67 protein-coding genes, 2 tRNA genes and 1 pseudogene are annotated in these 98,613 nt (G+C 61.5%); 51 read left to right on the forward strand and 19 right to left on the reverse strand.

Annotated elements, in window-relative coordinates; genetic code table 11:
- Positions 1-183: 183 nt before the first annotated feature.
- The 5 genes and pseudogenes from ACTQW0_RS04200 to ACTQW0_RS04220 all read right to left on the reverse strand — a co-directional run bounded on the left by ACTQW0_RS04200 (position 184) and on the right by ACTQW0_RS04220 (position 4,986).
- Positions 184-885, reverse strand: coding sequence for a methyltransferase domain-containing protein (locus tag ACTQW0_RS04200; RefSeq protein WP_441567137.1), 702 nt, complete (start codon positions 883-885; stop codon positions 184-186).
- A 63-nt stretch (positions 886-948) separates the two neighbouring features.
- A pseudogene (locus ACTQW0_RS04205) lies at positions 949-1,089 on the reverse strand (putative RNA methyltransferase); the annotation flags it as partial.
- A 485-nt stretch (positions 1,090-1,574) separates the two neighbouring features.
- A complete protein-coding gene (locus ACTQW0_RS04210) occupies positions 1,575-2,948 on the reverse strand; it encodes an ISL3 family transposase (RefSeq protein ID WP_441567070.1) in 1,374 nt (457 codons plus the stop codon).
- A 257-nt stretch (positions 2,949-3,205) separates the two neighbouring features.
- Positions 3,206-4,624, reverse strand: a complete 1,419-nt coding sequence (locus ACTQW0_RS04215) for a citrate synthase (protein WP_441044635.1) — start codon at positions 4,622-4,624, stop codon at positions 3,206-3,208.
- Between the two features lie 74 nt (positions 4,625-4,698).
- Entirely contained in the window at positions 4,699-4,986 is a 288-nt protein-coding gene (locus ACTQW0_RS04220) for an ACT domain-containing protein (protein ID WP_006235289.1), read from the reverse strand.
- A 349-nt stretch (positions 4,987-5,335) separates the two neighbouring features.
- Here ACTQW0_RS04220 and rpmE point away from each other — a divergent pair, with 349 nt between their 5' ends.
- The 18 genes from rpmE to ACTQW0_RS04310 all read left to right on the forward strand — a co-directional run bounded on the left by rpmE (position 5,336) and on the right by ACTQW0_RS04310 (position 23,044).
- Complete coding sequence (rpmE, locus tag ACTQW0_RS04225) at positions 5,336-5,761, forward strand: 50S ribosomal protein L31 (protein WP_154516018.1); 426 nt, start codon at positions 5,336-5,338, stop codon at positions 5,759-5,761.
- Positions 5,762-5,952: 191 nt separating this feature from the next.
- Entirely contained in the window at positions 5,953-7,056 is a 1,104-nt protein-coding gene (locus tag ACTQW0_RS04230; RefSeq protein WP_441567072.1) for a hypothetical protein, read from the forward strand.
- A complete protein-coding gene (locus ACTQW0_RS04235) occupies positions 7,043-7,315 on the forward strand; it encodes a hypothetical protein (RefSeq protein WP_441567074.1) in 273 nt (90 codons plus the stop codon). The genes ACTQW0_RS04230 and ACTQW0_RS04235 overlap by 14 nt, the downstream gene beginning before the upstream one ends.
- Positions 7,316-7,469: 154 nt before the next feature.
- Positions 7,470-10,277 (forward strand): preprotein translocase subunit SecA, encoded by a 2,808-nt coding sequence (gene secA, locus ACTQW0_RS04240; protein ID WP_441567076.1) that lies wholly within the window; start codon positions 7,470-7,472, stop codon positions 10,275-10,277.
- The gene (prfB, locus tag ACTQW0_RS04245) at positions 10,277-11,425 is read left to right on the forward strand and encodes a peptide chain release factor 2 (RefSeq protein ID WP_154516009.1); all 1,149 of its coding nucleotides are present in this window, start codon (positions 10,277-10,279) and stop codon (positions 11,423-11,425) included. The genes secA and prfB overlap by 1 nt, the downstream gene beginning before the upstream one ends.
- A gap of 163 nt (positions 11,426-11,588) precedes the next feature.
- Positions 11,589-12,479, forward strand: a complete 891-nt coding sequence (locus ACTQW0_RS04250) for a YitT family protein (protein ID WP_441032955.1) — start codon at positions 11,589-11,591, stop codon at positions 12,477-12,479.
- Positions 12,480-12,686: 207 nt separating this feature from the next.
- Complete coding sequence (locus ACTQW0_RS04255; RefSeq protein ID WP_154516003.1) at positions 12,687-13,517, forward strand: transketolase; 831 nt, start codon at positions 12,687-12,689, stop codon at positions 13,515-13,517.
- Position 13,518: 1 nt separating this feature from the next.
- On the forward strand, positions 13,519-14,460 hold the full coding sequence (locus ACTQW0_RS04260; RefSeq protein ID WP_427793358.1) for a transketolase family protein: 942 nt from the start codon (positions 13,519-13,521) through the stop codon (positions 14,458-14,460).
- Between the two features lie 451 nt (positions 14,461-14,911).
- The gene (gene ftsE / locus ACTQW0_RS04265; RefSeq protein ID WP_441540493.1) at positions 14,912-16,129 is read left to right on the forward strand and encodes a cell division ATP-binding protein FtsE; all 1,218 of its coding nucleotides are present in this window, start codon (positions 14,912-14,914) and stop codon (positions 16,127-16,129) included.
- Entirely contained in the window at positions 16,116-17,036 is a 921-nt protein-coding gene (ftsX, locus tag ACTQW0_RS04270; protein WP_154515997.1) for a permease-like cell division protein FtsX, read from the forward strand. The genes ftsE and ftsX overlap by 14 nt, the downstream gene beginning before the upstream one ends.
- Positions 17,037-17,303: 267 nt before the next feature.
- Positions 17,304-19,439: a ribonuclease R family protein gene (locus ACTQW0_RS04275; protein ID WP_441567079.1), complete on the forward strand. Its 2,136-nt coding sequence runs from the start codon at positions 17,304-17,306 to the stop codon at positions 19,437-19,439.
- 315 nt (positions 19,440-19,754) lie between these two features.
- On the forward strand, positions 19,755-20,114 hold the full coding sequence (locus ACTQW0_RS04280; RefSeq protein WP_427727422.1) for an arsenate reductase family protein: 360 nt from the start codon (positions 19,755-19,757) through the stop codon (positions 20,112-20,114).
- 320 nt (positions 20,115-20,434) lie between these two features.
- Positions 20,435-20,508, forward strand: a tRNA-Gln gene (locus ACTQW0_RS04285).
- Positions 20,509-20,525: 17 nt separating this feature from the next.
- Positions 20,526-20,602: transfer RNA gene (locus ACTQW0_RS04290), tRNA-Glu, on the forward strand.
- 95 nt (positions 20,603-20,697) lie between these two features.
- Positions 20,698-21,615, forward strand: coding sequence for a hypothetical protein (locus ACTQW0_RS04295; protein ID WP_427727424.1), 918 nt, complete (start codon positions 20,698-20,700; stop codon positions 21,613-21,615).
- The gene (gene smpB / locus ACTQW0_RS04300) at positions 21,605-22,075 is read left to right on the forward strand and encodes an SsrA-binding protein SmpB (RefSeq protein ID WP_006235325.1); all 471 of its coding nucleotides are present in this window, start codon (positions 21,605-21,607) and stop codon (positions 22,073-22,075) included. Before ACTQW0_RS04295 ends, smpB begins: the two co-directional genes overlap by 11 nt.
- A gap of 232 nt (positions 22,076-22,307) precedes the next feature.
- Positions 22,308-22,811, forward strand: coding sequence for a flavin reductase family protein (locus ACTQW0_RS04305; RefSeq protein ID WP_427717758.1), 504 nt, complete (start codon positions 22,308-22,310; stop codon positions 22,809-22,811).
- An 89-nt stretch (positions 22,812-22,900) separates the two neighbouring features.
- Entirely contained in the window at positions 22,901-23,044 is a 144-nt protein-coding gene (locus ACTQW0_RS04310; protein WP_035137395.1) for a rubredoxin-like domain-containing protein, read from the forward strand.
- Between the two features lie 469 nt (positions 23,045-23,513).
- Here ACTQW0_RS04310 and ACTQW0_RS04315 read toward each other — a convergent pair whose 3' ends face one another.
- Positions 23,514-24,770: an Nramp family divalent metal transporter gene (locus ACTQW0_RS04315; protein WP_427717762.1), complete on the reverse strand. Its 1,257-nt coding sequence runs from the start codon at positions 24,768-24,770 to the stop codon at positions 23,514-23,516.
- A gap of 522 nt (positions 24,771-25,292) precedes the next feature.
- Here ACTQW0_RS04315 and gltB point away from each other — a divergent pair.
- The 5 genes from gltB (at position 25,293) to ACTQW0_RS04340 (ending at position 35,893) form a co-directional block, all read left to right on the forward strand.
- Positions 25,293-29,981, forward strand: a complete 4,689-nt coding sequence (gene gltB / locus ACTQW0_RS04320) for a glutamate synthase large subunit (protein ID WP_441567081.1) — start codon at positions 25,293-25,295, stop codon at positions 29,979-29,981.
- A gap of 5 nt (positions 29,982-29,986) precedes the next feature.
- A complete protein-coding gene (locus tag ACTQW0_RS04325; RefSeq protein ID WP_441567083.1) occupies positions 29,987-31,468 on the forward strand; it encodes a glutamate synthase subunit beta in 1,482 nt (493 codons plus the stop codon).
- Positions 31,469-31,892: 424 nt separating this feature from the next.
- Positions 31,893-32,600, forward strand: a complete 708-nt coding sequence (locus ACTQW0_RS04330) for a hypothetical protein (RefSeq protein ID WP_441563073.1) — start codon at positions 31,893-31,895, stop codon at positions 32,598-32,600.
- 354 nt (positions 32,601-32,954) lie between these two features.
- On the forward strand, positions 32,955-34,031 hold the full coding sequence (locus ACTQW0_RS04335) for a hypothetical protein (RefSeq protein ID WP_441567085.1): 1,077 nt from the start codon (positions 32,955-32,957) through the stop codon (positions 34,029-34,031).
- Positions 34,032-34,522: 491 nt separating this feature from the next.
- Complete coding sequence (locus ACTQW0_RS04340) at positions 34,523-35,893, forward strand: amidohydrolase family protein (RefSeq protein WP_441567087.1); 1,371 nt, start codon at positions 34,523-34,525, stop codon at positions 35,891-35,893.
- 90 nt (positions 35,894-35,983) lie between these two features.
- Here the strand turns inward: ACTQW0_RS04340 and ACTQW0_RS04345 are convergent, their stop codons facing one another.
- The 4 genes from ACTQW0_RS04345 to ACTQW0_RS04360 all read right to left on the reverse strand — a co-directional run bounded on the left by ACTQW0_RS04345 (position 35,984) and on the right by ACTQW0_RS04360 (position 39,636).
- Entirely contained in the window at positions 35,984-36,457 is a 474-nt protein-coding gene (locus ACTQW0_RS04345) for a hypothetical protein (RefSeq protein ID WP_427747716.1), read from the reverse strand.
- A gap of 146 nt (positions 36,458-36,603) precedes the next feature.
- Complete coding sequence (locus ACTQW0_RS04350) at positions 36,604-36,873, reverse strand: metal-sensing transcriptional repressor (RefSeq protein WP_229778266.1); 270 nt, start codon at positions 36,871-36,873, stop codon at positions 36,604-36,606.
- A 51-nt stretch (positions 36,874-36,924) separates the two neighbouring features.
- Positions 36,925-37,146: a heavy-metal-associated domain-containing protein gene (locus ACTQW0_RS04355; protein WP_154515953.1), complete on the reverse strand. Its 222-nt coding sequence runs from the start codon at positions 37,144-37,146 to the stop codon at positions 36,925-36,927.
- A gap of 147 nt (positions 37,147-37,293) precedes the next feature.
- Positions 37,294-39,636: a heavy metal translocating P-type ATPase gene (locus ACTQW0_RS04360; protein ID WP_441567089.1), complete on the reverse strand. Its 2,343-nt coding sequence runs from the start codon at positions 39,634-39,636 to the stop codon at positions 37,294-37,296.
- A gap of 648 nt (positions 39,637-40,284) precedes the next feature.
- Here ACTQW0_RS04360 and ACTQW0_RS04365 point away from each other — a divergent pair.
- From ACTQW0_RS04365 to ACTQW0_RS04375, 3 genes are all read left to right on the forward strand, one after another.
- A complete protein-coding gene (locus ACTQW0_RS04365) occupies positions 40,285-42,489 on the forward strand; it encodes a DEAD/DEAH box helicase (protein ID WP_441567091.1) in 2,205 nt (734 codons plus the stop codon).
- A gap of 972 nt (positions 42,490-43,461) precedes the next feature.
- A complete protein-coding gene (locus ACTQW0_RS04370) occupies positions 43,462-43,665 on the forward strand; it encodes a type II toxin-antitoxin system RelB/DinJ family antitoxin (RefSeq protein ID WP_117647680.1) in 204 nt (67 codons plus the stop codon).
- A gap of 88 nt (positions 43,666-43,753) precedes the next feature.
- On the forward strand, positions 43,754-44,665 hold the full coding sequence (locus tag ACTQW0_RS04375; protein WP_441567093.1) for a CPBP family glutamic-type intramembrane protease: 912 nt from the start codon (positions 43,754-43,756) through the stop codon (positions 44,663-44,665).
- On the opposite strand, the gene ACTQW0_RS04380 is transcribed toward ACTQW0_RS04375, so the two are convergent.
- A complete protein-coding gene (locus ACTQW0_RS04380; protein ID WP_441567095.1) occupies positions 44,662-46,806 on the reverse strand; it encodes a YgiQ family radical SAM protein in 2,145 nt (714 codons plus the stop codon). The genes ACTQW0_RS04375 and ACTQW0_RS04380 overlap by 4 nt on opposite strands.
- A 250-nt stretch (positions 46,807-47,056) precedes the next feature.
- Between ACTQW0_RS04380 and ACTQW0_RS04385 the strand changes: the two genes are divergently transcribed.
- The 4 genes from ACTQW0_RS04385 to ACTQW0_RS04400 all read left to right on the forward strand — a co-directional run bounded on the left by ACTQW0_RS04385 (position 47,057) and on the right by ACTQW0_RS04400 (position 51,966).
- Positions 47,057-47,773, forward strand: coding sequence for a YoaK family protein (locus tag ACTQW0_RS04385; RefSeq protein WP_154515938.1), 717 nt, complete (start codon positions 47,057-47,059; stop codon positions 47,771-47,773).
- A gap of 229 nt (positions 47,774-48,002) precedes the next feature.
- A complete protein-coding gene (fucO, locus tag ACTQW0_RS04390; RefSeq protein WP_154515935.1) occupies positions 48,003-49,169 on the forward strand; it encodes a lactaldehyde reductase in 1,167 nt (388 codons plus the stop codon).
- A 265-nt stretch (positions 49,170-49,434) separates the two neighbouring features.
- Positions 49,435-50,454 carry a M42 family metallopeptidase gene (locus ACTQW0_RS04395; RefSeq protein ID WP_441567139.1) on the forward strand — a complete coding sequence of 340 codons (1,020 nt, stop codon included), beginning with the start codon at positions 49,435-49,437 and terminating at the stop codon, positions 50,452-50,454.
- 138 nt (positions 50,455-50,592) lie between these two features.
- Complete coding sequence (locus ACTQW0_RS04400; protein WP_441567097.1) at positions 50,593-51,966, forward strand: hypothetical protein; 1,374 nt, start codon at positions 50,593-50,595, stop codon at positions 51,964-51,966.
- 8 nt (positions 51,967-51,974) lie between these two features.
- On the opposite strand, the gene mnmA is transcribed toward ACTQW0_RS04400, so the two are convergent.
- The gene (mnmA, locus tag ACTQW0_RS04405; RefSeq protein ID WP_441567099.1) at positions 51,975-53,240 is read right to left on the reverse strand and encodes a tRNA 2-thiouridine(34) synthase MnmA; all 1,266 of its coding nucleotides are present in this window, start codon (positions 53,238-53,240) and stop codon (positions 51,975-51,977) included.
- A gap of 17 nt (positions 53,241-53,257) precedes the next feature.
- Positions 53,258-54,196 (reverse strand): cysteine synthase A, encoded by a 939-nt coding sequence (gene cysK / locus ACTQW0_RS04410; protein ID WP_154515926.1) that lies wholly within the window; start codon positions 54,194-54,196, stop codon positions 53,258-53,260.
- A gap of 251 nt (positions 54,197-54,447) precedes the next feature.
- On the opposite strand from cysK, the gene ACTQW0_RS04415 reads away from it, so the two are divergent.
- The gene (locus tag ACTQW0_RS04415; protein WP_154515923.1) at positions 54,448-54,876 is read left to right on the forward strand and encodes an RrF2 family transcriptional regulator; all 429 of its coding nucleotides are present in this window, start codon (positions 54,448-54,450) and stop codon (positions 54,874-54,876) included.
- 137 nt (positions 54,877-55,013) lie between these two features.
- Here ACTQW0_RS04415 and ACTQW0_RS04420 read toward each other — a convergent pair whose 3' ends face one another.
- Positions 55,014-55,379, reverse strand: a complete 366-nt coding sequence (locus tag ACTQW0_RS04420) for a phage holin family protein (protein ID WP_441567101.1) — start codon at positions 55,377-55,379, stop codon at positions 55,014-55,016.
- 326 nt (positions 55,380-55,705) lie between these two features.
- Here ACTQW0_RS04420 and ACTQW0_RS04425 point away from each other — a divergent pair, with 326 nt between their 5' ends.
- The 11 genes from ACTQW0_RS04425 (at position 55,706) to ACTQW0_RS04475 (ending at position 77,657) form a co-directional block, all read left to right on the forward strand.
- Positions 55,706-56,005 carry a YerC/YecD family TrpR-related protein gene (locus tag ACTQW0_RS04425; protein ID WP_154515917.1) on the forward strand — a complete coding sequence of 100 codons (300 nt, stop codon included), beginning with the start codon at positions 55,706-55,708 and terminating at the stop codon, positions 56,003-56,005.
- Between the two features lie 274 nt (positions 56,006-56,279).
- Positions 56,280-59,378, forward strand: coding sequence for a PD-(D/E)XK nuclease family protein (locus ACTQW0_RS04430; RefSeq protein WP_441567103.1), 3,099 nt, complete (start codon positions 56,280-56,282; stop codon positions 59,376-59,378).
- A gap of 3 nt (positions 59,379-59,381) precedes the next feature.
- Positions 59,382-63,008, forward strand: coding sequence for a UvrD-helicase domain-containing protein (locus tag ACTQW0_RS04435; RefSeq protein WP_441567105.1), 3,627 nt, complete (start codon positions 59,382-59,384; stop codon positions 63,006-63,008).
- A gap of 263 nt (positions 63,009-63,271) precedes the next feature.
- Entirely contained in the window at positions 63,272-67,075 is a 3,804-nt protein-coding gene (gene dnaE, locus ACTQW0_RS04440) for a DNA polymerase III subunit alpha (RefSeq protein ID WP_427727452.1), read from the forward strand.
- Positions 67,076-67,237: 162 nt separating this feature from the next.
- Positions 67,238-70,711, forward strand: coding sequence for a DEAD/DEAH box helicase (locus tag ACTQW0_RS04445; RefSeq protein ID WP_441567107.1), 3,474 nt, complete (start codon positions 67,238-67,240; stop codon positions 70,709-70,711).
- A 165-nt stretch (positions 70,712-70,876) separates the two neighbouring features.
- On the forward strand, positions 70,877-71,239 hold the full coding sequence (locus ACTQW0_RS04450; RefSeq protein WP_427747728.1) for a desulfoferrodoxin family protein: 363 nt from the start codon (positions 70,877-70,879) through the stop codon (positions 71,237-71,239).
- 117 nt (positions 71,240-71,356) lie between these two features.
- A complete protein-coding gene (locus ACTQW0_RS04455; protein ID WP_441567109.1) occupies positions 71,357-73,342 on the forward strand; it encodes a hypothetical protein in 1,986 nt (661 codons plus the stop codon).
- A gap of 294 nt (positions 73,343-73,636) precedes the next feature.
- Positions 73,637-74,158 carry a crossover junction endodeoxyribonuclease RuvC gene (ruvC, locus tag ACTQW0_RS04460; RefSeq protein ID WP_035137351.1) on the forward strand — a complete coding sequence of 174 codons (522 nt, stop codon included), beginning with the start codon at positions 73,637-73,639 and terminating at the stop codon, positions 74,156-74,158.
- Positions 74,158-74,778 (forward strand): Holliday junction branch migration protein RuvA, encoded by a 621-nt coding sequence (ruvA, locus tag ACTQW0_RS04465; RefSeq protein ID WP_441567111.1) that lies wholly within the window; start codon positions 74,158-74,160, stop codon positions 74,776-74,778. Before ruvC ends, ruvA begins: the two co-directional genes overlap by 1 nt.
- Complete coding sequence (gene ruvB / locus ACTQW0_RS04470; RefSeq protein ID WP_117735946.1) at positions 74,778-75,845, forward strand: Holliday junction branch migration DNA helicase RuvB; 1,068 nt, start codon at positions 74,778-74,780, stop codon at positions 75,843-75,845. The genes ruvA and ruvB overlap by 1 nt, the downstream gene beginning before the upstream one ends.
- 144 nt (positions 75,846-75,989) lie before the next feature.
- The gene (locus ACTQW0_RS04475) at positions 75,990-77,657 is read left to right on the forward strand and encodes a formate--tetrahydrofolate ligase (RefSeq protein ID WP_427794639.1); all 1,668 of its coding nucleotides are present in this window, start codon (positions 75,990-75,992) and stop codon (positions 77,655-77,657) included.
- A 494-nt stretch (positions 77,658-78,151) separates the two neighbouring features.
- On the opposite strand, the gene ACTQW0_RS04480 is transcribed toward ACTQW0_RS04475, so the two are convergent.
- A complete protein-coding gene (locus ACTQW0_RS04480; RefSeq protein WP_035137347.1) occupies positions 78,152-78,388 on the reverse strand; it encodes a hypothetical protein in 237 nt (78 codons plus the stop codon).
- Between the two features lie 138 nt (positions 78,389-78,526).
- On the opposite strand from ACTQW0_RS04480, the gene ACTQW0_RS04485 reads away from it, so the two are divergent.
- Positions 78,527-79,483, forward strand: coding sequence for a hypothetical protein (locus ACTQW0_RS04485; RefSeq protein ID WP_441567113.1), 957 nt, complete (start codon positions 78,527-78,529; stop codon positions 79,481-79,483).
- Positions 79,484-79,501: 18 nt separating this feature from the next.
- On the opposite strand, the gene ACTQW0_RS04490 is transcribed toward ACTQW0_RS04485, so the two are convergent.
- A complete protein-coding gene (locus ACTQW0_RS04490) occupies positions 79,502-80,683 on the reverse strand; it encodes a cation diffusion facilitator family transporter (protein ID WP_441567115.1) in 1,182 nt (393 codons plus the stop codon).
- A 218-nt stretch (positions 80,684-80,901) separates the two neighbouring features.
- On the opposite strand from ACTQW0_RS04490, the gene ACTQW0_RS04495 reads away from it, so the two are divergent.
- The gene (locus ACTQW0_RS04495) at positions 80,902-82,236 is read left to right on the forward strand and encodes a hypothetical protein (RefSeq protein ID WP_441567117.1); all 1,335 of its coding nucleotides are present in this window, start codon (positions 80,902-80,904) and stop codon (positions 82,234-82,236) included.
- Positions 82,237-82,437: 201 nt separating this feature from the next.
- On the opposite strand, the gene ACTQW0_RS04500 is transcribed toward ACTQW0_RS04495, so the two are convergent.
- The 3 genes from ACTQW0_RS04500 to ACTQW0_RS04510 form a co-directional block, all read right to left on the reverse strand.
- A complete protein-coding gene (locus ACTQW0_RS04500) occupies positions 82,438-82,725 on the reverse strand; it encodes a hypothetical protein (RefSeq protein ID WP_441567119.1) in 288 nt (95 codons plus the stop codon).
- A gap of 35 nt (positions 82,726-82,760) precedes the next feature.
- The gene (locus ACTQW0_RS04505) at positions 82,761-83,546 is read right to left on the reverse strand and encodes an ADP-ribosylglycohydrolase family protein (RefSeq protein ID WP_441567121.1); all 786 of its coding nucleotides are present in this window, start codon (positions 83,544-83,546) and stop codon (positions 82,761-82,763) included.
- Positions 83,547-83,894: 348 nt separating this feature from the next.
- On the reverse strand, positions 83,895-84,488 hold the full coding sequence (locus ACTQW0_RS04510) for a hypothetical protein (protein WP_441567123.1): 594 nt from the start codon (positions 84,486-84,488) through the stop codon (positions 83,895-83,897).
- A gap of 250 nt (positions 84,489-84,738) precedes the next feature.
- Between ACTQW0_RS04510 and ACTQW0_RS04515 the strand changes: the two genes are divergently transcribed.
- The 7 genes from ACTQW0_RS04515 (at position 84,739) to ACTQW0_RS04545 (ending at position 98,317) form a co-directional block, all read left to right on the forward strand.
- On the forward strand, positions 84,739-85,371 hold the full coding sequence (locus tag ACTQW0_RS04515) for a cyclodeaminase/cyclohydrolase family protein (protein ID WP_441567125.1): 633 nt from the start codon (positions 84,739-84,741) through the stop codon (positions 85,369-85,371).
- A 2-nt stretch (positions 85,372-85,373) separates the two neighbouring features.
- Positions 85,374-86,228, forward strand: coding sequence for a bifunctional 5,10-methylenetetrahydrofolate dehydrogenase/5,10-methenyltetrahydrofolate cyclohydrolase (locus ACTQW0_RS04520; protein ID WP_441567127.1), 855 nt, complete (start codon positions 85,374-85,376; stop codon positions 86,226-86,228).
- A gap of 99 nt (positions 86,229-86,327) precedes the next feature.
- Positions 86,328-87,851: a C69 family dipeptidase gene (locus ACTQW0_RS04525; protein WP_441567129.1), complete on the forward strand. Its 1,524-nt coding sequence runs from the start codon at positions 86,328-86,330 to the stop codon at positions 87,849-87,851.
- 147 nt (positions 87,852-87,998) lie between these two features.
- The gene (locus tag ACTQW0_RS04530; protein ID WP_154515830.1) at positions 87,999-88,415 is read left to right on the forward strand and encodes a hypothetical protein; all 417 of its coding nucleotides are present in this window, start codon (positions 87,999-88,001) and stop codon (positions 88,413-88,415) included.
- An 8-nt stretch (positions 88,416-88,423) separates the two neighbouring features.
- Positions 88,424-90,187 carry an ABC1 kinase family protein gene (locus tag ACTQW0_RS04535; RefSeq protein WP_441567131.1) on the forward strand — a complete coding sequence of 588 codons (1,764 nt, stop codon included), beginning with the start codon at positions 88,424-88,426 and terminating at the stop codon, positions 90,185-90,187.
- 432 nt (positions 90,188-90,619) lie between these two features.
- Complete coding sequence (locus ACTQW0_RS04540) at positions 90,620-97,417, forward strand: InlB B-repeat-containing protein (protein WP_441567133.1); 6,798 nt, start codon at positions 90,620-90,622, stop codon at positions 97,415-97,417.
- Between the two features lie 9 nt (positions 97,418-97,426).
- Positions 97,427-98,317: a DUF4430 domain-containing protein gene (locus tag ACTQW0_RS04545; protein WP_441567135.1), complete on the forward strand. Its 891-nt coding sequence runs from the start codon at positions 97,427-97,429 to the stop codon at positions 98,315-98,317.
- The last annotated feature ends 296 nt before the right edge of the window (positions 98,318-98,613 follow it).

Consider the following 98,613-nt stretch of genomic DNA (forward strand, 5'->3'; position numbering starts at 1 on the left):
GATGACGCGGAAACGGCCCCTCCCGGGGCCGTTTCAGTTCCAGATCGTTGTTTTCGCCCGCTGAGCTGGGCCTATGCCGGAATCTCTCCCACAGAAACCACCGAAGAGCCAGATTTCTTCTGGGGCGGTTGACAAGGGCTGTCCTTCAGCCCTGCAATTAAGAGGATGATGAGCTGGCTGAGCTCATGAAGGGCCTTGGGAGCGAGGGGTGCCCACCAGCAATTCAGCCTCGATGGTGATGCTTTTCACACGCGATAGATTTAGGGACTCCGCGTCGATGCCGAACAGCAGCGGCGTCATCTCGGCGAACACGCGGACGTCCCTTTCGGACATCTCGAAGGTGCGCGTCACCTTGATGCGGTCGGTCATCTTGAAGTGCTTCTCAAAGCAATCGGTCACCAGCTGGTTTGAGTATTCCTTGCTGCGCAAAGATCCTTCAGCAAGGTGGCGCAGCTCCGTAAGATGATTGCTGCCTGGAACCACTTTGACCAGCACTCCTGGCGCGGAGGCGTTTCTGGTTGGGGTGAGAACGCGCTTGAATTCGTCGTAGTTCGAGGGAGCGAATACGTTCACCACGCAGTTGATGGAGCCTTTCAGCACGGGGATGTTCGTCAGGTCGCCAACCAGCCATTTGACCGCCTTTCTGGAATCGTGGCGGGCCGCCATCAGCATGGCGTCTTTTGAGAGGTCAAACGCCACCACGTCGACACAGAGGTTTTCTCGGATTGCACGTGCATAGAAGCCTTCTCCGCATCCCGCGTCGAGCACGCGGAATGGCGTCGCGTTCACAGCTGCAGGACCCTCGCTTGGGGAAAGGGCCCTTCCTACCGCGGTGAGGACGGCTTCTTTCACGTGGTCGTAATACCCTGCCTCCAGGATTGCCATGCGGCTCTCAAAGGATTCTTTGCTGTAGTGGGCTGACTGCCTGGAGGGCCCTAGAAGGTTTACGTACCCCTGCTTTGCGATATCGAAGCAGTGCCTCTTCGGACATACGAGGCTCCCTTCCTGCAGCTTCAGGGCGCTGTGGCAAAGGGGGCAAGAGAGCACGTCGGCGCTGTCAGCAAATCGCGCGTATCTGTCGAGTACCATTGCGTCTCCTTTCGTCCAAGCAATTCTAGCAGATGAGTCTTCCCCAGCAGTGCATGGCTAATCACAGCAGGCAGAACCGCACAGTGACAAATAGCTGAGCTATTTCAAGCTGGGATTTCGGTATTCTGCTGCCCTCTTTTGGGCCACTTCATTTCGCCACGCTTTTGACAGGAGCAACAGGGTCCTCGCGCGCAAAACGCATATGGGCAATGCAGCCGTCTGTCAGGGCATGCCTGCGCCCCCGAACCTGCCGAAAAGGCGCTGATCTGCCCGCCAGGGCATGCCTGCGACCCCGAACCAGCCGAAAGGGCGGTGGATCTGCCCGTCAGGGCATGCCTGTGCCCCCGAACCAGCCGAAAGGGGGGTGGATCTGCCCGCCAGGGCATTGGCAGAAGAAAGAATGCCGAGATACTCAATAAGAAGATTGATAACCTTCAGCAGGTGAAAAAAGGAGGCTTCGGTAGTTTGTGTGACAAGGGGCTAGCCTAGGCAGCAACGCTCTTCGCTCCCTTCACGCCCTTCTTCCTCGCCTTCACCGGGCGACCCGGGAGCTGGGGCTGGCAGTCGCCGCACCTGAGCATGAGCAGGGCCACGAGGTTGTCGGTGTTGCGGAAGCCGTAGCCCATCCTCACCGTCACCTTGATCTTGTTGTTGATGGCCTCTACGCGCCCGTTGCTGATGCCGAGCTCGACTGCGGCGATGATGTCGTCGCGCCGGCGGCGCACCTTCTTCTCCACGGCGACGACCTTGGCGATCTTGCAGTAGGCGGCCCTGTGCATCCAGTCGTCGAGCAGCTCGGCGGCCTCGGAGCCGTCGGCTGCCCGGAAGACGGCCCGCAGGTCCTCCTTGAGCTCCCAGGCCCTGACCAGCCGCGAGCCGGCCCTCTTCTTGAGCGCCTCGAGCCTCGCCCTCTGGCCGTCGGTGAGGTCCTCGGGGTTCTTCACGAGCGCGTAGCGGCTGCCCTTGATGGAGGCCGCCTCCTCCTCGAGCGCCCTGACCTCCTCGGGCGGCAGCTCGCCTTTGGCAGGCCTGCCGCGCTTGCCCTCGGGCCTGGGCCTGGCGGCCCTGGCGGCGGCCCTGGCGGCGTTCCACTCCTCGCAGCGCACGGCGTCGAGCGCGTCGTTCATCCACTGGACCACGCGGAAGGGGTCCATGACCCACCTCGCGTTGGGGCAGCGGCGCTTGACCAGCTGCCTTATCCGCCTCGCGCCGTCGGCGGTCACCACCTCTATGGCGCGCCTCTGCTCGCGCGTGAGCTCGTCGAGGAACAGGTTGAGCACGTCCTTGCCGGTGCCCTCGTGCGCCCAGATGAGGCAGCCGCGGTCGTGGTCGACGACCACCGTGACGTACTTGTGGCCCTTCTTGTACGACGTCTCGTCGATGCCGATGCGGCGCACGCCGTCGAACCTCGAGGCGCCGCGCGCGGCCTCCAGCTCGGCGTAGACGCGCCTGCACACGCCGCCCACGCTGTGCCACTCGACGCGGGCGAGCTCGGAGACCGCCGAGGCGGTGCAGCGGACCGCCAGCCACGCCACCCAGTCCTCGAAGTCGCGCGTGAAGCGCGCCCCGTGCCGCGCCCAGGGGACGGCCTCGGTGCGCACGCCGTGCTCCGGGCAGCGCACCCTGCAGGGCGCGTGCTCCAGGTAGCAGGCCGAGCGCGCCAGGTCCATCGCCCTCCACAGCCTGGGGGCCCCGCGGTTCGCCATGTCGTAGAAGTCGCAGGCCCTGCCGCATACGGGGCAGCGGCGCTGCTCGCGCTTGTAGGGCCGGACGCTCACGACGATGCGCTCGGCCTCGATGCGCGCGCCCAGGACGACCGTGCGGGCCAGACCGAGGGCGAGAAGTAGTAGACTCTTCATGCGTCACACCTCTTCGGTTGTCTGAATTTGGCTTAGCAATCATAGGCGGATGACGCGGAAACGGCCCCTCCCGGGGCCGTTTCAGTTCCAGATCGTTGTTTTCGCCCGCTGAGCTGGGCCTATGCCGGAATCTCTCCCACAGAAACCACCGAAGAGCCAAAAACAATCATTCGATGCAGCCCTTTCTGCTGGCATAAAAAGCGTGGCCGAGGGCGGTGATGCCCTGGCCACGCTCGTGTTCTATAACGGTGCGCGTCCTAACGGTCGGCGAGTGGCTTGTACTCCAGTGGCTCGATCACCGGACGGTATGCCGGGCGAATAATACGGTGTGCGCAGAAGAGCTCTTCCATGCGGTGTGCCGACCAGCCTGCCATGCGGGCCACGGCGAACATCGGCGTAAAGAGCGTCTCGGGTACGCCGAGCATCTTGTAGATAAAGCCCGTGTACAGGTCAATATTGGCGCAGATGGGCTTGGTCATGCCATGGTCGCGCATGACCTGGGGCGCCAGGCGCTCGATGCGCTCGATCAGCGCGAATTCCTCGCCCAGATCTTTCTTGGCGGCGAGCGAACGTGCGTAGTGGCGGCAGACCTCGGCGCGCGGGTCGCTGAGCGTGTAGACGGCGTGCCCCATGCCGTAGATGAGCCCCGTGCCGTCAAAGGCCTGCTTGTCGAGAATCTTGCTCAGATATGCAGCGACCTCGTCATCGTCTTCCCAGTTGGAAACATGCGCGCGAATGTCCTCGTGCATGGATACGACCTTGGCGTTGGCACCGCCGTGACGCGGGCCCTTGAGCGAGCCGATAGCCGCGGCGTAGGCGGAATACGGGTCGGTGGCCGAAGAAGACAGCACGCGGCAGGCGAAGGTGGAGTTGTTGCCGCCGCCGTGCTCGGCGTGGAGCATGAGCATCACGTCGAGCAGCATGGCCTCGTCGCGGGTGAACGCCATGCCGCCGCGCAGCACCTGCAAAATGGTCTCGGCCGTGGACAGGCCGGGCGTGGGGTGCGGCACATGCACCTCGGAGCCGCGACGCTTGGCGACCGAAGCCATGTGCGCGAAGGCGGCAATACGGGGCAGACGGGCGAGCATGGAGATGGCAACATCGATCTCGTGCTCGGGGGTGATCACGTCGGGCTCGGCGTCGAAGGCATAGAGCAGCAGCACGGCGCGCTGAAGCACGTTCATGATGCTCGACGACACCGTGGTCATCGGGAATTCCTTAACGTACTCGTCGCTCAGGTGCCTAAACGCGCCCAGACGCCCGCAAAAGCCGTCGAGCTCATCCTTGTTGGGCAGCGAGCCCGTAATGAGCAGGTAGGCGACCTCTTCGTAGCCATAGCGGTCCTCGGCCTGGGCATTGTTGACGAGGTCCTCGATGTTGTAACCACGCAGCGTGAGTCGACCCTTGTCGGGCACGACCTGGCCGTCGACCTTGTTGTAGCCGTGCACGTCCGAGATACGGGTGAGGCCCGCGACCACGCCCGATCCGTCGGCATTGCGAAGACCGCGCTTAACATTGTGCTCGACAAACAGGCCCTCGTCATAAGGCTCGGTGGGCATGCCGTAATACAAATTTTCGCTTTCGGGCGCAATCTGGCGGCTGGCCTCGTAGTCCAGGACCAGGCGGCTCAGATGGTCATCGAAGCGGTAATAGATTTTCTTGGCGTCGTAGGCCATGTGCGCTCCTCTCCGGGCCATGTGGCGACGTTGCGCCTGGGCGCACGTTGGGCCGTCGTCACGCAGCCTGTTCGCTACAGGCGGTACATAAAGTTAAAGACGTCCTCGCGCTGGATGGACACGTTGACGCCCGAAAGCTCGCCGGCCTCGGCCAGGGCCTTCTGCAGCTCGGCGAAGTCGAGCTTGGACTCGGCGGTGTCGGCCAGCATGGTCATGGTGAAGATGTCCTCGATAATGGACTGCGTAATGTCGCGGATGTCGACATTGGCTTCGCCCAGGACGCGGGTGACGCCGGCGACAATGCCGGGGCGGTTCTTGCCAAGGACGGTGATGACGATACGGGAGGACGAGATCTCGGCCATGGGAAACCCTTTCGCGTGTTGGCGGCGCGCGGCGGCGCTCCGCTACGGTACAGTGTTCATCATTGTACCTGTCCCGTGCAAAAAGGGGCACCTTTGCTGCGGCGTTACACGTCTGCAACATGGAGCGCTTGTCTCGTAGGGTGTATTTTTGGCACCCTGGACAGCTCGGGCGACTCTGTTGGCGCCGCGATCGGGCAGATTCGCCTGTGCGCTCCGGCGTAAAGACCGTGAACCTTTTGTGGGACGCTCGGCGCCGTGGTAACATAGCCGAGTTTGTTGTCTTGGTCGGAAACCAAGACGCCTTATGCGCTGATCGGTAACCAGCGCCTGACCAATAAGGAGTCCTACCATGAAGCAGGGTATCCATCCCCAGTATGTCGAGTGCACGGTGACGTGCTCCTGCGGCAACACCTTCAAGACGCACGCTACCGTGTCCGAGATGAGGGTCGAGCTTTGCAACGAGTGCCACCCGTTCTACACCGGCCAGCAGAAGTTCGTCGACACCGGTGGACGCGTCCAGCGCTTCGCCGACAAGTTCGGTGGCGCCGCTGCCGCCCAGCTCAAGAAGGCCGAGGAGGCCAAGGCTGCCAAGGCCGCCAAGGCTGCTGAGGCCGAGGCCGCTCGCAAGGCCGCCGCTGAGGCTAAGGCTGCCGAGAAGGCCAAGCGTGCCGCTAAGTTTGCCGAGGAGGCTGCCAAGCAGGCCGCCGAGGCTCCCGCAGAGGCTCCCGTCGAGGAGGCCGCTGCCGAGGCCGAGACCACCGAGGCTGCTGAGTAAATAGCTCGCCGAGGAATCGCTCGCATTCATGGCAAAAGGGCCGTGCATCCAATTGGGTGCACGGCCCTTTTCTTATCGACGCAAAGTAGCACGTCCTCTTTGCACCGAACGGTGGGGATTTTTCGTTTGCCCAGATAAAACCTGCCAAAATAAACCTGTCCCTTTTTGGCAGGTAACCGATAGGAGGCTACGTGGACACATCGACGTCCTTGGGCAATCGCGAGCTCGCGGTGGCAAAGAAGCGTGCGCTCGATGCTGCCTATTTTAGGAAGGGTATCGCTGTCGCGGCGCTTTCGAGCTGCATGTATGCGCTGTACACGGCCTTTGTTACCGCCGGTCAGCTCTTTGGCGTTTGGGCCGGTTGGTTCGATGCATCTGCTCCCTCCGGCCTTTTGGCGGTATTCATCTTGCCCACAATCGCCTCGGGCGTCAATGACGTGCTGAGTGCCGTCTGGGCCACGTTTTTCACTGCCGGTCAGGGCAAACTCGCCGACCTAGGCCGCTGCATCGCCTCAAAGCCCGGCGTCATCGTTATCGCCGCCGCCTTCATTGGCGGGCCCATCGCTTCTGCCGCCTACGTTATCGCGCTTTCGCAGGCAGGCACGCTTGCCGTGCCCATCGCCGCGCTCAACCCCGCGATCGGTGCGGTGCTCGCCCGCGTGCTCTACCGACAGCCGCTTAGCCCCCGTGTCGTCACCGGCATCGTTGTCTGCGTGGTCGCCGGCGCCATGATCGGTAGCGTCGGCCTGAGCGGGCAGGCATCTTCCGGCATGCCGCTTGGCTTGGGCCTGGCGCTGTTAGCCGCCCTGTGCTGGGGCGTCGAGGGATGCGTGGGCGGCCGCGCCACCTGCATGATCGATCCTCAGATCGCCATCAACATCCGTCAGCTTGTCTCGGGCGTCGGCAACCTGTGCTTGGTACTGCCGGCCCTAACCTTGGCATGCGGAGAGCCCCTTGGTCAGAGTTACGTCCTTGTCGCCCAAGCGCTCACCGACAAATCCTCCGTCGTGTTTTTCGCCTGCTCCGGTTTTGCCGCCTACTTTTCGTTTATGAGCTGGTATCGCGCCAACTCCATGTGCGGCACGGCGCTGGGCATGGCCATCAACGGCACCTATACCTTTACAGCGCCGCTGTTTACGTGGATTATCGTCGGCCTGGTCTTGGGCTTTGACGGCTACGCGCTTCCGTCCGTTGCATGGGTGGCGGCCGTCGTCAACCTCGTCGGCATTTGCCTGATCGCCGTGAATCCCCTCGACATGGTTAAAAAGGACGGTGATCGGGATGCTTCCGCTTAACTATGCCATGCTCGATTATTTTGTTTGCCATGACGAGGCTTGCGTCGACGATGTGATGGCCGATCTCGCGGCCGAGTACGCATCGTTTGCCGCCTTTGCAAGGCCGCGCATGCAGGAGGCGCTCATGACCGCGCACAAGAATGGCCTGATTGACGAGACGCGCTTTGATTTGAATGTCGAAGGCGAGCTTCGCGTCTACTATCGGGCGAGCGCCGAGCAGCGCAAAGTTATCGGCGCCTATCTGGGCCGTAGCCATTAAAAAAACGTCCCTTTTTGGCAGGTCGGTCGTAGTTATTACGTGGGGGATGAGGTCGAGCGTATAGCGTGCGTCCCGTTTGGCTAAAGTACAACTATCTGTGTTTAACTCGCCCAGTGCAACGCGCTACGGGCGATGGCCAAAAAAGGAAAACCACATGGGATTCATGTCAAAGCTGCTGTCCTTTGGATCCGATAAGGACCTTAAGCGCTACTACAAGATCGTTGACCAGATCAACGGGCTTGAGCCTCAGTTTGAGAAGATGACCGAGGAGGAGCTTCGCGGCCAGACCGATAAGTTCCGCGAGCGTTATGCTAACGGCGAGTCGCTTGACGACATGCTCCCCGAGGCCTTTGCCACCGTGCGCGAGGCTTCAAAGCGCATCACGGGCATGCGTCACTTTGACGTACAGCTCATCGGCGCCATGGCGCTGCACGAAGGTCATATCGCCGAGATGAAGACCGGCGAGGGCAAGACACTCGTCTCCACCCTGGCCGGCTATCTTAACGCCATCGCCGGCAAGGGCGTGCATGTCGTTACCGTCAACGACTACCTGGCAAAGCGCGACTCCGAGTGGATGGGCCGCATCTACAAGTATTTGGGCATGACCGTCGGCCTGCTGCAGAACAACATGCCGCTCGAGCTTAAGCGCCCGGCCTACCAGGCCGATGTCACCTACGGCACCAACTCCGAGTTTGGCTTTGACTACCTGCGCGACAACATGGTCACCCGCCCCGAGCAGCGCGTCCAGCGCGGCCACAGCTACGCCATCGTCGACGAGGTCGACTCCATCTTGATCGACGAGGCCAGGACCCCGCTGATCATCTCGGGCGCCGGCACCAAGTCGGCCAGCACCTACAAGGACTTCGCGCGCGCCGTGCGCGGGCTGGAGCGCGGCGAGGACGTGTCGCACGATATGCTCACCGCCACCGAGGACGTGGAGCCCACGGGCGACTACGTCATGGACGAGGCCAAGCACACCATTGCCGCCACCGAGCGCGGCCTCAAGAAGATCGAGCGCCGCCTGGGTATCGAGGACATCTACGCCGACCTTTCGGGCCAGTTGGTCAACCACCTGCAGCAGGCGTTGAAGGCCCAATACATGTTCCACCGCGACAAGCAGTACGTCGTTACCAACGGCGAGGTCAAGATTGTCGATGAGTTCACCGGCCGCATCATGGAGGGCCGCCGCTACTCCGAGGGCCTGCATCAGGCCATCGAGGCCAAAGAGGGCGTGCTGGTGCGCGAGGAAAACCAGACGCTGGCTACCATCACCCTGCAGAATTACTTCCGTCTGTATGACAAGCTCTCCGGCATGACCGGTACGGCGCTTACCGAGGACGCCGAGTTCCGCGAGATCTACAAGCTGCCCGTCGAGGTCATTCCCTCCAACAAGCCCGTGCAGCGTGTCGATCACGAGGACCTGGTCTACCGCACCATTCAGGCCAAGTACAACGCCGTTGCCAATGATGTCGAGCGGCGTCACGCCAAGGGCCAGCCAGTCCTGGTCGGAACCGTCTCCATCGAGAGTTCCGAGAAGCTGTCGGCAGCCCTTACCAAGCGCGGCATCGCGCACGAGGTCCTCAACGCTAAGCATCACGAGCGCGAGGCTCATATCGTTGCCCAGGCCGGACGCTACGGCGCCGTGACCATCGCCACCAACATGGCCGGTCGTGGTACGGACATCTTGCTGGGCGGCAACCCCGACGAGCTGGTGCGCGAGCGCCTGGAGTACGAGGGCCTGACCATGGAGGACGTGACGCCCGAGCAGCTCGAGCAGTTTAACGCCGAGGCCAAGGAGACCTGCAAGGCCGAGCGCGAGCGCGTACTTGCGGCTGGCGGTCTGACCGTCATCGGCACCGAACGCCATGAGTCCCGCCGTATCGACAATCAGCTGCGTGGCCGTTCTGGCCGTCAGGGCGATCCGGGCGAGACCCAGTTCTACCTGTCGCTCGAGGACGACCTGATGCGCCTGTTCGGTGGCGACAAGATGGACCGCGTCTCAAAGATGATGGTCACGGCAGAAATGGGCGACGACGTGCCCATCCAGCACAAGATCATCTCCAAGGCCGTCGAGAGCGCCCAGCACAAGGTCGAGAGCATCAACTTCTCCATGCGCAAGAGCGTTCTTGAGTACGACGACGTGATGAACAAGCAGCGTCAGGTTATCTACGCCGAGCGTAACAAGATTCTGGATGGCAAGGACCTGACCGACCACATCACCGAGGTCATGCACGACACCGTGTACCGCTGCGTGCAGGAGTTTTGCACTAAGGACAGCCACGACGGCGAGCGCGACCTCGATGGCCTGCGCAAGTGGGTCGTGGAGCTGACCGGCCATATCGATACGCCCAAGTTCCCCGACGAGGATTACGAGGCCCTGGCCGCCGATGTCCTGGCCTACGTCGAGAAGTGCTACAACATGAAGGCCGAGCGCTTGGGCGAGGACCTCATGCGCGAGCTCAACACCCAGGTCATGCTGCGCGTCATCGATACCCGCTGGATGAACTACCTGCAGGAGATGGACTATCTCAAGACCGGTATTGGCCTGCGCGGCTTTGGTCAGCGCGACCCGCTGGTCGAGTACAAGACCGAGGCCTATGGTGCCTTCCAGATGCTCGTTGACACCATGTACGAGGATTACCTGCGCACCGTCCTGCGCATCGAGATCAAGGCCGCCCCGCAGGCTGTGGAGCGCAAGGAGGACCCCGCGCTCGAGGGTGCGCGCTTCTCCGGCCCCGCCGACGTCGATGGCGACAACGGCAACTCGGTCCTGCGCAAGGAGGCACGGGCACAGGCTCGCACGGCCGTCCAGGGCGGACCGGCAGCTGTCAACAACGGCGCTAAGGTGACCACCTACCGCAAGTCCGAGAGCGACGACCCGTATGTCAACGTGGGCCGCAACGACCCGTGCCCCTGCGGCAGCGGCAAGAAGTTCAAGTACTGCCACGGCAGGAATCGTTAATGGCGGAGGCTTTAGAGGTAACGCCCGCCGAGCTGGACGCGTTTGCGGACCGGCTCGGCGAGGTTGAGTCGTATCTCCATTTGGACGAGAAGCGCACCCACGTGACCGAGCTTGAGGCCAAGAGCGTCGCTCCCGGCTTTTGGGACGACGCCGATGCCGCTCGCGCCACGATGGAAGAGATTGCGCGCGCCAAGGAGGATATCGCCGCCGTGGATACCGCGCGCGGCGAGCTCTCCGATGCCCGCGCGGCGCTGGAACTTGCCGAGGAAATGGGCGATGACCCCGATGCCGCTGCACTGCGTGAGGAGGCTGCCGCCACGGCTGATCGTCTGGCGCGCGCCATCGATGAGCTCGAACTTTCGAGCTGGTTTACCGGCGAGTTCGATCACGGTGACGCGATTGTGACCATCAAGCCCGGACAGGGCGGCTTGGAGGCGCAGGACTGGACCTTCATGCTCTTTAAGATGTACATGAAGTACTGCCAGCGCCGCGGCTGGAAGGTCACCATCAACGATTGCCCCGCTGCCGAGGTCATTGGCATTGATCGCGCGACCTTTACCGTTGAGGGCAAGGATGCCTTCGGTATGCTTCGTGCCGAGGCCGGCGTTCACCGTTTGGTGCGCATTAGCCCCACCGATGACAAGAAGCGTCGACAGACTACGTTTGCCGGCGTCGAGGTCATTCCGGTGCTGCCCGACGATATCGATATCGAGATCAACCCCGACGATATCCGCGTCGACGTGTACCACGCAAGCGGCCCGGGCGGCCAGGGCGTCAACACCACCGACTCCGCCGTGCGCGTGACGCATTTTCCCAGCGGCATTGTAGTGACCTGCCAAAATGAGCGCAGCCAGATTCAGAACAAGGCCGCGTGTATGCAGATTCTCAAGGCCCGCCTGTACGAGATTGAGCTCGAGAAGCGCGCCGAGGCGCTCGACGAGATCCGCGGTCCCAAGACCACGATTGGCTTTGGCAACCAGATCCGCAGCTACGTGCTCTATCCGTATCAGATGGTCAAGGACCTGCGCTCGGGCGTGGAGACCAGCAACGTCGACGCCGTTCTCGACGATGGCGACTTGGATCCGTTTGTGATCGGCTACCATCGCTGGGCTACCGGCAATGCTGATGCGGAGTCTCCGTCCGCTTAAGCCCCGGGTGAGTCACGGACCGACACTAAACTCTGGACAGGGCGGTTTTATATCCAGAGCAAACCCGCCGCGGGGTGGTTTTTCCTCGGCGAATCGGTAGAATCAAATACGGTAAGAAGTTCAAAGCGCACCCAATGGGGTGCGCTTTTTTGAGGGAGGTAGCATGGCGTATCGTCTGGATATCAAGCGTATTCTTTCAATGAACTTCTTTCGCGATCTGCCCCAGATCATGCTTGGGTGCGCTTTGGCGGCCATCGCGACCGACCTGTTTTTGATTCCCAACGGTCTTGCCGCCGGTGGCGTTACGGGCCTTGCGACTATTATCCAGGCGGTCGGTGCCGCGCGAGGCGTGTCGCTGCCCGTCGGTATCCAAACCATCGTGATGAACGCCTTGCTGTTGCTGGTCGTAATGCGCGAGGGCGGCATGTTCTATGTGGTACAGACGGCGACAGGCTTTGTGCTACTGGGCTTCTTTACCGACCTGTTTGCCCCGTTTGTAGCGCCTCTGGCAGATGCAGACCTGATGCTTCCCGCTATGTGGGGCGGCATTATCACGGGCATTGGTTACGGCATGGTGTTACGCGCCGGCGCCAACACCGGCGGCTCCGACACCATCGGCCAGATTATCTCGCGTAATACCTCGCTGCCGGTGGGTTCGACCGTCATGGCGATCGATGTCGCCGTATGCGCGGCATCGGCCCCCGTCTTCTCTCTGGAGAACGCGCTGTATGCAGGGCTTTCGATGGTAATTAGCGGCTATGTGATCGACGCTGTGGTCGATGGCGGCAACAAGCGCCGCATGGTGCTCATCATCTCGGACAATTTTCCCGATATCGCGGCCGATATCATGTATGGCCTGGGTCGCGGCTGCACTAAATTTAAGGCGACCGGCATGTATTCGGGCGCTGAGAAGCCGGTGATTATGGTGATCGTTAGCCGCCGCGAGCTCAATACACTCAAGACCATCGTGCGCGAGCGCGATCCTCAAGCTATAGTGACGGTCGCCGACGTTACGGAAGCCTTCGGCGAGGGGTTCAAGGACATTAACGCGTAGGGCAGACGGCGCTCCATCCAAAAGACGTTCACATTGATAAACCGATTCATCAGCGGGTCTGCCTGCTAAATTATTCAAATAATGATAAAAACTCTGGTAAAGCCTTCAGTTTCCAGCATAATGAATGGCGCACGTGCATTGCGGCTGGGTTGGGATTACCTTCTGCGCCGTGCGCATCTTGTCTAAAGAGGATGAAAGGAAGGCACAATGAGCGACGAAGAGCTCAAAAAGGTTGCCAACGAGGTAAGGAAGGGCATCGTCACCGGCGTGCACGCTGCCAAGTCCGGCCATCCGGGCGGTTCGCTCGGCTCTGCCGACATCATGACTTATCTGTACTTTGAGGAAATGAATGTCGACCCGGCCGATCCTCGCAAGGCCGACCGCGACCGCTTTGTGCTCTCCAAGGGCCATTGCGCTCCGGGTCTGTACGCCGTGCTCGCCGAGCGCGGATTCTTCCCCAAGGAGGACCTCGAGACGCTGCGCCATATCGGCAGCCACCTGCAGGGCCACCCCAACATGAACGACACCCCGGGCGTCGACATGTCCACCGGCTCGCTGGGCCAGGGCATCTCCGCCGCCGTGGGCATGGCCGTCGCCGCCAAGCACTGGGGCGATACTTACCGCACGTACGCCCTGCTGGGCGACGGCGAGAGCGAGGAGGGCCAGGTCTGGGAGGCCGCCATGTTTGCCGGCAATCAGCAGCTCGACAACCTCTGCGTGATCGTTGACCACAACGGCCTGCAGATTGACGGTCCCGTCGAGGAGGTCAACGATCCCATGCCGCTCGCCGACAAGTTCCGCGCCTTTAAGTTCCACGTGGTGGAGCTCGCCGACGGCAACGACTTCGGTCAGATTCGCGCCGCCTTTGCCGAGGCTCGCGCCACCAAGGGTCAGCCTACCGCCATTATCGCCGAGACCATGAAGGGCAAGGGCGTTTCCTTTATGGAGAACCAGGTTGGTTGGCACGGCAAGGCCCCCAACGATGAACAGTTTGAGCAGGCCATGGCAGAGCTCACGGCCGCCGGAGAGGAGCTCTAGGATGGCAGACGTCAAGAAAATCGCCACGCGTGTAAGCTACGGCGAGGCCCTCGTTGAGCTCGCTGCCGAGCACGACGACTTTGTGGTCCTCGACGCCGACCTGGCTGCCGCCACGCAGACCGGTAAGTTTAAGGCCGCCTGCCCCGACCGCTTCTTTGACGTGGGCATTGCCGAGAGCAACCTGATGGGTGTCGCCGCCGGTATCGCGACCACCGGTCGTACTGCCTTCGCGAGCACCTTTGCCATGTTTGCCGCCGGCCGCGCTTTTGAGCAGGTCCGTAACTCCATCGGCTATCCGCACCTCAACGTCAAGATCGGCGCCACGCACGCCGGTATTTCGGTGGGCGAGGACGGTGCCACGCACCAGTGCTGCGAGGATATCGCCCTTATGCGTGTTATCCCTGGCATGACCGTGATTGTCCCGGCCGACGACGTGGAGGCCCGCGCCGTGGTCCGCGCCGCCTACGAGTGCGACGGCCCCGTGTACATGCGCTTTGCCCGTTTGGCCTCGCCGGTCATCAACGACCCCGAGACCTACAAGTTCGAGCTGGGCCGCGGCATCGTCATGCGTGAGGGCGCCGATGTGACCATCATCGCCTGCGGCCTGATGGTTGGCGAGGCTCTCGAGGCTGCCGAGCAGCTCGCTGCCGAGGGCATCGACGCCGAGGTCATCAACATGCACACCATTAAGCCCATCGACGCCGATCTGATCGTCAAGAGCGCCGCCAAGACCGGTCACGTCGTGACCGTCGAGGAGCACTCCGTGATCGGCGGCCTGGGCAGCGCCGTTGCCGACGTGCTCTGCGAGCAGTGCCCGACGCCGCTCAAGAAGATCGGCGTCAATGACACCTTTGGCGAGTCCGGCCCGGGCGCCGAGCTCCTGCACAAGTACGGCCTGGATGCCGCCAACATCGTGGCAACCACCAAGGAGTTCTTGGCCTAGGGCAAGACGAGGCAAAGTATCGCTTCAGCAACCGTAAGCAAGCCAGAACAGGGGCGCACCCAAAGAGGGCGCCCCTGTTTTTTGTCGGTAACAAACAAATCGGGCCCGCATCAAGCAAGGGCTTCCTCCGGGAAGCGGGCCCATATCAGCAAAGTGCAACTCAGCCCTTCCGACTTTGTATATGCAGCGCCCCAAGAAAAACGCGGCGACTCCTTAGTAGCCGCAGGCCGCGCACAGGGCTACCTCCCAAATCATTCCGCAGGACGGAGGAGTCCCCGCAGCGCGAAGCGCGCAGCGGGGACTCCGACATGTCCGAGGACGATTTGGGAGGTAGCCCTGTGCGCGGCCGGTGAGACCAAAACCCTGCCATGCTTCTTATGTGCAGCGAAGCTAATGCTGCTAAAATACAAAGCGCTCATGTAGTTTAAACGCACGATGATAAGGAGCACCAGTGGGTAACCACTTCCGTACCTCCGGTGCGGGCGATGAGGCCCCCAAGACACGGCAAGGTGTCCCGGGCACACGTTTCGCCACTCCGGATTCAGAGGGCCAGCATATTGCCCAGGCCCCCGCACAGCCGGCAGATCAGGCACGGCCGGCAACCGATCCCTTTGCCTACAATCCCACCAGCGATGCCGAGCTTTCTGCCGCTGCGGGCTTTGAGCCCGTCCAAAAGGTGACTGCTCGCGTGAACCAGCCTCAGACGTCAGCCGAGCCTCAGCCGACCATGGCGGGCATTCCCGATCCCATGGTTCCTGCTACGCCCGCGCCGCAGCCGGCGCAGTCCGGCCTCTTTGCCGGCATTCCCGATCCTACGCAGCCCGCTGCGCCCATGGTCGAGAATGATCAGGCTGCCGAGGTCGCAAGTCTTGACAATGCGCTCAACAACCCCGATTTTACGTCGGTGTTCGCGCCTATCGATCCGCAGGCAAGTCGCAAGAAGATGGCCAAGCAGGCCGGTGTCGAGCCCGTCATTCTGATGGAGCATGTCACCAAGATCTACCCGGCACAGCCCAACAAGCCCGCACTCGACGACATCAACATCGAGATCTATCCGGGTGAGTTCGTCTTCTTGGTCGGTCATTCCGGATCGGGTAAGACCACGCTGCTTTCCACGCTCAACCGTGATGTCAGGCCTACGAGCGGTCGCATTTTGGTCGCCGGTCAGGATCTCATGAAAATCAAGAACCGCAAGGTTCCCTTCCTGCGCCGCCAGATTGGCGCCGTGTTCCAGGACTTTAAGCTTCTGCCGCAAAAGACCGCCTATGAAAACGTGGCGTTTGCCCTGCAGTGCATAGGCAAGCCCAAGGGCGTCATTCGCAGCCAGGTGCCCGAGGTGCTGCGTCTGGTCGGTTTGGCCGATCAGATGGACTCGCTGCCCGATCAGCTTTCCGGCGGCGAGCAACAGCGCGTGGCCGTCGCCCGCGCCATGGTCAACCGTCCGCCGCTGCTGATTTGCGACGAGCCAACGGGCAACCTCGACCCGGCAATTTCGCTCGGCATCATGAAGCTGCTCGAGCGCATTAACCGCACCGGCACGACCGTGATCGTGGCTACCCACGATCGCGAGATGGTCGATAGTATGCATCGTCGCGTGATCGCCCTCGAGGGCGGCCACGTAATCCGCGACCAGGAGAGGGGAGGTTACGGCAACTATGGCACCAACTAACGTGGGCTATTCGCTCAAAGAGGCAATGAGCCACTTCTTCCGTAACTGGACCACCTCGCTCGGCGCCGTCATCACGATTTTCCTTTCGCTGTTTATCATCGGCCTGTTCATCATGGGTTCCGCGATGCTGAACTCCGTGATCGGCACCGTTGAGGACCAGGTTGTTATCAACGCGTTTATTAGCGATGACGCCGACCAGGCCGACGTCCAGGCTTTCGAGAGTGAGCTCAAGACGTGGAACAACGTTAAGTCCGTGACCTATAAGGACAAGGACGACGCGCTGGCCGAGTACACGAGCAAGATGTCGGGTAACGCCGACGCCACTCTGAGCGCACTTGATGGCCAGAATCCGCTGCCTGCTTCGTTCGCGATCGAGATGGACGATCCGTCCCAGGTCGAGAGCACGGCCAAGAAGCTCAAGAAGAACTCCGATTTCCAGAAGATCGCGGATGACGGTGACGTTGACGCGAGCGTTCTGTACGGTCAGGAGGAAGTGAGCCGCCTGTTCCAGGTGACGAACTACATCCGCATCGCTGCCGTTGTGCTTGTTGGTTTGCTGACGTTTATCGCGTTCATCTTTATCAACAACACGATTCGCCTGTCGATTACGGCTCGCCGCCGCGAGATTGCTATCATGCGCCTGGTGGGCGCCAGCAATGGCTTTATTCGCGGTCCGTTTATCACCGAGGGCGTGCTGCAGGCCGTTTTGGGCTCGCTGCTTTCCATCGGTGTTTTGGAGCTGCTTCGCAACCTGTTGGTTCCGCGTCTTCAGGAGAGCATTGGCTGGATGTCGTTTGCGCTGCCGATGCAATACTACCTGGTAACGTATGCCGCACTGATCCTGGTCGGCGTGATCATCGGTCTCTTTGGTTCCGCCATTGCCATGCGTCGCTACCTGCGCGTGTAGACACAGCTGGAATTAGTTTTGCTAACGGGCCGTCCCGCTCTGGGGCGGCCCGTTTTTTGATCCCGTGCGACGGAGGAAAAGGGCTCACCGGCAGTTCGGCTTGTCTCGATAATTCGATTTTCTCCGTCACATAGGGATCATGACGCGAGGTGCGTGCTCTGTTGTTGATTGGGTAGACTCTTTGATGCGTGCGGTTTAGGCCTGCACGGTGTTTTGACATGATGCGGTTGCGCCTGCGGGCCCCGCAACAGATAGTAAGGAGGCGCCATGGGGCGCAATAACAAACATAAGCGTAGCGCTCGCAACAAGCGCGCGCCGGTGCGTAGCGAGCGGCGTCCCAGCCTGACGGGCCGCGTGCAGCTCCATGAGCACAGCGCCTATGTTGTCACCGATAATGGCGACTATAAGGTTATGGGTCGCGGCAAGCGCGAGATTATGGACGGCGACATCGTGGCCGTGAGCATTAAGACCGGACCGCGCGGCGATCGCCGTGCCGTGATCGAGGGCGTTGTCGAGCGCGCGGCCATAAGCGTGGTGGGCACGTATCAGACGGCAGGCCCGCTCGGTGTGATCGAGCCGCTTGATTCGCGTCTCAAGGCCGATTTCTTTATTTTGCCCGAGGATACTTCGGCGGAGCGTTTGGGCGTGCATCCGGGCGATGCAGTCGTCGCACGCATCTTGACCTATCCGACACGCTTGGAATCGGGCACCGTGACTCTTGAGCGCCGCATTGGCGGCGACGATGCACCCGACTTGGGCATTCAATATGTCATGGCTCGTTACGGCTATACCGATAGTTATCCCGAGACCGCCCTTGCCGAGGCCGAGGAGCTATCGCTCGACGTGGCGACAGCTCTTAAGGACCCACTTCGCCGCGATCTGCGCGACCGTTTTATCATCACGATCGATCCGGTCGACGCGCGCGACTTTGACGACGCCATCTCGTTGGAGCGCACGACGCAGGGCGGCTACAAGCTGGGTGTCCATATCGCCGATGTATCGCATTATGTGGCCTGGGATGGACACATCGACCTAGAGGCTCGCCATCGCACGACGTCGGTGTACCTTGCCGATCGCGTGCTCCCCATGTTGCCCGAGCGCCTGTCGAATGACCTGTGTTCCTTGCGCCCCGACGAGGATCGCCTGGCGTTTACCGTCGACATCGAGCTCGATGCGCAGGGGCACGTCCGCCACTACGATCCGTATCCCAGCGTGATTCGCTCGCGCGTGCGTATGGACTATGACGGTGCCGAGGCACTGCTGGTGCGTGCCGGTGCGGTGGAGTACTCCGTGTTGGAAGGTGCCGCCGAGGATGTTGCTGCAGCCGAGGCGTCGCGCGAGGAGGCGCTTGAGCGCGGTTTGACTTGCGAAGAGACTGCCCGCGACTACGACGTGGATCTGAGCGATTTCCTAGTTGCTGCCAACGAGCTTGCCGAGCGACGCCGTCGCATTCGCCGTGCGCGCGGCTCGGTCGACTTTGACACGGCGGAGATTCGCGCTTTGCTGGACGAGGATGGCATTCCCGTGCAGATCGTGGCCCGCGAGCGCTCGTGTGCCACGTCGCTCATCGAGGAAGCTATGCTGCTTGCCAACGAGTGCGTTGCCGAGTGGCTGGCAGACCGCGATATTGAGGCATGCTATCGCGTGCATGAGGATCCCAGCCCCGACAGCTTGCACGGGGCCGCTGTGGCGCTGGCGCAGCTGGGTATCATCGACGATCGCCGCGCGGCCGGCATTGCCCTGGGAAGTCCCGATGAGCTGCAGGCGGCGGTTGACGCTGCCGCTGGCACGGCAAATGCCCCGCTTGTCAACACGTTGCTATTGCGCAGTATGCAGCGCGCGCTGTACAAGCCGCGCAACGAGGGCCACTTTGCGCTCGCCGCGCCGTGCTACTGCCACTTTACGAGCCCTATCCGACGCTATCCGGACCTTGTTGTCCATCGCGTGCTCAAATTGCAGCTGGCGTATGAGCAGCTGGGCGGCAAGGATGCCTTGGTGCGCACGCCGCGGCTGATCGGCAGGGGTCGCGAGTCGCTGCCGCGCATCTTGCCGCAGATTTGCCGTGCATGCAGCGATGCCGAGCGTGCGGCCGACGCCGCCAGCCATGCGACGCAAAAGATCAAGATTGCCCAGTATTACGAGGATCGTCTGGGCGAGCGCTATGCCGGAACCATTTCGTGGGTCAGCAGCATGGGCTTCTTTGTGCGCCTCGACCTGACACAGGTCGAGGGCTTGGTCTCGATTAAGAGTTTGGGAAGCGAGTGGTTCGAGTTTGACGAGGACGCGCTCACGTTGACGGGTGCCGACACGGGGCGCCGTTTTGAGTTGGGGCAACGCGTGATCATCGAGGTCTCGCGTGTCAACACGACCCGCGGGCACTTGGACTTTAAGCTCATCCATTAGTTTGGCCAGAAAAAACTTGGTTGGCGACCGGGTGCATAAGATTTTTGTTCCCGGCAGGCACTTCGACATTATTGACCTGGGTTTCGATGCTGCGGGCGATGTCACCGCTATCGTGCTGGTGCTGCTGGTGGCCGCGTTGGCGCGTTATGCCACTCGTCCCATCGGCGCCCATGCAAGACGTGTCTGGATACCCAAGATACTATCGGCATCGTTGGATACTCTTTATGGCAACCGGTTACAATGTCAACTGTCGATACGCGCCATCGACGCTTCGGCGCTTACCCAGACATGCGTCTTTACGAAGAGGAGATTCCTGTGGCAGTGCTATTTGTTGAGTATCCCAAGTGCTCTACCTGTAAAAAGGCTAAGGCATGGCTGGATGAGCACGGGGTTGAGTATATCGATCGCGATATCGTAGCGGATAACCCAACAGCCGAGGAGCTTTCCGCGTGGGTTGCGCGGTCGGGATTGCCGGTGCGACGCTTCTTTAACTCGTCGGGCATGAAATATCGAGAGCTTGGTCTGAAAGCGCGCCTGGATGCGGGTATGACGGACCAGGAATGCTGCGAGCTGCTGGCGACCGACGGCATGCTGGTTAAGCGCCCGCTGCTGGTGGGCGACGACTTTGCGATCCCCGGCTTTAGGGAAGCGGCTTGGACCGAGGCGTTGCTGTAGCGACTGCGGGGAAGCTGTATCCCGTTTTGGATGCCGATTTTGGGATACAGTTTTCGCTGACAGGCTTGCTCCGGTCAGTTTTTGAACCGCGGCCACCCGTGCGGGCCGAAGAGCTATGCGTGCTTGTCGAAGTATCGCTTCGCCATCCTTTGTCCATAAGGGGCAGATGTGTCGCTTCACAGGTCCTTCACGGGTTGGACGAAATTAGGCCAATTTGACCGAATTTTAAAAAAGTCAAAATTGGGGCTTGCGTCACGGAGCGACTTCCCGTATATTTCTTTCTTGCGCAAAGGCACAGCCGAGCGCAGCGATGCAATCATTGGGATGTCGTCTAATGGCAGGACAGCGGATTCTGGTTCCGTCAATGGGGGTTCGACTCCCTCCATCCCAGCCATTGCATTTGCTACATATGGCCCGTTCGTCTAGCGGTTTAGGACGCCGCCCTCTCAAGGCGGAGATCACCAGTTCGAATCTGGTACGGGCTACCACAAATTGAATGCCCGGGCCTCGCAAGAGACCCGGGTTTTGTGTATACACCGCATGTGTGGAATGAGCCGCGTTTCACCTGGACCGAGGAGTTGCCATGGACCTGCCCATCAGCCTACAAGACATTACGTATGCCGAGAATTACCTGGCGCAGGGAGACCTGGCCACGGCAACGCCGCTGCTGGAGCGTTTGGTGGAGCTCGCCGAGGAGTATATCGATGCCGAGTGCAAAACGGAGGAGAACCGCCAGTACTTTAGCTTCGATAGCAAGTTTGAGCGCCTGGCCTACCGCCGCGTGGAAAAGGATCCACGCGAGCTGGTGCAGGTCGAGGTGCCGTTTGACCGCCTGTACTCCGACATGGCGTTTGCCTACATCCGTCAGCAGGATTATGTGAGCGCCCGCAATGCCTTGATGCAGGCCGTGCGCTGGGACCCCATGAACTGCAACTACCGACTGGATCTGGCCGAGCTGTTCCGTGCGCTCGAGGACAAGCAGGAGTGGGCTTCGCTTTCGTTTTCGGTGCTGGAGCGTGCGAGTGACGGCAGGTGCGCCGCCCGCGCCTACGCCAACTTGGGCCAGTACTTTTTGGAGCCCGAGACCGAGAACGTCTCGGCGGCCGTGGGTTGCGCACGTCTGGCGCTGCGCTTGGCCCCTGGCGATTCACATACGACGCGCTTGCTCAGCAAGATCCATGCCACCTATCCGGATGCCGCCGACGAGAGTGATGAGCATGTGATGGGCGAGCTGGCGTTGCAGGGTGTACCGACCTCGCCTTCGGCCGAGATTGCCATTTGTCTGATTATGTGTGCGACCGACGCTGCGGGTGACGGTGACAAGCAGGAGGCTACACGCCTGACGGTCCGTGCCCGCGACCTGGTGGGCGAGGAGGCATGCGCGGCGATCATTAAGCTGGTGCGCGAAAGCGATGCCGAGCTCAACGCCGAGCGCAAGGCCAAACGCGAGGCCGCGAGCGGGAAAGCCGATGACGCCGAGGAGGCCGGCGATGCCCAGTAAGCGCGAGCGCAAGCTCATCTCCAAGAATCGTTCGGCGCATCACGAATACTTTATCGACGAGACCTTTGAGTGCGGCATTGAGTTGAGCGGTACCGAGGTCAAGTCGATTCGCGAGCGCGCCTGTCAGATTACCGATACTTTTGCGCTGATTCGCGGCGGCGAGTGCTGGCTGGTGGGTTTGCACATCCATCCCTATAGTCACGGTGGCGTGTGGAACCGTGATCCCGATCGCCGGCGCCGTCTGCTGCTGCATCGCAAGGAGATTGATTTTCTTGACGGCAAACTGCGCAACCGCGGCTATGCACTGGTGCCGCTCGAGCTCTACTTTAATACCGATGGTCGCGTTAAGCTGCTGTTGGGCCTGGGCCGTGGCAAAAAGCTCTACGACAAACGCGAGGACATGGCCAAACGTGACGTTCAGCGCGAAATCGATCGCGCGCTTAAGGAGCGTAATCGCTAAGGGTTGATATCCGGGCGGGCGGGGATGTTCATCCATCACTGTTGTCGTACTCCCGGTCTGCTCCTCGCAAGTTGCGGTGGAATAGTTCCTGTTTGTTGGGTATCCAGGCTTAAACAGGGACTTTTTCACCGCAACTGCGTGTGGCTCATTTTTCTTACCGTTCTGACACATATGTCTCATTGTGGGTATATACGTCTGCAAGGCTCAATTCCGAGTTAGGGGAGTGATCGTTTTGGATAAAACTGCGTTCTTTACGATGCCCTGCGGGCTGTATGTGGTGAGTGCCGCGGCAGATGGGTCGCGCGCCGGCTGCATTATCAACACCGCGGTGCAGGTGACGTCCACGCCGCCGCGCATTTCGGTTGCCGTGAACAAGGAAAATGTCACGTCTGGCGTTATCTCGTCTGCCAAGGCCTTTGCGCTGACCGTGATCGATCAGACGGCCGATATGCCCTACATTGGTAACTTTGGATTCCGTACCAGCAGCAACTATGACAAATTTGCCAAGTACGAGACGCGCGAGACCGCACTGGGCATGCCCTATGTTCCCGAGCATGCGGCGGCCTTGTTTAGCTGCCGTTTGATCGACACAGTGGATGTGGGCACGCATCTACTGTTTATCGGTGAGGTCGAGGATGCCGAGCGCCTGAGCGACGAGACGCCGCTCACCTACGATTACTACCATAAGGTCCTGAAGGGCAAGACGCCGCCCAAGGCGTCTTCGTACCAAGGGTAGAAATGCGGTAAAACCGCTTGCATTATATTATTAAGAATATATACTAATAAGCAAAGTACATCAGCAGCCACGTTCGAGAGGAGAACATCATGGCCGAGGAAAAGAAGACGTACAAGTTCGTGTGCACCGTTTGCGGTTACGAGGTAGAGGTCGACACGCCCGAGCTGCCCGAGGATTACGTGTGCCCGGTGTGTGGCGTCGGTCCCGATCAGTTTGAGCTCGTCGAGGAGTAGCTCGTAGACACACGACTTGCAGCAACATATAGCTCTGTCCAAGGGCCCCGGTCGGATATCCCGGCCGGGGCCCTTTTCCTCCGTCCCCAAGGGATCACGGCTGCTATTAGCCGATCCTGTCTGTTGTGAGTCCGGCCGACCTTTTGTCTTAACCTGCAACATCTAACGGCTCAAAACGGGTCTTCCTGTTACAGAACGAGACAAACCAAAACCATCATTCTCAAAATCTCAATCTATAACATTTAGGCACGTAAACCCCCTCTACTTGTTACAGATCGAGACAAAAGGTTGGGGCTGAAGAAATATCTCGATCTGTAACATCTGGGCGCGGAAATTGGGTCCACTTGTTACAGATCGAGACAAACTGAAACTATCTCTCAGAAAATCTCAATCTGTAACATCTAAGGGCTCAAAACGGCCTCACGTGTTACAGATTGAGACGTTATATCTGGACAGTCACGCCATCCCATTACATCCCCGTTAGCAGCACGATGTCGAGAATCGTCACGATGACACCGATCCCTACGAGCAACGCGTTGAGCGGGCGCGAGTTGGCGTATTTGCCCATGACGCGGGGCGAGCTGGTGAGTCGTATGAGCACAAAGACCGTAATCGGCAGCTGAAGCGACAACAGCGCCTGACTCCAAATGAGACCCTCAAAAGGATTCGGGACGATCAGGCACGCCGCCACTGCGCCGACGAAACAGGCCGCCACTCCGATCGAGGAATGTCGGTCGTGGATGTCGTATTCCTCGTCGAATATGCCCGCGGTGATGGTGCCCGCCGCCATGCCCGCCGTCACGCTACTCGATATGCCCGCAAACAGCAGTGCCACCGCAAAGATGGTCGAGCTTGCCGGGCCCAGAATGGGGGAGAGCGTGGCCGCTGCGACGGCGAGGTCGTCTACGACAATGCCGTGCGCAAAGAAGGTCGTTGCGGCCAGGATGACCATGGCCGAGTTGATTGCCCAGCCCACACCCATCGAAAAGAGCGTGTCGAAGAGCTCGTAGTGCAGGCGTTCTTCGATAACCTGCTCGCCTTGGCCTTCGAAGTGCATGGATTGGATGACCTCGGAGTGCAGGAAGAGGTTGTGGGGCATAACGACCGCGCCTAGGACACTTACGATAATCGCGACTGAGCCGGTGGGCATACTGGGTGTGATCCAGCTTGTGGCGGCTTGCGGCCAGTCGACCTTGACCAGCAGAAGCTCGGCTAAAAACGAAAGTCCCACCACGCCCACGAAGGCGATGATCCAGCGTTCGGCGCGTTTGTAGGAGCTTGTCATGAGCATGACAATCGATGCCGCCGCCACGATGATGCAGCCGGCACGTACGGGCAGGCCAAAGAGCATTTGAAGTGCGATCGCACCGCCCAGGACTTCGGCCATGGCGGTGGCGACCGTGGCTAGATACGCGCTGCCGAGTATCGCACGCCCGACGAGGCGGGGCAGGTGGCGCGTCGTGGCCTCGGCAAGACACATGCCCGTGGCGATGCCCAAGTGAGCCGCGTTGTGTTGCAGCACGATGAGCATGATCGTGGACAGCGTGACGATCCACAGCAGCGCGTAGCCAAACTGCGAGCCGGCGGCCATATTGGAGGCCCAATTGCCCGGGTCGATAAAGCCGACGGTCACGAGCAGCCCGGGGCCGATATGCCGTGCGATGTCGAGTCCGCCGTGGCCGCCGGTGCGCGGGGAGCCAAAGTGATGTTTGAGATGGTCGATCATGGTGCACTCCTGCGTGCCGTTTGTTTGACGCCGCAAAGGATACCCGTTTTAGGCTCAAAATTTGACCATGACTAACAAAATTGTTGTATTTGAATAGGGTGGTAAAAGGGGGTTGCCGAAATGTCTTGATCTGTAACAACTAGGGATGGAAATTGGGCCTAGGTGTTACAGATCGAGACAGGAAGAAATGGTCCTATGGAAAATCTCGATCCGTAACAGCTGACCGCCAAAACCGGTCCTTCATGTTACAGATTGAGACATTCGGAACCGTCTCTCGAGAACATCTCAATCTGTAACAGTTAGTCGTCGAAATTGGGTTTTCCTGTTACAGATTGAGATGTTTGAAGCGGTGAGCTTACAGGCCGAACCTGGGCCCTTGTTGTTGCCCTTGAGGTCGGCGGTGTCCACTCGTAGGGCGTGCGTTACGCAATTGTTTCGAAACGGGCGGGAAACACAATGGGCCGGCGATGCTTCTAGTATGCCTATTCAACTGACTGTCTAAATATCTAGGGGAGGATCGCGATGCAGGCAGATTCCGCTCAGCAGCAGGGCCTTTATCGCCCCGAATTCGACCACGATGCATGTGGCATCGGCGCGCTTGCCGATATCAACGGTGAGCGCCACCACCAGATTCTGGACGATGCGCTGTCCATTCTGGTCAACCTGGAGCACCGCGGTGGCACGGGACTCGAGAAGAATACCGGCGACGGCGCCGGCATCCTGTTCCAGGTTCCGCATCACTTTTTCCGCAAAGAGGCTCAAAAGTGCGGCCAGATTCTGCCGGCAGAGGGCGACTATGGCGTGGCCATGCTGTTCTTCCCGCAAGACGACAAGGGCGTAGAGGATGCCCGCCGCGTGTTTGAGGTAGGCTGTGCCGAGGCCGGCGTGCCGCTGCTCTTTTGGCGCGAGGTGCCGGTCGACCCTCACGATCTGGGCGAGACGGCCCGCGCCTGCATGCCCACCATCCTACAGGCCTTCCTGGGCCGTCCGGACGATACGCCCGCCGGCGATGCCTTTGAGCGTCGCCTGTACGTGTGCCGCCGTACCATCGAAAAGAAGGCCGACGCCGAGTTTGCCCTGCGCGACAAGATCTTCTATGTGTGCTCTATGAGCTCGCGCACCATCGTGTACAAGGGCATGCTGGTCGCCACGCAGATGCGCCGCTTCTTTATCGATCTCAACGACGCCGCCGTTAAGACGGCCGTGGCGCTCGTCCACTCGCGCTACTCCACCAACACCACGCCTAGCTGGGAGCGCGCACATCCCAACCGCTTTATTATCCACAACGGCGAGATCAACACCCTCAAGGGCAACGTCAACTGGATTCGCGCCCGCGAACCTAACCTGTACAGCCCCGTGCTGCAGCATGATCTTGAGCGTGTGATGCCCATCATCAACCGCGAGGGTTCCGACTCCGCGATTCTGGATAATGTGCTCGAGTTTTTGGTTATGAACGGTCGCCCGCTCACACGTGCCGCGTCCATGTTGCTGCCCGAGCCGTGGGACCACAACGACAACCTGAGCGAGGAGCGTCGCGCCTACGATGCCTACCAGTCCATGCTCATGGAGCCCTGGGACGGCCCGGCGGCCATCGCCTTTACCGACGGCCGTACGCTGGGTGCCGCCCTCGACCGCAACGGCCTGCGCCCGGCTCGCTACTACGTGACGCGCGACGGCCGCTTTATGCTGGCAAGCGAGGTGGGCACCATCGAGGTGCGCCCCGAGAATATCCTGACAAGCGGTTGTTTGGGACCGGGCCAGATGCTCGAGGTCGATTTTGCCCGCGGCCGTGTGATCTACAATGACGAGCTGCGCGCCCGCTATGCCAAGGAAAAGCCCTACCGCGATTGGATTGCCGAAGAGACGCTGACCGTTGACGCGCTCGACAAGCCCGCCGCGGCAACGCCCGCCGAGGATGCCGAGGTGCCTGCCGCCGTGCGTATGGCCAAGCTCGGCTACCACTGGGATGATGTTGACGAGGTCGTGCGCCCCATGGCCCAGCAGGGCAAGGCCCCGCTCGCCTCGATGGGTATCGATGCGCCGCTGGCCTGCCTGTCCAAGAAGACGCGCTCGTTCTTTGACTACTTCTATCAACTGTTCGCCCAGGTCACGAACCCGCCGATCGACGCCCTGCGCGAGCATATGGTCACCTCGACCACGCTCTACCTGGGCAACCACGGCAACCTGCTCGAGGACTCTCGTACGGCCTGCCAGCTGGTGCGTCTGGAGCGCCCGCTGCTGAGCGAGGAGGAGTTCGACCGCATTTGCGCGATTGACCGTGTTGGCTTTAAGACCCGCCGTTTCCGTGCCGTTTACCGCCGCGATGCCGGCGAGGGCGCGCTGCAGGCTGCGCTCAAGCAGCTTGCAGAGGACGTTGAGGCTGCGGTCCGCGACGGCGTGAACATCGTGGTGTTGAGCGATCGCGCCGGAGCGGACGAGGTACCCGTGCCGTCGCTGCTCGCCGTGGGCTGCGTGCACAACCACCTGATCCGCGCCGGCGTGCGTACCTTTGCCGACATCGTGGTGGAGTGTGGCGACGCCGTGTCTCCGCACGACTTTGCGGCGCTGGTGGGCTACTCCGCGAGCGGCATCTATCCGTACAACGCGCATGCGTGTATTCGCGACTTGGCGGCGCACGGCGATCTGGACGTGACAGCCGAGCAGGGCATCGCCAACTACAATAAGGCTGCGACCGCCGGCATCGTTTCCATCATGTCCAAGATGGGCATCTCCACGGTGCAGAGCTACCATTCGGCGCAGATCTTCGAGGCCGTGGGCTTTACGCCGGAGTTCGTCAACGCGTACTTCGCCGGCACGGTGAGCCGTGTGGGCGGTATGGGTGTCGAGGATGTTGAGCGCGAGCAAAACGAGCGCTACGACGCCGCGCTCGCTATCCTTAAGAGCCCGGCTCCCGATCAGCTGCCCACGCTGGGTCTGACCAAGTGGCGCCCGCTCAGCGGCGAGGATCACCTCATCGATCCGCAGACTGTCTACTTGCTGCAGACCGCCTGTCGTGAGGACAGCTACGACACCTTTAAGGAGTACAGCGCCCGCCTGCACCGCACCGGCCGTGCCGTGCGCCTGCGTGACTTGCTCGACTTTAATGCCAACGGTCGCACGCCGGTTTCGCTCGACGAGGTGGAGCCCGCGCGCAACATCGTCCGCCGCTTTAACACCGGTGCCATGTCGTACGGTTCTATCAGCAAAGAGGCGCACGAGTGCATGGCCATCGCCATGAACCGCCTGCATGGACGCTCTAACTCGGGCGAGGGCGGCGAGGATCCGCGTCGCGAGACCCCGCTGGCTAACGGTGACTCCAAGAACTCCGCCATCAAGCAGGTGGCAAGTGCGCGCTTTGGCGTAACGAGCCGCTACCTGTGCAGCGCCTTCGAGATTCAGATCAAGATGGCCCAGGGCGCCAAGCCCGGCGAGGGTGGCCACCTGCCCGGTAAGAAGGTCTACCCCTGGATCGCCGAGGTCCGTCAGTCCACGCCCGGCATCGGCCTGATCTCGCCTCCGCCGCACCACGACATCTACTCCATCGAGGACCTGGCAGAGCTGATCTTTGATCTTAAGAACGCCAACCCCGGTGCGCGCGTGTCGGTCAAGCTGGTCAGCGAGGCCGGCGTCGGCACCATCGCCACCGGTGTGGCCAAGGGTGCCGCCGACAAGATCTTGATCAGCGGCCACAATGGCGGCTCGGGTGCCGCGGCGCGCGATTCCATTTGGCACGCCGGCCTGCCGCTGGAGCTCGGCCTTGCCGAGGCTCAGCAGACGTTGCTGCAAAACGGCCTGCGCTCCCGCGTGGTGCTCGAGGCTGACGGCAAGCTCATGGACGGCACCGATGTTGCCGTCGCCTGCCTGCTGGGCGCCGAGGAGTTTGGCTTTGCGACCATGCCGCTCATCTCCATGGGCTGCCTCATGCAGCGCGACTGCCAGCAGGACACCTGCCCGGCCGGCATCGCCACACAAAACTGTCGCCTGCGTCGCGGCTTCCGTGGCAAGCCCGAGCACGTTGAGCACTTTATGCTCTTTGTTGCCGAGCAGCTGCGTGAGGTCATGGCGAGCCTGGGCTTCCGCACCGTCGACGAGATGGTCGGCCATCCCGAGTGCCTGCGCCAGATCGAGGTACCGGGCAACCGCAAGGCCAACCTGCTTGATCTGTCGCCCGTGCTGGCGAGCGCGACCTGCGAGTTCGGTGCCCATATCCCGGGCGCCGACGGTCGCCACTTCCTGCCGCAGATGGCTGCGGACAGCGAGCTCGACAAGACGCTCGACTCCACGTTGTTCGTGCCCTATACGGCCGATGCCCGTTCGCACCTGCGCCCGATTCGGTTCCGCGCCGATATCGCCAACGTCAACCGCTGCGTGGGCACCATCCTGGGCAATGCGGTGACCAAGGCGCATCCCGAGGGCCTGCCCGCCGGCTCCATCACCATCGATTGCGATGGTTCGGCCGGTCAGAGCTTTGGCGCCTTTCTGCCGCGCGGCATTACGCTCAACGTGTGCGGCGACGCCAACGACTACTTTGGCAAGGGCCTTTCGGGCGGCGAGGTGTCGGTGCGCCCCAATCCGCATGCGACCTACAAGTTCGACGAGAACATCATCGTGGGCAACGTGGCGTTCTTTGGCGCCACGAGCGGCCGCGGCTTTATTAACGGCCTTGCCGGACAGCGTTTTGCCGTGCGTAACTCCGGTGCCACCGTGGTGGTCGAGGGCTGCGGCAACCATGGCTGCGAGTACATGACGGGCGGCCTGGCGCTCATCTTGGGCGAGGTCGGGCAGAACTTCGCCGCCGGTATGACGGGTGGCGTGGCCTATGTCTTTGACCAGTACGGCACGCTCGAAGCCCGTGTGAACCACGAGAGCGTGGAACTCAAGGCCCCGACGGCTGTCGAGCTGGCGCAGATTCGCGCGCTCATCCAGGAGCACGTGGACGCGACGCAGAGCCCGCGCGGCATTAAGCTGCTCTACAGCTTCGAGACGATGAGCAAGCACTTTGTGAAGGTCATTCCGACCGAGTACGAGCGCGTGCTGGCGATTGTCGCTGCGGCCGAGGCCGTGGGCAAGACGCACGCGCAGGCCGAGGAGTTGGCGTTTGATATCGTGACCGGCCGCGCGAGCAACGCGGATGTCGCTCGCTTTGATGTCGCGGGCGGTGCTGCGCCCGTGGCTGCCAGCCCTGTTGCTTCGACCAAGAAGGAGGGGTAAGTGCCATGGGTAAGCCCGGTGCTTTTCTTAATATCGATCGCGTGACCCACGAGCTGCGCCCCGTGGAGGAGCGCAGCCGCGATTTCGATCCGCTGTATGTGGAGCTCGACGACGATGCGCGCCGCGCCCAGGCGAGCCGCTGCATGATGTGCGGCGTGGCGTTTTGCCAGATGGGTGCGAGCTTTGGCAAGGCGCGTCCGAGTGGCTGTCCGCTGCACAACCTGATTCCCGAGTGGAACGAGCTGGTGTATCGCGGTCGCTGGGACGAGGCGGCCGAGCGCCTGTCGCTCACCTCGCCCATGCCCGAGTTTACGAGCCGCGTGTGCCCGGCACTGTGCGAGGCTGCGTGCAACCTGGGTTCGGTCGACGGCCAGCCCACAACGATTCACGATAACGAGCGCGCGATCAGCGACCACGAATGGGCAAACGGCGGCCCGCGTCGCTTTGAGCCGGCAGGGGAGGACGCGCCCTCGGTCGCCGTGGTGGGCTCCGGCCCGGCTGGCCTGGTGGCTGCATGGGAACTTGCGCGTCGCGGTGCCCGCGTGACGGTGTTTGAGCGCGACGACCGCCCAGGCGGTCTGCTCATGTACGGCATTCCCAACATGAAGCTCGAGAAGTCCGTGGTCGAGCGCCGCGTGGCGCTCATGCGCGAGCTGGGCATTGTCTTTGAGTTGGGTACTGACGTTACGAACCCTGCGGTGGCGGCCAAGCTCAATGGTTTTGACGCCGTTGTGGTGGCTGCCGGTGCTCGTACGCCCCGCGGTCTTTTGGCTGCGAATGTGGATGCCCCGGGCGTGGTGTATGCCGTGGACTACCTGACGGCTTCGACCGTCTCGGTGCTCGATGGCGGTGAGCCCGCGGTGAACGCGCGCGGCCTGGACGTTGTGGTCATTGGCGGCGGCGATACCGGCAACGACTGCGTGGGTACCGCGGTGCGCCAGGGTGCACGCAGTGTGCGTCAGTTTGAGTTCTTGCCGGCTGCGCCCGATAAGCGTGCGGCGAGCAATTCCTGGCCGCAGTGGCCCAACGTTAAGAAGACCGACTACGGTCAGCAGGAGGCTATCGCTGCCATGGGCGGCGAGATGCGTGCTTGGGGCGTGGATACGCTCGAGGTATTGCTGGACAAGAAGGGCGCTGCCGCGGGCCTGCGCGTGGTCGATCTGGACTGGTCGGCCGGCAAGCCCGAACGCATTGCGGGCTCCGAGCACGAGGTGCCGGCCCAGCTGGTGCTGATCGCCTGTGGCTTTACGGGTCCGGAGCACGGCGTGTTCGACGCTGTTGACGTGCCTATTGCCACGGCGGGCCGTCCGTTGCCCGTGATGGCCTCCGATGACTCGCATCTTGCGGCTCGCGTGGATGGCGTTGCCGCAGATGCCGCGCCGGTGTATGTGGCCGGCGATGCCCGCAACGGTAGCTCGCTCGTGGTGAGTGCCATGGCCGATGCCCTCGCCTGCGCAGCCGAGGTCGCCGAGGCGCTGGGGCTGTAAGACAATCACGGAGTTACTCAACAATCGAATCGGCAAGGGCTGTCCCCAACGGCCGGCACGTAAGGAGCGTCCCCAAGTGCCGGCAGCTGGGGACGTTCCTTACGTGCCGGCATCCGGGGACACTCCTTGCGGGTTTGCGAGCGTTTTGCTCGTTTGCCGACGTTTGGCTGCCTACCCGTTGGCGTTTGCGCTCGTTGCGCTCTGCTGTTTATGTGGCGGCTTTAGTTGTTTGCGGACAGCGGCGCGGGTGATTCGTCTAGTTCTACCCGCGATTTTGTGGCAATTTGCATAATCTGCAAGTATCCCGTCAAGTGCTTGGTCAGCATCTGGTTTGCAGCCCGATGCCCATTTCGCCCGTGATGGCGGCGACCACCCGCCCTCCTCGTAAGCTCAAATTGAGGTTTATCAGTTTGAGGAGGATGCCATGGCTGATCATGTTTTGGACCGGGGACGTCTGGCCGAGGCCGTCGGTGACGATATTGCCGGCATGGCCCAGTTTTGGATGCTGCGCAAGTTTCAGTTTTTGGAGGCGGCGCGTACACAGTTCGAAGTGATAGTCGATCCATGGCTCAGCTATTGCGAGGAGCCCTCGCAAAATGAAATCATGGCCTATAACATGGCATTTACCGATTGGCTGCTGTTCGAGCGTCCCTATTACCATGGCAAGACGCTGCTTGAGCTGTATGTTGACGAGCCGCCGGCGTCGCTTTCGCCTGTCTCGCTCAGACGGCTCGAACAGGTACGCGACACGCACTATTTCTCGCGCTTTGGCATTTTGGATAAGGATCCCGCGACCGGTATGGTCGCGCTGCGTGACACGCGTACCGACCGTCGCTTTGACGTCTACGATCCGCATATCGTGCAAAAGGAGCACTGGCGCGATGGCGCGATTGCGGTGCGCCTCGCGTGCGTCGACGATGTCTGGCTGACGGCGGGGCAGCTCTACCTCTACGACATTGCGCGTCTGAGCGATACGGCGGTCGACGGGCCTGGCGCGGTGCATCCTGAGGACCTAGAAGATGGCTTCGATACCTCGTGTATCAGCTTCTTCTTACGGCTGGTTCGCGACATCATGGGCGCCCAGGGGCGCTACGTAAAGTCACTCAACATCTACAAACAGGAATGGGAGTAGGGGATGGGCAGTCGCGCCGCCGCCGCTCGTCTATTTGTCTCGGTCTGTAACGTCAAGGGACAAAAAACCGGTCCACCCGTTACAGATCGAGACGAATGCTTGGGCGTTGCTGGTTTGTCTAAATCTGTAACGTTTAGGGGTCTGGAGAACGTCTAACTGTTACAGATTGAGATGTTTGGAACCCGGCAGGGGGGATGTCTCGATCTGTAACATCTGCAGGCCAAAACTCGATCCAACTGTTACAGATCGAGACAAAGGTTGGGCGCGGTGCCGAAAGATCTAAATCTGTAACAACTAGAGGCTCAAAGACTGTCTTCCTGTTACAGATCAAGACATTTGTCAGCGGAGGCAACGGTGACGATGGTCCATTTGTCTGACGTGGTGGTGATGAAAGTGTCTAATACCGTTTTCAAACACAAACATGCAGCACGTAGCACCTTGGCGCGGAATAGGATGCTTGCCAGGCTCACGGAGACGGCTGAACAAGGCGTGCTGCTTGCGACGCACGACAATGCCGAGCTCATGTGGCTGCGGCGCCATGTGGGCACAGACGATATTGCGGAGCCCGAATCGCACCTATTCTGTTTTCAGCATGAATGGGATGCGTTGACGCCGCCGGAGCGGGCTCGGCGGACCATCAAGGGGCTTGCGGAGTTTCATCCCGATTGGGCGTTTTGGGGGTATGACGCCGCGCTGATATGGGGTCTGGAGGTGCCGAATGATCTGCTCGGGCCGCGTTACTTGGTCAAGACGGGTTGTTCGGTGGCGTTGAGTACGGGATATAGGCTGCTGCGTCCGCAGGCGTCGGGTGCGCTTGAGCGCGTCGACGGCGTGCGAGTGACGCCGTTTTGGCGCACGGTGGAGGATTGTCTGCTGCGTGCGCCGTTTTCATATGGTCTGGCGATTGCCGATTCTGCGCTGCGGGCGAAGGGCATATCGCGCGTCGACCTCTGCGAACGGCTCCAGGCCGATTGCGAGGGCAGACGCGGGTATCGCAGAGCTCAGGTGATTGCGTCGCATGCGGACGGGCTGTCCGAAAACGGTGGCGAGTCTCGGTTCCGGGCGTTCTTTATTGCATACGGTTTTCCGGTGCCAGAGTTGCAGGTGGAGTTTCGCGATCCGCTCGATTCGAGCCAGGTGTTTCGAGTCGATTATTTCTGGAGGCTCGAGGACGGGACGTGCATGATTGGCGAGCTCGACGGAAGAGAAAAGTATACCCTGCAGGATGGTGGGGATCGGGAGTCGGTCGATCCGTTCGTAGCAGAGCGTCAGCGGGAATCTCATCTGACAATGCTCGGGCACAAGGTACTGAGGTTCACGTTTGATGAACTCAAGAACCCGGGGAAGCTGGCTGAAAAGATGAGGCTGGCGGGTATTTCGCAGCGGGCCGATTTGGCTGAGGGATGGAAGCGTCAGTGGTATGGGCGCTGAGGGGTACGACTAACGCGAATGTGGTTGTTCCGGACGAGTTTGTCTCGATCTGTAACAACAAGGGGCCGTTTGGCCTCGTAACCGTTACAGATCGAGACAGAAGGTTGGCTGCCGCTAAAAGATCTAAATCTGTAACATCTAGAGGCCGAAAACCTGTCTACATGTTACAGATTTAGATGTTTGACGACAGGGCTGGAGAATATCTCGATCTGTAACATCTAACGGACAAAATTCGACCCAACTGTTACAGATTGAGACAAAGGCTGGACACGGTGCCGAAAGATCTCGATCTGTAACATCTGGCTGCTAAAACCTGGTCTACCTGTTACAAATCAAGACGTTTTGCTGGAACGGCCGGAGCATTGCCGTGCTGTCTCCGTTTGCCCTCACATCTCTCTCGTCCCTCCGCTAACCGATATGTTCGACTTTAGTTTGCTGCATTAGGTGATAATGGACAAATGTTCAAGTTAATCGTGAGGGAGGAGCTCGATATGGCGTCTGCCGATCGTTCCACGTTGTTTATCAATGCGACCGTCCTGGATGGTTCGGAGCATATGGAGCCGCAGCCCGACATGGCCGTGGCCGTTGAGCGCGGTGTCATCACGTGGATGGGGCCGAGTGCTGTGGCGCAGGCGCCTGCAGGTGCCGAGGTCCTCGACCTGGCCGGGGCGTATCTCATGCCGGGCCTCATCAATATGCATGTGCATCTGTGCGGCTCGGGCAAGCCGGTTTCGGCGGGCGATGCGGGCACGCTGATGAAGAAGCTCGATAATCCCGTGGGGCGCGCTATCGTGCGCCATATTCTTAAGGGCAGCGCCCAACAACAACTGGCAAGTGGCGTGACCACGGTGCGCGGCGCGGGCGACCCGCTGTTTGCCGATCTGGCCGTGCGCGATGCTATCGACGCCGGCAAGTATCAGGGTCCGCGTTTGGTGGCGCCGGGAACGGGCGTCACGGTGCCGGGTGGCCACGGCGCGGGCTTGTTCGCCCAGGTGGCCAACAGTCCCTCCGAGGCGGCCGAACAGGTGCGCGACTTGTATGCGCGCGGTGCCAATGTCATTAAATTGTTCGTAACGGGCGGCGTGTTCGATGCGACCGAGGTAGGCGAGCCGGGCGTGCTGCGTATGCCGGTGGAGGTTGCCGCGGCGGCGTGCAAGGCAGCGCACGATATGGGCCTTCCGGTTATGGCTCATGTCGAGAGCACCGAGGGCGTACGCGCCGCGCTCGAGGCCGGCGTCGATACGATCGAGCACGGCGCTCCGTTGACGCCCGAGATCCTGGAGCTGTACTGCGGCGCCGCGGGAACTCAGCTCGAGGGGCGTGCGCCGAGTGTGACCTGCACGATCAGCCCCGCACTGCCGTTTGTGCTGCTCGATCCGGAGAAGACTCATTCGACTGACACGCAAAAGAAGAACGGCGATATCGTGTGCTCGGGCATTATCGAGAGCGCTCGTGCGGCGCTGGAAGCCGGTATCAAGGTGGGTTTGGGTACGGATTCGAGCTGCCCGTTCGTGACCCAGTACGACATGTGGCGCGAGGTGGCCTATTTTGCCAAGTACGTGGGCGTGAGCAATGCGTTTGCGCTGCATACGGCTACGCAGGTTAATGCTGAGCTGCTGGGGCTGGGCGGCGAGACCGGTGCGATCGAGTGCGGCAAGGCTGCCGATATCCTGGTGACGCGCGAGAACCCGCTCGATGACCTGTGCGCTCTGCGCGAGCCGATGCACGTGATGTGTCGTGGCGATCTGGTGCGCAAACTCAAGGTGAAGCGTATTCCCGAGGTGGACGCCGAGCTCGACACGATTATGGCCATGCCAGCCGAGGCGCTTGCCGAGGAGCTTGCCCGCGACGGCGTGGCGTAGGTGTGACGGGGGCGGGCCCTTTGTCGCATTCAAAAAAGCCGAGGTCCCAGTGCGAGGCCTCGGCTTTTATTTTGTCCTGCGGTATGGCGGCTACGAGCGCGTCTCCATCTTGGCGTGGCACTTGGGGCAGGTGACACGGATTTTGCCTTTGCCCTTGGGAACGGAGAGCATCTGGCCGCAGTTGGGGCACTTGAGGTATGCCGTGGTCTTGCGACCCTTCCACATCTTCTTGGCCGTGCGCTTGGCACGCTCAAAGTCTTCCTTACTGGTGCCGGCCGCGCGTGAGGTGCTGGCCGCTGCAGCGCCGCCACCCAAGCTGGCGACAAACTTGCCCAAGCCGGGGACCTTAGCCGAGCCGGCGACAAAGGCCTCGTTCTCCTTGCGACGTGCGTCGATGTTTTTGGACAGGCCGCGCAGCACGCCGATCACGATGACGGCGATGGCGATCCAACTGAGCCACTGGATGCGGGCCATCGATCCGATCATCGCGATGACGATGCCCGCAAAACCCATCACGATGGTGAGCTCGTCGGCGCCATTGCGGCCCTTCATAAAGTCATTCATGCAAATTGCCTTTCGTTCGATATGCCGCACGCCTTTATACCCGATTTAGAGCAAGGGGGACAGGTTAATCTGCGCCAATGTGGTGCAAACATACCCGTCCTCGGAACATCAAGACGGTGCAAAGTGGTTTGTCCTCAATGCGCCGATTACTTAGAGAGCTTGTCGACGACGCGTTCGATCTCGGCGAGCTTCGCGGCTTTGAGGTCTTCGTCGCCCGATTCGATTGCTGAAGTCACGCAGCCCTCGATATGCGCCTTGAGCACGTCGGCGTTAATGCGCGCGAGGAGTGCCTGTGTGGCCATGAGCTGCGTGGAAATATCGACGCAGTAGCGGTCCTCCTCGACCATCCGCAGGATGCCGTCGATCTGGCCGCGCGCCGTCTTGAGCATACGGTTCACCGATTTGTGGTCTGCCATCATGGCGGGTCCTCGTTTCTGGTCGATGGGGTCGAATGCTTCTGGTAGCAGCTAGGCTGCGGTCACGGACAGGGCGTGGAACTTCTCGCCGGCGCTCTCGACGGCGGCAGCGAGCTGCTCGGCGGCCACGGTGTCGGCGCACTCCACCTGTACCGTCTGAGTCTCGTGATCGGCATCGGCGTCGGTCACGCCGGCAACGTTGAGCAGTGCCGTCTCGACAGTAGCGTCGCAGTGGCCACACATAAGGCCGGAAGTCTTAATTGTGTAACGCATGGGTATTCCTCTCTGTTATGTCGGCTTTCCCAGGCACCCGACCTTGACCTTCAAGCCGTCGCTCGCGTACCAAAGTACGCGTCGCTCCTCTTTCAGGTCAATCTCGGGCACCTGGAAAACCCGTTCTAAATGGACGTAATGGTGAGCCTATTTTGCCACTTTAGGCTTAAAGGATTTCAGGCGCAGAGCATTGGACACGACGCACACGCTCGACAGGCTCATCGCCGCGGCGCCAAACATCGGCGAGAGCTGCCAGCCGGTGAGGGGGAAGAACGCGCCCGCAGCGAGCGGAATGCCGATGCCGTTGTAGAACAGCGCCCAGAACAGGTCTTGCTTGATGTTGCGAATCGTGGCGCGCGAAAGCTCGATAGCGCGGGCGACGTCCATGAGGTCGCTGCGCATGAGTACCACATCTGCCCCTTCCTTGGCGATGTCGGCGCCGGTGCCGATAGCAAGGCCCACGTCGGAGCGCGCCAGGGCGGGGGAGTCGTTGATGCCGTCGCCCACCATGGCGACCTTGCCGCCCGCATCCTGCAGTTCGCGCACGTGGCGTTCCTTGTCGGCGGGAAGCACGTCGGCAATGACCTGCTTGCTGCTCAGTCCTACGCGGCGGGCGATTGCTTCGGCCGTCACACGGTTGTCGCCGGTGAGCATGTGCACGTCGACGCCGAGCGAACGCAGCGCAGCGATGGCCTCGGCGCTCGTCTCCTTGACCTCGTCAGCTACGGCAATGGTGCCGACAAGCTCGCCGTTCTTGGCAAAGAACAACGGTGTCTTGCCCTCGGCGGCAAATCGCTCCGCAAGTCCTGAGGGCACCTCCGCGCCCAGCTCGTTCATCAGACGCACGTTGCCGGCTGCGATGATATTCTGCCCCTCGCGCGCCGTAACGCCTCGTCCAGGCACGGCGGCAAAGTCCTCGACCATGCGCGCCACGATTCCGCGCGCCTCGCACTCGGTCATAATCGCCTCGGCCAGCGGATGCTCGCTCGAGCGCTCCAGCGCGGCAGCGAGCTTCAGTAACGCCTTTTCACTCATGGCGGGCGAGCCGTCGGCGCGCGTGGCTACCACGATATCGGTCACGGCAGGTTTGCCGCGGGTGACCGTACCCGTCTTATCGAGCACCACGGTACCCACGCCGCGCAGGTTCTCCAGCGCCTCGGCGCTCTTAAACAGAATGCCCATCTCGGCGCCCTTGCCGGTGCCCACCATAATGGCGACGGGCGTGGCTAGGCCGAGCGCGCAGGGACAACTGATCACCAGCACGGCCACGGCGGAGGTAAGTGCCTCGTTTATGCTGCCGGTCAGTGCCATCCACACCGCAAAGGTCACGGCCGAGATCACGAACACCACGGGCACGAACACGCCGGCGACCTTGTCGGCCATGCGGGCGATGGGCGCCTTGGTGGCGTTGGCGTCCTCGACGAGCTGGATGATCTTGGCGAGTGATGTCTCGGCACCAACCCGCGTGGCGCGGAAGGTAAACGAGCCGGTGCGGTTGACGGTGGCGGCGTTGACGGTGTCGCCGGCGGTCTTTTCCACGGGGATTGACTCGCCGGTGAGCGCACTCTCGTCCACGGCCGAGCTACCCTCGAGCACCACGCCGTCGACGGGGATTGACTCGCCGGGGTGCACGCGCAGGACCTGGCCGGGAAGGATGCTATCGACGTCGACGGTGGTTTCGCTGCCGTCGTCGGCAACGACGGTCGCGGTTTTAGGCGCCAGATCGATGAGCGCCTCGATGGCGCCGCCGGTTTTGGACTTACTGCGCGTCTCGAGGTATTTGCCCACGGTGACGAGCGACAGGATCGTGCCCGCGCTCTCAAAATACAGATTGTCCATGCCTGTCATCATGGCCTCGTGCACCTGCCCCGTGGCCAGCTGGTCGGCCATGATGAACATGGCATAGAGCGACCAGGCAATGGAAGCGGTGGCGCCCACGGCAATAAGGGCGTCCATGGTGGGTGCGCCGTGCGCGAGCGATTTAAACCCGTTGGTAAAGTATGCGTCGTTGACGTAGACGATGGGGATGAGCAGGACAAGCTCGGTGAGGGCGAGCGTCATGCTGTGGATATGGTCGGTGAAAATGCCGGGCAGCGGCCAGCCGAGCATGTGTCCCATGCCTATGTAGAACAGTGGGATGAGGAAGACGATCGAGACGATGAGGCGGGTGCGCATGGCAGAGGCGGCGACCTCCAACTTTTTGGTGGGCGACTCCATATGGGCGGCGCCGGACCTGGCTTGCGCGCTGCCGTTTGAGCCGGCGGCACCGGTGCCCGTGCTGACGGGTGAGGCCGAGTAGCCCGCGCGGTCGACGGCGGTGCAGATATCGTCGGGGGAGACCTGCGCGGGGTCGTAGTCGACCATCATGGAACCGGCGAGTAGGTTGACCGCGACGCTTTGGACGCCGTCGAGCTTGCTCACGGCACGGTCCACGTGCGCCTGGCAGGCGGCGCATGTCATGCCGCCTACGTCGAACTTATCTTGAGCCATGGCCTCTCCTTTCTGTGGTTCGGTGTTGGAATTGTTAACCTCTCGATACTATACACCCATACCCCCTGGGGGTGTATGGCAAAAGTTGAAATGTATGACATTCCGATACGGGGGTCGACTGCCAAGTTAGTGCACCATCCTCGCCCTTCGTCTCAATCTGTAACATCTAGTTCCGTTTTTGCCGAGTTACTGTTACAGATTGAGACAAACAATTCGGCGGTTGCTTAACATCTCGATCTGTAACATCTGGCAGGGAAAATGACCTCTATCTGTTACAGATCGAGATGTTGTTTTACGAGGTTTTGGTTCGTCTCGATTCGTAACGTGTAGACCCGGTTTTGCCTCGTAACTGTTACAGATTGAGATGTTGTCCGGCGGGGGTCTCTGCTCGGCTCCGTCCGCCTCGTCATCTGTGGTTTACGTGGGGGCATACGGAGTGCAGGTATACTAACCGGCGGCGAATCTGCTCCATCGCTTAGAGCTGCTGCGTCTGGACGGCGCGTGATAGGGCTGCCAAAGCGATCGCCAGCGTGCTGAGCAACGTCCTCTCTGTGCGCACCCGTTTTTGTATGTACTAGCGCACTACCAAGCACGCCCGCGCGGCCGCATGCCGTGCCCCTTGCGCGTGCAGATAAGGAACAACAACATATGCGTAATTCTGTATCCGACGTCACCGACGCCGAGATCCTGGACGAGACCCGCGAGACCATGGCCCAGGCTGCCTTCGATGCGGCCGACGAGGCCAGCGCCGCCGAGACCGTCGAGTCCGCTACCGAGAACCTGCCCGCCTTTGACGAGCTGGGTCTTTCGGACGAGATACTTCGTGCCATCGAGAACCTGGGTTACACGGCGCCGACGCCCGTGCAGGCCGGCTCGATCCCCGTGGTGCTCGAGGGCCGCGACCTGCTTGCCGCCGCTCAGACCGGCACCGGCAAGACGGCCGCCTTTTTGCTGCCGACCATGAACAATCTGGAGCACATCGCTCCTCCCAAACCTGTGCGCGAGCGCGGCGGCCGTAACCGTCGTCGCGGTGCTAAAAAGCCCGAGGGAAACGGCCGCGGCCCCGTGATGCTCGTCATCACCCCTACGCGCGAGCTCGCCCAGCAAATCGACGAGGTCGCGAGCAAGATCGCCGACGTCACCGGCCATGTTGCCGTGACCGTCGTGGGCGGCGTGAGCTACAAGCCGCAGACCGCTGCCCTCAAGTACGGCTGCGACATCCTGGTCGCAACGCCGGGCCGTCTGGTCGATCTGATCGAGCAGGGCGCTTGCCACCTGGACGAGGTCAAGGTGCTGGTGCTCGACGAAGCCGACCGCATGCTCGACATGGGCTTTTTGCCCGCCGTTCGCCGTATTGTGCGCGAGACGCCGGCCGAGCGCCAGACGCTGCTGTTCTCGGCGACCCTCGACGAGGAGGCCGTGGGCGAGATCACCGACCTAGTGAGCGACCCGGCCCGCGTGGAGATCGCGCCCGCCACGTCGACCGCCGACACCGTCGACCAGTTTGTGTTCCCGGTGTCCATCGAGGCCAAGAACAACCTGCTGCCCGAGTTCCTCAAAAAGGAAGGCCCGGAGCGCACCATCGTCTTTATGCGCACCAAGCACCGTGCCGACAGCTGCTGCCGTCGTCTGGAGCGCAAGGGTATCAAGGCTGCCGCGATTCATGGCAACCGCAGCCAGGCCCAGCGCGAGCGCGCGCTTTCGGCCTTCCGCGACGGCACCGTCGACGTGCTGGTGGCAACCGACGTGCTCGCCCGCGGCATCGACATCAGCGACGTGCGCTACGTCGTGAACTTTGACGTGCCGGCCGAGCCGACCGACTACATCCACCGTATTGGCCGTACGGGCCGCGCCGGCGAGCTGGGCTGGGCCATCACGTTTGTGACCGAGCAGGACGTGGATGAGTTCTACGAGATCGAGAAGCTCATGGACAAGACCGCCGACATCTACGAGGCCGGCGACCTGCACGTGGGCCCCAATCCGCCCGCGGTTGATCCCGAGCGCGACCCTGCGGCCTTTAAGGTGAAGAAGAAGACCAAGCGCGGTAAGTCCAAGAGCAAGAAGAAGCTTGAGCAGGCGCGTCGCGACGGCAAGCGCAACGGCGACGATTACGGCGATGTGGCCGGTCGTTCCAACCGTGGTCGCGATGAGCGTCGCGGCGACAGCGAGCGCCCGAGCCGTCCCAAGCGCGGCGGCAAGACCCGCGTGCGCGAGGGCGTTCAGGCTCGCGTGGACGAGGCCGTGGAGAGCGTGGCCCGCGAGGTGGCTGCCGAGGAGCGTGCCGGTGCTGGTGCCGTCGAGCCGGCCCCGCGCGGCAACCGTGCCGAGCGCCGTGCCAAGCAGTTCCAGGGCGAGGCACATCGCCGTCGCCGCGAGGACGGGGACCGCGGCGGTCGTCGCCGTGTTGAGCGCGAGGACGAGGGCCGTGGCTCGCGCGGCGGCAAGCGCGGCTCGGGCGACCGTCGTCGTTCCGGTCGCGATGACGAGCGCGGCGGCCGCGGCGGCGAGTCCCGTGGCGGCAAGCGCTTTGAAGAGCGTGGTGGCCGCGGCGGTGAGCGTCGCGAGGATGCTCGCGGAAATGGCGGCCGCAGTGGCGCCGGCCGTTCTGGCGAGTCGCGCGATCGTCGCGATCCGCGTGCCAGTCGAGATCGTCGCGATGACTGGCGCAACTACGACGATACCCGCGAAGAGCGCCGCGGCGGCTATCGCGGCGGACGTGGCAGCAACCAGGCCGGCTCCCGTGGCGGCCGTGCCGGCGGTCGCGATAACCGTGGCAGCTATGGTAACAATCGTGGCGGCAAGCGCGGCGGCAGCTCCCGTCGCCCCGGTGACGGCGGCGGCAAGCGCAAGTAACATACGCGTCGCGCGGTAAGGCGACACGAGTTTGGGCCTCGAGCAGACTATGCTCGGGGCCCTTTTAGTGGGCTCAGTATTAGGTGGGGCGAGTCTTCTTCGTGGAAACGCGCGGAGACGGTCGTGGCAAGAGATACGGGCTATCGACCTAGTTGGAGATTCGCGTATGCGGGGGCCGACATCGACGCAGGGCATGAGGTTTTCTGCTGACGCGCGGCGGCTGCGGTGCCCGGGAGGACACGCCGGGGATTTCGCCCGCTGCTTGGCGCCCTTGCTGCCATCCGGCTTTCGCGCTCGCATTCTTTTGGATGCGGGCGTGTTTTTCGTGGCGCGCACGGGTCCCCCGGGGCGCGCCGTGCATTTTTGGGAGTTTTCAGCAAGCCGGGGTGACTGCATACGCGCCGGAAGCGTCTATTTGAGCCAGCAGGATCCTTCGGCAGGCGATTTGGGTTGGCTGACGGCGTCCGGCGCGGCGATAACGCGCGTTTCGCGTCGCGCCGTGCCCCAAAACGACGCCAATCGCGCGGCGTCCACGATTCGCGGCACCGCCTGCGGGGGCCGCGATGCTGAAAACTCCGGTTTTTGCACGGTCCAAGCGGGGGTACGTTGGGGTGGGAAGGGGCGCCCCCGTCTTTTTATGCATGGCATAAGTGAAATGATGCAAGACAATAGGGCGCCATGCGTCGGATACCCAGCCTGGGCGCGCCATACGCCGACGCTTAGGCCCTCGATATCTCGGACATCATCACGCTCTAAATACTAACCCAGCAACAAAATAATCCGTCTTTTCTCCGTCCCCATGGGACCGGGTGTGGTATTCTATCTGCTGGGTATAACTCTGGAATACCAAGTAATACCAACGCCGCAGAAACAAACTCCAGATGCGGGCCAATCGGGTTGCCTTCACAGCCCGTCGCCCAGCCGCGTGGCCCGCATCTATCCGCACTACCGTTGTTTCAAAAAGGAAGCGCCATGGCAGAACACATGACCCCGGTTGTCGCGAAGGTCTTGCCCGAGGAAAAGGCGGCCTTCGCGGCGGCAACCCAGCTCGTGGGCACCACGCCGTCCAACGCCATCCGCATGTTTATCGCCGCGTTCAATCGCTGCGGCACCTTCCCGTTCGACATTTCGCCCAGCGGGGCCTTTGGCACTGCACCCGATTCTCATCAACAATGACTGTCCCAAACTGCCGGTACTTGGGGACGTTCATTTTCTGCCGGCAGTTAAGGAACGTCCCCAAGTGCCGGGTTTTGAGGAGGTTGGCATGCTCAATGCGATAGCGTGGGCGCTCGCCTGTTTTGGCGTTGTCGCTGCCGATATAGCCCTGAGCGTGGTTCTGTTTTCTGTTCTCGATGCCGTGTCGGTGCTGACGGGCTATCCGATTGACAATCTCGATATTCAATGGTTCCAAGCCGCCGCTCAGACGGCGTCGTTTTTGATGGCGCTGCTGTGGTGGCGTTATCTGTGGCCGCGCTCGTTTATGGCGCGTTCGCAAAGCGAGCATCCGCTCGGCGGGGGAGCGCGTGGGGCGTGGAAACGCATCGCCTGCGTTATCGTGATCGGTCTTGCCCTGCAGGTGGTCGTTAGCTACGTGACCGATGCCGTGCTGTCGCTGTTGCCCGATGCCGCGGCCGACTACAGCGAGCTTGTCGAGGAAACGGGCATGGGCGATACCAGTCCTCTTGCCGTCCTGACCACGGTGCTCGGCGCGCCGTTTTGCGAAGAGCTCCTGGTGCGCGGTGTTATCTTTGAGTTTTCGCTGCGTGCGTTTAATCCCCAGTGCCGTCCGCTCTGGAAGCGCCGGCGTCGTGCGAGTGCGCAAGACGGCGCCATAGTGCCCTGGGCGGCCCCAAGCACGTGGGGTGTCGCCGCGGCGATTGTGCTGCAGGCGGCAATCTTCGGTTTTATGCACATGAATTGGGTGCAGGGTTGCTACGCGGGTGCCGCCGCCCTCATCTTTGGTTGGTTGCTCGTGACGACCGGAAAGCTCCGCTACACGATCTTGCTGCACTTTGCCTTTAATGCCGGGTCGTATCTCATGGGCCTACTCTGGTTTGTGAACACGCCGCTCGACGTGGTAATTACGGTCGCCATCGCCGGCGTCATTCACGTTGAGGCAATGCGCTCGCTGCGCCACGCGTGTGGGATGGACGAAGCGAGCGCATTGCTGCCTTAGTTGCGGCGACCGCCTCCGTTGGCACCCTGACGCCCCTGAGCCGCACGGTTGCGCCCGGCGGTGTTCTGCGCGCGCGACATGCCGCTGTGCCCTTTGCTGCCCTTGGGTCCCTTGGCTCCAGCGCCGCCAGCGCCACCGTGGCCCTTGCCGCCCTTCTTGCCGGTGCCATGTCCGCCGCCGGCAGATGTCTCGCCCGGGCGTGGCGGCACGGGACGGATCAGGCAATGCTTGGTGTAGCCGATCAAATCGCGACGCCCGGCTTTCTCTAGCGCCTCGCGCACGAGCTTGTAGTTCTCGGGCTTGCGATACTGGATGAGCGCGCGCTGCATGGCCTTTTCGTGCGGGTCGCGCGCCACATAGATCGGCTCCATGGTGCGCGGGTCCACGCCGGTGTAGTACATGCACGTCGACATGGTGGACGGCGTGGGGTAGAAGTCCTGCACCTGCTCGGGCATGTAGCCCATGTCTCGCACGGCCTCGGCAAGGTCCACGGCTTCCTTCATCGTCGATCCGGGGTGGCTCGAGATCAGATACGGCACCACGTACTGCTTGAGTCCGTACTCGCGGTTCAAGCGTTCAAATTTGCGGCAGAATGCGTCGTAGACGGCTCGGCTCGGTTTGCCCATCACGGAAAGCACCGCGTCGCTCACGTGCTCGGGTGCTACGCGTAGCTGGCCCGAGACGTGGTGCTCCAGCAGCTCGCGCAAAAACTCATCCGAGGCATCGGCCATGGTGTAGTCGAAGCGGATGCCGCTGCGGACAAAGACCTTCTTGACGCCCGGCAGCTGGCGCAGGTCGCGCAGCAGCTGGGTGTAGCCGCTCTCGTCGACCACCATGTTCTTGCACACGCTCGGCCACAGGCATCGCTTGTTCTTGCATACGCCGTGCTTGAGCTGCTTGTCGCAGGCGGGACGGCTAAAGTTGGCCGTCGGCCCGCCCACGTCGTTGATATAGCCCTTAAACTCGGGATCGCGCGTGAGCAGCTCGGCCTCGCGCATGATCGAGTCGTGGCTGCGCATCTGCAGCACGCGACCCTGGTGGAAGGTGAGCGCGCAAAACGAGCACTCGCCAAAACAGCCGCGGTTGGAGCTAATGGAAAACTTGATCTCGGCAAAGGCCGGCACGCCGCCCGCCGCGTCGTAATCGGGATGCCAATCGCGTGCGTAGGGGAGTTCGGCCACCTCGTCCATCTCGTCGGTGGTGAGCGTCGCCGACGGCGGGTTCTGCACCACATAGACGCTGTTGGGGTAGGGCTCTACCAGGCGATGTCCGGTGATGGGGTCCATATTCTGCTGCTGCACGTTAAAGCTGCGCGCGTAGTTGAGCTTGTCGGCGGTAAGGTCGTCCCAACTGGGCAGCAGGTCGTAGTCGTAGACCTCGTCGAGCGAACCCGTGCGGTAGACGGTGCCGTTGATATAGGTGATCTGATCGACGGGCAGTCCCGCGTCGAGCGCGTCGGCGATCTCGACAATCGCGTGCTCGCCCATGCCGTAGATGAGGATGTCGGCGCCCGAGTCGAGCAGTACCGAGCGCTTGAGCTTGTCCTGCCAGTAGTCGTAGTGGGCCAAGCGACGCAGGCTTGCCTCGATGCCGCCGATGATGATGGGGGCGTTCTTGAATGTCTGGCGGATGAGGTTGCCGTAGACCGTGACGGCACGGTTGGGGCGGTGTCCCTCCTCGCCACCGGGGGTATAGGCGTCGGTGTGGCGGCGGTGCTTGGTCACCGAATAGTGGTTGACCATGGAGTCCATGTTGCCGGCGCTGACGAGAAAGCCCAGGCGCGGCTCGCCGAGCACGGTGATGCTGGCGGGGTCGGTCCAGTCGGGTTGGCAGATGATGCCCACCTTGTAGCCGTGCGCGTCGAGGACGCGGCTGATGATGGCCATGCCAAAGCTGGGATGGTCCACGTAGGCGTCGCCGCAGATGTAGACAAAGTCGCACTGGTCCCAGCCGCGCGCATCCATGTCGGCGCGGCTGACGGGGAGGAACTTATCGCGGCCCGGGCGCCAGGGGCGGACAGGCGCTGCCGGGGCATGCGCGGGGCGCGAGCCCTGGGCTTTGCTTCCACGCTTTTGCTGCTGGCCGCGTTGGGCATGCTTGCCGTGCTGGTTGTGCTGAGCGTCCTGGGGCTTTTTTGCCACGATTCCTCCCGGTGTTTGTATGCTGCACGTAATTGTAACCAGTTTTTTTGGGACGGGTCTAAAAAGACTGGTGGAGTACATGAGGTGTCGGGTGTCGATGCCGCGCCCGCCGTTTGTTTCCAGACGGTGTATCTGCGCGTTGGGGAGTCCGTCTCGCGGGCGCGCCATGTTGTCAATGGGTTACAGTATGAACGGCGGCTATGTTTCCGCCAACGCACGAGAGGGTCGTCAACAAGGAGGGCGCACGACGATGCAGCGTGCCAAACAGATATCGGAGTCTATTGAGCTGGGCATCATCTTGGCGCTCGCCGGTGGCTTTATGGACGTTTATTCGTACATTGGGCGCGACCATGTTTTCGCCAACGCGCAGACGGGCAACATCTTGCTGGTGGGCGTGAGCATCTCGGAGGGCAATTGGGCGCTCGCGGGGCGCTATTTCTTCCCTGTGGTGTCGTTTGCCGTGGGCATTATGCTTGCCGACCTGGTACACGAACGGTTTGGCAGCGTGATTCACTGGCGCCAGGTGACGGTGTTCTTTGAAGCCGTCATCTTGCTGGGCGTGAGCTTTATCCCCGGTGGCGGCTACAACTTGCTCGCCAACTGCCTCATCTCGTTTGCCTGCGGTATGCAGGTCGAGAGCTTCCGCAAGATCCACGGTCACGGCATTGCCACGACCATGTGCATCGGTAACCTGCGCAATGCGCTGCAAAACGTGGACGATTACATCATCACCCACAAGCGCGGCTTTTTGGAAAACGGCCTGCTGTACTTTGGCGTGATCTTTACCTTTGTGTTTGGCGCTGTGCTGGGAAACTGGTGTATTGAGCGCATGGGGCTGCACGCTATTGCGGTGGCGAGCGTGCTGCTGTTCGTGGCGTTTGCCATCATGTTTATCGACCGCGAGCGCGACCTGCGTTTTCGCTGGAAGCGCGCCTGCGAAGATTGGAAAGAGGCCTGCCAAAAATAGCGGCAGGGTGTGGCAAGGGGCTGACCCCTTGCCACACTGATCAATAATGGGGAGGGGACGGTCATCTCGGCCGCCCCTTTTTTGTTTAGTGGTCAGGCGGTGACGATACCAGTTGTTGAAACGCTTTAAATAATCTGACGTTCTCACGCGTTTTTCGCTTCAAAAGCGTTAGGATGGGAGCCATAGCGTGGGGCGTAATGGGTGCCCCGCACACGATGGGAGGCTATCAATGGCTAATCGTTTCGTTCTCAACACCATTTCTTATCATGGTTCCGGCGCCATCAAGGAGATCCCCGGCGAGCTCCAGCGTCGCGGCTACAAGAAGATTTTCGTCTGCTCCGATCCCGATCTGGTCAAGTTTGGCGTTACCGCTAAGGTGACCGATGAGCTCGATGCCGCCGGCATCGCTTGGAGCCTCTACTCCGAGATCAAGCCCAACCCCACTATCCAGAACGTCAAGGACGGCGTCGAGGCCTTCAAGGCCGCCGAGGCTGATGCTATCGTGACCGTCGGTGGCGGCTCCTCTATGGACACTGCCAAGGCCATCGGCATCATCATCAACAACCCCGAGTTCGCCGATGTCCGCAGCCTCGAGGGCGTTGCTCCCACTAAGAACCACGCCGTGTTCACCATCGCCGTGCCGACGACCGCCGGTACCGCTGCTGAGGTGACCATCAACTACGTCATCACCGACCCCGAGAAGGTCCGCAAGTTCGTGTGCGTCGACACCAACGATGCCCCCGAGGTCGCCGTCGTCGACCCCGACATGATGGCTTCCATGCCCGCCGGCCTGACCGCTTCCACCGGCATGGACGCTCTGACCCACGCCATCGAGGGCTACACCACCAAGGGCGCTTGGGAGCTCTCCGACATGTTCCACTTTGAGGCCATCAAGCTGATCAGCGAGAACCTGCGCGACTCCGTTGCCGAGGCCAAGTCCGGCCAGCCCGGCTCCGGCCGCGAGGGCATGGCTCTTGGTCAGTATGTCGCCGGCATGGGCTTCTCTAACGTTGGCCTGGGCATCGATCACGCCATGGCTCATACCCTGTCCGCTCACTACGACACCCCGCACGGCGTCGCTTGCGCCATGCTGCTGCCGATTGCCATGGAGTTCAACAAGCCGGTTTGCGCCGAGCGCCTGGCCAAGGTCGCCGTCGCCATGGGCGTTGACACCACGGGCATGAGCACCGATGAGGCTGCCGACGCCGCTATCGCCGCCGTTAAGCAGCTCTCCGCTGACGTGAACATCCCGCACGTCTGCGAGGCCATGAAGGCTGACGAGATCGAGGTCCTGGCCAAGGACGCCATGGCCGATGCCTGCTTCCCGGGCAACCCGCGCGAGGCGACGCTCGACGACGTCATCGAGCTCTTCAAGAAGATCTGCCCGGCTGCCTAACATGGTTCGGCGGGCCCCTGCCCGTTAGCCCCACAATCGTCCTCGGACATGTCGGAGGCCCCGCTGCGCACTACGTGCGGCGGGGCCTCCTTCTGTCCTGCGGAAAGATTCTGGGGCTAACGGGCGGGGGCCCGCCGGCTCGTTATCGTGGTGGGCGCTGCTCTGAGAAGCCCGATGGGTTGTCTCGCTAGGTAAAAAGATGGCTCGCGGTGGTATCGTTGCTGTGGGTTTAATTCGATATGAAAGGGTGACTTTGGTGTCCAAGATGGATTCTATGCTCTCCTATATTACTGACCAGTTGAAGGCGCTTACCTCGATTGCTTCGCCTACGGGCTATACCCGTGCGGCGACTGATTATCTAATGGAAACGTTGCGCGATATGGGCTTTGGCCCCGAACGTTCCAATAAGGGCAACGTGCTGGTTGAGCTTGGCGGCGAGGGCGAGCCGCTTGTGTTGGCGAGCCATGTCGATACCCTGGGCGCCATGGTGCGCTCCATTAAGGACAATGGTCGCCTGCGTCCCACGACGCTCGGCGGGCATCAGTGGTCTACGGCCGATGGCGAGAACTGCACCGTCTACACGCGCGATGGCAATGTGTACACGGGTGTGGTCCTCAATACCGAGCCTTCGGCGCACGTGGCCGACGAGCCGGTCAAGGCCATCGAGAAGAACATGGAAATCCTGCTCGATGAGAATGTCGACAGCAAGGATGACGTGCTTGAGCTGGGCATTCAGACGGGCGACATCATCGCTATGGATCCGCGCACCACGGTGACGGAGAGCGGCTATATTAAGAGCCGCTTCTTGGACGACAAGCTGTCGGCCTCCATTTTGCTGGGTTTGGCCCGCGCCGTTGCTGACGGCGAGGTGTCGCTTTCGCGCAAGGTGTCGCTGCTCTTTACCGTGTACGAGGAGGTCGGCCACGGTGGCGCTTTCGTGCCGGCCGACACGTGCGAGATGATCAGCGTTGACATGGGTTGCGTGGGCGACGATCTGGGCTGCACCGAGCGCATGGTGTCGATTTGCGCCAAGGATTCGGGCGGCCCCTACAACTACGATCTGGTGACCACGCTGTCCAATATCGCGCGCGAGCTGGAGCTCGATTACGCCATCGACGTGTACCCGCATTACGGCTCAGACGTCGAGGCCACGCTTTCCGCCGGCTACGACATCCGTCACGGCCTGATCGGCCCCGGCGTGTACGCGAGCCACAACTACGAGCGCAGCCACATCGACGGCGTTCGCAACACCTACGAGCTGGTTCGCGCCTACGTTCAGCGCTAGGGGAGCAGCTTGCGACTCGGCTGACCAATCGCTAAAGCCCGATTTCTCGGGCTTTTTTTCGCTTTGGGTCGTTTAGTATTATGATATATGTAATCTATTAACTAAACGTGTAAATTACTTAACGAGGTGATGCGGTGTATGGATACGTCCGAGTACTTGTCTATGGGTGATGCTGCCCGCCTGCTGGGCGTTACGAAAGCCCGCATATCTCAACTTGCCGCATCGGGAACGCTCGCGTGCGATATTGTGGGCGGACGGAAGATGGTCGAGTACAATTCCGCGGTCGCTTATCAAAAGGTCCGCAAACGTGGACGCCGTCCTGCGGCCGATGTGGGGCGCAAGTTTACGCTGATGTCGGCCGACCATGAGGTCGCGCATGTCTCATTTGATCCGTCGCGCGAATTTCCCTTCGAAATCGCGGAGGTCCTCGATGCACAACGAATGCCGTTTGGCACGTGCTCGAGCTCTTCTCCTACGGTGAATAAACGGGAGCTCAACGTGTGGTGGAGCCATCGGTCGGTGCCCGATGTTCGCCCCGGACTCGTCTCGCGCTATCGTGAACTGGGAATTGCCAGTGGCATCGAGGTTCCGGTTCGGTGCCTGGGCCTCTCGCTTTCGGATTGCTATTGGCTGCGGCCGGCAGAATGCGACGGGCTCAAATGGCGAAACCTCAATTACTTCGAGAATGATTTTGAGCGATCGGCGCCCGAGGGACGTTCGGGTTGGCTGGAGGGCATCGGTCTTAATAATCCGGATAACACGTCCGAGGGCGAGCTCCCTAAATCGTGGATGATCCGAAACGGCATTCGCGTTTTGGCTAAAGGTTGCGGCATGGACGACCAGCGTCCCTTTAACGAGGCGGTTGCAACGGCTCTACATCGTCGCTTGTTGTCGGAGGGCGAGTTTGTTCCTTATACGGTTGAGCGGATGTTCGATGGCCCTGTGTGTCTGTGCGACGACTTTCTTGACGGCCGCGAGGAATACGTTCCGGCTGTTTACGTTAAGGGCGCACTTGGTAGCCAGCGGGGAAACTCGACATACGACCGGTACTGCCGCTTCCTTGGTAAGCATGGAGCAGACGAGGCTGCCGTGAGAAGGTCTATGTCGCAGATGATTGTCTGCGATGCCCTTTTGGCCAACAGCGATCGCCATTGGCGAAACTTCGGCATCATCCGCAATGTCGACACCCTGGAGATAAGGCCTGCTCCGCTGTTCGATAGCGGCAACTGCCTATGGTACAACGTACCAACTGCCGTGCTCGCAGCTGGGGAGTTTGGGTTTTCTGCTAAGCCGTTTGGGCCCGACCCTTCCGTCCAGCTGGCGCTTGCGGACTCACTCGATTGGTTCGATTCATCGCGGCTCAACGGATTTGTTGATGAGGCGATCGAGATTCTTTCGCAGAGCGAATGGGCCACAGCGGAGGGCCGGCTCGAGTCCATTTGCCGCGGCCTCGAGCGTCGCGTTATCGAGGTGAATGCTGCTGTTGAAGTGCTTCGACACGTGCGGCGATAATCCTGCGGCTACCTGATGGCGGCAGTTACCGTGCCGCCGCCCAGGACGACGTCGCCGCGATAGATAACGACGGCCTGGCCGGGGGCGACGGCGCGCTGCGGCTCGTCAAAGGTCAGAAGCATCTGTCCGTCGGCGCCACGTGTAAGGGTCGCTGCCTGGTCCTTTTGACGGTAACGGTACTTGGTGCCCACGCGAATGTCGCCGGACGTGAGCTCTGCCTCCATGCGGTCGGCAGGGGCGCTCCAGATCCAGTCGTTGGCCGTGAGTGCTGTCGCCGTCAGGTCCTCAGCCTCGCCCAGATGCACAATGTTGTTGGCGGTATCGACGCCCGTTACATACACGGGGCGCGCCATCGCGACGCCCAGGCCCTTGCGCTGGCCGACGGTATAGCGCAGTGCGCCGTTGTGGCGTCCGACCACGCTGCCGTCGCGCCATACAATATCGCCTGGCTCGGCGGCATGCCCACAGCGGCGCTCGATATAGCCCGCGTAGTCGCCGTCCGTGATAAAGCAGATATCCTCGCTCTCGGCCTTCTTGGCGTTGATGAAGCCCTGCTCGGCGGCAATGCGGCGCACGTCGCGCTCTTTGTCCAACCCTGCCAGCGGAAAGATTGTGCGTGCCAGGCGCTCTTGCGTGAGCGAATACAAAAAGTAACTCTGGTCCTTCTTGGAGTCTTCGCCGCGGTGCAGCTGCCAGGTGCCATCGGGCGCTTGGCTCGTTTTGGCGTAGTGACCCGTGGCAATGTAGTCACAGCCCATATCGAGTGCCGCGTCGAGCAGCGCGCCAAACTTAATATGGCGGTTGCAGATGATGCACGGGTTGGGCGTCAGCCCCTCCTGGTAGGCGGTCACAAAGCGCTCGATAACGTTGCGGTCGAAGGCCTGCTGCAGGTCGAGCACATGGTGAGGTATCCCCAGGCGATCGGCGACGGCCTTTGCATCGGTGATGTCGCGGTCGACCTTGCTCATGCCCGTGACGGGATCGGGCGCAGGGCAGGTGAGGCGCATAGTGGCACCGACGCATTCGTAGCCTTGGCACTTGAGCAGATAGGCAGTCACGCTGGAATCGACGCCGCCGCTCATGGCGACGAGCACGCGCTTGTTGTGCATGGGGAGGTTCTCCTTGGTGGCATGTGGCCAAAAAAGAAAAGCGGCGCGGGAGGCTGGTTCCGCGCCGCAGACATTGTAGCAAGTTCGGACGTCTCGTGGGACACCCTGACGGGATGGGCTCAGACCGCCGGGAGAGAGAGGAGGCAGGTTCGTCCCTGAGCTCAACCTATGGGAAAAAGGCTCTAGTCCTGGAACAGTGCCGTGGACAGGTAGCGCTCACCGGTATCGGCGAGCAGTGCCACGATGGTCTTGCCCTCGTTCTCGGGGCGCTTGGCTAGCTGCAGCGCGGCCCACACGGCGGCACCGGACGAAATGCCCACGAGCACGCCCTCCTTGTGGCCCACGGCGCGGCCGGTGGCAAAGGCGTCGTCGTTCTCGACGGGGATGATCTCGTCATAGACCTGGGTGTCGAGGACGTCGGGCACAAAGCCGGCACCGATGCCCTGGATCTTGTGCGGACCGGCCTGGCCCTTGGAGAGTACCGGGGAGGTGGCGGGCTCGACGGCGACAACCTGAATCTCGGGGTTCTGCTCCTTGAGGAACTCGCCCACACCGGTCACGGTGCCGCCGGTGCCAACGCCGGCGACGAAGATGTCGACCTTGCCGTCGGTGTCGTCCCAGATCTCGGGGCCGGTCGTGGCCTTATGGATGGCGGGGTTGGCGGGGTTCACGAACTGGCCGGCGATGATGCTGTTGGGGGTCTCCTTCTGCAGCTCCTCGGCCCTGGCGATGGCGCCCTTCATGCCCTTGGAGCCGTCGGTGAGCACGAGCTGTGCGCCGTATGCCTGCATAAGCTTGCGGCGCTCGACGGACATGGTTTCGGGCATGGTGATGATCACCTTGTAGCCGCGAGCCGCCGCCACCGAGGCGATGCCGACGCCGGTGTTGCCGCTCGTGGGCTCGATGATGGTATAGTCGCCGCCGCGCACGAGCTTGCCGGCCTTCTCGGCCTCGTCAATCATGTTCTTGGCGACGCGGTCTTTGACGGACCCGGCGGGGTTGAAGTATTCCAATTTGACGAGCACGCGGGCCTTGAGGTCCTCATCGGCCTCAAAGTGAGTGAGCTCCAAAAGCGGGGTGTGGCCGATAAGCTGATCGATGGACGTATAAACCTTGCTCATGGTGAACCTCCAAGTGTTCAAATGGCTGGATACCGTGTGGTTTTACGGTGGCCTAGTAGCCAAACCCATAAACCTTATAGGTTGTTCATTTAGCTGTTGGCAAGCATAGTAGACACTAAAGCCTAGTAATGCAATAGGAAATAGGAGATTATTACGAGCTGATTAACCACCTTGACTGGAATGGGTATTTTCAAAGCCAATTTTTCGGCTAGAATTTCAACGGATTAAAAGACCGAAAGGCAGCACTATATATGTTGGTTTCTACTAAGGGCAGGTACGCCCTGCGCGTTATGGTCGACCTGGCCGAGCACCAGGCGGCCGGTCGCATCCCGCTCAAAGAGATCGCGGCGCGACAGGGGATTTCCGAGAAATATCTCGAGAACATCTTGGCTACGCTCGTGCGCGCCAACATGCTTTCGGGCATGCGCGGCAAGGGCGGCGGCTACGTGCTCACGCGCCCGCCCGAGCAGTACACGGTGGGAGAGATCTTGCGCCTGACCGAGGGCAGCCTGGCGCCGGTCGCCTGCCTGGATGGCGACTGCAAGGGCTGCTCGCGATCTGATGAGTGCCCCACGCTCGACGTGTGGAAGAACCTGGACAAGCTCATCAACGACTACCTCGACGGTGTGACGCTCGATGCGCTCGTCGCCCCCAACGGGGGCTACGACTACGTCATCTAGCCCCACCAGCCATTTGGGGACGGGGTAGAAATGGTAGATTTTCTTGTCCTCTGAGGCTTGACAAAGGCGAAGGCCGTCCATCGTTGCGATGGACGGCCTTCGTTTTGGCGTGTTGTGGCGGTCCGTATCCGGTTGCTTTAGTTCCTGGCGATGCTGTCGAAGATGCTTCGAGTGATGGACACCAAAATGCTACCCATAAAGGCCGACCCAAAGCCGGCAATGGAGATGCCCGCGCCCAGCAGATTTACCGATAGGTAGCTGGCAAGCTCGAGCATAAAGCTGTTGACTACAAGCTGAAAAATACCCAGCGTGATAATGGTGAGCGGCAGCGAGATGACCGTCAGGAGCGGCTTGACGAGCGAGTCGACGATGTTGAGGAACAGTCCCACAAAGGCAAAGCAGACCCAGGCGTCGGCCATGCCGAAGGGCTGAATGCCGGGGACGAGGAACGTGGCGATCGCGATAGCGATTGAGGTCAAAAGCCAGTTGAGCAAGAAGCGCATGGTGGGTTCCTTTCCGGTGCGCGTGACGTGTTGGTGGCGCGTAAGCTCGTTTGCCGCGGCGAATCGGATGGTTGCCTTGGCGTGCGCCTCTGCGTTGGGCGCCCATTGTCTCAGATATTCGTGGAGCTTGCGTGCGCATTCGGTTTCAAAACGGCGTTCGTCCTAAAAAACGCGCCGCTGACAGAGAGTCTTGTCACTTTAGTTTGGTGGTGTGCTAAACTGCTACGGGCAAAAGCCACATGCGTTGCCCTATTGCATAGAATGGGCGAACGATGCCCGGTGCCAGTATCAACTTCGATGCCTTTTGGCGGGTTTGGCGGTGATCGATGAATATCGAGAACATGTTTGACAAGCCTGATGTCAAGCAGCTAGTCCACGCATTTAGTCTTTTGGACGACGAGAAAGATATCCAAGCGTTTTTGACCGATATCTGCACACCGCGCGAGATTTGCGATCTATCGCAGCGTCTGCAGGTCGCGCGCTACCTGGACGAGGGCGAGCCCTATGTCGAGGTTCAGGTCCGTACCGGCGCTTCGTCCACCACGGTGAGCCGTGTATCCAAGGCGCTCAACGGCGAGTACGGTGGCTACCGCAAGATCCTCATTAAGCTGGAGGATGGCGAATAGGCCGCGGCAAAACGAATTGTGAAAAACCGCTCCTCCGGGGGCGGTTTTTATATGCCGAATAATTGGTGCAAAGGGGCCAGGTTCGCTTGCACCAATGTGGCGCAAGCGAACCTGTCCCCCTTGCACCGACGGACGAGTCTGCCCCCTTGGCACCAATGTGGTGCAAAGCGACTTGTCTCCAAAGCGCCAAAAGATGAAGCTGCGGTGGCAATGTGTCCGCTTGGGCGGGTAGGATGGATGCATTGATTATTGCGAACAGTTTGAGTGGAGGGCCATGCCTGTTCGAATCTATACCACTAATGCCGGCACGGATTTGAGCGATGCCGAATCGGCGCTGCTTGCCGACCTTATTGCCCGCCACGGGCGTGCCGTGCTGCTGGCGCCAACGTTTGCCGAGCTCGACCTGTGCCGTCATGATGCGGCGGAAGCCGGCGTTTCGCTGGGCATCGATTACAAGACGCCCGCGTCGTGGCTTCGCTCGCTTTGGGAGCTTTTGGGCGACGGGCGCGGTTTCGTCGACAACCTGCAGCGCCAGATGCTGTTTTCGGACATGGTCACGCGTCTCGATGATGTCGACCTGCAGCCGCTTTCGCGCAGCCAGGGCACGGTGCGCATGCTTGCGCGCATGGCCCGCGATGTGCTGCCAGGTGTGGCGGGGACAGCTGCCGAGCGATGCCGTGGCAACAATTGCCGGCCTGAGCCAAAAAGCGATGCCGAGGCTCGTGTGTTCGAGCTTTTGCGTGCCTACGCGGGCGGTTTGGACCGTCGAGATATGGTCGAGCCCTGCGAGGCGGCTGACATTATGGCCAGCGCTCTGGCCGATAATCTGCCGGCGTGCGCCCGTGACGTCTGTGTACGCGGCGTCACGTCGTTTACGCACGGTCTGCTCGAGCTGCTGTCTGCTGTGGCGAACAGTGGGGGAGAGGTCGTCGTGCTGCTTGCTCGCGAGCAGGCGGCGATGCGCGAGGAACTTGCCGCGGCATTTGATGCCAGCGGTGTGCTGTTTGAGGTCGCGCCGCTGGGGGAGGACGCCGTCGCGTCTGATGCCGCTTGTGGAGCTACCGCTCAGCCTGCCTTTATTGAGGTCGCGGGCCCCCACGCCCGTGCTCATGCTTATGCGGACGCAATTGATGATCTGGTAAAAGCGTGCCAGGGTTTCGGGGCCGACGATACCGCCGGCCTCTCCGCCGACCCCGTACGCGTGCTCGTTGTTTCTGCCCGGGCACCCCAGCTGTTCGGTGAGCTCGCCTCTCGTCTGGCGGCTCGTCATATCGCTGCCGAGACAACTGAATTCACGGCGTTTTCCCAATCCATTGCGGGCAGGCAGTTTGCGGCGCTTGCCAGCTTGATCGAGCGCATGAAGGCGGCCGATGAGGGTGTGGCGTCAAAGACCGAGTGGTGGCCCGCGCCGGAGCTTACCGACTGGATCTACAGCCCGCTTTCGGGCGCTGATGCAGCCAATGCCCGTATCTTCGATAAGAATATGCGTCTCTCGCGTAGCAAGACTACCGCGGGCGCTAAGAGCCTGCTGCAGAGCGTGCAAGGCCAGGTGAGGGGCGCACGCAAGGCGGCGAGCGACGAAAACTGGTTTAAGAACGTACCGTGTGTGGTCTCGGACGTGTTCCAGGCACTGTGGCGCGACAAGCCCGTGACGGCGCTCAAGGCCATGCTTGCCGTTGCCGAGGCGTTGCCCGATCGCTCGCTGGGCAGCCTGGATGGCCAAGCTCGTCGCCAAGCGGAGACGGCCCTGCTGCGCCACGCCATCGACATCCTTATGAATGACGCCCGCGCGCTCGACGTGTCGCAGGCCGCGACCGTGCCCGTGCTCGATGGCATTCGCACCAAGGTGGACAAGCGTAGCACCGCCTACGATTACGAGACCTACGAGGTTGACGGTGCGCCACGTGCCCAGGTTCGCTTTGCCTCGCTTGCCGATGCGGCGGCTCTGCGCCCCGGCAGCTACGATGCCGTGCTGTTTGCCGATGTCGATCTGGACAGCTATCCGCTCTCACACGAGGAAGGACCGCTGGCCACGTTGGCTGCGAGCCTTGGTCGCGAGGGCGTGACGCTTGAGCCTGCGGCCTTGTTGCGCGTGCGCTTTGGCCACGCGATGCGGGCGGCACGTGGCCCGGTTGCGCTTGCGCGCGTGACGCACGATCGCCAGGCGCGCGAGTGCTATCCGGCTGCCGTGTGGACCGAGTTGCGGGCGCATGCCGAGGCCACCGGTGCCGCTCAGGTGACATGCGTGGGCGAGGGCGATATCGTAGGTGATTTTGACCCTGCAGCCGGCAAGGGCCTCAAGCGCGAGCGCGTGGCATGCGAGGCTCCTCAGCATTTGAGCGAGGCGGCCGTGCCATATCTGGTCTTGCGCCGTCGGGACGGCGAGGGCGAGGACGCGCCGCTTGTACCGCGTCTGACGTCTGCCTCGCAGATCGAGGCCTATTCCACCTGCCCGCTGTGCTGGTTCGTCTCGTATCGCGTTAAGCCCCAGTCTATCGACGCGGGTTTTGGCAACATGGAGAAGGGCAACTTTGTCCACGACGTGCTGGAACATCTGCATGCCCGTTTGCCCCAAGAGGGCATGGAGCGTGTGACGCCCGAAAACCTGCCGCGTGCGCAGGAGCTGCTGCACGAGGTCTTTGCCGAGACCTTGGCCGAGCACGCCGGCAAGCGTGGCAACGAGGGCCCGCTGGTGCCGCTCTCGCCGGTGGAGGAGCGTCAGGTTGCCGAGATCTTGCCGCAGCTGGAGGGCGTGCTTGCCTGCGAGTCCGAGGCGCTTGCCCCCTTCGCTCCGCGCTACCTGGAGTTTGCGTTCAACGAGCTCCAGGTCGAGTATGCCGGCTGGCCGCTCGGCGGGCGCATCGACCGTGTGGATGTGGATGCCGAGAATCGCGCTGTGGTGATTGACTACAAGCATCGCACGGGCGTTGAGGAGTTTAAGCTCGCCGACCCTACGGTGCGCGACGAGGAATCGGGCACGGCGCCTATCGACGATCCGCGCTGGTTGCCGCCACATACCCAAACGCTCATCTACGCCCAGGCCATGCGCCGGGCGCTGGATTTGGATACCCGTGCGGCACTCTATTTTTCGACCAAGGGCGGCAAGCCCGCGTTGCGCGGTGCCGCGAGCGCCGAGCTGCTCGAGGAGGAGCGTGGCGACGGTCGCATCCCGGGCCTTAAGAAAGGTTTTCCCGGCGAGGGTGGCAGCATGGACTTCGACGCCCTGCTCGATCGCGTGGAGGCCGGCATCGCCGAGCGCTTGCGCGAACTCGAGGCGGGCAACGTCACTGCTGTCGACCCGGCGTCGACGCAGGCCGCGCATGCCCGCTGCTCGTATAACCACGAAGGAACGTTTGTAAGGAGGGACGTGTAGACCATGGATCTTTCGACCTTGATGCCGCAACAGCTGCAGATCGTCAAGACGCTCGACCGTCCGCTGTTTGTCTCGGCGGGCGCCGGTTCGGGCAAGACCTTTACCCTCACGCGCCGCATCGTCTACGCGCTCTCGCCCGAATCCGGCCCGTTCGTCGAGCATCTGGACCAGGTGCTCGCCATTACCTTTACCAAGGATGCCGCGGCCGAGATTCGCGATCGCGTGCGCCGTGCGCTTATCGACGAGGGCATGGACGAGGAAGCGCTGACCGTCGACGACGCGTGGATCTCGACCATTCACGGCATGTGCTCGCGTATCCTGCGCGCACACGCGCTGGAGTTGGGCATCGACCCCGAGTTCACGGTGCTCACCGATACCGACGAGCTCATGGACCAGGCTGTTGAGCATGTGCTGGGTCGCGCGACGGCACCCGATGCCGCCCCCGAGCTCGCGGCATCGCTCAAGGCCCTCTACGCCTGGTATCCCATGGCGGGCGAGGGCGGCCCCTTTGGCGCCGGCACGACCATCAAGGGTCTGGTGCGCGACCTGCTGGAGCTCTCGAGCCAGCTGCCGGGCGGTATGGACGACGTGTGCGTGGCGCGCGGCCAGGCCGATACCTCGGCGCTCGCCGATGCCTATCGATCGGCGCTGGGTGCAAGCAAGGCGGCGACCGAGAAGGCGCAGACGGCGCTCGATGCCATCGACGCGTTCGAGGCGAGCGGCAAGACCATGTCCGATGCGGCGCGACTCATGATGTCGTGCGCCATGCCGCGCGCGAGCAAGGCATTCCCCAAGGAGCAGGTCGAGCTGCTCAAGGCCGAGGCCGCCGATGCATTTATCAATATCGTGCTTGCCTGCGGTGGCCCCGCGCTCGATGCGCTGGTGGGCTTGGCCCGCTCTGTAGAGGCCGAGTATCGCGCGCTGAAGGCTGCCCAGTCCGCCCTCGATAATAACGACCTGCTGCGCATGGCCTACGAGGCCCTGCGCGATTACCCTGCCATTCGTGCTGCGTACGAGGGCCGCTTTAAGATGGTCATGATCGACGAGTTTCAGGATACCGATCAGATGCAGGTCGATCTAATCCGCTACCTGACGGGTGCGGGGGAGCGCGCGCTGTGCACCGTGGGCGATGCGCAGCAGTCGATCTATCGCTTCCGCGGCGCCGAGGTCGAGGTGTTCCGTCGCCAGGAGCGCAAGGTGGGATCGACGGCGGCGTCGGAGACGGTTGCCACGTCCGATGCCCCCGCCGGCGAGCTCGTCAAGCTCGTGCGCAACTTCCGCAGCCACGACGAGGTGCTGCGCTATGTGGCCCGCGTCTTCGACGGCGACGACGGCGGCCTGATGCAGGGCTTTTTGGATCTTGAGGCGAGCGACGGCCGCAAGGACACGCTGGTGGCGGATGCCTCGCGCCGCCAGGCCCTCTTTGTTGCCGGCGGCAGTACGCAGGAGCGCACACAGGCCAAGGCCCGCGCGATCGCGGAGCGATTCCGCGCGCTTGCCGATGCCGGCCAACCCCAGGGCGGCATGGTGCTGCTGCTGGGCCGCATGACCAACGCAGACGTCTACGCACAGGCCTTCCGCGACCAGGGGCTCGACTGCGTCATCGCGGGCGGCTCGGTCTTTGCCCAAGCTGCCGAGGTGCAGACGGTGCGCGCCCTGGTTTGTGCCCTCGCCAATCCGGCCGATACGGCGCAGGGTCTTATGCCACTGCTGGCCTCGCCGATGTTTGCACTCGGCGCCCAGGAGTTTTTGGCGCTGGCGACCAAACTCGACGATCAGACGGGCGAGACGTCGCGCCGCAACATCGACGCGGGCATCATGAGCGATTCCGATGTGCCGGGCTTGCAGGGCTTGCCGCTCGTGACGCGTGCCCGCGAGGTGCTGCGCTACGCACTGCGTCGCGTGGGGCGTGATTCGTTCGCCGCCATCGCGCGCGACGCGGTCAATGCCTCCGGCTGGTTCGTGCGCCTGGCGCAGCGCGGCCCCGAGGGCAAGGCCATCGCCGCCAACGTGCTCAAGGCGCTCGATGCCGTGGCCGAGGCGGAGGCCGAGTTCGGTAACTCGCCGCGCTCCATTGCGCTTGCCTTCGATCGCTTCCTGGCGGGCAAGGAGGCCCCGGGCGCCCTCAACGAGGGGGGCGACGGCGCGGTGCGCATCATGACGGTTCATGCCTCCAAGGGTCTGGAATATCCGGTCGTGGCGGTCGCCGAGTGCTTTGGCGTGCGTAAGTCCTCGGGTGCGGCACAGATGGGTCGCGTCGAGGGCGGAGCGCAGGTCGTGGCGCTGCCGGCACGCTTCGACGGCGTTAAACTCTCGGACGGTACGTTCGTAAAGGGCGATGACGTCAAAAAGCAGTTTGAGCATGCGTTTAAGGGCAAGGGCACGTCGCTGTGGCTACCGCCGGAGCTCATGGAGGACGTCTGTGCGACGGGTTCTCCCGCCGAGGCATTTGCCCGCCTGCGCAACGACGACCTGCAGCTTTCGCTCGAGGAGCGGGCCCGTTTGCTCTACGTTGCCATGACCCGTGCGCGCGAGCTGGTGATCTTGGCGATGGATGCCGGCGTGAGCCGTGGCAAGGTGACGGTGCCGACCTTCGATGTCGAGACCGATCTGACCTACGACGTGCTGCGCCGCATTCTGCCGACCGACGCTCTGGACATGCCGCAGCTCGATGCCGACCGCCTGGTATTCGACAACTCCCAGCCGGGCGACTACGAGCTCATTTCGCTTTCGGACTTTACCTTTGGCGAGCAGGCGTTTGAGGCCAACGCTTCGCTGGATGCCGAGGGCAGGCTCGTTCGTGGCGATACCGATGTCGCCGATAATGCTGCGCACTCAACCGTGCCCGGTCCTGCCGACCCCAAGCCCGATTCATTTGAACTCGTATATCCCCAGGCGGCGGGCGTGCGCATGGGCACGTGTCCGTTCCCGGCGCGTGATTCGTACAGCTATTCGTCGATCGCCGCGGCGCTCCATGCCGAGACGGAAGACCGTGCCGCCGAGGCGCGTGTTCCCATGGACGAGGCGGGCGACGATGCCGAGTCGGATGGCTCGGAGATGGCCGATGCAGACGTGGCTGCTGTCGAGCCCGCCGGCAACCCCATGGCGCTGGGCTCGGCGTTCCATGCCGCCTGCCAGTGGCTCATCGAGATGGGTGCCGATGCGCTGCCCGCTGAGCGTGCCGATGCGCTGACGCGCCTGTGGTGCCTGACGCCGGAGCAGCGCGAGCGTTTTGACGTTGCCCTGAATCGCTGGCTCAGGTCGTCGGTCCGTGCCGAGCTTCTTGCCTGGCCGTGCGTCCGTGCCGAAGTGCCGTTCTTTTCGCTGGGCTGCGAGGACAAGGACATTGCCCGCTACGGTGCATATGCCGAGGGCGCTATCGATGCGCTGGCGACCGACCCGGCCGATCCGTCACGCGCACTGGTCATCGATTACAAGACGGGCGGCACACCGGATGAGACACCCGACCAGCTGCTCGAGAAGCACGCCCTGCAGGCGCGCGTCTATTCGGATGTTCTGCATAAGGCGGGCTTTAAGACGGTGACCGTCAAGTTCGTCCGCGTGGAGCAGACGGCCCCAGCTGTCTTAGTCGAGCTCGCCGAGCCCCAGGTGGTCACCTACAACCTCTAACCCTCAGATAACTTGCGGTGGAATCCTTTTCGATTCCACTGCAGCTCAGAGGTAGCTAATTTGGGACGGGGCTCTTTTAGCTACCCCCATACATCGGTTGAGATGTATTCCGACCCCGACTCGTTCGCCGTCAGTCAAAGGGTAGCTAAAAAAGCCCCGTCCCAAATTAGCTACCCGTGTGGGTTTGGCTAGGTTCGGGCGCTGTCCGTGCCGTGGGGTAAAATCGTTCAGTCAGAACACGAACCCGCATCGGAGCTCATCACATGGCATTCGTCCATCTGCACAACCACACTGTTTTCTCCATGCTCGACGGCGCAACCCGTATCCAGGATATGGTCAACCGTGCCGTAGAGCTGGGCATGCCCGCCGTTGCCATTACCGACCACGGCTACATGTATGGCGTGCCCGATCTGGCGCTGGCCTGCGACGCCGTCAACCACAATACGCCCGAGTACAAAACGTGGAGCCACGACAAGGCCTTCTTGGAAAAGGACCGCCGCGACGAGCTGGTGGAGCCCGATCCCGAGGCAAACCCGCGCGAGCATGCCCAGTATGTGAAGGACATGGCCATGTGGGACGAGAAGGGCAATATCGACGAGCTCAAGCCGCCTCTGGTCATCAAGCCCATCTTTGGCTGCGAGGTCTACTTTACGCCGGACGAGACGCTCGCCCGCGACCACAAACCCGAGCTCTACCACATGATCCTTCTGGCCAAGGACCAGGAGGGCTACGTCAACCTGATGCAAACGGTCTCCGAGGCCGCCGTGCAGGGCTTTTACTACAAGCCGCGCGTGACGCTCGACAACCTGCGCCGCCACGCCAAGGGCATGATCTGCACCAGCGCCTGCATCGCGGGCATCATCCCCAAATACATCGACCGGGGTGACATGGAGGGCGCCATCAAGTGGGCCGAGACCTTCCGTGATACCTTCGAGCCTGGTGACTTCTACATCGAGATCCAGGAACACGGCATTACCACCGATAACGGCCTGACCGACGAGCAGATGGACCGCACGCTCATTGATATCGCCAAACAGGTGGGCGTCAAGGTCATCGCCACCAACGACTTCCACTACCTGCGCCGCGAGGACGCGCCCGTGCAGGACGTCATCATGTGCATCGGCATGAACGCCAAGGTCGACGACCCCAACCGCATGCGCATGACCGGCTCGGAGTTTTACATGAAGACCGAGGAGGAGATGCGGGCGATGTTCCCGTATTGCCCCGAGGCCTGCGACAACACGCTCGAGATCGCCGACAAGTGCTACGTTGAGCTGGACTGGGACTCCATCATCCTGCCGCGCTTTCCGCTGCTCGATCCCGGCGAGACGCACGAGAGCCAGTTCCGCCGCGAGTGCGAGAAAGGCCTGCGCCAGCACTACGGTGACGACTGGGCCACGCGCGAGATCGGTGGCGTCAACATCAAAGAGCGCTTTGAGTACGAATATAAGGTCATTTGCGACAAGGGCTTTGCCGCCTACTTTTTGATCGTCGCCGAGTACGTGCAATGGGCCAAGGACAACGGCATCGGCGTCGGTCCCGGCCGTGGCTCGGCCGCCGGCGCTATCGTCGCCTACGCCATGAACATCACCGCGTTCGACCCGCTCGAGAACGGTCTGATGTTCGAGAGGTTCCTGTCCCCGCAGCGTACCGAGATGCCCGATATCGATATGGACTTCGACGATGAGCGGCGTCTCGAGGTCGTGGAGCACGTTCGCCAGCTCTACGGTCCCGAGAAGGTCACCCACGTCATCACCTACTCGACCATTAAGGCCAAGCAGGCCATCAACGATGCCGCGCGCGTCCTGGACTACCCGGTCTACATGGGCCAGCGCCTGTCCAAGATGGTCTCGAGCGACCCCAAGGTCAAGCTCAAGCAGGTGCTCGAAAAACAACCCGGCAAAGAGGATCTGTTTAACCCCGACTTTGCCGAGGCCTATAAAAAGGACGACGACGCCCGCCGCATCATCGACACGGCGCTCTCGATCGAGGGCCTCACCCGTGGCGAGGGCGTTCATGCGTGCGCCGTTCTAATCTGCCGCGACCCCGTCAACGAGCACGTGCCCACCAAGCTCGACACCAAGGGCGGCGTCGAGATTACCCAGTACGAGGGCCATACCGTTGCCGACATGGGCCTGCTCAAGATGGACTTCTTGGGCCTGCGTACGCTGACGGTTATCTCCAAGGCCAAGGCAAACATCAAAAAGAACTTCGGCATCGACATCAAAGAGGAAGAGATTCCCTTTGACGATCCCGAGATCTTTAAGCTCATGGGCTCCGGCCACACCGCCGGCGTCTTCCAGGTCGAGTCCGCCGGCATGACGGCCACGATCAAGAACATGAAGCCCACCGAGTACAAGCACGTCGTGGCATTGATCGCCCTGTACCGCCCGGGCCCGCTGGGCGCCGGCATGGTTTCGTCCTACATCAACCGTATGAACGGCAAGGAGCCGGCCGTCTCCTACGACGACCGTCTGGACGACATCCTGGGCGAAACCTACGGCACCATGGTCTACCAGGAGCAGGTTATGCTCATCTCCGTCGAGATGTGCGGCTTCTCCAAGGGCGAATCGGACTCGCGTATCCGTAAACCCGTGGCTAAGAAGAAGATCAAGCTGCTTACGTCGACGGTGCTCCACTGGGAGGATGGCTCGGACGAGACCACCTACGACCACTGGATGAACGGCGCCATCAAAAACAACTACACGCGCGAGGTCGCCCAGAAGATTTGGGACGATGTTCTCGAGTTCGCGTCCTACGCCTTTAACAAGTCGCACTCCGCCGGCTACGCCATCTTGGTTATGCAGACGGCGTGGCTCAAGGCGCACTATCCGCACGAGTACATGGCGGCCGTCCTGACGTCCTATACGGGCAAGACCGACAAGATCGTGCACTACGTCTCGGCATGCCGTCACGACGGCATCCCCGTGCTTTCGCCAGATGTCAACGAGTCCGGTACCGAGTTCACGGCTACCAAGGAAGGTGTGCGCTTTGGTCTGGCCGGCATCCGCGGCGTGGGCACCGGCGTGGCGCAGGCGATTATCGCCGAGCGCGAGGCGGGCGGTCCGTTTAAGACGCTGCATGATTTTGTCGAGCGCGTGGACTCGAGCCAGGCCAACCGTCGCGTGATCGAATCGCTCATCAAGGCAGGTGCCTTCGACTCCACGGGGTATCCGCGTCGTCAGATGATGCACTTTGTGGACAAGAACAACCCCGAGAACATCATCGATGCCGCGGCAAAGCGCCAGAAGGATCGCGCGAGCGGCCAGACGTCGTTCTTCGACATGTTTGGCGACGTTGAGGGCTCGGGCTTTGAGGTGAGCGTACCCGATCCGGATGGCCAGGAGTGGGACCGCCACCTTAAGCTGAGCCAGGAGAAGGAGGTTCTGGGCATCTATGTCTCGGACCACCCGCTGCGCCCGTTTGAGTATGCGCTCAGCAAAGCGCGCGACTTCTCGTTTTCGCAGATCGACACCGGCTACGAGGTGCAAAACCCCACGGGCGGCACCATCAACCAGGAGATTCCCGAGGGCAAGGCGCTGTGGTGGGCCGGTATGGTCTCGAGCGTGTCCAAGCGCGTGACCAAAAACGGCGACCCCATGGGCATCGTGCAGCTCGAGGACATGGAAGGCGAGGCTACGGTCGTGGTGTTCCCCAAGACCTTCAAGGAGGCCGAGGGGTATCTGTACGGCGAGGTCGACCCCGAGACCGGCGCGCAGCTGTCCGATGCGTTTGTGCGCATTAAGGGCAAGCTCGAGCGCTCGGACCGCGGCGACCAGATCATCGCGCAGGAGATCGTGCCGCTTGAGCTCAACGAGGAGAACAACAAGCCCAAGGTGTTTGAGGTCATGGTGCCCAACAGCCGCTTTAGCCAGGGCAACATGGCGCGTCTTGCCACGGTGCTCACCGCCAACCCGGGCGGCGACCGCGTAGAGATCTTTATCGAGCAGGCGGACGGGCGCGTGCTGCGTGCCGAGGTACCTGCTAAGGTCAACGCACGTTCGATTCCGCTGTTGGCCGAGGCCAAGGCCATCGTGGGCAACCAAGGTCGCGTGACGGTGATCTAAGGACGCCGTTGGCGGGGTAGCTAATTTGGGACGGGGCTTTTTTAGCTACCCTTTGGCTGACGGCGAATGAGTCGGGGTCGGAACACATCTCAACCGACATATGGGGGTAGCTAAAATAGCCCCGTCCCAAATTAGCTACCCCGGGTGAGATTGGAGGAAGCGATGGCGCAGGGGACGTTTGTGCAGGCGCTTCGTAAGGAGGCGGCGCTCAGCAGTACCTTTATGAAGGGGCGTTCGCTCATGCTCAACGGCGCCGTGCTGTCGTTTGAGGACTCCGGCTCGCGCTTTTCCAAAAACGTGAATATCGAGGGTACGGTGCGTGGTTCGCGCGGCGACCTGTATAAGACGCACGTGGCGCTCGATATGGACGAGCACGAGGTTGTCGACTACGACTGCGATTGTCCCGCCGCCTTCCGCTATTCCGGCATGTGCAAGCACGCCATCGCCACGGCGTTGGCGTATCTGGATGCCAGCGGCGCCGAGCCCGTCGAGGGTTTGCGCACGCCGGTCCGCACGTTTACGGTGCCGCCCGCACAGTCCAAGCAGCCCACACGCCCCGCGCCCAGCGCATCTCCGGTCAACCCCAACTTTCCCTTCCCGGCGCCCGTGCCCACGAGCCCGAGCCTTGTGGCAGCGCTTTCCGATCTTTCGGACGCGCGCATGGATAAACTCGTGGCCATGCGCCGCAAGCTCGCCGGCACCATTGACCCCGATGCGCCCAAAGCAGTGCTGGAGCCCTCGCTGGTGCCGTACTACAATCCGCTGTTTGCCGATCGCTTTAGCTGGGCGCTTGAGTTTCGCATCCGCTGTGGCTCGGTGTCCTACGTGGTTAAGGATATCGACGGCATGGCCGATGCCTATGCGCGCGGCGGTACGTTCTCCTATGGCAAGAAGCTTACGTTTGCCCATGTGCCCGAGGCTTTCGATGATGTATCGGCAAAGCTGCTCGACTTTGTTGCAATGACGGTCGCCTACCTAGGCGATATTACGAGCTCGCGCTCGGCATCGTACGACTTTGCCCGCAGCGGCTTTGTCGCCGAGCGTCAGCTGCCGGTATCCGAGTATTCCATCGTGTCCGTGCTGGACCTGCTGCGTGGCAGGACCATGTCCTTTGAACCTGCTTGGTCGCGGGGGACGACGACGCACCGCGCCTACGAGGTGGCAGTCGAGTCGTTGCCGGAAGGGGAGAACGAAGTCCCGGCTAAGCGCCCGCCGCTGATTGCTGCCAAGATTGTGCCGGCGGCGGGGGGCAGCTACGACTTGCGCCTTCCGGCCGATACGTACTGCTTTGCCTCGGGCGACGTCGCCTATCTGGTCGATACGCGCCGCGCGCGCCGTACCGACACGGCGTTTGCCCAACATGCCGCGCCGTTCCTATCGCACTTGTTGCCCTGCCGCACACCGGTCCATATCGCCGCCGACCAGGTGGGTGAGTTTTGCCGCATGGCGCTGCCTATCTTGCGCGACTACACCGACCTTGCCGCGCCCGCTGTGCTCGATACCGTGGCGCCCGAGCCAAGCTTTGCCATGGCGATCGGCGTCGACGATGGGCTCGTGACCTGCAAAATTACGGTTACCTACGGCGACTGGTCGGCAGATCTCTTTAGCATGGGCGCTCCGGGCAGCCCCTTCGAAGAGCAGCGCCCGGGCGTGCCGCCGCGCGACGAGGTGGCAGAGTTTCGCGTTATGGATACGGCGGCTCTGTATTTCGACTTTTACGAGGGTGGCCTGGCGTTTGAGGAACGCGATGACGAGAGCCTGTTCCACTTGCTGACTGAGGGCCTGTCTGCCCTGTCCGAGCTGGGCGAGGTCATGCTCAGCGACCGTCTGCGCCAGATCTCGGTCCGCCCTGCGCCCAAGCTTTCGGTGCGCGCGACCGTCAAGAGTAACCTGCTCGACGTCGAACTGGGCGCGAGCGGCCTTTCGGCGGCAGACCTTGCCATCTACCTCGATTCCTACAAGCGTCACCAGACGTTTGCTCGTCTCACGTCGGGCGACATCATTCGCCTGGACGAGGGAGCGCGCGCCGCGTTTGGCCTTGCCGAGGATCTGGGGGTCGATGCTGTCGACCTGCTCGACGGCGTGTCGCTTCCCGCGTCGAGTACCCTGTTCGTCGACAGCATGCTTGCGCGCACCTCCGCGCTCGAAGCCGATCGCGACGCTGCATTCCGTCGCACCGTCGAGCGCCTGGACACGCTCGGCAAGATGGACTTTACGGTGCCCGCTGCGCTCAAGGCCACGCTGCGTGGCTACCAGGTCGACGGCTACCAGTGGCTCGGTTCGCTCGAACACCTGGGCCTTGGCGGCATCTTGGCCGACGACATGGGCCTGGGCAAAACGCTCCAGATGATCGCGCATATCCTGGCGCGCGTGGAGGCGGGGGACGCTAAGCCCACGCTCGTGGTATGTCCCGCATCGCTCGTGTACAACTGGACTGCCGAGCTGGAGCGCTTTGCCCCCTCGATTGATGTGTGCGCCATTGTGGGTGCTAAGGCCCAGCGTCGCGTGCAGATTGCCGGCGTGGCCGAGCATAACGTGGTCGTGACGTCGTATGACCTCATGCGCCGCGATATCGACGAGTACGTCGAGCAGGACTTTGCCCGCGTGGTGCTGGACGAAGCCCAGTACATTAAAAACCCGCTCACGCAGGTGGCTCGCGCCGCCAAGCGTCTGCCGGCCGGCGTGCGCTTTGCCTTGACGGGCACGCCCATCGAAAACCGCTTGTCCGAGCTCTGGAGCATCTTCGACTTTTTGATGCCGGGCCTGCTCGGCACGCGCGAGTCGTTTGCCAAGCGCTTCGAAAGCCCGGTCGAGCACGCCGAGGGTGACAGCGCCGCTCGCCTGCAGGCGCTCGTGTCGCCGTTTGTGCTGCGCCGCGTCAAGGAAGACGTGGTGGCCGACCTGCCCGAGAAGATCGAGGATACGGTGATGGCGCAGCTCACCGGCGAGCAGCGCAAGCTCTACCTGGCCAACCAGGACCGCATTGCCCAGCAAGTGCAGCACCGCGAGGCCGGGGAGTTCAAAAAAGATAAGCTCAAGGTACTTGCCGAGCTCACCAAGCTGCGCCAGATCTGCTGTGATCCTCATCTGCATTACGCGGACTACAAGGCGGGAAGCGCCAAGCTCGATACGTGTATGGAGCTCGTCCGCGGCGCGCTCGACGGCGGTCATCACATCTTGCTGTTCAGCCAGTTTACGGGCATGCTCGATATCATCGGCAAGCGCCTGGCCAAGGAGGATATCGCCTTCCTTAAGCTTACGGGCGCATCGTCTAAAGAGAGCCGCGCCAAGATGGTTGCGCAGTTCCAAGCGGGCGAGGTGCCGGTGTTCTTGATTTCGCTCAAGGCGGGCGGCGTGGGCCTTAATTTGACGGCTGCCGACGTGGTCATCCACTACGACCCGTGGTGGAACGTGGCGGCGCAGGACCAGGCGACCGACCGCGCCCACCGCATTGGCCAGCAGCACACCGTGACCGTGTACAAGCTCATCGCCAAGGACACGATCGAGGAACGCATCATGCAGATGCAGGAGTCCAAGCGCGACCTGGTCAACAGTGTGCTCGGCGGTGACGGCATTTCGTCGGCGCTGTTCACGCGCGAGGATGTTCTGGCGCTGCTCGGTGGCGACGGTCGCTAGCTGCGCGCGGGATGGGGCCGCCGGGCTGGGCCAGGTCGCCGGTTCGTCCTGGCCCGACCGCTTGCCTCACCCGTTATGTGTTCATTTGAAATGCCATGGATGGTTCGGCGCTCTTTGGGCATAAGAACTATCGAGTACATTGGCACATCAGCAAAGGAGAACATCATGGCGAAATTCTTTAAAGACTCCGACGGCAAGCTCGTTGCCGCTCTTGGCGACGACGTTGCGACCCCTGCCGGCTGCACGGAGCTGACGGCAAACACCGAGGATGCGGCGCACGAGAAGCACGTGCCTGTTGTCGAGACCGAGCGCGACGGCCACGTCATTCGTGCCCGCGTGGGCTCGACGGAGCACCCCATGCTGCCCGAGCACTACATCGAGTGGATCGCGCTTGAGGCCGAGGGCCGCCTGGAGGTCCATTACCTTGAGCCCGGCATGAAGCCCGCGACGTTTTTCGCTGGCGGCTCCAAGACCGGTACCGTCTATGCCTACTGCAACCTGCATGGGCTGTGGTCCGCGACGTTCTAGGAGCGCGCCCCCGCTCGGGGTATCATAGCTAGCATATGCACATGCAAGCGCCGGCTGCATTATGCGGCCGGCGCTTTTACTACGGTTTCGATGGTTTACGACGGAAAGGGCTGGGCCATGAAGCTCGCACTTGCACAGATCGATATGCGCCTGGGTGATATTGAGGGCATTTGCGGTCGCATCGAGGACCAGGCTCGTCTGGCCCATGAGCGCGGGGCGCGCGTGCTGTGCGTCCCGGCTCCGCTCTTTATGGGTGCTCTGCCCGGCGGCCTGATGGGTACTGCCGACTTTGAGCACGACATGCTGACAGGCCTGACCGGTGTTGCCGAGCGTATCCAAGAGCTCGATATGATCTGCATCGTGCCCGCGGCGGTTTCGTTTGAGGGCCAGCCGCTGCTCGACTACATGATGCTCAAGGACGGTCGTGTGGTGCCGGCGCGATCGAGCATTGCCCTGCAGCGTGGCGAGAACAACGACACGCGTTGGGCGCCGCCGGTGTTCGACGTGGACGGCGTGCGCATCGCCGTGATTTTTGACTTGGACCGCGAACTCGAGATGTTGCCGACCGGTGTTGACCTCATTGCGTATTTCCAATTCAACGCGTTTGACATGACCGACCGCGAGACTGCCGCCATCGCCGCCGTTCGCAGCGGTGCCTACCGCAAGATCGCATCTAAGCGCAGCGTGTGGTTTGCCTGCATGGCGCCGGTCGGTGCGTACGACGAGTCGGTATATACCGGCGGTTCGTTTGTGCTCGACGACTGCGGTCGCGTGGTGGCCCAGGCGCCGTGTTTTGAGGAGAGCCTGCTGGTTCAGGAGATTCAGCGCGGCGTGATGCTCGATGCCCTGGAAGATCACGAACTGCCCGAGTTTCGTTCCGAGGCGTGGCTGTGGCAGGCGCTGGTGCTCGCCGTGCGCGACAATGCCCGCGCTCGCGGCGCGTCGCGTGCTGTGGTGGCACTCGAGGGTGACTTGCCGTCGTCCCTGCTGGCGGCACTTGCCGTTGACGCTCTGGGCCCGCGTAATGTGATTGGCCTTGTGCTGGGGCGCAACCGTATCTTTACGCCGGCTCAGGAAGAGGCCGAGGCTGCCCGCTGTGCCGCCGTCCGCGCGATTGCCGAGCGCCTGCACATTCGCACCGTCGAGCGCGATGCACCGGATGCGGCGCGTGTGCTCGATCGCGACGTGTCGGCGGGCGATGCCGAGCGTCTGCGCTCGCGTGCGCTGGGCCTGATGCTGGAGGACACGGCGCTCGAGCTGGGCGCCATGGCGTTGAGCCCGCTCTCCAAGACCGAGTACGCGCTAGCGGCGCCCGCACTGTCCGGCGGCTACCAGGGCGACTTTGCGCCCTTTGGCGATGTGTACCTGTCGACGCTTGAGTTTGTGGCGCGCGTGCGCAACCGCACGTCTGCCGTGGTGCCCCAAGAGCTCGTGACGCTCAACGCGGTGGAAGATTGTATGGAGCGAGTGCTGGCGCAGGCGCTCTCGACGCTCGACGGTCCGGTCGATGTGCTCGACCGCGCGGCACAGCTGCTCGGCGGGCTTGAGCCGGGTGAGGTCGATGGCGCGCTCGAGGCGCACGTGGACCGCAATCGATCTTTCGACGACATCCCGATGGCCGCTGGCAAGCCTGAGGCCTGCTCGCTGCTGCTGATGCTCGTTCGACAGGGTGAGGCTGCCCGTCGCATGTTGCCGACGGCGCCGATCGTTTCGGCCCGTTCGTTTGCCGAGCGCGCTTGGCCGTACATGCTTGCGTGGTCCGATTTGGGGCTCAACGGCAAGGAGCGCATGACGGTTGATTCACTGGCGCGCGCCGAAGTGCGCCGCTTTGCCGATAGCGATACGGGCGATCGCATGCGCGGTGAGATGATGGGTCTGTTGGGTGAGCTGTTGGGTATTTCGCCCGAGCAGATGGAGGAGCTGCGCTCTGAGGACGGTCAGCGTCGTTTGCACGAGGGAATGAAAAAGTTCGAGGGCGAGGTCCAGGACGCCATCGAAAGGATGATGGGCGGCCAGGGCGGACCGCAGGGCGGGCCCCAGGGTACGCCGATGCCACATCCGCCGGTGGATCCCCGTCAGTTTCCTTTTTTCTCGCAGAACTAAACTGGGGATGGGGCCAAGGTTACGCGGTTTTGCCAAACCGCGTAACGAGTCGACGCTACGCGAGCCCCTGCCGGGCCATCTGCCGCTCAAACCGTCGCTTGCGTACAGAAGTACGCGGCGCTCCTCTTTCGCGACACCTTGCCACGGCAGGGACTCGCTCGCTGACTTATGCTCAACCTATGGTTCGACCTTGCTTGCCAGATACGGTCGCTGTTGTGTTATTCTAGAACAGACGTTCGTGAATAGTGCGTGGGGCCTTGCCTCGCGCTGCGCTTGTGACGAGGGGAGGTTGGCTTGGTTATCTTGGGTATCGACCCTGGTTTGGCCCATACGGGGTGGGGGATTATCGAGGAGCGACGTGGCGAGGTTCGCTGCCGTGCCTATGGCTGCATCGAGACCAGTGCTGGAAGTCCGCTCGCGGTGCGCCTGTCGCATATCGCCCGCGACCTCAAGGGCGTTGTCGAACGCTATCGTCCCGATACCGCTGCTATCGAGAGCATCTACTTTGGCGCCAACGTTCGTTCGGCCATCCCCACGGCGCATGCCCGCGGCGCTGCGCTTGTGGCGCTTTCGGAGTGCGCGCTCGAGATTGGCGAATACACGCCCATGCAGATTAAGCAGGCTGTTGTGGGCACCGGCGCCGCAGATAAGCGACAGGTCGCCTACATGGTGCGCACGCTCACGCAGCTTGATCACGACCCGCATCCCGACCATGCCGCCGATGCCCTGGCCTGCGCCATCTGCCACGTTAACCTCAGCCGCACCCGAGCGCTTACCGGCGGCGAGTTCTATCAACAGAGAGGAACCGGATACTGATGATCTCCCAGCTCCACGGAACGCTTGTCGAGGCCACGATGAGCTCTGCTATCGTCGATGTGTCGGGCGTGGGCTTTGAGCTCGGCATCTCGGGCAGCACTGCGGCCACGTTGCCGACGCCCGGCGGCGAGGTCCGCCTCTACACGCGCATGCAGGTGCGCGAGGACGCCATGACACTTTTCGGATTTTCCTCAAAGGATGAGCGCACAATGTTCGACCGGCTCGTGTCCGTCTCGGGCGTTGGCCCGCGCTTGGCGCTCGCCGTGCTTTCCACCTATACCGTGGGGCAGCTGTATTCGCTGGTGATGGCCGAGGACGACAAGGGCATGGCCAAGGTACCCGGTGTGGGTAAAAAGACAGCTCAGCGCCTCATTCTGGAGCTCAAGAGTACCTTTGCCAAGGATAAGGGCTTTGTGCCGGTCGACGTGATTCCCGGACAGGTTGCGATGCCCGTGCCCGCTGCCGCTCCCTCGGCCATCGATGATGCCCGTGCGGCACTCCTTTCCATGGGCTTTAGCCCGCAGGAGGCCGATGTCGCTCTGAGCGGGTATGATGGGCAGGATATGCGTGTCGAGGATCTGCTCGGCGCGGCGCTTAAGCGACTCGGAATGGATGCGTGATGTGGGAAGCCGATGACTCTCAGGACCTGTGGGCGACGCCCGGCAACTCGCCGGCGGCATCCATGGCGCATGGCGAGCGCATGGTGGGCTCGGAGCTAACGCCCGAGGACCTCGATGTCGACCGTACCCTGCGCCCCCAGCGCCTGGACGACTACTGCGGTCAGGAGCATATCAAGCAGAGCCTTCGCGTGCTGATCGAGGCGGCGCAGAGCCGTGGCGAGACGCTCGACCACGTGATCTTCTCGGGCCCTCCGGGTCTGGGCAAGACCACGCTGGCCACCGTTATCGCCAACGAGCTGGGCGCTCAGATTAAGACGACGAGTGGCCCAGCCATCGCGCGCACCGGCGACCTGGCGGCCATCCTTACCAACTTGCAGCCGGGTGACGTGCTGTTTATCGACGAGATCCACCGCCTCAACCGTTCGGTCGAGGAAGTCCTGTATCCCGCGATGGAGGACTTTGCGCTCGATATCGTTATCGGTAAAGGCCCGGCGGCGCGCTCGATTCGCCTGGATATCCCCAAGTTTACGCTGGTGGCGGCAACGACCCGCTCGGGTATGCTCACGGGCCCGCTGCGCGACCGTTTTGGTATTTCGTATCGCCTGGACTACTACACGGTCGAGGAGCTTGCCCAGATTGTGACGCGCTCGGCAACCATTTTGGGCGTGACAATAGACCATCCCAGCGCACTCGAGATCGGCTCACGCTCGCGTGGCACGCCGCGCTTGGCTAACCGTCTGCTCAAGCGCGTGCGCGATTACGCCCAGGTGCGCGGCAACGGTCCTATTGAGCTTGATATCTGCCGTCAGGCGCTCGAGTTCTTTGAGATTGATGAGCTTGGTCTGGACTGGATGGACATTCGCATCTTGGAGACGCTCGCCAAGACGTTCTCCGGCCGTGCCGTGGGCCTGACGACCCTTGCCAGCGCGGTGGGCGAGGATCCGGGTACGCTCGAAGATGTCTACGAACCCTACCTGTTGCAGTGCGGGTTGATGATTCGCACGCCGCAGGGTCGCCAGGCAACCCTGCGCACCTTTGAACACCTGGGGATTGAACCTACCGTTTAGGGCGCTTTGTTTTGGCGGGCTGTTAGGCTATCGCTGGGCATTGGATAAACATATCGCCGTTCATCGGTTATGGGCGTTTTACTATTGCGCGCCCGTGCTATGCTGAATTGGTCTTTTTCTCATCCGGTAACGAAAGGACCGCCCATGCCTACTGACATCGAAATCGCACGTTCTGTTACGCCGCTGCCTATTACCGAGGTGGCCAAGAACGCCGGCGTCGACGTTAAGCACCTGATTCCGTACGGCTTTGACAAGGCAAAGGTCGACTATTCCCTGCTCAACGAGCCGACCGATCACCAGGCCAAGCTTGTCCTTGTGACCGCTATCAATCCCACGCCTGCGGGCGAGGGCAAGACCACCACGACCATCGGTCTGGCCGACGGTCTGCGCCGTCGCGGCGTCAAGAGCGCCGTGGCCCTGCGCGAGCCTTCGCTCGGCCCCGTCTTTGGCGTCAAGGGCGGTGCCGCCGGCGGCGGCTGGGCCCAGGTCATCCCCATGGAGGACATCAACCTGCACTTTACCGGAGACTTTCACGCTATCGGTGCCGCCAACAACCTGCTGGCCGCCATGCTCGACAACCATATTCAGCAGGGCAACCAGCTCGGCATCGATGTTAAGCGCATCACCTGGAAGCGCGTCGTCGACATGAACGACCGTCAACTGCGCCATGTTATCGATGGCATTGGCGGCAAGGCCCAGGGCGTGCCGCGCGAGGACGGCTTCGATATCACCGTTGCCTCCGAGGTCATGGCGATTCTGTGCCTGTCCACGAGCATCAACGACCTCAAAGAGCGCTTGGGCGAGATCGTTGTCGGCTACAGCTATGCCGGCGAGCCCGTCCGCGCCCGTGACCTTAAGGCCCAGGGCGCCATGGCCGCGCTGCTTAAGGATGCGCTCAAGCCCAACCTGGTGCAGACGCTCGAGGGCACGCCCGCGTTTGTCCACGGCGGTCCCTTCGCCAATATCGCCCACGGCTGCAACTCCATCATGGCCACCCGCATGGCCATGCGTTTTGGTGACGTCGCGATTACCGAGGCCGGCTTTGGCGCCGACCTTGGTGCCGAGAAGTTCCTGGACATCAAGTGCCGCATGACGGGCGTTCGCCCCAGCGCCGTCGTGGTCGTCGCCACTGCCCGCGCGCTTAAGTACAACGGCGGTGTTGCCAAGGCCGACCTTAACGACGAGAACCTCGAGGCCCTTAAGGCCGGCATGCCCAACCTGCTGCGCCACGTCGACAACATCCAGAACGTCTATGGTCTTCCCTGCGTGGTCGCCATCAACCGCTTCCCGACGGACACCGAGGCCGAACTTGCGCTCATCGAGTCCGAGTGCCAGAAGCTCGGCGTCAACGTTAAGCTTTCCGAGGTTTGGGCTAAGGGCGGCGAGGGTGCGCTCGACCTGGCCGATGAGGTCATGCGCCTGATTGAGCAGCCGAGCGAGCTTAAGTTTGCCTACGAGGACGGTGCCGATGTGGCCGACGCCCTGGAGGCCGTTGCCACCAAGGTCTACCGCGCCGATGGCGTCGACTTTACGCCGGCTGCCAAGCGCCAGCTCGCCGAGCTGCGCGAGAACGGCTTTGGTAACCTGCCGGTGTGCGTCGCCAAGACCCAGTACAGCTTCAGCGATAACGCCAAGGCTCTGGGCGCGCCCGAGGGCTTCCGCATCACCGTGCGCGAGCTCAAGGTTTCCGCCGGTGCCCACTTTGTGGTCGCGCTGACCGGCAGCGTTCTGACCATGCCGGGTCTACCCAAGGTTCCCGCGGCCGAGAACATCGACGTCGACAACGACGGCAACATCACCGGCCTGTTCTAAGCCTGCTGCTCATAGCCGCTTGCCCGCCCCGCCGCGCCTACCAAGGCCCGGCGGGGCTTTGTGCGTACCTATACCGATAGCTACGTTCCTCCGTATCGTTCGGAACAGGTGACGAGGTCGGCGTACTACAAAATTCGAGCTATTCCAACGGCCAGGATGTGACGCCTGAGTATCCTTGCGCCACGCATGTGCCCAACGAGCAGGGCAAAGCAACAGGGGGTGAACTGAACAGTCCTCGGTGGCGCAAAACGCAGCGCCGCCGGGGACTTTTTGATGCAAATTGGCTCCGAGACAAGCTGTCTGGGCCAGCCGCGCCACGAAAAGCGCCCATCTACTACGTTTGCCAGGGTTGGACCGACCATGGAGCGTTTTTTAACAATCCGGCAAGACGTTTACCTGCGGTTTTGTTAACACAAATATGGCTATGGTTGGCACCCTTGGGTTAAACGTAGTAGATGGGCGCATTTTATGGTTCACAGCCCAAGAAGAGGTCGTTAGCCGCGCTGGAGGCCGAAAAGTTTGGCGTTGCGCTCGGCGACCATCATGTTGATGTCGGCGATTTCCATCTCGCCGTCAATGTAGGGCTGGTAGGTACCGTACGGATCGCCTGCTCCCAAGCTGCAGCTGCCGCAGTTGTCGCAGCTGCCGTTGCCGCAGCCAGCGAGCGCCAGTTTAATGATCTCCTCACGCTCGGCACGCGTCGTGTCCTTGATGAGCTTGCTTTTTGCCATGACATATCCTCGATTCGCTTGTGACCGTCGGCCGCGCATGTCTTGTAGATACCGGCGGGCTTTGTCCATCATAGGCTTTTGCGCGGGTAGAATGCATGGATAACTTGATGCTTACGGGCGACGGAAAGGAAACGTTGCATGGACCAGGACAAGACGACTGTAATGGGTGGCTACGGCTCCTCGCGGACGGGCAATGGCGCCGATGAGACCCGCGTCGTGCCGAATCCCGGCTACGCTGCCCCCGATACGACGCAGGTGTCGGCCGATCCCACGCGCGTTGTGAATTACGGAAACGCGGCGCAGGACCCGCATGGTGTCTCATCGCAGAACCCCTACGGCAACGCGGCGGTAGACCCTTATGATGACCTGCTGCAAAATCCCATTCCACAACCTCAGCAGACGACATACATGCCGCGCACGGCACAACCGCGCTACGAGTCGCGCGACCGATATGCGCGCGAGCCGTATCGTGAGTATCCCAAGTCCATCCCCCAGTATGGCGAGGACGAGGAGAAGAAGCCTTCGCGTTCGTCGAGCGTGATCAAGAAGATTCTTATCGTGCTGGCGATTTTCTTTGCCCTTTCGATTGTGTTTGCCATCGTGTCGGGCATGCTCAACAAGCGGGGCGCCACGACTGATACCACGGCCGAGCAGACCGAGACTGCCCAGTCCGGCACCGTCGACCTGAGCGATATCCCGGGTCAGTACTGGTCAAACGCCAAGAAGCTCCTCAAGTCGCGCGGGGCCGATCTTTCGAATGCCGTGATTCTGACCGACGACGGCTCGACGCCCGTCGTCGATGCCAACTGGGTCGTCACATCTGCCTACTATAACAACAACGGTAACCTCGAGATTCAGCTCACGCGCAAGGATGGCTCGTCGAGCAACGCGTCCGGCGACCAAGGCACCACGGACAGCTCGAGCTCCAACACGCTGGAGGACCTGAGCAACAAGGCGCAGGAGCTTGGGGATAAGGCCCAAGAGCTGGGTGACACGGCTCAGAATCTCGGCGATACTGCACAGAACCTGGGCGATATGGCAACGAACGCCTGGGATGCCCTGCAAAATGGCATTTCGGGCGCGCAGGGAAACTAGCGGCCGAGCGGAGCGGGGCTACAACTGCTCGGCCGGACGGTCGGGCGAACTAAAACCCGAGTCAAACGTGACAACGCATGATGCATCGGGCCTGCGCTCGTGCACGATATGCGTTACGCGCTCCAACAGCTCGTCGTCGGAGATGCGAAAGCCGTCGGGACGCACCAGGTCAAATGACACAAAGCCATCGTGCTCGTGCAGGTCATGGATGGAGAGCGCGGGATCGATCTGCATGACGCCACGCTTGACCCAGCTGCGCAGGTCGTCGCCGGTGGTGGCGATGGGGTCGCAGTGCAGCGTGATGTCGATGCCCATCTGGCGTTTGATATCGTGTTCGATGGTGTCCAGGATCTCGTGGTGCTCAAAGGCATCGCCCTCGCCGGGCATTTCCACGTGTGCGCTGGCAAACTGACGGCCGGGGCCGTAGTCGTGCACCATGAGGTCGTGTGTGCCCAAGACCTGGGGGTACGACATGATCCTGTCGCGGATTTCCTGGACGAGCTTGGGGTCGGGCGCTTGTCCCAACAGCGGGCTGATGGCGTCGCGCACCAGGCCCATGCCGCTGACGCAGATGAAGATGCCCACACCCAGGCCCGCCCAGCCATCGAGGTCAAAGCCGGTCGTCTGCGAAATAAGCGCCGCCGCCAAGACCGAGCCCGAGGTGATGACGTCGTTTTTGGAGTCCTGCGCCGTGGCGATGAGCGTCTCCGAGTCGATGCGGTCGCCCAGCGCGCGGTTGAATGCGGCCATCCATAATTTGACGAGCATGGATAAGACGAGGGCGGCTAGGGAGACCAGCGTGTAGGCGGTGGGGGAGGGCTTGATGATCTTGGTAATGGACTCGAGCACCAGGTTGATGCCGACGGCACAAACGAGGACGGCGACAAACAAGCCGGCGAGATATTCGTAACGGCCGTGGCCATAGGGGTGGCCTTCGTCGGCCGGGCGGCTGGCAAGGCGGAACCCGAGCAAGCTCACAATGTTGCTCGAGGCGTCGGAGAGGTTGTTAAAGGCGTCGGCGACAAGCGAGACAGAGCCGGCGAGCAGACCCGCGATGCCCTTGGCCAGGCACAGGGTAATGTTGAGGCCAATGCAGATGAGGCTTGCGGCAAAGCCCGCGTTGGTGCGACAAGATGCATCGACCGGCTCGCCCTCGCTGCCGGGAACAAGTGTATGTACCAGCCGATTTACAAATAGCATGGCGTACCTCCTCGCATCCTCGTTTAAGGGGATAGTGTAGCTCGCATGGGCGCGCCGTGCGCCGATGCTCAGAAAATGCAGCAATGGTCTGCTGGAGCTAACGAGCGGGGCTTTTTGTCCGACCGGGTGCTCCATTTTGGGCCACATGGGTATGGGCTTGTGCCTGCCTGCCCGACATACTTAATGACGACAGCCCCTGCGTAAAGGAGGATGTATCCATGGACGAGATGTTTGCCATTAAATGCCAAAACTGCGGAGGCCCTATGTACTCGCACCAGGCTCAACGCAGCTTTGAGTGCGCCTATTGCGGCACGGTCGTTCCGTGGCAGGCCGATGCGGGGGAGCCCAGGAGCGCCCTGGGCATTCGCCATGCGCCGCTGACGGTTGTCGATGGGCTGCTTAAGCTCACCCATGTGTCGCAGCTCGAGCGCCCGGTGGACCCCGACAGGTATTTCTTTCATGCGCACTGGCGCAACCAGTCGGTTCTGGAGCATCTACTGTGGGAGGACCGCGGCACGGCGCAGGAGTTCCAAGAGGCTACGCATGTGAGCATCCCGTGCCCCTTCTGTGGCGCATCCTTCGAAGGCGAGTCCACGCAGCGCGTGTTTGAGTGCCCGTCCTGCGGCAATAAGATCGGCGTTGCAGACCTACTCAAGCCCGGTACCTTTAGCAAGCGCCTGACCATGGGCGTTGGTGCGGAGTATGTACCCGAGCAGGGTATTCCCTGTGAAATCTCGCCTCAGCAGGCACGTGCCAACGCGCTGCAGCTGGTGCGCCAGTATGCGGAAGCCTTTGCCGATCACGATGTAGAAGACGCGATCCAAAACGACATGATGCTCTTCTACTTTCCCATGGCGCTCGCGGATTTGCGCATGATGGCGTCCTTCCCGGGCAAGGGGCTGAGCAAGGAGACCTTGGTGTACTACGAGGTGCTCGACTGGGCATATCCGCGGGCAAACTACCTGGACGTTCGTCTTATGGGCATTTTGGAGCCGTGGGACTTTGCCAAGGTTGGGCCGTTCGATCCCGCCATGCAGGAAGGCGACTTCCGCGTTGTCTCCGTCGATGCGTCTACCAAGGACCAGGTGGTCATTGATAAGCTGGCGCTCGACATTGCCGGCAACGATGCCGAGGCGGTGCTGGGGCTCAATAAAAAGAGTATCCGCACGTGGGCGCGCAAGGCCCGCAAGCATAAGGACGGCCTGGTGATGGTGCCGGTCTACTTTGTCGACCGTCCCGCGTCGGACAGCCGCGATGGCGAGCAGGTGCGCATTGCCGTAAACGGCCAGACGGGCCGCGCGGCCGCGGTAGTGTTTAGCGACAAGCGCGAGACACATGTGGTGGCACCGCTCAATCCCAACGTGATGCTGTCGAGCGAAAGCACCGTGCACGCCACGCCCATCGAGGTCAAATACGTTAAATCGCCGTTTCTGTACCAGATCGTGCGCCATGGAGGCGGTGAACAGCCGCGGCAGGTGGCGGCGGCCGAGGGCTCCTACCGAGAAGAAAAGCCCAAACGCAAGGGTTTGTTTGGCGCGATCTTTGGGAAGTAGGGGGGCGGTACGGGACAGTACGCAGTAGTGCGAGCTGTCCGTCGTAGTAGATCTAAATAAACGGTGGGACGGCTGCAAAAGAGCCGCCCCACCGGGTAAAATCAAGGTGTGCCGAGGAACCCGCTCCTCAGTGCTTAAACTTCGGAGACGCGGACAACGCAGGTGCTAATGTCTAAAGGGCCGGCTGCAACCGGCCCTTTTCTATGACCCCCTTCTCCACCCATCCCCTGGTTTGGAACAATGTCGATCTAACGGGCAATCAAACCTATAGCTCTCTTTGAATTGGGTAGTCATCTGCCCGAAGAAACTAAGTTCGGATGGCTCATAAAGGAGCAAGTCGCCGTCCGCGGTCTTGTAGACTCCGCAGGGAAGATAACGCCCGTCGGGGAGGACATAGAGGTCTCCTTCCTCCTTCAGCCCTGCTGGGAGTAGCGGAATCTCGTGCTCGTCCACTTGGAACTCATCTATGTGTGCAGTCTTCCTCTCCATGATGCCTCCTAGCTTGTTTCTGCTGCCGCCGCGATCTAAAACAAGCAGCTCTCAATCAGCTCTTTACCGCGCAGGGTGTCGATCCACTCCTGCGGGATGGCCTCGATACCGTATGCCGTGCCGGCGAGGGCACCTGCGACGGCTGCGGTGGTGTCGGTGTCGTCGCCCAGGTTGACGGCGGCAAGGACGCAATCCTCGTAGCTGCTGGTGTTGACGAAGCACCAGGTGGCTGCCTTAAGCGTGTCGCGCACGAAGCCGCCGGATCTGATTTCGTGCTCGGGTACATCTTTCAGACAGAGTGCCCATTCGGGGAGCGCGCCGCTCAGCACGTCTCTCATCAGCTCAACAAATATGATGCATGACTCAGTTGACGTTCTGTGAGCGTGCGTTATCGCGGAGACCTCGCAGATCTCTTCGTCCGTCGCGTCGACAAACGCCAGGGGCGCGATGCGCATGAGCGATCCGTTGCCGTTGTCGCGCTCGCCGGAGCCTCCTTTGCCGGTGCGCAGGGCTCGAGCGGTCGTGCCGCCGTAATCGAAAACACCGTCGATCGTATACTCGCCACGGGCAATCCAGCCTACGAACTTGTCGCGCATGTCCGCGGTGTCGATATGCCCGAGCTCCCTAATCGAGTCACAGGTAGCAAGCGTCATAGATGTGTCGTCGCTCCAGGTGCCGGCGGGTTGCCCATGCGTGCCATAGCCAATCATGTCGGTGCATTTGAACGTGCCGCGGGGCCTGAACTCGTAGGGAACGCCCAGCGCGTCGCCGACGGCAAGCCCATAGATGCAGTCGCGCAAAGACGGTTTTGGTGTGCCCATTCGTATCTCCCACTTTCCTCTTGAGGGATGCTGCTTAATGGCTAAGGCTGGCTAATGGCGATTATCATAAAGCCTGGCGGGGACAGAAACTGCGACGTCGTCGGAGGTCTTCGAGAAAGGGTCTCGTGGCTACTAGAATGAAATGCTAGGGACAACAGAGGCGCAGTAGCCGGCTGTTGACCGCCTGCACCTTGGCCTCAGCAGCCACGCGAAGGCGCAGGAATTCGTCAACGTGTTCAATATGGTGATGTGACCGGGCGCTTTCGAACACAAAAAAACCGGGATGCAAGGAGTCGCACCTTGCATCCCGGCTGAGCTAAAACGGCGCCGCTGCATGCCGTTGGAGCTTTAGCGCTTGATCTCGATATCGTCGAGCTTAACGTCCATGGCCTCGGTCTTTGCCTCGGCGATATCATCGGCAAACTCCAGGGACTTCATCATGGTCTCGACAGCGTCCTTGTGCTCTTCGACGTTGTCGATGCGCACATACACGCTGCCACCGTCAACGTCGGTGAAGTACTCGGTCGTCACACCGCCCGAGTGCGTAAAGTAGGCGCTGCGCCAGGTCTTGCCGTTGTACTTAACGGGGTCGCTCTCGGTCCATCCGGAGTTGGCCTTCCATTTGGCCTCGTAGTCGAACAGCTCGTCGGCGTTCTTGTCAGAGTCGAAGACAGGGATGAAGCGATCGCTGGCGTGCTCGCTCTCGGTGAACTTAAACTGGGCCCTATCGGCGGTGTCGCCAGCGACGTCGGTGATCTCGACGCCCTCGGGGACCTCGACCTTAAACCAAATGAAGTCGGTCCGCATATCCACGGCTGGCTTTTCCGCGCCGCCGCCACCGCCACTGCCGGTAGCGCCACCGCTTCCGCCGCAACCCACCAGGGCAACCGCGGCAAAGAGACTGATGCAGAGGGTGACAATCTCAAAGGCCTTCTTTTTCATGGTCGTGTCTCCTCATCTGTAACCGCCCATGGATTACCTGCCTTTACTGTACGCGCGGGCGGCTCGCTCGGGTGGGCCATGTGTCCCATGCTTGCGGTGCCGACGCCTATCGTGTGTCATAGAAATCCGCGATGGCCAGATGCGCTGACGCTCATGTGCTTATGGGCTAGACTTAGCACCATTACTTGATCGATACAGTTGGCCGGCGGTTGCCGCCCGACCGATCTATATGACTTGAAGGTGCGTGCGTATGAGCCAAGAGATGATGGATAAAACCTGCCGAGGGTTTGCCGAGGCACTTGCCGCGCGCGAGCCGGTTCCCGGCGGTGGCAGCGCGAGCGCCTTTGTGGGCGCGCTGGGAGCCTCGCTTTGCGGGATGGTCGCGCGCTACGGGGCGACGAACCCTGCGCTTGCTGATCGTGCAGATGACCTGACGCGCGCGTTTGCTCAGGCTGATGAGCTGGCCCAGGAGCTTGTGGACCTGGTCGCCGAGGACGTTCGTGCCTACGGGCAGGTGTCCGCGGCGTACGGTATTTCGCGCGAGGATCCGGCTCGACCGGCTGCGATTCAGGATGCGCTGCACGTGGCGGCTATGCCACCGTATCGCATTATGGATGCCTGCGGGCGCGCGCTGGCGCTGCTCGAGGACATGGCGGACAAGGGTTCGCGCCAGCTGCTGTCCGACGTGGCGTGCGGTGCCGTGTTCTGCCGCGCCGCCATGCAGGGCGCGAGTCTGACGCTCTTTGCCAACACTACGTCTATGAAAGACCGGGCGCGCGCCGAGGAGCTCGAGGCGGCGTGCGATGAGCTGCTCGATACGTGGCTGCCGCGTGCCGATGCGCTGGCGCGCCGTGCCGCCGACGCAGCCAGGAAGAGGGGATAGCCATGGCAGAGCTGCTGAAAGGGGCTCCCGTTGCCCGTGCTTTGACCGAGAAGCTCGCTGCTCGCTGCGCCGTCCTGCGCGAACGCGGCGTTGTGCCGACGCTGGCCATCGTTCGTGTGGGCGAGCGCGAGGACGATCTATCATACGAGCGCGGCGCCCTCAAGCGCTGTGAAAAGGCTGGCATTGAGGCTCGCCGCGTTTTGCTTCCCGCCGATGCTTCGCAGGATGAGCTGCTGGCGGCTATTAAGGACATCAATGCCGACCCCGCCGTTCATGGCTGCCTAGTGTTTCGCCCGCTGCCCGCTGGGATTGACGAGGATGCGGTTGCCGCGGCACTCGATCCCGCCAAGGATGTCGACTCCATGACGCCGGCCTCGCTACTTACCACGCTTTCGGGGCGAGGCGAGGGCTTTGCTCCTTGCACGGCCGAGGCCGTGTTGGCGTTGCTGGACCATTACGGTGTTGAGCTGGATGGGGCCAAGGTCGCGGTCGTCGGTCGGTCTCTGGTGATTGGCCGTCCCGTTGCCGCCATGCTTACGGCTCGCAATGCCACGGTGACGACGTGCCATACGCATACGTGCGACCTTGCTGCCGAGTGTCGTGCGGCTGATGTTGTGGTTGCGGCCGTTGGGCGCGCGCGCACGATTGGCGCGGATGCGGTTCGCGAGGGTCAGACGATCATCGATGTGGGCATTAACTGGGACGAGGCCGCCGGCAAGCTGGTCGGCGACGTCGATTTTGATGCTGCGGAGCCAATCGTTAACGCCGTCACACCCGTGCCGGGCGGCGTGGGGGCTGTGACCACCGCGATTCTCGCCAAACACGTGATCGAAGCGGCCGAGCACACATCGAAATAGGCTTTTGACCACGGGGACTGCCGAGGCTGTGGTTTCGCCCTTTTTGCACCGAAGCGATACACTGTTGCCGTTTGATTTTTTCGCTCAAGGAGGATGCGCATGCCGTGCACAACGATTTTGGTCGGTAAGAACGCGAGCTACGACGGGTCGACGCTGGTTGCCCGCAACGAGGACTCGTCCAATGGGGTGTTTGAGCCCAAGCGCATGCGCGTAGTGCATCCCGACGAGCAGCCGCGTGTCTACACGAGTGTCCTGAGCCACCTGACCGTTGAGCTGCCCGACAATCCCATGCGTTACACAAGCGTCCCCGACGTTGTCCCGGGTCATGGCATTTGGGCCGAGGCCGGCTTCAACGAGCTCAATGTTGGCATGTCCGCAACCGAGACGCTCACCACCAACGAGCGCGTCCGCGGCGCCGATCCGCTCGTGGACTACGTGCCCGCCAAGGGTAACGAGGGCGAGGACGGCTATGTGCCGGCGCAGCCCGGTGGTTTGGGCGAGGAGGATATGGTGACCCTGGTGCTGCCATACGCCAAATCCGCCCGCGACGGCGTGCGCATTCTGGGCGACCTGCTCGAGCGCTACGGCACCTACGAGAACAACGGCATCGCCTTTAGTGACGTTGACGAGATCTGGTGGCTCGAGACCATCGGCGGCCACCACTGGATCGCCAAGCGCGTACCCGACGACGCCTATGTGACCATGCCCAACCAGCTGGGTATCGACAGCTTTGACTTGGACGACGCCGAGGGCGCGCAGGTCGACCACATGTGCTCGGCCGACCTACGCACCTGGATGGGCGAGTGGCATCTGGACCTGACGCTGGGCGTTAAGGGCGACGGTCCCGCCGCGGTCTTTAACCCGCGCGAGGCCTTTGGCTCGCACAGCGACAGCGACCACGTCTACAACACACCGCGCGCCTGGTACATGCAGCGCTGCCTCAACCCCAGCGATGTGTGGGACGGTCCCGACGCCGACTACACGCCCGAGAGCGACGACATTCCCTGGAGTCGCGTGCCCGAGCGCAAGGTGACCCTCGAGGACATCAAGTACGTGCTCTCGAGCCACTACCAGGGCACGGAGTACGACTGCTACGGCAGCAAGGGCACGCCCGCCACACGCGGCGCCTATCGTCCCATCGGCATCAACCGCAACAGCCAGCTCGCCGTGCTGCAGCTGCGCCCCTATGCCCAGCCGGCGTATCGCGCCGTGCAGTGGATGGCGTTTGGCTCTAACTCGTTTAACGCGCTCGTGCCACTGTACGCCAATGTCGAGACCATGCCCGAGTACTATGCCGACACGCAGGCTCGCGTGACGTCCGAGAATTTCTATTGGGCGAATCGCCTGATTGGCGCCTTGGCCGATGTCCGCTTCCATGAGTGCGGTCGCGCGGTCGAGGATTATCAGGAGAAGGTCGGCGGCATGGGCCACAAGCAGATTCACGACGTCGACGCCGTTGTAGCCGTACTGCCCGAGGCCGAGGTGCCCGCCGAGCTCGCCCGCGCCAACGAGGCCTTTGCCGAGCTTGTGCGCGTGGAGACCGATGCCCTGTTGGGCAAGGTGCTCTACACCACGAGCTGCGCCATGAAGAATTCCTTCGCGATGAACGATAACATTAGGTAAAGATAGCCTTGTAACGAGCGAGCGGGGCAAACGCCGTCAAAGGCTTTGCCTCGCTCGATTTCTATCCCGGTGACAAACGATTTTGTGTCGTTTGCTCAATCTTGGGTACAAGTAGGCCAATGAAGTTGTTCACGATTGGAGCCAACCATGGTTATGAAATTCGATCAGCTTGTTAACGGTGCCATCAACGTGGGCTTCGGTGCCGCCGCCGTTGCCGTCGAGGGCGGCAAGAAGGTCCTCGACGACCTCAATGCCAAGGGCGAGCAGGTGCGCAAGGACGCCGGCACCCCCGATATCGCCCGCAGCGTGTCCGACATGTTCGAGCAGGCCGGCGGTACCATCTCCGACCTTACCGAGCGCCTGGGCATGCAGGGCGAGACTGCGGCCCAGCGCGTGCTCGACGAGCTCATCCTCGCCCGCGTGCGCGTCATGACCGCCCCCGAGCGCACGGCCTTTTTGGCCCATGTGCGCGACATCGTCGATTCGGTCGAGGACAACGTGACCTCGGTGCCCGTCGAGTCCGTTGAGCCCGACGACGCAGAGGATGCCGAAGAGGCCGAGTAGCAGCGCAGATGGCAGATTCCACCACCGATTACAGCAATCAAGATCCCTTGGGTGACGAGGCGGCGGTTGTCGACGAGGTCGAGGCCGCCGTCTCGGGCGCTCGCAAGAAGCCGCGCGCTGTCGATATGGTCCCTGAGGAGCCCGACGCGATGGCGCCGGACGAGGAATACCAGCTCACGCCGGCAGGTCGTCGTGAACGCATTGGGCAGATCGTTCGCCTGATCAAAAAGTACCGCGTGTGGGACAACCTTACGCCGGTGCGCCTGCGTCGTCTGCTCGAAGAGCTCGGCCCCATGTTCGTTAAGATGGGGCAGATTCTGGCTAACCGCTCCGAGATTTTGCCGCAGCGGTTTTGCGACGAGCTGCGCCGTCTGCGCTCCGACGTAGAGCCGGTGCCGTATGAGGTAGTGCTCCGCTGTTTGGAAGAGGAATACGGCCAGCGCCTGGGGCAGATATTCGACGCGATTGACCCCAACCCGCTCGGTAGCGCGTCGCTCGCGCAGGTGCACCGCGCCCGTCTGGTGACTGGCGAGGACGTGGCCGTTAAGGTGCAGCGCCCCGGCGCGCAGCAGGTGATGGCTCAGGATATCGACATCATCCGTTCGGTGGTACGCATCGTTTCCAAGTTCGTCAACACTGATCAGTTTGTGGACCTGCATGGCGTGGTCGAAGAGCTGTGGACCTCGTTTCGCGAGGAGACCAACTTTTTGGCCGAGGCCAAAAACCTCAACGATTTCTATGACTTCCACAAAAGCGTGCATGGCGTCTCGTGTCCCAAATCCTACTTGGATCTTTGCACCGAACACGTCGTGGTCATGGACTACATTGACGGCATCTCCATTGCCGACCCCAAGCGCCTTGAGGCCGAGGGTTATGACTTGGAAAAGATTGGCGCCGCGATCGTCGAGGACTATTCGACGCAGGTGCTCGACGATGGCTTTTTCCATGCCGACCCGCATGCGGGAAACATCATCCTTAAAGACGGCATCGTCTACTTTATCGACCTGGGCATGGTCGGGCGCATGTCGAGTCACGACCGCGGTATCGTCAAGGACATGATTTTCGCCGTGGCCGAAGGTGACGTTCCCAAGCTCAAGGATTCGCTTATGCGCTTTGCCGTGACGCGCGGCGACTCTGCCGAGCTCGACCATTCGGCCTTTTTGTCCGACTTGGACTTTATCGTCGCCGACTTTGCAGGGCTCGACCTTAAGGACCTGGATATTGGCGAGTTTTTGACCTCGCTGTTAAATCTGGCGCGCAAAAACGACGTTGAGCTGCCGAGCGTGGTGACGATGTTCGCCCGTGGCATGGTGACGCTCGAGGGTCTGCTGACCGAGTACATGCCCAACGTCAACATGATCCAGATCATTCAGACGCACATCAAAAACGAGAAGAGCACCTATGCGCGCGTCCGCGAAATGGGGCGCGATCTTGCCGCGAGCAGCTATCGCGCGGCAAAAGGCTCTCTCGAGGCGGCCGAGTATCTGGGCTTGGCGTCGCGCATGCTCACGCGCGGCCAGCTTAAGGTGAACACGCAGATCATGAGCAGCGATAAGGCGCTGCGACAGCTGGGTGGAATTGTCGACCGCATGTCGATGGCAATTGTGATTGCCGGCCTGTTTATCGGCTCGTCGGTGGTGTACTACGCGCGCATCGAGCCGGTTGTATTCGGTATTCCGGTCATTGGCTTTATGGGCTACGTGAGCGCGCTGGCGCTGGCGCTGATGCTGGGCCGCGAGATCTGGCGCAACAGCCACGGCGGCAAGCGGTAGAGACTGCGACCGTCACCGCATTCTCCTATCGCAAACCATAGCTTTTACCTTGGGCTTCGCCTGTGTGCGGGGCCCTTTTGCGTGTTACCATATTGACAGTAATAATCGATGGCCTAGATGGTGGTGCGGAGACGCACGAATGCGCGGTTTTCCTGCGCGTTTGGGAGAATCGGGGTGCAAGTCCCCGGCTGTACCAGTAACCGTAATTCCTCTTGGCCCGGGATGGTCGCGTCGCAGATCGGACGGCGTGCCCGGGCCGGTAAGGTTAAGTCGGATCGCCTCCCATCTTGTACGCGGCCGCGGCGCATGCCGCCGGTACGCGTTGGGCTCTGGAGGGAAGGGGGGACCCCGATGGGGGTACTCGAGCGCAATGTGCGCGATGACGTGGGGCAGCCGCTGGGCAATGCCCCACGTTCAGACAATAGGAGACAAATGGATATGTTTGAGGACGAGCGCCAGCGCGCCTCGTGGCGTCGTCATGGAGCGATTGCCCGCGGCGTAGCCAAGCGCGGTCTGGTGGCGTTCCTGGCTTTTGCCATGGCTTTTGGCACCACGCCGGCGCAACTTTGGGCCGAGGGCGCCGAGGGCATTGCCGAGTCTGTGGCTCAGGCTGCGACGGGCGGCGAGGGCGCGGCGGCCGACGAGGGCACTGCTGCCGATACCGGTGCGAACGGTGCGGCGGCGAGCGCTGCTGCCGATGGCGCCGACGCAGATCAGGGCGCAACCGCGAGTGCCGCGAATGGCGATGACACCGCCGCAGACAACGCGACTGAGTCCGAGAACTCTGCTGCGACGCCTGCTGCCTCGGAGCAGAAGAACGCCGTTGCCGCCGCGTCCGCCACAACGCTTTCCGGTGAGGCAAAGGTCTTCATTCAGGATTCCAAGGATAAGGACAAGTCGTATTCGACGAAGTCCGGCGCGCTCAATGCGGGCGATACGCTCTGGGCTAATATGTACGAGGGCTACAGCTCCGTCACTAACCCCGGCACCTGGACCTACACCTGGCTTGCCGGTACGGTTAAGGCTAGCAACAATGTCTCAGACTACACCGAGGTCGTTGGCCACGAGCAGTCCCTCACCGTCACCGACGCCATGGTGGGCAAGTACTTCATCTGTAAGGTGACGGCGGGTGGCAAGGACTATTACGGCCCCTCCGTTTCTTATGGCTCGGGCATCAATGCCAATTACATTCCCGGTCCGGTGCTGGGCGCTGGGCAGGCAAACCTCTACTCCGTCAAGCTGAGCAGCTCGTCTCCCGCCGTTGGCGACACGCTGACCGCTACGCCGTACACTGCGTACAACACGCCCGCCTCAAGCGACACCAAGGCGACCTATACCTGGTATGAATCGACGAATAAATCCTCTGGTTGGACCAAAATCGAAGGCGCAACGTCGGCGACCTTTACGGTGCCCGAGGACCTCGCCGGCAAGTATCTCAAGGTGGTTGCCAACGCGGGCGTCAATGACGTCGATGCGACGACCTCCGATGCTGTGCTCAAGGCCGGCGCGGTCAAGCTCGCAGGTGTCGAGCTGACTGCATCATCCACGGAGATTGGGGCGACTCTCACGGCTAAGGCGTACACAGGCTCGAGCTACAGCCCCACCTACGTCGATAACTCTAAGGTCACCTACACCTGGAAGAAGTACAAGGGCGCCTCGGCACCCAGCAGCTCGACCACGTGGGAGACCATCGAAGGAGAGTCCGGCCCTACGCTCACGGTGACCGACGACCTTGAGGGCTGCTACGTATCGGTGTCCGCGAACGCGGGCGCGAACGATGTCTCGTTCGGCAACTCGTGGGCCGGCTATGGCGTGGGTCCCTTCAAAAAGGCCGGTGCTGTGGTCATCTACTCCGCCATTCTGGCCCCCGTGGGCTCGATCTCGGGAACCTACGTCTACACCGCCGCCGATACTGTCCAAGCCCTCGCTAAAGAGAAGGGCGCCTCTGAGTACATCGATGCGTCCAAGCTGAACTATCAGTGGCAGGTTGCGGATAAAAAGGGCGGCGACTACACCGATATCGAGGGCGCGACGTCCAGCACTCTGAAGCTCGCGCCTTACGAGGGCAAGTCGGTTCGTTGCTACATTACCGCAAAGATTGGCAACAGCGACTACACCACCAAGGGCTCGAGCCTTATCGGTGCTGCCGGCTCCGTCAACATCACGAGCGTTAAGCTCGACAAGACGGGCGAGGCCAACGCAGGCGAGGCCATCACGGCGACCGCTAATGCGGCTTCGGGTGATGTGACCGCCAACGAGCACGTTGCATGGTCGTGGTACTGCGGCGATACGGCGAAGACGTGCACGACGAAGATCGATGGCGCGGCCACCAATACCTTTGCACCCGATGCGTCCTATGCCGGTAAGTATGTCATGGCATGTGCTAACGGCGGCTTTGGTGACGAGGAGTCGAGTGCTGTGCTCGTTGTCGAGGCCGGCTCTGTTGAGCTTTACGGTGTGACGGTTGAGGGTGCGTTGGCATCTGGTCAGATTGCCGCAGGCAACGTTCTGACCGCGAAGGCGACCAAGGGCAACTCCTACACCGACGTCTCCGCGACGGACACGGTCCACTATCAGTGGCAGTGCTCCAACGACAAGAGCTCCTACGACAGTCACTTCGTCAACATTCCCGATGCGACCGACTCCGCGACGTATGCGCCGACCAACGAAATGGTGGGCAAGTACATTCGTGTGATCGCCACGAGCAAGAACTCGGTGAAGAGCACCGAGAAGAAGAGCACCTACGGCGGTACGCAGTCCGTCGACCCCGTTGGCCCCGTGACGCTTGCCGGTCAGTACAAACTCAAGTCCGTTGCGCCCAACGAGGCGTCTTCGACGACGCTCTCCGTCGGCTCAGTGCTCACTCCACGCGTGAAGATCCCTGGTTCTTCGAGCTGGTCCGATTCCGATCTGCCCGAGGACGCTAAGCTCACGCTCGCTTGGTATGCCAAGGGTGAGGGCGATTCGGACTGGGCGGAACTCACCGAAGGCATTGACGCCGAGACCGGCGCGCTGACGCTCAACGATTCACTCGTCGGCAAGCGCATCAAACTCACGGCGTGCGCACTCGACAACACCGTCGAGTGGGTTTCCTCCGATGACGTCACGGCGGCGGGGGAGTATAACCTGCTGCGCGTGATTGCCGACCCGCAGATTAATAGCGATTCGATCCATCTCGTCTCGGGCGATAACGTTAAGGCGACGGTGCAGGCCAAGCGCGCTGACGGTTCGACCACCAACGGCATTGACGTGACCACTCAGGCGACTGTTGCCTGGTATGCAGCTGATGATGCGAAGGCTCCGACGGCCGACTGGACGCTGCTGTCCGATATGTCGGGCGCCGAGGCGACGGTCTCGGCTTCTGCCGCGGGCAAGTATCTGAAGGCTGTCGCCACGAGCGGTAGCTCGACGGTCGAGCTCGTCTCCGCCAACAAGGTTATCGCCGCGGGCTCGCTTGAGGCTGCAGTCCAAAAGCTCAACGATGCCAATAAGCAGGTCGCTGTTGATTACAGCGCCAAGGGCGGCAACGTCAACGATGTTCTGAAGGCGCAGCTTGCCGATCTGGGATTTGCCGACGTTGACGTTAAGGTCTCTAAGGGTGGCGTGCGCTTTAACGCTGAGGACACCAAGGCGAGGGTTGGCATCTCCGACGCTCAGGGTAAGACCAACGGCGATGTGACCTTCTTCTACATCGACCCCAACAATTACACCGGTTTCAACATCGACGACCTGCGTAGTGCTAAGGTCGAGTTTGAGCTGTCGCGCGATGGCAAGACCGTGTATTACCAGCCCAGCAAGACGGTGCAGGTTGCTTGGGACGAGGCTAAGCTGCAAGACCTTCTTGACAGTGCTGCCGAATCCCTGCAGATTGGCTACGCGGCGGGCGAGTCCGCCGATGGCGTGACCCAAAATGTCACGCTTCCGTACAAGGCGGGTTCCGCAAAGAAATTCTCTGTTGAATGGACAAGCTCCGACACCGAGCGCCTGTTTGTTTCTGGTTATAGCTGGGAAGATAAGACGGGTAAGGTTTCGCGCGCATCGAGCGACCGAGACGTGACGCTGACCGCCAAGGTTACGGTTACGAATGGCGACATCAAGCTTGCCGGATCGCACGACTTCACGGTGACCGTCAAGGGCGACCCCGATAAGGTTGCATCCGACAAGGACGACCTGCAGGCAAAGGTCGATGCGGCCTTTACCTACGACAATATCAAGTACTACGGCACCAAAACGGTTGCCGATAAGGGCGGCCTGACCGCCGACCTGCAGATGCCGCGCACGAGCACGCTCGGCGTGGACGGCAAGTACTACAAGGTCGAGTACTCCGCCAGCACCGATGACATCACGTTTAACGGTTACAAGGGTACGGTCTATCAGCCGCTGCCTGGCGCCGAGGCAGCGAAGACCAAAGTCACCCTTACGGTGACCGATAAGTCCAACGCCGAAGTCACGGCAAGCAGGACCCTCGACTTTGCGATTTCTCCGCAGAATCAGGACGAGCTCAATGCCGAGTTGTTCCACCTGAGCCTTGCAAAGTCAACATTCTCTCAGGGTATTCTTGACGGCCAGGATGCCTCCAATGTAACGAGAAGCCTGCATGCACCGCTTAAGGTGTATGGCCAAGGACTCGGCGTTAACTGGTGCTATTCCACCGAAGAGGCTGCGGGACATTACGGCTTCGTGTTCAGCGACCTCCCCGGCGGCACGGAGAACACCTATCGTTTGCTCAAGTCAAGCAAACCGAGGGTTATCGCACATGAGAACCTTATCCTCACTCAGCCCGAATACAACACGAAAGTCACGATTAGCGGCCGTCTGAAGAGTGAGCGTTTTGCCCGTTATGCCGAGCGCTATCCCGACAATTCGGACTACGCGGTGCTTGCCGGCTTGGATGTTTCTGCGACGGTAAACGTCAAGGGAACGACGGGGCTCGACAACCCGAACGAGGGCAAGACCATTACGGTGACGGCCAAGGTCACGGGCGTCTCCGCAAGTGATGCCGACGGCAACTACACCGAGCAACCGGTGGTGCCCTTGACCGAGCTTACGCTTCCCGCCGACGATGACACGACGGCCGAGTCGGTACTCGAGCAGCTTATGACGGCTGCCGGTTGTACGAACCTTGAGGCAAACGCCTTGGGTCTTACGAGTGCGACGATGCCCGATGGCCGCGTGCTGGGCACAACGAGCGCCGCGCCGTACAGCTTCTGGTCGTTTTACGTAAACAATGGGTTTGCGAACTTCGGCGCCTCGAGCTATTGCCTTAAGAACGGCGATTGCGTCGAGTTCCGTTACGTTAAGGGCGATGGCATACAGAAGCCTTCGTCGGCGCCTGCCACCAATCCTGGGGCTGAGCATCCCGATGTCGATACGGCATGGAATGGCTTTGCGAACGGTGGCTCGGGATCCGCAACGGATGCCCTTACGCCTACGACAAAGACCGATACGCCTTCCTGGGCGCTCAACCTTTTAACCGAAGAGCAGCAGAAGGCAGGCGCAAGCGCCTCTGCGTCTGACCCCATTGTCGCGAACGGAAAGGTGTACCTTGTCACGGGCGCTTCGGTGTGGAATGGAAAGACGTGGAATGCGGTCCTCAACGAGGTTGATCCCGAGACGGGTTCCGTCGTGCGATCGCTTGAACTTGGCTCTTCCATGGATAGCACCTGCCGTCCCGTTATTGCTCAGGGTATCATCCTGATTCCGCTTTCCGGTGGCTATCTGCAGGCTGTTTCGGCGAAAACGTTTGAGACGCTTTGGTATTCCGATGCGTTTACGAACCAGAACCTGTCTTCGCTGACCGTTGACGGCGATTATGTCTATATCAATACCCTTGATTATTGGTCCGGCAATGACGTGCAAAACGGTACGGTCAGGCGCATCAATATTCATACGGGTGCAGTTGCCGGCAGTGCTTCTGTCACCGATGGCGGCTTCTACTGGTCTGGTGGTCTGATGGTCAACGGCTACTACGTTGTCGGCAGCGACTTCGGCCAGGTGCGCGTGTATTCCGCCGACCTGTCGAAGCTTGTCGCCTCGTTTAAGCTATCTGGTGGCAATATCCGCTCGGCGCTTACCGTCCACGATGGCTATGTATACGCCGTTACGCGCGATGATGGCACGTTGCACAAGCTGACTATTGGTTCGGATGGCTCTATTACCGAGGCCGGGAAGGTGCAGTTTGCCCCATACTCGACTTCAACGCCCGTGTTTAGCGGCAAATATGCCTTTATTTGCGGTGCGACTGCGAACAATTGGAAGGCTAAGGGCCTGCTGTCGATCATCGATCTTTCTGATATGAGCGTGAGGCAGATTACGAAAGCCGATGGCGAAGAGCTCGGCTTTGAATCGAAGAGCACGCCGCTCGTCTCCACGCGCGATGGTGAAACATATGTGTACTTCACCCTAAATGGCGCCAAGGGAAACTGGCCTAACTACACTTCGGGCGGCGGCGTGTATATGTACAAGCTGGGCGATGCCGAGGCGACCGAAGTGTTTGTTCCCGGTTCTGGTTATGCAAACTACTGCATGGCGTCGGTTGTCTGCGACGAGTTCGGCAACCTTTACTACACGAACGACTCAGGTCACTTGTTCTGTGTGAAGTCCCAGGCCCATCGCGTTAAGTTTGATGCTCGGGGCGGCTCTGCGACTGGCGATCAGACGCCTGCTTCTGGCTCGACCGTCACCAAGCCGGCCGATCCGACGCGTGAGGGCTACACCTTTGGTGGCTGGTATACCGATGAGGCTTGCACAAAGGCGTATGACTTTAGCGCTGCGGTGACGGCCGATATGACGCTCTACGCTAAGTGGACCAAGAATGCCGTTACCCCTGGCGGTAACGGCGGCTCTGGCTCCAACGGCGGCAATGGCGGCTCGGGTAATGCCGGTGCTGGTTCTGGTTCCGGTAACGGCACAAACGGCCAGCAGAGCGGCGGCGCTGTTTCGCCTGGGCAGAAGCCGGTGTCGTCGACCACGACCGAGACCAAGGACGGCAAGGATTCCAAGAAGGATTCCGACAAGTCCGACAAGAAGGACGGCAAGAAGTCTGACGAGAAGTCCAGCAAGTCCAGCTCCAAGTCCGATACGGGCTCGGCTGCCGCGACTACCGCTAAGAAGTCCGCTGAAGCTCCGGCACAGGAGTCTGGCTTCAACCCGCTCGCCATTGTCGGCGTAGCGGCCGGCGTGATCGGGCTTGCGGTCATTGGCGTGTTCGTGTTTACCAAGCGTCGGTAGGTGAGAGCTGTGTCCAATAAACCTCAGGATGCCGACTCCAAGCAACCCGACTCGTCGTTTATTCAGCTCGACGATGCTAAGCAAAAGGGCGCCGCTTCGGCGGCATCCGCCCCTCGGCGCAAGGCGCTACTTGGCTCTCTGACGGCCGTCTGCATCGCACTGATTGTCGTCTCGCTGGGCTTTGTTCACCCTTCCGCCAGCGGCGCCTGGTCCATCGATTGGATCGCTCGGGCCGTGGCGGGGAGGAGCGTTGCCGACTCTGGCTCTATCGCCTCTCGCAAGACGGAGACAGCGGGCTCCTCGTCTTCTGACGCTGTGGACTCCGAGTCCAAGGACTCGAATGCATCGGATTCCAAGGACGCTTCCGAGTCTTCGGACGAGAAGTCAGACAAGGATTCGAAAGAGAAGAAGTCCGAAGACAAGGGCGGCAAGAAGTCCAACAACGCGTCTGCCGGACAGGGCTCCGAATCCGCTGGTGGATCGAGTTCTTCAAACGGCTCCTCTTCGGGCGGCGGCTCGGCGGCCGGCGGTGGGTCTGCATCCAACGGCGACAGCGCCTCTGCTGGCAATCAGGGCAGCTCGCAGCAGCCTGGCTACATTACTGTGACGGTCTCAGTGACGTCGAGTTCCGTGGGTAACCCGGTGTCTTCTGGCGGTACGTTCACCTTCAACGAGGGCGCTACGGCCTACGATGCGTTGTGTGCACTGGGCCTTTCCGTAAATGCGCACGGCTCATCGTACGGCACGTATGTCGCCGCTATCGGCGGCCTGGCCGAGAAGGAGCACGGTGTTACAAGCGGCTGGATGTACTCTGTCAACGGCGTAACGCCCAACACGGCTTGCAGCAACTACGCTCTCTCCAACGGTGACAGCGTCGTCTGGTATTACGTAACGGGTTAAATGCCTTGACATAACATGCCAAACGGGCGGTTCGGACCAACATCCGAGCCGCCCGTCTTTATGCGAATGGGACGTCGTTTCCCAATCGAGGCTCAACTGGAAATCGCATCCCACTCTGAAGGTGAATTCCGGGACGCAATTTCCGCATCAGCATCCATTGGGAAAGCGCATCTCGTTCTAGACATGGGACTGCGGACAAAAAGTTGGACCGTTGAGGTCCGGAACGGAGTCCGCATGGCATACAGTAGGAGAATGGTGGAGAGGGCCAGGGCGCTTCGCGGCGCCGGGCTCACCGT

Origin of the sequence: Collinsella sp. LCP19S3_B7, assembly GCF_052121795.1 — a bacterium.
Lineage (GTDB): Bacteria > Actinomycetota > Coriobacteriia > Coriobacteriales > Coriobacteriaceae > Collinsella.

Coding starts and splice junctions, on each gene's coding strand:
- ACTQW0_RS04360 (WP_441567089.1), bottom strand. CDS start 39,636: ATGGCTCAAGATAAGTTCGACGTAGGCGGCATGACATGCGCCGCCTGC.
- ACTQW0_RS04210 (WP_441567070.1), bottom strand. CDS start 2,948: ATGAAGAGTCTACTACTTCTCGCCCTCGGTCTGGCCCGCACGGTCGTC.
- ruvA (WP_441567111.1), top strand. CDS start 74,158: ATGATCTCCCAGCTCCACGGAACGCTTGTCGAGGCCACGATGAGCTCT.
- ACTQW0_RS04540 (WP_441567133.1), top strand. CDS start 90,620: ATGGATATGTTTGAGGACGAGCGCCAGCGCGCCTCGTGGCGTCGTCAT.
- ACTQW0_RS04260 (WP_427793358.1), top strand. CDS start 13,519: ATGGCAGACGTCAAGAAAATCGCCACGCGTGTAAGCTACGGCGAGGCC.
- ACTQW0_RS04530 (WP_154515830.1), top strand. CDS start 87,999: ATGGTTATGAAATTCGATCAGCTTGTTAACGGTGCCATCAACGTGGGC.
- ACTQW0_RS04435 (WP_441567105.1), top strand. CDS start 59,382: ATGGATCTTTCGACCTTGATGCCGCAACAGCTGCAGATCGTCAAGACG.
- ACTQW0_RS04295 (WP_427727424.1), top strand. CDS start 20,698: ATGGACCTGCCCATCAGCCTACAAGACATTACGTATGCCGAGAATTAC.
- fucO (WP_154515935.1), top strand. CDS start 48,003: ATGGCTAATCGTTTCGTTCTCAACACCATTTCTTATCATGGTTCCGGC.
- ACTQW0_RS04515 (WP_441567125.1), top strand. CDS start 84,739: ATGAGCCAAGAGATGATGGATAAAACCTGCCGAGGGTTTGCCGAGGCA.
- ACTQW0_RS04200 (WP_441567137.1), bottom strand. CDS start 885: ATGGCAATCCTGGAGGCAGGGTATTACGACCACGTGAAAGAAGCCGTC.
- ACTQW0_RS04315 (WP_427717762.1), bottom strand. CDS start 24,770: ATGATCGACCATCTCAAACATCACTTTGGCTCCCCGCGCACCGGCGGC.
- ACTQW0_RS04495 (WP_441567117.1), top strand. CDS start 80,902: ATGGACGAGATGTTTGCCATTAAATGCCAAAACTGCGGAGGCCCTATG.
- dnaE (WP_427727452.1), top strand. CDS start 63,272: ATGGCATTCGTCCATCTGCACAACCACACTGTTTTCTCCATGCTCGAC.
- ACTQW0_RS04490 (WP_441567115.1), bottom strand. CDS start 80,683: ATGCTATTTGTAAATCGGCTGGTACATACACTTGTTCCCGGCAGCGAG.
- ACTQW0_RS04395 (WP_441567139.1), top strand. CDS start 49,435: ATGGATTCTATGCTCTCCTATATTACTGACCAGTTGAAGGCGCTTACC.
- ACTQW0_RS04255 (WP_154516003.1), top strand. CDS start 12,687: ATGAGCGACGAAGAGCTCAAAAAGGTTGCCAACGAGGTAAGGAAGGGC.
- ACTQW0_RS04400 (WP_441567097.1), top strand. CDS start 50,593: ATGGATACGTCCGAGTACTTGTCTATGGGTGATGCTGCCCGCCTGCTG.
- ACTQW0_RS04345 (WP_427747716.1), bottom strand. CDS start 36,457: ATGAATGACTTTATGAAGGGCCGCAATGGCGCCGACGAGCTCACCATC.
- ACTQW0_RS04385 (WP_154515938.1), top strand. CDS start 47,057: ATGCAGCGTGCCAAACAGATATCGGAGTCTATTGAGCTGGGCATCATC.
- ACTQW0_RS04325 (WP_441567083.1), top strand. CDS start 29,987: ATGGGTAAGCCCGGTGCTTTTCTTAATATCGATCGCGTGACCCACGAG.
- ACTQW0_RS04365 (WP_441567091.1), top strand. CDS start 40,285: ATGCGTAATTCTGTATCCGACGTCACCGACGCCGAGATCCTGGACGAG.
- ACTQW0_RS04310 (WP_035137395.1), top strand. CDS start 22,901: ATGGCCGAGGAAAAGAAGACGTACAAGTTCGTGTGCACCGTTTGCGGT.
- prfB (WP_154516009.1), top strand. CDS start 10,277: ATGGCGGAGGCTTTAGAGGTAACGCCCGCCGAGCTGGACGCGTTTGCG.
- ACTQW0_RS04480 (WP_035137347.1), bottom strand. CDS start 78,388: ATGGCAAAAAGCAAGCTCATCAAGGACACGACGCGTGCCGAGCGTGAG.
- ruvB (WP_117735946.1), top strand. CDS start 74,778: ATGTGGGAAGCCGATGACTCTCAGGACCTGTGGGCGACGCCCGGCAAC.
- ftsX (WP_154515997.1), top strand. CDS start 16,116: ATGGCACCAACTAACGTGGGCTATTCGCTCAAAGAGGCAATGAGCCAC.
- ACTQW0_RS04525 (WP_441567129.1), top strand. CDS start 86,328: ATGCCGTGCACAACGATTTTGGTCGGTAAGAACGCGAGCTACGACGGG.
- ACTQW0_RS04330 (WP_441563073.1), top strand. CDS start 31,893: ATGGCTGATCATGTTTTGGACCGGGGACGTCTGGCCGAGGCCGTCGGT.
- ACTQW0_RS04420 (WP_441567101.1), bottom strand. CDS start 55,379: ATGCGCTTCTTGCTCAACTGGCTTTTGACCTCAATCGCTATCGCGATC.
- ACTQW0_RS04340 (WP_441567087.1), top strand. CDS start 34,523: ATGGCGTCTGCCGATCGTTCCACGTTGTTTATCAATGCGACCGTCCTG.
- ACTQW0_RS04235 (WP_441567074.1), top strand. CDS start 7,043: ATGCTTCCGCTTAACTATGCCATGCTCGATTATTTTGTTTGCCATGAC.
- ACTQW0_RS04500 (WP_441567119.1), bottom strand. CDS start 82,725: ATGGAGAGGAAGACTGCACACATAGATGAGTTCCAAGTGGACGAGCAC.
- ACTQW0_RS04375 (WP_441567093.1), top strand. CDS start 43,754: ATGCTCAATGCGATAGCGTGGGCGCTCGCCTGTTTTGGCGTTGTCGCT.
- ACTQW0_RS04455 (WP_441567109.1), top strand. CDS start 71,357: ATGAAGCTCGCACTTGCACAGATCGATATGCGCCTGGGTGATATTGAG.
- ACTQW0_RS04520 (WP_441567127.1), top strand. CDS start 85,374: ATGGCAGAGCTGCTGAAAGGGGCTCCCGTTGCCCGTGCTTTGACCGAG.
- ACTQW0_RS04485 (WP_441567113.1), top strand. CDS start 78,527: ATGGACCAGGACAAGACGACTGTAATGGGTGGCTACGGCTCCTCGCGG.
- ACTQW0_RS04370 (WP_117647680.1), top strand. CDS start 43,462: ATGGCAGAACACATGACCCCGGTTGTCGCGAAGGTCTTGCCCGAGGAA.
- secA (WP_441567076.1), top strand. CDS start 7,470: ATGGGATTCATGTCAAAGCTGCTGTCCTTTGGATCCGATAAGGACCTT.
- ACTQW0_RS04450 (WP_427747728.1), top strand. CDS start 70,877: ATGGCGAAATTCTTTAAAGACTCCGACGGCAAGCTCGTTGCCGCTCTT.
- gltB (WP_441567081.1), top strand. CDS start 25,293: ATGCAGGCAGATTCCGCTCAGCAGCAGGGCCTTTATCGCCCCGAATTC.
- ACTQW0_RS04445 (WP_441567107.1), top strand. CDS start 67,238: ATGGCGCAGGGGACGTTTGTGCAGGCGCTTCGTAAGGAGGCGGCGCTC.
- ACTQW0_RS04220 (WP_006235289.1), bottom strand. CDS start 4,986: ATGGCCGAGATCTCGTCCTCCCGTATCGTCATCACCGTCCTTGGCAAG.
- ACTQW0_RS04510 (WP_441567123.1), bottom strand. CDS start 84,488: ATGAAAAAGAAGGCCTTTGAGATTGTCACCCTCTGCATCAGTCTCTTT.
- cysK (WP_154515926.1), bottom strand. CDS start 54,196: ATGAGCAAGGTTTATACGTCCATCGATCAGCTTATCGGCCACACCCCG.
- ACTQW0_RS04215 (WP_441044635.1), bottom strand. CDS start 4,624: ATGGCCTACGACGCCAAGAAAATCTATTACCGCTTCGATGACCATCTG.
- ACTQW0_RS04535 (WP_441567131.1), top strand. CDS start 88,424: ATGGCAGATTCCACCACCGATTACAGCAATCAAGATCCCTTGGGTGAC.
- ACTQW0_RS04475 (WP_427794639.1), top strand. CDS start 75,990: ATGCCTACTGACATCGAAATCGCACGTTCTGTTACGCCGCTGCCTATT.
- ACTQW0_RS04425 (WP_154515917.1), top strand. CDS start 55,706: ATGAATATCGAGAACATGTTTGACAAGCCTGATGTCAAGCAGCTAGTC.
- ACTQW0_RS04250 (WP_441032955.1), top strand. CDS start 11,589: ATGGCGTATCGTCTGGATATCAAGCGTATTCTTTCAATGAACTTCTTT.
- ACTQW0_RS04350 (WP_229778266.1), bottom strand. CDS start 36,873: ATGGCAGACCACAAATCGGTGAACCGTATGCTCAAGACGGCGCGCGGC.
- ACTQW0_RS04430 (WP_441567103.1), top strand. CDS start 56,280: ATGCCTGTTCGAATCTATACCACTAATGCCGGCACGGATTTGAGCGAT.
- smpB (WP_006235325.1), top strand. CDS start 21,605: ATGCCCAGTAAGCGCGAGCGCAAGCTCATCTCCAAGAATCGTTCGGCG.
- ACTQW0_RS04505 (WP_441567121.1), bottom strand. CDS start 83,546: ATGGGCACACCAAAACCGTCTTTGCGCGACTGCATCTATGGGCTTGCC.
- ACTQW0_RS04355 (WP_154515953.1), bottom strand. CDS start 37,146: ATGCGTTACACAATTAAGACTTCCGGCCTTATGTGTGGCCACTGCGAC.
- rpmE (WP_154516018.1), top strand. CDS start 5,336: ATGAAGCAGGGTATCCATCCCCAGTATGTCGAGTGCACGGTGACGTGC.
- ACTQW0_RS04415 (WP_154515923.1), top strand. CDS start 54,448: ATGTTGGTTTCTACTAAGGGCAGGTACGCCCTGCGCGTTATGGTCGAC.
- ACTQW0_RS04275 (WP_441567079.1), top strand. CDS start 17,304: ATGGGGCGCAATAACAAACATAAGCGTAGCGCTCGCAACAAGCGCGCG.